This window comes from Methanoculleus sediminis (assembly GCF_001017125.1).
GTDB classification, from domain to species: domain Archaea; phylum Halobacteriota; class Methanomicrobia; order Methanomicrobiales; family Methanoculleaceae; genus Methanoculleus; species Methanoculleus sediminis.
Map to the genome: position 1 here is coordinate 1 of NZ_JXOJ01000006.1, position 92,502 is coordinate 92,502.

75 protein-coding genes and 1 other RNA gene are annotated in these 92,502 nt (G+C 64.7%); 26 read left to right on the forward strand and 50 right to left on the reverse strand.

Translation table 11 applies throughout. The features are described 5' to 3' along the window. Window positions 1-100: 100 nt before the first annotated feature. The 5 genes from malQ to SZ63_RS10220 are packed head-to-tail and all read right to left on the reverse strand — an operon-like array spanning window position 101 to window position 8,522. Complete coding sequence (gene malQ / locus SZ63_RS10200) at window positions 101-1,597, reverse strand: 4-alpha-glucanotransferase (protein ID WP_048185009.1); 1,497 nt, start codon at window positions 1,595-1,597, stop codon at window positions 101-103. 13 nt (window positions 1,598-1,610) lie between these two features. Further along, window positions 1,611-3,989 (reverse strand): DUF3536 domain-containing protein, encoded by a 2,379-nt coding sequence (locus tag SZ63_RS10205; protein ID WP_048185012.1) that lies wholly within the window; start codon window positions 3,987-3,989, stop codon window positions 1,611-1,613. 3 nt (window positions 3,990-3,992) lie between these two features. Further along, the gene (glgB, locus tag SZ63_RS10210; RefSeq protein ID WP_241481319.1) at window positions 3,993-5,945 is read right to left on the reverse strand and encodes a 1,4-alpha-glucan branching protein GlgB; all 1,953 of its coding nucleotides are present in this window, start codon (window positions 5,943-5,945) and stop codon (window positions 3,993-3,995) included. Further along, window positions 5,926-7,095 (reverse strand): glycosyltransferase family 4 protein, encoded by a 1,170-nt coding sequence (locus SZ63_RS10215; RefSeq protein WP_048185018.1) that lies wholly within the window; start codon window positions 7,093-7,095, stop codon window positions 5,926-5,928. Before SZ63_RS10215 ends, glgB begins: the two co-directional genes overlap by 20 nt. Beyond that, window positions 7,077-8,522, reverse strand: coding sequence for a glycoside hydrolase family 57 protein (locus SZ63_RS10220; protein ID WP_048185021.1), 1,446 nt, complete (start codon window positions 8,520-8,522; stop codon window positions 7,077-7,079). The genes SZ63_RS10215 and SZ63_RS10220 overlap by 19 nt, the downstream gene beginning before the upstream one ends. Before the next feature lie 265 nt (window positions 8,523-8,787). Between SZ63_RS10220 and SZ63_RS10225 the strand changes: the two genes are divergently transcribed. Beyond that, entirely contained in the window at window positions 8,788-11,088 is a 2,301-nt protein-coding gene (locus tag SZ63_RS10225) for an Orn/Lys/Arg family decarboxylase (protein ID WP_048185023.1), read from the forward strand. A gap of 142 nt (window positions 11,089-11,230) precedes the next feature. On the opposite strand, the gene gltA is transcribed toward SZ63_RS10225, so the two are convergent. Further along, a complete protein-coding gene (gene gltA / locus SZ63_RS10230; RefSeq protein ID WP_048185269.1) occupies window positions 11,231-12,574 on the reverse strand; it encodes an NADPH-dependent glutamate synthase in 1,344 nt (447 codons plus the stop codon). Next, window positions 12,567-13,427: a sulfide/dihydroorotate dehydrogenase-like FAD/NAD-binding protein gene (locus SZ63_RS10235; protein ID WP_082122753.1), complete on the reverse strand. Its 861-nt coding sequence runs from the start codon at window positions 13,425-13,427 to the stop codon at window positions 12,567-12,569. The genes gltA and SZ63_RS10235 overlap by 8 nt, the downstream gene beginning before the upstream one ends. A gap of 180 nt (window positions 13,428-13,607) precedes the next feature. On the opposite strand from SZ63_RS10235, the gene SZ63_RS13085 reads away from it, so the two are divergent. Beyond that, window positions 13,608-13,784 carry a hypothetical protein gene (locus SZ63_RS13085; protein WP_169746323.1) on the forward strand — a complete coding sequence of 59 codons (177 nt, stop codon included), beginning with the start codon at window positions 13,608-13,610 and terminating at the stop codon, window positions 13,782-13,784. Between the two features lie 7 nt (window positions 13,785-13,791). Continuing rightward, the gene (locus tag SZ63_RS10240; RefSeq protein ID WP_048185030.1) at window positions 13,792-14,115 is read left to right on the forward strand and encodes a YbjQ family protein; all 324 of its coding nucleotides are present in this window, start codon (window positions 13,792-13,794) and stop codon (window positions 14,113-14,115) included. 595 nt (window positions 14,116-14,710) lie between these two features. On the opposite strand, the gene arcS is transcribed toward SZ63_RS10240, so the two are convergent. The 4 genes from arcS to SZ63_RS10260 are packed head-to-tail and all read right to left on the reverse strand — an operon-like array spanning window position 14,711 to window position 18,945. Further along, window positions 14,711-16,345 (reverse strand): archaeosine synthase subunit alpha, encoded by a 1,635-nt coding sequence (gene arcS / locus SZ63_RS10245; protein ID WP_048185034.1) that lies wholly within the window; start codon window positions 16,343-16,345, stop codon window positions 14,711-14,713. Continuing rightward, on the reverse strand, window positions 16,332-17,783 hold the full coding sequence (tgtA, locus tag SZ63_RS10250) for a tRNA guanosine(15) transglycosylase TgtA (RefSeq protein WP_048185038.1): 1,452 nt from the start codon (window positions 17,781-17,783) through the stop codon (window positions 16,332-16,334). The genes arcS and tgtA overlap by 14 nt, the downstream gene beginning before the upstream one ends. Window positions 17,784-17,788: 5 nt before the next feature. Beyond that, complete coding sequence (locus SZ63_RS10255) at window positions 17,789-18,355, reverse strand: TIGR00296 family protein (RefSeq protein ID WP_048185039.1); 567 nt, start codon at window positions 18,353-18,355, stop codon at window positions 17,789-17,791. A 29-nt stretch (window positions 18,356-18,384) separates the two neighbouring features. Then, window positions 18,385-18,945 carry a hypothetical protein gene (locus SZ63_RS10260; protein ID WP_048185041.1) on the reverse strand — a complete coding sequence of 187 codons (561 nt, stop codon included), beginning with the start codon at window positions 18,943-18,945 and terminating at the stop codon, window positions 18,385-18,387. Window positions 18,946-19,115: 170 nt separating this feature from the next. Between SZ63_RS10260 and rnpB the strand changes: the two genes are divergently transcribed. Then, window positions 19,116-19,457, forward strand: an RNA gene (gene rnpB, locus SZ63_RS12495) — RNase P RNA component. Between the two features lie 44 nt (window positions 19,458-19,501). On the opposite strand, the gene SZ63_RS10265 is transcribed toward rnpB, so the two are convergent. Further along, window positions 19,502-19,762, reverse strand: coding sequence for a hypothetical protein (locus SZ63_RS10265; RefSeq protein ID WP_048185043.1), 261 nt, complete (start codon window positions 19,760-19,762; stop codon window positions 19,502-19,504). Between the two features lie 85 nt (window positions 19,763-19,847). Between SZ63_RS10265 and SZ63_RS10270 the strand changes: the two genes are divergently transcribed. Next, a complete protein-coding gene (locus tag SZ63_RS10270) occupies window positions 19,848-20,402 on the forward strand; it encodes a CBS domain-containing protein (RefSeq protein ID WP_048185045.1) in 555 nt (184 codons plus the stop codon). A 2-nt stretch (window positions 20,403-20,404) separates the two neighbouring features. Here SZ63_RS10270 and tpiA read toward each other — a convergent pair whose 3' ends face one another. Together tpiA and SZ63_RS10280 are read right to left on the reverse strand one after the other, a co-directional pair. Further along, a complete protein-coding gene (gene tpiA, locus SZ63_RS10275; protein WP_048185048.1) occupies window positions 20,405-21,073 on the reverse strand; it encodes a triose-phosphate isomerase in 669 nt (222 codons plus the stop codon). Between the two features lie 360 nt (window positions 21,074-21,433). Further along, window positions 21,434-23,953, reverse strand: coding sequence for a DUF3656 domain-containing U32 family peptidase (locus tag SZ63_RS10280; RefSeq protein ID WP_048185051.1), 2,520 nt, complete (start codon window positions 23,951-23,953; stop codon window positions 21,434-21,436). Between the two features lie 100 nt (window positions 23,954-24,053). Here SZ63_RS10280 and SZ63_RS10285 point away from each other — a divergent pair, with 100 nt between their 5' ends. Together SZ63_RS10285 and SZ63_RS10290 are read left to right on the forward strand one after the other, a co-directional pair. Then, the gene (locus SZ63_RS10285; RefSeq protein ID WP_048185054.1) at window positions 24,054-24,854 is read left to right on the forward strand and encodes a pyrroline-5-carboxylate reductase family protein; all 801 of its coding nucleotides are present in this window, start codon (window positions 24,054-24,056) and stop codon (window positions 24,852-24,854) included. 81 nt (window positions 24,855-24,935) lie between these two features. Continuing rightward, entirely contained in the window at window positions 24,936-25,565 is a 630-nt protein-coding gene (locus SZ63_RS10290; RefSeq protein ID WP_048185057.1) for a type I 3-dehydroquinate dehydratase, read from the forward strand. 520 nt (window positions 25,566-26,085) lie between these two features. Here the strand turns inward: SZ63_RS10290 and SZ63_RS10295 are convergent. The 9 genes from SZ63_RS10295 to SZ63_RS10335 form a co-directional block, all read right to left on the reverse strand. Further along, entirely contained in the window at window positions 26,086-27,084 is a 999-nt protein-coding gene (locus SZ63_RS10295) for a chorismate synthase (RefSeq protein ID WP_048185061.1), read from the reverse strand. Further along, window positions 27,081-28,565 carry a shikimate dehydrogenase gene (gene aroE, locus SZ63_RS12490; protein ID WP_241481320.1) on the reverse strand — a complete coding sequence of 495 codons (1,485 nt, stop codon included), beginning with the start codon at window positions 28,563-28,565 and terminating at the stop codon, window positions 27,081-27,083. The genes SZ63_RS10295 and aroE overlap by 4 nt, the downstream gene beginning before the upstream one ends. After that, window positions 28,562-29,830 carry a 3-phosphoshikimate 1-carboxyvinyltransferase gene (gene aroA, locus SZ63_RS10305; RefSeq protein ID WP_048185065.1) on the reverse strand — a complete coding sequence of 423 codons (1,269 nt, stop codon included), beginning with the start codon at window positions 29,828-29,830 and terminating at the stop codon, window positions 28,562-28,564. Before aroA ends, aroE begins: the two co-directional genes overlap by 4 nt. Then, a complete protein-coding gene (locus SZ63_RS10310; protein WP_048185070.1) occupies window positions 29,827-30,618 on the reverse strand; it encodes a prephenate dehydratase in 792 nt (263 codons plus the stop codon). The genes aroA and SZ63_RS10310 overlap by 4 nt, the downstream gene beginning before the upstream one ends. Continuing rightward, window positions 30,615-31,439 carry a prephenate dehydrogenase/arogenate dehydrogenase family protein gene (locus SZ63_RS10315; RefSeq protein ID WP_048185073.1) on the reverse strand — a complete coding sequence of 275 codons (825 nt, stop codon included), beginning with the start codon at window positions 31,437-31,439 and terminating at the stop codon, window positions 30,615-30,617. The genes SZ63_RS10310 and SZ63_RS10315 overlap by 4 nt, the downstream gene beginning before the upstream one ends. Window positions 31,440-31,444: 5 nt before the next feature. Beyond that, window positions 31,445-32,431, reverse strand: coding sequence for a 3-dehydroquinate synthase II (locus SZ63_RS10320; RefSeq protein ID WP_048185076.1), 987 nt, complete (start codon window positions 32,429-32,431; stop codon window positions 31,445-31,447). After that, window positions 32,428-33,213: a 2-amino-3,7-dideoxy-D-threo-hept-6-ulosonate synthase gene (locus SZ63_RS10325; protein WP_048185079.1), complete on the reverse strand. Its 786-nt coding sequence runs from the start codon at window positions 33,211-33,213 to the stop codon at window positions 32,428-32,430. Before SZ63_RS10325 ends, SZ63_RS10320 begins: the two co-directional genes overlap by 4 nt. 4 nt (window positions 33,214-33,217) lie before the next feature. Further along, a complete protein-coding gene (locus SZ63_RS10330) occupies window positions 33,218-34,009 on the reverse strand; it encodes a 2-amino-3,7-dideoxy-D-threo-hept-6-ulosonate synthase (RefSeq protein WP_048185272.1) in 792 nt (263 codons plus the stop codon). Between the two features lie 531 nt (window positions 34,010-34,540). After that, window positions 34,541-35,059 carry a multiprotein bridging factor aMBF1 gene (locus tag SZ63_RS10335; protein WP_338151821.1) on the reverse strand — a complete coding sequence of 173 codons (519 nt, stop codon included), beginning with the start codon at window positions 35,057-35,059 and terminating at the stop codon, window positions 34,541-34,543. A 30-nt stretch (window positions 35,060-35,089) separates the two neighbouring features. Here SZ63_RS10335 and SZ63_RS10340 point away from each other — a divergent pair, with 30 nt between their 5' ends. After that, window positions 35,090-36,328, forward strand: coding sequence for a proteasome-activating nucleotidase (locus SZ63_RS10340; RefSeq protein WP_048185085.1), 1,239 nt, complete (start codon window positions 35,090-35,092; stop codon window positions 36,326-36,328). Window positions 36,329-36,860: 532 nt separating this feature from the next. On the opposite strand, the gene SZ63_RS10345 is transcribed toward SZ63_RS10340, so the two are convergent. The 4 genes from SZ63_RS10345 to SZ63_RS10360 form a co-directional block, all read right to left on the reverse strand. Beyond that, entirely contained in the window at window positions 36,861-37,472 is a 612-nt protein-coding gene (locus tag SZ63_RS10345) for a GNAT family N-acetyltransferase (protein WP_048185273.1), read from the reverse strand. Between the two features lie 88 nt (window positions 37,473-37,560). After that, a complete protein-coding gene (gene preA, locus SZ63_RS10350; RefSeq protein WP_048185088.1) occupies window positions 37,561-38,766 on the reverse strand; it encodes an NAD-dependent dihydropyrimidine dehydrogenase subunit PreA in 1,206 nt (401 codons plus the stop codon). A 127-nt stretch (window positions 38,767-38,893) separates the two neighbouring features. Continuing rightward, window positions 38,894-39,337 carry a DUF5804 family protein gene (locus tag SZ63_RS10355; RefSeq protein WP_048185090.1) on the reverse strand — a complete coding sequence of 148 codons (444 nt, stop codon included), beginning with the start codon at window positions 39,335-39,337 and terminating at the stop codon, window positions 38,894-38,896. Between the two features lie 64 nt (window positions 39,338-39,401). Next, a complete protein-coding gene (locus tag SZ63_RS10360) occupies window positions 39,402-40,574 on the reverse strand; it encodes a proteasome-activating nucleotidase (protein ID WP_082122755.1) in 1,173 nt (390 codons plus the stop codon). A gap of 43 nt (window positions 40,575-40,617) precedes the next feature. Here SZ63_RS10360 and SZ63_RS10365 point away from each other — a divergent pair, with 43 nt between their 5' ends. From SZ63_RS10365 to SZ63_RS10385, 5 genes are all read left to right on the forward strand, one after another. Beyond that, entirely contained in the window at window positions 40,618-41,016 is a 399-nt protein-coding gene (locus SZ63_RS10365; protein ID WP_048185275.1) for a DUF126 domain-containing protein, read from the forward strand. A gap of 6 nt (window positions 41,017-41,022) precedes the next feature. After that, window positions 41,023-41,454 carry a J domain-containing protein gene (locus SZ63_RS10370; protein ID WP_048185094.1) on the forward strand — a complete coding sequence of 144 codons (432 nt, stop codon included), beginning with the start codon at window positions 41,023-41,025 and terminating at the stop codon, window positions 41,452-41,454. Window positions 41,455-41,614: 160 nt separating this feature from the next. Continuing rightward, window positions 41,615-42,001, forward strand: coding sequence for a rubredoxin (locus SZ63_RS10375; RefSeq protein ID WP_048185096.1), 387 nt, complete (start codon window positions 41,615-41,617; stop codon window positions 41,999-42,001). Between the two features lie 303 nt (window positions 42,002-42,304). Next, window positions 42,305-45,514, forward strand: coding sequence for a tetratricopeptide repeat protein (locus SZ63_RS10380; RefSeq protein WP_048185098.1), 3,210 nt, complete (start codon window positions 42,305-42,307; stop codon window positions 45,512-45,514). Beyond that, entirely contained in the window at window positions 45,511-46,020 is a 510-nt protein-coding gene (locus tag SZ63_RS10385) for an FKBP-type peptidyl-prolyl cis-trans isomerase (protein ID WP_082122756.1), read from the forward strand. The genes SZ63_RS10380 and SZ63_RS10385 overlap by 4 nt, the downstream gene beginning before the upstream one ends. A gap of 476 nt (window positions 46,021-46,496) precedes the next feature. Here SZ63_RS10385 and SZ63_RS10390 read toward each other — a convergent pair whose 3' ends face one another. Beyond that, window positions 46,497-47,813: a hemolysin family protein gene (locus SZ63_RS10390; RefSeq protein WP_048185100.1), complete on the reverse strand. Its 1,317-nt coding sequence runs from the start codon at window positions 47,811-47,813 to the stop codon at window positions 46,497-46,499. Between the two features lie 130 nt (window positions 47,814-47,943). On the opposite strand from SZ63_RS10390, the gene SZ63_RS10395 reads away from it, so the two are divergent. Beyond that, window positions 47,944-48,432, forward strand: a complete 489-nt coding sequence (locus tag SZ63_RS10395) for a redoxin domain-containing protein (protein WP_241481321.1) — start codon at window positions 47,944-47,946, stop codon at window positions 48,430-48,432. Between the two features lie 11 nt (window positions 48,433-48,443). Here the strand turns inward: SZ63_RS10395 and SZ63_RS10400 are convergent, their stop codons facing one another. Next, on the reverse strand, window positions 48,444-49,739 hold the full coding sequence (locus tag SZ63_RS10400) for a sodium-dependent transporter (protein ID WP_048185101.1): 1,296 nt from the start codon (window positions 49,737-49,739) through the stop codon (window positions 48,444-48,446). 174 nt (window positions 49,740-49,913) lie between these two features. Here SZ63_RS10400 and SZ63_RS10405 point away from each other — a divergent pair, with 174 nt between their 5' ends. The 3 genes from SZ63_RS10405 (at window position 49,914) to SZ63_RS10415 (ending at window position 52,364) form a co-directional block, all read left to right on the forward strand. Next, on the forward strand, window positions 49,914-50,705 hold the full coding sequence (locus SZ63_RS10405) for an N-formylglutamate amidohydrolase (protein WP_048185104.1): 792 nt from the start codon (window positions 49,914-49,916) through the stop codon (window positions 50,703-50,705). 81 nt (window positions 50,706-50,786) lie between these two features. Continuing rightward, window positions 50,787-52,070 (forward strand): RecQ family ATP-dependent DNA helicase, encoded by a 1,284-nt coding sequence (locus SZ63_RS10410; RefSeq protein ID WP_048185106.1) that lies wholly within the window; start codon window positions 50,787-50,789, stop codon window positions 52,068-52,070. Window positions 52,071-52,142: 72 nt separating this feature from the next. Beyond that, on the forward strand, window positions 52,143-52,364 hold the full coding sequence (locus SZ63_RS10415) for a PspC domain-containing protein (RefSeq protein WP_048185108.1): 222 nt from the start codon (window positions 52,143-52,145) through the stop codon (window positions 52,362-52,364). A 425-nt stretch (window positions 52,365-52,789) separates the two neighbouring features. On the opposite strand, the gene uvrB is transcribed toward SZ63_RS10415, so the two are convergent. The 3 genes from uvrB to uvrA form a co-directional block, all read right to left on the reverse strand. Then, complete coding sequence (uvrB, locus tag SZ63_RS10420) at window positions 52,790-54,718, reverse strand: excinuclease ABC subunit UvrB (RefSeq protein ID WP_048185110.1); 1,929 nt, start codon at window positions 54,716-54,718, stop codon at window positions 52,790-52,792. Further along, entirely contained in the window at window positions 54,715-56,265 is a 1,551-nt protein-coding gene (uvrC, locus tag SZ63_RS10425) for an excinuclease ABC subunit UvrC (RefSeq protein WP_048185112.1), read from the reverse strand. Before uvrC ends, uvrB begins: the two co-directional genes overlap by 4 nt. 246 nt (window positions 56,266-56,511) lie before the next feature. Beyond that, on the reverse strand, window positions 56,512-59,322 hold the full coding sequence (gene uvrA, locus SZ63_RS10430) for an excinuclease ABC subunit UvrA (RefSeq protein ID WP_048185117.1): 2,811 nt from the start codon (window positions 59,320-59,322) through the stop codon (window positions 56,512-56,514). 186 nt (window positions 59,323-59,508) lie between these two features. Between uvrA and SZ63_RS10435 the strand changes: the two genes are divergently transcribed. Next, window positions 59,509-60,234 carry a DUF5591 domain-containing protein gene (locus SZ63_RS10435; RefSeq protein ID WP_048185120.1) on the forward strand — a complete coding sequence of 242 codons (726 nt, stop codon included), beginning with the start codon at window positions 59,509-59,511 and terminating at the stop codon, window positions 60,232-60,234. Between the two features lie 491 nt (window positions 60,235-60,725). On the opposite strand, the gene rbcL is transcribed toward SZ63_RS10435, so the two are convergent. Continuing rightward, the gene (rbcL, locus tag SZ63_RS10440; RefSeq protein ID WP_048185123.1) at window positions 60,726-62,018 is read right to left on the reverse strand and encodes a type III ribulose-bisphosphate carboxylase; all 1,293 of its coding nucleotides are present in this window, start codon (window positions 62,016-62,018) and stop codon (window positions 60,726-60,728) included. Window positions 62,019-62,158: 140 nt separating this feature from the next. Between rbcL and SZ63_RS10445 the strand changes: the two genes are divergently transcribed. After that, a complete protein-coding gene (locus SZ63_RS10445) occupies window positions 62,159-62,995 on the forward strand; it encodes an alpha/beta hydrolase (protein WP_048185126.1) in 837 nt (278 codons plus the stop codon). A 183-nt stretch (window positions 62,996-63,178) separates the two neighbouring features. Here SZ63_RS10445 and SZ63_RS10450 read toward each other — a convergent pair whose 3' ends face one another. The 8 genes from SZ63_RS10450 to SZ63_RS10485 form a co-directional block, all read right to left on the reverse strand. Then, window positions 63,179-63,514: a hypothetical protein gene (locus tag SZ63_RS10450; protein WP_048185131.1), complete on the reverse strand. Its 336-nt coding sequence runs from the start codon at window positions 63,512-63,514 to the stop codon at window positions 63,179-63,181. Next, entirely contained in the window at window positions 63,501-63,824 is a 324-nt protein-coding gene (locus SZ63_RS10455; RefSeq protein ID WP_048185135.1) for an ArsR/SmtB family transcription factor, read from the reverse strand. Before SZ63_RS10455 ends, SZ63_RS10450 begins: the two co-directional genes overlap by 14 nt. 520 nt (window positions 63,825-64,344) lie before the next feature. Next, on the reverse strand, window positions 64,345-64,998 hold the full coding sequence (locus SZ63_RS10460) for a TfuA-related McrA-glycine thioamidation protein (protein ID WP_048185140.1): 654 nt from the start codon (window positions 64,996-64,998) through the stop codon (window positions 64,345-64,347). After that, window positions 64,958-66,172 carry a YcaO-related McrA-glycine thioamidation protein gene (locus tag SZ63_RS10465; RefSeq protein ID WP_048185145.1) on the reverse strand — a complete coding sequence of 405 codons (1,215 nt, stop codon included), beginning with the start codon at window positions 66,170-66,172 and terminating at the stop codon, window positions 64,958-64,960. The genes SZ63_RS10460 and SZ63_RS10465 overlap by 41 nt, the downstream gene beginning before the upstream one ends. Next, window positions 66,169-66,585: a molybdenum cofactor biosynthesis protein MoaE gene (locus SZ63_RS10470; protein WP_048185148.1), complete on the reverse strand. Its 417-nt coding sequence runs from the start codon at window positions 66,583-66,585 to the stop codon at window positions 66,169-66,171. Before SZ63_RS10470 ends, SZ63_RS10465 begins: the two co-directional genes overlap by 4 nt. Window positions 66,586-66,599: 14 nt before the next feature. Then, window positions 66,600-66,878: a ubiquitin-like small modifier protein 1 gene (locus tag SZ63_RS10475; RefSeq protein ID WP_048185149.1), complete on the reverse strand. Its 279-nt coding sequence runs from the start codon at window positions 66,876-66,878 to the stop codon at window positions 66,600-66,602. 10 nt (window positions 66,879-66,888) lie between these two features. Then, window positions 66,889-67,623: a HesA/MoeB/ThiF family protein gene (locus SZ63_RS10480; protein WP_048185151.1), complete on the reverse strand. Its 735-nt coding sequence runs from the start codon at window positions 67,621-67,623 to the stop codon at window positions 66,889-66,891. A gap of 76 nt (window positions 67,624-67,699) precedes the next feature. Further along, window positions 67,700-68,407 carry a PIN domain-containing protein gene (locus SZ63_RS10485; protein WP_048185152.1) on the reverse strand — a complete coding sequence of 236 codons (708 nt, stop codon included), beginning with the start codon at window positions 68,405-68,407 and terminating at the stop codon, window positions 67,700-67,702. Between the two features lie 216 nt (window positions 68,408-68,623). On the opposite strand from SZ63_RS10485, the gene SZ63_RS10490 reads away from it, so the two are divergent. Next, on the forward strand, window positions 68,624-71,419 hold the full coding sequence (locus SZ63_RS10490) for a PAS domain S-box protein (RefSeq protein WP_048185280.1): 2,796 nt from the start codon (window positions 68,624-68,626) through the stop codon (window positions 71,417-71,419). A gap of 36 nt (window positions 71,420-71,455) precedes the next feature. On the opposite strand, the gene SZ63_RS10495 is transcribed toward SZ63_RS10490, so the two are convergent. Genes SZ63_RS10495 through SZ63_RS10505 form a run of 3 tightly spaced genes read right to left on the reverse strand, consistent with a single transcriptional unit; the run spans window position 71,456 to window position 74,886 of the window. Next, on the reverse strand, window positions 71,456-72,877 hold the full coding sequence (locus SZ63_RS10495; protein ID WP_048185153.1) for an NEW3 domain-containing protein: 1,422 nt from the start codon (window positions 72,875-72,877) through the stop codon (window positions 71,456-71,458). A gap of 4 nt (window positions 72,878-72,881) precedes the next feature. Continuing rightward, entirely contained in the window at window positions 72,882-73,976 is a 1,095-nt protein-coding gene (locus tag SZ63_RS10500) for an ABC transporter permease (RefSeq protein ID WP_048185154.1), read from the reverse strand. A gap of 4 nt (window positions 73,977-73,980) precedes the next feature. Beyond that, window positions 73,981-74,886 carry an ABC transporter ATP-binding protein gene (locus SZ63_RS10505; protein WP_048185155.1) on the reverse strand — a complete coding sequence of 302 codons (906 nt, stop codon included), beginning with the start codon at window positions 74,884-74,886 and terminating at the stop codon, window positions 73,981-73,983. A gap of 483 nt (window positions 74,887-75,369) precedes the next feature. Here SZ63_RS10505 and SZ63_RS10510 point away from each other — a divergent pair, with 483 nt between their 5' ends. Continuing rightward, a complete protein-coding gene (locus tag SZ63_RS10510; RefSeq protein WP_048185158.1) occupies window positions 75,370-76,371 on the forward strand; it encodes a DUF7490 domain-containing protein in 1,002 nt (333 codons plus the stop codon). A gap of 1 nt (window position 76,372) precedes the next feature. Continuing rightward, a complete protein-coding gene (locus SZ63_RS10515; protein WP_048185160.1) occupies window positions 76,373-76,621 on the forward strand; it encodes a DUF5671 domain-containing protein in 249 nt (82 codons plus the stop codon). A gap of 7 nt (window positions 76,622-76,628) precedes the next feature. Here SZ63_RS10515 and SZ63_RS10520 read toward each other — a convergent pair whose 3' ends face one another. From SZ63_RS10520 to SZ63_RS10535, 4 genes are all read right to left on the reverse strand, one after another. After that, entirely contained in the window at window positions 76,629-77,339 is a 711-nt protein-coding gene (locus tag SZ63_RS10520) for a hypothetical protein (RefSeq protein WP_048185161.1), read from the reverse strand. A 78-nt stretch (window positions 77,340-77,417) separates the two neighbouring features. Then, window positions 77,418-77,873 carry a hypothetical protein gene (locus SZ63_RS10525; protein ID WP_048185163.1) on the reverse strand — a complete coding sequence of 152 codons (456 nt, stop codon included), beginning with the start codon at window positions 77,871-77,873 and terminating at the stop codon, window positions 77,418-77,420. A gap of 110 nt (window positions 77,874-77,983) precedes the next feature. Continuing rightward, window positions 77,984-79,900, reverse strand: coding sequence for an MASE3 domain-containing protein (locus SZ63_RS10530; protein WP_048185167.1), 1,917 nt, complete (start codon window positions 79,898-79,900; stop codon window positions 77,984-77,986). 207 nt (window positions 79,901-80,107) lie between these two features. Continuing rightward, window positions 80,108-82,960 (reverse strand): PAS domain S-box protein, encoded by a 2,853-nt coding sequence (locus tag SZ63_RS10535; RefSeq protein ID WP_082122757.1) that lies wholly within the window; start codon window positions 82,958-82,960, stop codon window positions 80,108-80,110. 269 nt (window positions 82,961-83,229) lie between these two features. On the opposite strand from SZ63_RS10535, the gene SZ63_RS10545 reads away from it, so the two are divergent. Continuing rightward, on the forward strand, window positions 83,230-85,170 hold the full coding sequence (locus SZ63_RS10545; protein WP_048185175.1) for a heavy metal translocating P-type ATPase: 1,941 nt from the start codon (window positions 83,230-83,232) through the stop codon (window positions 85,168-85,170). 42 nt (window positions 85,171-85,212) lie between these two features. On the opposite strand, the gene SZ63_RS10550 is transcribed toward SZ63_RS10545, so the two are convergent. Further along, window positions 85,213-86,076 (reverse strand): cupin domain-containing protein, encoded by an 864-nt coding sequence (locus SZ63_RS10550; RefSeq protein ID WP_048185179.1) that lies wholly within the window; start codon window positions 86,074-86,076, stop codon window positions 85,213-85,215. 84 nt (window positions 86,077-86,160) lie between these two features. Next, window positions 86,161-88,545, reverse strand: coding sequence for a PAS domain S-box protein (locus SZ63_RS10555; RefSeq protein ID WP_048185182.1), 2,385 nt, complete (start codon window positions 88,543-88,545; stop codon window positions 86,161-86,163). 368 nt (window positions 88,546-88,913) lie between these two features. Between SZ63_RS10555 and SZ63_RS10560 the strand changes: the two genes are divergently transcribed. The 3 genes from SZ63_RS10560 to SZ63_RS10570 all read left to right on the forward strand — a co-directional run bounded on the left by SZ63_RS10560 (window position 88,914) and on the right by SZ63_RS10570 (window position 92,342). After that, window positions 88,914-90,950 carry a copper-translocating P-type ATPase gene (locus SZ63_RS10560; RefSeq protein WP_082122758.1) on the forward strand — a complete coding sequence of 679 codons (2,037 nt, stop codon included), beginning with the start codon at window positions 88,914-88,916 and terminating at the stop codon, window positions 90,948-90,950. A 99-nt stretch (window positions 90,951-91,049) separates the two neighbouring features. Next, the gene (locus SZ63_RS10565) at window positions 91,050-91,892 is read left to right on the forward strand and encodes a PKD domain-containing protein (RefSeq protein ID WP_048185184.1); all 843 of its coding nucleotides are present in this window, start codon (window positions 91,050-91,052) and stop codon (window positions 91,890-91,892) included. 96 nt (window positions 91,893-91,988) lie between these two features. Beyond that, complete coding sequence (locus tag SZ63_RS10570; RefSeq protein WP_048185285.1) at window positions 91,989-92,342, forward strand: type II toxin-antitoxin system PemK/MazF family toxin; 354 nt, start codon at window positions 91,989-91,991, stop codon at window positions 92,340-92,342. The last annotated feature ends 160 nt before the right edge of the window (window positions 92,343-92,502 follow it).

Genomic DNA, 92,502 nt, shown 5'->3' on the forward strand with positions numbered 1-92,502 from the left:
CCACCCCCCTGCGTGGCGATACCAACTGGAAAGCCGTACATGGGAATCACAAGAACAACGTTTCATGCCGCAATACTCACCGCCGATTCCCCGCCTTCCTTCACCCCCTCCCGTAGATCCCCGTCACCTCGGCGAACTCCCGCATGCTCTCTTCCCCTGCCTGGTCGGGCCGGAGCCGCCACTCCCAGTTCCCCTCCGTCGTGCCCGGGCGGTTCATCCGCGCCTCCTCCCCGAGACCGAGGATGTCCTGCATCGGGACGATGACGGTATCGGCGGGGGAGAGCATCGCGAGACGGATGAGGATCCGGTGTATCTCATCGCCGCTCACCGGTCCCCCGATGTAGCGGAACAGGAGGTTTTTCTGGTCGTCGGGGACCTCGCGCCCGAACCACCCCCGGACGGTGTTGTTGTCGTGCGTCCCCGTGTAGGCGACGGAACCTTCCGTGATGTTGTGGGGCGCATGGGGGTTCTGCGCGACGTCGCCGGAGAAGCCGAAGGTCAGGATCTTCATCCCCGGGAACCCGAAATACGCCATCATCTCGTGGACGTCGGGAGTGATGTGGCCGAGGTCTTCGGCGATGATGGGAAGGCACGACCTGCTCCGTGCAAGCAGGGTGAAGAGTTCCCTGCCGGGCGCGTCGACCCAGCGCCCGTTCCGTGCGGTCTCTTCACCGGCAGGCACCTCCCAGAACTGCACGAACCCCCGGAAGTGGTCGAGACGCAGCCGGTCGACGAGAGTGAGGGTGCGATCGATCCGGCTCTCCCACCACCCGAATCCCCGCTCCCGGTGCGCGTCCCAGTTGTAGACCGGGTTCCCCCAGAGCTGCCCGTCATCGCTGAACATATCCGGAGGCACGCCCGCGACGGCGGTCGGTTTCTTCTGCTCGTCGAGTTTGAAGAGCCCCGGGTTTGCCCAGAGGTCGACGCTGTCGTAGGTGAGGTAAAACGGGATGTCCCCGACGATCTGGAGATGGCGCATGCGGCAATGGTTCTTGAGCGTCTTCCACTGGCGGTCGAAGACGTACTGGAGGAACTTTTCCCGAAAGATCCGGTCGGCAAGTTCCGTGCCGTGCTTGTGCAGCGCCTCATCGTGCCGGTCCCGGATCCCTGCCGGCCAGTCTCCCCAGACCCTCCCGGAGAAACGCTCCCTGAGGGCCATGAAGATGGCATAGTCGTTGAGCCACGACGTGTTGTCGGCCGCGAAATCCTCGTAGCGAAAATCGGAGCCGCGTTCCTTGAACCGTTCGAACGCCGTATCGAAGAGGCCGTTCTTGTAGTCGAGAACCGCCCGGTAGTCGACCCGATCCGCAGGAAAGTCGGGCGGGTTTGCGATATCCTCCGGGGCGAGGAGACCGTCCGCGACCATCTGCTCGGGGCTGATGAGCCAGGTGTTTCCGGCGAACGCCGAGGTGCTCTGGTAGGGTGAGTTGGCGAACACCGGGCACGTCGGGTTGAGGGGGAGGATCTGCCAGTAGCGCTGCCCGGCACGGCTGATAAGATCCACGAACCGGTACGCCGCGGGCCCGAGATCGCCGATGCCGTACGGCGACGGAAGGGACGTGACATGCAGGAGAACCCCGCTGCTCCGCCGGTTCATGCCGGCCTCCTCCCTACGTCACCCGCACGCCGAGGCATGCCGCCGCCCTCCCGAAGGCTTCTGTCCATCGTTTTGCACCCCTGTCACCCCGGCCGGCACGCTCCCGCATCTCCGCATAATGCCCGCGCATCCCGACGCAGATGTTCTGGCTCTCCCACAGAGCGAGCGGTAAAGGAAATACCTTTGCACACCCGACGATGCGGGAGACCTCTTCGAGCGGAGCGGGATCATCCGGTCGGGCCGCTGCCGCCCGGAGAGCACGCGTAATCCGCCTGCTCGCCGCCTCCACGAGGGCCGCGAGCTCGGGCTCGATGCTCCCCGCCTGCATCTCCCCCGCGAGCGCGAAAAACCGTCCGGAGTCGGGGCACCCTTCGTTGATCATCGCGAGCAGCCGCTCGGCGCGGGCGTGCGCCAGAAGGCGGGCGGCAGCTCCCGGCACGGGGATCCCGAGGTCGTCGAGCACCCCGATCAGCGCCGCCGCTTCAAGGTAGACCCGAGAGACGGCGTCCCCGATCCCGGGCGCGATCTCGCGGGCGATCGCCCACCGCTCCTCTTCGGAGAGATCGGGCGCGGTGTAGACCCGGGAGAAGGTTCCGGATACCGCCCCGGCCGGATCGGTGCTCTCCCGGACCGCCTCGAGCGCCTCGCCGCTCCCGGGCTCGCGCACACCGAGGACGACCCGGTCAAGCCCGTCAAAGACCGCGGCCGCATCGAATAACGCCTCTTCCCCCGTCGCCCGCGACCGCACCCTGACGGTCCCGAGGATACGGCGTTCTTTCGCGTTCAAGCGGTACGGCCAGTCTCCGGCGACGTCGTACAAACCCGACGCAGCCGCGGGGTGCTCGAGGCCGAAGAGCGCGTAGAGAGCGATCCCGCCTGCAATCCGGGGGAGGTCGACCGCCGCCGGCAGGACAAGGGCATCGTAGACATCCGCGCCGGTCGCGTACCCCGGCTCGTTCACCGGCGCACGGCGGAGGATCTCGATGAACGCCGGTTCGAGATCGATCCCGAGAACCTGCCGGGCAAGATCCATCGCCCGCTTCGCGTGCCGCATCACCTGGACGCTCCCGGGCTCCGTGATGTCGTCGAAGAACCAGCCGCAGCTCGCCTGCATCAGCATCGCCTGCCGCTCAATCTCAAGGAGGGAGAGCGCCCGCCACCGGCCTTCGGCATCGATGCCGCCGGGTGCGTGCCGGGAGAAGAACGCCGCCACGCTCTCGTCCGACCACCGGCCGAGGACGAGACCGGCGGCGGCGTCGCGGGCCTCCGCGGGATCGCGGACGAGAGCCGCGATCGCCTCCTCCGACCGGGGGGCGAGAGCATCCCTGACCATGGCGATCGCCTCCCGGAGCGGGCACCGCCATGCCTGCGACCACCCCGGATGCGTCCCGCTGTGGCACCCGCACTCCCCGCGCCATCGCTCGATGCCGTGGGCGCAGCTCCACGACGTCTCCTCGCGGACGAGCGCCTCGTGCGTGGGCGGGTGAGCGGCGAGGTACTCGCCGTAGACCGTGAGGCGGATGTCGCGGCGCGCCTCGATTGCACGGAGACAGTAGGCGAGCGCCATCTCCCCGAACTCGCGGTGGTGGCCGTAAGTTTCCCCATCCGTCGCGATATGCACGAGTTCGGGACGGTCTCTTCCCCGGGAGAACGCGCCTATCAGCCGCCCGGCAAACCGCCGCCCGTCGAAGAGCAGGTCGCCGAACGCGACGTCGCGGGCGATTGCCCCGTCGTAGAAGAAGACCGCGATGCTCCGGCCGGAGGGGAGGCGGCAGAGGTAGGGCATCTTCGTCTCGACCCTGCCGCCGGAGACGTCCGTCCAGCCCTCTTCCCCGATCGCCCGCACGCCTGCGGCCTGGTGGGGGGCGAGGATGGTGTACCGGATGCCTGCTGCCGCCATCAGATCCAGCGACTCGAGATCGACCGCCGTCTCCGAAAGCCACATCCCTTCGGGCTCCCGGCCGAATCGTGACACAAAGTCGCGGATTCCCCAGGCAATCTGGGCCCGTTTGTCCCGCGGGGTTGCAAGCGGCATGATGACGTGGTTGTAGCAGCAGGCGATCGCGGACCCGTAGCCGCCGTAACGATCCCGGCTCTCGCGATCCGCATCAAGAATCGCACCGTAGACCTCCGGGCGATGCCGCGCGAGCCAGGCAAAGAGCGTCGGGGCGGCCGTGAAACTGATCCTTGAATAGGTGTTCACGATATCTTCGATCAGCCCGTCGGGATCGAGAATGCGTGCGGCGGTGTTCGGTGCGTAACACTCCGCGGTCACCCGCTCGTTCCAGTCGTGGTACGGCGCGGCGGAGCGCTGCACCCCGACCTCCCCGAGCCAGGGGTTCTCGCGCGGGGGCTGGTAGAAGTGACCGTGGATGCAGACGGCACGCTTCACTGGTCACGCCCCCTCGGGAAGAAAGACGACCACCCCGAGCGGGGGCAGGGTGAGCGGGAGCGAGCACGACCGGCCGTGTGCTGCAACCCGCTCCGCCTCCACACCGCCGAGGTTCCCGACACCGCTCCCGCCGTATTCTACCGCATCGCTGTTGAGCACCTCTTTCCAGAACCCGCCGAACGGGACGCCGACCCGGTAGTTGTAACGCGGCACCGGGGTGAAGTTGCAGACGACCAGGACGACGTCGTCGGCCGACCGCCCCCGCCGCAGGTAGCTGACAACGCTCTTCTCGACGTCCGAGAAGTCGACCCACTCGAACCCTGCCGGCTCGGCGTCCCGCTCGTGGAGGGCGGGCTCCCGCCGGTAGAGGCGGTTCAAGTCGGTAACCCACCGGAGGATCCCCTGGTGGGGGGCATACTGCAGGAGGTGCCACTCAAGCCCGGTCTCGTGGTTCCACTCCGACCACTGCCCGAACTCCCCGCCCATGAAGAGGAGTTTCTTGCCCGGGTGCGTGAACATATACCCATATAGGAGACGGAGGTTCGCCCGTTTCCGCCACTCGTCGCCGGGCATCTTCCCGACGAGCGCGCTCTTCTCGTGGACGACCTCGTCGTGCGAGAGGGGGAGGACATAACGCTCGGAGAACGCGTACCATATGCTGAACGTCAGGAGATCGGGCCGGTACTTCCGGAAGACCGGGTCGAGCGCGAAGTAGTCCAGCGCATCGTGCATCCAGCCCATGTTCCACTTCAGGTCGAACCCGAGCCCCCCGGTCGCGGTCGGGGCGGTCACCCCCGGCCATGCGGTCGCCTCTTCGGCGACGACGAGGACGTCCGGGAAGTTCGCGTGGACGGTGTCGTTCATCTTCCGCAGAAACGTCATCGCCTCGAGGTTCTCCCGCCCGCCGTAGACGTTCGGCGTCCACTCCCCGGCGCTCCGGGCATAGTCGAGGTAGAGCATCGAGGAGACCGCGTCGACCCGGAGACCGTCCGCGTGGTAGCGCTCGAGCCAGAAGACGGCGCTGCTGATGAGAAACGACCTGACCTCGTTCCTCGCGAGGTTGAAGACGTAACTCTTCCACTCCGGGTGGTAGCGCCGGCCCGGAAGAGCGTGCTCGTAGAGGTAGGTGCCGTCGAAGTAAGAGAGGCCGTAACCGTCGGAAGGGAAGTGGGACGGCACCCAGTCGAGGATCACCCCGATCCCGCGCAGGTGGAGGTGCTCGACGAGGTGCATGAAGTCCTGCGGGGTGCCGTACCTGCTCGTGGGGGCGAAGTAGCCGAGCGTCTGGTAGCCCCAGGAGGCGTAGAGGGGGTGCTCCATGACCGGGAGGAACTCGACGTGCGTGAAACCGGCCTCGAGCAGGTGGTCGGCGAGTTCGGTTGCAAGCTCCCGGTAGCTCGTGCACCGTCTCTCCCCCTCCGGCATCCGCCACGAACCGAGATGAACCTCGTAGACGGATATGGGGGCGTCCGGGGTGTTCGCCTCCTCCCGGCAGCGCATCCACGACCGGTCGCGCCAGGCATAGGAAAGATCCCAGACGACGGACGCGGTCTTCGGCGGAACCTCCCAGAAGCGGGCGAACGGGTCGCCCTTCTCCACGCAGTAATCGCGGTACCTGCTCCTGATCTGATACTTGTAGAGCGCCCCCTGGCCGAGTTCCGGGACGAAACCTTCCCAGATGCCGGAGTTGTCGCCCCGCGCCGCGAGCGGGTGTTCGCCCGCCTTCCACCCGTTGAAGTCCCCGATGACCGAGACCTCCGCGGCGTTCGGCGCCCAGACGGAAAAGAACGTCCCCTGCACGCCGTCGGCGACGGCGGGATGCGCTCCCAGCCTCTCGTAGAGGCGGGTGTGGTTCCCCTGCCGGAAGAGGTAGACGTCGTAGTCGGTGACGAGAGTCCCGGTCTTCGTGATATCGGGCAACGCCTGCTGCACGCTCTCACCCATCCCAGTCTTCATCACGGCCCGCCAGGGGGATGTCCCTGTAGACGCCGAGCATTCGTTCCGTGACGACGCTCCACCGGAACCTGTCCATCACCTTTCTGCGCCCGGCTTTCCCGAGCCTCTGCATGTAGGCCGGATCGTCGATGAGGTGGCAGACTCCCCAGGCGATCGAGTCCGACCGGACGGGAACCTTGATCCCGTTTTTGAAGTTATCGATATTCTCGGCGAGCCCCCCGACGTCGGTCGCGACGACGCAACGCTCCGCGCTCCAGGCCTCCGTGAGGACGAGCCCGAACGGCTCGTTCCTGCTCGGGATGGCGACGAGGTCGCAGGCATTCAGGAGCCGGACATGCTCCTCGTCGGAGACGTAGCCGAGGAACTGCACGGGAAGACCGTTCGCCGCCCCTTCCAGGTAACTGCGCATATCCCCGGTGCCGGCGAAGAGAAACTGCACGTCCCAGCGTTTGGCCAGGATCTCGGGTATGGCCTGCAGCAGGAGGTCGGGCCCCTTCTGGTAGGTGAGGCGCCCGACGAAGAGGACGACGGGCGCGAGCGGGTGGATGCCGTAGTGTTTCTTCACCTCGCCCGGATCGACCCGGGCGCGGTAGGCATCGGGATCGATTCCGTTCGGGATGACGGCGATCTTCCACTCGGGGATGTTGTAGAGCCACATCACCTCGGTCTTCGTCGAGTTGGAGACGGTCGTGACAGCCTTTGCGATGTAGCCCCCGTACCACTCCTTGCCCGATATCTCCTGGAACTCCCACCAGCCCCCGAAATTCCCCCCGTGCCGTCCGTACTCGGTGGAGTGGAATGAGAGAACGGTGTTCCTGTCGCGGAGAACGTGCATCGCCTCCACGAGATGCCAGTCGTGGAAATGGAGGATATCGAACGGCGGCGCGTCGTGAGCACGGAATGTGTCCACGAGCATGTTGCTCATCGTCCTGCAGTACTCGATGACGTTGTCGCCGTACGGCAGGCAGTAGTGGTAGTGCACGCCGTTGATCGTCGTATCGTCCCGTTCCCCCCGCGTGAAGAAGTGGACCTCGTGCCCCTTCAGGGCGAGACGCTCGGCGAGGTGGGTCGTCGCCGGCGCAAGGCCGCCCACCTTGAACGTGGAATGAAGCGATTCCCAGCAGAAGAACGCTATCTTAAGCGTTTCCATAGCCTTTCAATCCTCTTCTGTATCATCGATCGAAGTTCTGCACGGTCGGAGACGCCCGAAACCTTCTTCGCCAGATTTTCGTCGCCGATGACGAGGTCGATCCACCGGGAGAAATCTTCGCGCTCTACATGGTAGCGGATGACGTCGTCGGGGGCAAATTCGAGCATGTTCAGGAGTTCCTGCAGGCTGTGGGCGGCATAGCCGGCCGGCCGTTCGTGCGACGAGAAGTAGAACGCCTTCTCCGGCGGGACGCACCGGAGCGAGAGGACGGATTTCCGCGAGCGTGCGCCGGCTGCCGACCGTTCCTCGAGGTCGGAGAGAACCCGCATGAAGGAGGCGAAGTGGTCGTGGGTCGCCTGGTGGCTGACGGCGTGGAGCGGTTTCCCGCACGAAGCCGAGCGCATGGCCATTCTGCGGATATGGTCGGTATCGAGAAGGCACCGCCAGATGCCCCTGTCCGCGACCAGATCGCGGGCTTCCTCGAGCGCCTGAAGGGCGGACTGCTGCAGGATGGTTCTCTGCAGGCTCTCCGGTTTGGCCGTCTCCCCGATCTCCCCGTGCGCAGGGAAGTTTGCGGCATCCGATGGGCGCACGGTCTCTATCCCCTCCCCTGCGAGGGCGGCCGGGAGCGCCCGCAGGAACTCGAGGATGCCCGTCTCGGCCCCGATAGCGCCCCCGAAGACCCGGTAGTCGAGGAAGAGCGTGACGCAGTCGCCGGGGGATACGGAGAGCCACTCCGCATACCGGTCGGCCATGAGCGGCCATTTGTCCCATCCCCGCCAGGGAAACCGGACGGCGATATCGTCGGCGAGATCGCAGTGGGTAACGATGACGGGAAGATCGCGGTAGGTGTATGTGTAGTTCGGGTCTCTCTCGAGAGCCGGCCCCTCGCCCCCCTCGATGACGGCCGCCCTGATTCCGGCGTCATCGAGCACCTCCGCGGTGGCGGGGGTGATGGGATAATCGGTATGCGCAAACGTGGTCGGCACGACGGAGAAGTGTTCCTTCATCAGGTCGCGGTGCATGTGGAGTTCGGCCTCGAACTCCGCCATATCGGCAAACTGTCCGGCGACGCTGTGATAATAGGTCTGGGCGAGGACTTCGACGCTGGAATGGGTGGCCGCGACGGTGAGATGGTCGAGCATCTCCGGGTACCACTCTTCGAGGTGCTCCACGATCGCCCCGGAGATGCTGATGGCGCAGGTAAACCCGCTATCAAGCAGATCGAGGAGGATCTCCGTTGCCGGCCGAAAAGAACGCTCGATGACATCTCCCAGGCTTTCCTTCATATCCGGATTAAAGTACCTGTCTTTCGCGTCTTTCGTTCTCTTGACCGTACCTGGCCGAAATCCGGGATTGAGGTAACAGGGATAGTGGATATCGAATCCCAGACAGACCTTTGGTGGATTTGAGCCCTCGCCTGTCATCGGGGGTAGATGGCCGTTTCCGTATATAAATGTCGTCGGCTCCGGGGCACCATCGATCCTCTCCGTCTCTCCCGGCTCCGATGCACCGACGGCGTGCGGGCGCCGTTCCGGCAGCCCATCAGAGCGGCACCCTGCCCGGGACGGCGTGGAAATGGCTGGATCTCCCGTGATGACGATGGTTCGGCGGGAGGTCGGGATTGCCGTCGTCCGGGCCAAAAGGTTCTAAAGCGACCTCTCCCGATCACCCTCCGGGAAGTGTGACTGCATGGACTACCTGGAGGAGTTTCCCGTTATCGTCATCGACGACGAACTGCACTCGGATACCGCGGAAGGCCGGGCGTCGCGGGAGATCGTGAAAGAACTGAAAGAAGAGAACTTCCCCGTCATCGAGGCGCTGACCGCCCGGGACGGGGTTCACGCATTCCTCTCGCACCCCCACGCGAGTTGCATCGTCATCGACTGGGAACTCTCCCCCGAGGCCGCGGACGGCACGCTCACCGCCGCGGACCTCATCACTCTCATCCGGGAGAGGAACCCGAAGATCCCGATATTCTTGAACACCGAGAAACTGGCGATCTCCGCCATACCCCTCTCCGTCATATCCCGGATCGACGGCTACATCTGGAAACTCGAGGACACCCCCGGCTTCATCGCCGGCCACATCAAGCGGGCGGCAACGAACTACCTCGCCGACGTCCTCCCGCCCTTCTTCCGGGGGCTGATGGACTACGTCGAGGAATACCGCTACTCCTGGCACACGCCGGGGCACATGGGCGGCGTCGCGTTCCTCAAGAGCGCCGCAGGCCGGATCTTCTACAACTTCTTCGGGGAGAACGCTCTGCGGGCCGATCTCTCGGCCTCGGTGCAGGAACTCGGTTCGCTCCTGGAACATTCCGGCGTCGTCGGGGAGGCGGAGCGGAAGGCCGCGGAGGTCTTCGGGGCCGACCGCACCTACTTCGTCACCGGCGGCACGTCGGCCGCGAACAAGATCGTCTGGCTTTCGACCGTCACCGCCGGCGACGTCGTCCTGGTGGACCGGAACTGTCATGCGTCGGTGATGCACGCGATCGTCATGACCGGCGCCGTCCCGATCTACCTCATCCCGGCACGGAACGAGTACGGGATCATCGGGCCTGTCCGGAACAGCGAGTTCCATCCCGAGGTCGTCGCGGAGAAAGTCAGAAACTGCCCTCTCATCGACGATCCAGCGTCGCGGACGGTCAGGATGGCCGCGGTCACGAACTCTACCTATGACGGGATCTGCTACAGTGCGGAGAGGATCGAGGAGAACCTGCGGGAGACGGTTCCGTATATCCACTTCGACGAGGCGTGGTCGGGCTACGCCCGGTTCCACCCCCTCTACGCCGGAAGGTTCGGGATGCACGAGACGGATGCGGTCGGCCCGACGGTCTTTGCCACCCAGTCGACCCATAAGGTTCTCGCGGCATTCTCGCAGGGCTCGATGCTCCACGTCAGGCAGGGCCGGGGAGTTGTCGATCACCCGCGGTTCAACGAGGCGTTCATGATGCTCACCTCGACCTCCCCCCAGTACACCATCATTGCGTCGCTCGACGTCGCCGCTAGGATGATGGCCGGGCACTCGGGGCGGTTCCTCGTCGAGGAGGCGATCGAGGAGGCGATCGTCTTTCGAAAGAAGATGGTGACGGTGGCCGAAGAGATCCGGGCAGGCTCTTCCCCGCGGGAGGATTACTGGTGGTTCACCGTCTGGCAGCCCGACTGTATCATGGACGAGAAGACGGAGAGGGCGCTTCCGGAGGCGGACGATGCTCTCCTCCGGAACCATGCCGGCTGCTGGCTCCTGGAGCCCCACGATGCCTGGCACGGCTTTCCCGGCCTCGAGGAAGGCTACGCCATGCTCGACCCCATCAAGGTGACGATCCTCACCCCGGGGATTGGGCCGGGCGGGGAGATGGAGGAGCGGGGGATACCGGCGGCCGTCGTCACGAAGTACCTGCGGGAGAACGGGATCGTCGTCGAGAAGACTGGGTACTACTCGTTCCTGGTCCTCTTCACGCTCGGGATCACCAAGGGCAAGTCCGGGACGCTGCTCGCGGAACTCTTCCGGTTCAAGGCGCTCTACGACGGCAACAGCCCGCTCGAGGAGGTCTTCCCCGACCTGGTGCGCCAGCACCCCGCCCGGTTTTCCGGGCGGGGGCTCGCCGACCTCTGCCGGGAGATGCACGGCTACCTGCGGGACGAGTCGATCGCCGGGACGCTCAGAAACGTCTACGCGACGCTGCCGGAACCGGTGATGACGCCTGCGGAGGCCTACCGCCGCCTGGTGCGCGGCGAGGTGACGCCGGTGCCCGCGAGCGACATCGAGGGGAAGACGGTCGCGGTGATGGTCGTCCCCTACCCGCCCGGTATTCCCGTCATCATGCCGGGGGAGCGGTGCGGCCCGGCCACGCGGGCGATCGTCGGTTACCTCGTCTCGTCGCAGGAGTTCGACACCCTCTTCCCCGGATTCGAGAACGAGGTGCACGGGGTGGACGTCGTGGCAGAAGACGGGCAACGGGTCTACTACGTCTACTGCGTTACGGAGTGAGGGGGCCGGATGCTGGAGGGTTAGCAACGAGTCTCGCGTGGGTTAATGGTGCTCTCAAAAGAGTGTCTGCAGGGCGGGGTACGCCCTGATTGATCTCCGGCCGGTGAATCGGGACACCTGACGCCGGAGCCGTGGGAGAGTCTTACTCACCCTTCAGCATCGCGTCGATCGCCGCGGCCGCCTTCTTCGCCGAGCCCATCGCCTCGATCACCGTCGCGGCGCCGGTGGCGATGTCCCCGCCGGCGTAGACGTGGGGGATCGAGGTCCGGCCGTTCTCGTCGACGGCGACGTTGCCCTTCCGGCCGCGCTCGAGCCCCGGGATCAGGGAGACGAGGAGCGGGTTCGGGCTCGTGCCGATCGCCTGGATCACCATGTCCACGTCGAGGGTGAACTCGCTCCCCTCGATCGGTTCAGGCGACCGGCGGCCGCTTGCGTCGAGGCCGCAGAGGGACATCTTCACGCACTCGATCCCGGTGACGCACTGCTCTCCGATGATCCGGGTCGGGTTCGTGCAGGTGTAAAACTCGATCCCCTCCTCCTTCGCGTGCAGGACCTCGGCCCTCCGTGCCGGCATCTCCTCCTCGCCCCGCCGGTAGACGAGCGAGACCTTCGCACCCAGGCGGCGCGCCACCCGTGCGGAGTCCATCGCGACGTTGCCGCCGCCGATCACCGCCACCCGGGCGCCGTGTATGACCGGGGTGTCGTACTCCGGGAACGCCTCGGCGTGCATCAGGTTCACTCTCGTCAGGAACTCGTTTGCCGAGTAGACGCCGTTCAGGTTCTCCCCGGGGATGCCCATGAACGCGGGGAGCCCCGCGCCGGTCGCGAGGAAGATCGCGTCGTAAGCGAGGAGTTCGTCCACGCTGACGCTCCGGCCCACGAGGTGGTTCTTCTTTAAGCGAGCGCCGAGAGCGAGCACCTGGTCGATCTCCGCTCTGACGACGTCCTTCGGGAGCCGGAACGCGGGGATGCCGTAGGTCAGGACGCCGCCGGCCTCGTGGAGCGATTCATAGATCGTGACGGCGTGGCCGGCGCGGGCGAGCTCGGCCGCAGCCGTCAGCCCCGCCGGGCCGGAGCCCACGACCGCCACGCGCTTCCCGGTCGGCTTCGCCACGTCGGGGAGGGTGGGGTCGTTCGCCCGCTCCCAGTCGGCCACGAACCGCTCAAGCGCGCCGATCCGGATCGGGGTCTCCTTGTTGCCGAGGATGCAGACGCCCTCGCACTGGGTCTCCTGCGGGCAGACACGCCCGCAGATGGCGGGGAGCATGTTCTGCTCCTTGAGCGCCCGCGCGGCCGCGGGGAAGTCCCCCTCCGCGACGTGCCCGATGAACGCGGGGATGTCGATGCAGACAGGGCAGCCCTTCACGCAGAGCGGCTTCTTGCACTGGAGGCAGCGCTCCGCCTCGGCGACGGCCTCGGCAGGGGTGAGACCGCCGTCGACTTCCTTGAAGTCCTTAACCCGGACGTCGGCCGGCCGATCACTCATGGTGGTGGCCTCCTTCGCCGCACCGGCACCGGTGCTCCGCAAACCGCTCGAGCGAGGCCTTCTCCTGCCCGGTGTAGATCCGCTGCCGCTGCATCAGTTCGGCGAAGTCGACCTGGTGGGCGTCGAACTCGGGGCCGTCGACGCAGGCGAACTTCGTCTCTCCCCCGACGGTCACCCGGCAGGAGCCGCACATCCCCGTCCCGTCGACCATGATCGGGTTGAGGCTCACGTAGGTCTTCACGCCGTAGGGCACCGTCGCGCCGGAGGTGACCTTCATCATGATGGCGGGGCCGATGATCCAGACCCGGTCGATCTTCCTCTCTTCAAGCAGTTTCTTCAGGACGTCGGCCGCAAACCCGTGGACGCCCTTGCTCCCGTCGTCGGTCGTGATGTAGAGCTCGTCGCAGATCTCCTCCATCTCGTCCTCCAGGATGAGGAGATCGGCGTTCCGCGCACCGATGATCCCGATGACGTAGTTGCCCGCACTTTTCAGCTCCTTTGCGATGAGGGGGGTGCTCGCGATCCCCACCCCGCCGCCGATGACGCAGCAGGTGCCGTAGTTCTCGATCTCGCTCGGCTTGCCGAGCGGCCCCACGACGTCGCTGATGCTGTCGCCCGCGCCGAGCGTCGCAAGTTCCTCGGTCGTCTTGCCGACGGTCATGAAGATCACCCGGACGGTGTCTCCCCTGACCGCGGAGATGGTGAGCGGTATCCGCTCGCCTGCCTCGTGCAGGCGCAGGATAACAAACTGGCCCGCCCGTGCGTGCTGCGCCACCTGCGGCGCACGTATCCAGTATTCGTAAACCCGGTCGGCGAGTTTCGTCGCCAATTCTATCTTATACAACCGCTTCACTCCTGATGATGTTAATTTTCATGACGTCAAAACGCATCTAACGCTTCGTACATATTGTGGCTCCAGCCTCTTTACTGCAGCTCCTCTACCTTGAACCGTACCCCATGATCGACCGGAGCGAAGATGGGTGCGGAGTAAAAAACACGAACGGTTATCCGTTGATCCGTCACAGGAATAGGTATGCGGAGCCAGGTACTCTGGGGTATTGTCCTGACCGCCATCGGTGCGGCGATCACGATCATCGCGGTCCTGGGGCTCCCGTTCCTCCTCCTCTACAGTATCCCGCTCATCGCGATCGGCGTTGCGCTGATCATCTGGCGGGGGCGCGAGGAGAGCATCGAAGCAATCAGGGAGTGAACCGAATATGATACTGACGACGACTGAAGAAGTGCCGGGCTACGCCGTGGGAGAGGTTCTCGGCGTGGTCTTTGGAAACACGGTAAGGACGAAGAACGTAGGAAAAGACGTCATGGCCGGGCTCAAGAGCCTGGTCGGCGGAGAACTCGAGGAATATACCGCCATGCTCGCCGATGCCCGGACCGAGGCGTACAACCGGATGGTCAATTCCGCGCGCGACCTCGGGGCCGATGCGGTGGTGAACGTCCGGTTCACGACGTCCCAGACGATGGCGACGGCGGCGGAACTTCTTGCCTACGGGACGGCGGTGAAGCTCGTCCCGAGGAAGTAGGGGTTTTTCGGGGTTTTTGGCGGCGGGGGAGACTGTCGTTCTTTTTTTGTTTGGGATTTGCAATACAGATTTGAGGCCGCGGGTTTCGAAAACGTGTTTGCCCTCTTGATGGGAATTAGAATTCTTGCTACTCCCGTGTGTCTGTAACACGGATTTCCATCGGCTATCGCCATGACTGCCCCCGCCCCCCGGGGCGGGGGAGGAGGCCGAAGGCCGGGTGGGGTGGGGGCACAGGTGTAGTCTTCTGGGGTAGAGACAGGGGAGGGGGGATGCTCCCCCCTCCCCGTCAGCCCCACAGCGAAACCCTTCAGGTTTCTCGAACTCCGCTCCTCGAAGCCTGATGGCTTCTCAAACTCCCGTCCTGCGGACGGTCGTTCTCCGGAGCGTCGTTCCCCCAATGGCGATATGCGACTGGCCGAAGGGCAGGAGCACGAGCACCGAAGGTGCGCAGGCCACCACGGTCCACTGTACCGGGCTCTATACTCGCTTGACAGTGTTACCTGATGTCACAGACACGAAAGGCGACGCCCTTGACGATTCCAAATTTGAGCGCCACAAAAAATAAGCCCAGGGGGAACCGAACCCCCGGTCCCCCTCACTCCCCGAGCTTCTTCACCTTCCGCACCCTGATCGCGACCCCGCGCTTCGACCGGAGCATCTCGTCCGCGCCCATCGTTGCCCGGCCGGTCGCGATCGCGAGCGGGCCTTCGACCAGCACCTCGTCGCCTTCCCGAATCCGGGGGTCGCATGCCGTGATCCCCGGGGCGAGGACGTCGCCCTGCGGCACGAACGAATCTATCCTGACCCGGTAGCCCTCCGGGATCAGGTCCCAGCCCTCGAACGTCGGGCGGAAGAGCCCGGTCCCCGCGTCGATGCTGAAGAGCTGCTGTTTCCCGCGGAGGACCGCCATCTGCATGCTCCTCCCCCGGAGCTGGAGGCCCTTTGTGTTGATATCGGTCGCGAACTGCCAGGAGACCGTGCCGCGGATGGTGTCGGTCTGCATCCGCCGCTCGCCTTCGAGGGCGGCATCCAGGGCATGCAGTGACCCCGGCGCCGTCGGGTGCCCCTTGCAGGTCACCTCGAGGTCGATCCCGCAGGCTTCCGCCGCCATCTCCGCAACCGTGAGCGCCCCGCCTTCGAGGTGCGCGATCACCCGCCGGTAGGGGTGGGCGGCGAAGTAACGGGTAAGGATATCGGCGATGAAGGCGCACTCCTCGCGGTCCCAGTAGCCGGTCACCGGCACGTCGTAATGGCCCGCCGGGTAGACCCGCTCGAGTTCTCTCGGCACGAGGCCGAGGGGCGAGGTGACGATCAGTTCGTGCGCCCGCCGGTTCACGGTGTTCACGAAGAGCCGATGGCTCCGGGAGAGCGAGTAGGGCTTCCGCGCCGAGCAGGGAAGGAGGACCGCGACGTCCGTCCGGGTCGGGACGAACCGCTCGATCACCCGGTCGGCGAACCGCCGGACTTCCGCCCGGTTCTGCGACTCGGCCGTGTTTGCCCGCATCGGCACTGCCCGCGCCACCGGGAGGGAGCGCTCCATAAATGCGTAGTTGCGGTCGAGGAACCGGAGGATGCCGACCTGCGCGGCGTCCGTGCGGCACCGGGCCTCCATCAGCTCCCGGAGCCTCCCCGCCTCGACGTAGTGCCGCACGAGGGCAATCTCGCGGTCGAGCGCGAGACGGTTGTGCCGCGCGAGGTCGCCCTCCCGGCAGCCCTCGCACCCGCAGACCCCGGTCTCCATCATCGACGCGGGGAACTCGCCTTCGGAGAGGCAGAACTTCTTCTGCGCGGAGGCGAGGTCGACCCCCCGGTAGTCGAAGAGGTCGAAGCCCGAGTAGACGAGGAGGCAGGCGGTCGAGGGGAGCGCCGCGGCCGGGGCGTACCACGCGGTGTCCGGAGGGAGTTTCTCTTTCAAAGCGGCAAGCCATCCCGCGTAGTTCCGGGGGTTCTTCTCCGCCGTGTGCCAGTTCGCGACCATGACGCAGTCGCCGGACTCCGCCGAGGCGGCGAGCGGGTGGACGGCCACCGGCTGCCCCTCGCCGGGACTGAAGTAGTTCTGCACGAACGCCGGGTCGATGGCGAGCGGGACGTTCGAGAGTGCCCGTTCGCGGAGCGTGGGGAAGAGGGCGTCCGTATCGAGGGCGGCGGGGAGGGATACGCTCGCCTCTTCGTACTCGTAGGTTCCTATCCGGGCGAGGCCGTCGCGCTTCTGCGCCTCATACCTGCTCATGGAGCACCTCCGCATCCGGAACCTCTTCAAGCACGAGGCGTGCCCACTCCTCGCCGCACCGGACGGCAAACCGGCTCTCCGGGTGCGCCTCCATCAGCGCCCGGATGCCCGCGCACCCCGACCGGACCATATCGTCGTCCCACTCCGGGACCTCGCTCTGGCCTACCGGGAAGGTCTCCGCGAGTTCCACGGGGTAGGGGCCGAAGGGCGGCTTGAAGTTCAGGACGGTGTCGAACCCGGGCGCTCCCTGCCCGTCGAACGAGACGAGCACCCGCTCGCCGACGGGGATGCGGGGGATGACCTCGTGGAACCGGAGCACCTCCGTTCGCCGGCAGGTCTCCGAGCCCCGGTAGAAGAACCGGCGTTTGGAGACGGGATCGTCGCGTTCGAGTTCTGCAGCATGAGCGAGGAGTTCCCGGTAGCCGTCAAGCAGGCGCGGGTGGCTCCGGCACCGCTCGTCGACGAGTTCCCAGAGTGTTCCGTCCTGGATCGCCTGCCGGATGCGGGCGATCTCCGCAAGAGTGACATGCAGGTTGTGGAGGGCGAGCAGCCGCTCCCGGTCGTCGGATTTCCGGAGTTCGTCGGCGGTCATCGAGCGGCAGACCCGGCAGGCGCAGGGGAGTTCCGCGAGTTCGTCGATCTTGAGGCTCCCATGCGGGGTGATGTAGCGCCCTTCCCGGGCGAAGAGGGCGTATGCGGCCGAGTCGAAGAGGTCGCAGCCCATTGCGACGGCGAGGGCGAACATCGACGGGTGGCCTGCACCGAAGAGGTGGACGGCGGTCGCCGGGGAGAGGCCGCGTTTCGCCGCAAGGACGACCTGCACGAGTTCTTTGTAGCGGTAACTTTCCATCAGGGGCACCACGGCTCCGATGGGAGCGAAAGTGAAGTCGAGGTCCCGGACGGCCCGGCCCGCCTCCTCGCGGAGGTCGGTGAAGATGCCGCCCTGTACCGGCGCTGCCAGGTTCGCGTCGGGGAAGAGAGCCTGTGCCTCGCGGATCCGCTCCATCGTGACCGCGAGTTCCCGTGCCGCCCTCTCCCGGCCCGCATCGGGCGGGGTGGGAATGTCCAGGGGGACGACGATGTCGCTTCCTATCGCCTGCTGGAACTCGAGCGTGTCCCGGTTGCTCACCTCGACCTCCCCGTAGACGGAGAGCTGGAACGATCCCGAGTCGGTCATGATGACGCCGTCGAAGTCGAGGACGCCATGAAGCCCTTCCGCGAGCGCCCGGTCGTGGAACTCGGTGCTCCGCCTGAATATGTAGGCGTTCGTGATCAGCGCCTCGACGCCCATCTCCCGCATCTCGCGGGGAGTTATCAGGGGGAGATGGGGGTTGACGACGGGGAGGAGTGCGGGCGTCCGGACCGTTTTATCGTTCACCCGGAGTTTGCCGACCCTGCCCGCGATATCTTTGTGTATGACTTCAAAAGTAATTGCCATTCGGATTAAACCGCCTTTTCTTCGAATATCTGCCCCTCGAACGTTTGCACGGCGACGTCGCCGCGTTTCCAGCATCCGGGCGAAAGCCCGGCCTTGATGCAGGTCTGGTCGAGGAACTCCCTGCTGCCCCAGCCATACTCGGTCGGGACCTGCGGGAGGAGGAGACCCCCGGTCCCGAGGCCGCTGACGATCAGGCCGTGCTTCCCGACCTCGACGTGGTCGGGGCGCTCCTGTGGCGGGCAGTCGAGTTGCCGGGGAAGCGTGAGCACCGTCACCTCGAGGTCGAGGTCGCAGAGTTCCGACCGCGATACCGGGGGAAAACGGGGGTCCTCGAGAGCCGCCGATGCTGCCGCTTCAAGGATCGCGTCGCCGAGCGGCCTTATCGGGTACGGGAGGCCGATGCATCCTCGGAGATGCCCCTGCCGCTTGATCGTGACGAAGACGCCGCGTTTCTCCCCAAAAACCTCTGGGAGATCGGGCAGCACCATCCGTTCGCCGTCGACGGCTTTCTCGATGGCTTTGCGTGCCAGACGAACTGCCGTTCTGCCTTCTTCCGGGGTCAGCATTTCCATCAAAATGGGTTGTATGATATTGAATACTTTTAGTCTTTCTCGGGAGAAGAGGGAGCGTGAGCAACGGCCGGCCCGGTGATGGAGCAGGGTGCATTGCCCTCGGGGCGCACCAGAACGGTCAGGGACTCGCCCGCGGGGATCGGCCGGTCGAGACGGAGCCGGATCGTGCACTCTTCCCCGGCACCGAGGAGGTTATCGCCCCGGGGCGTTGCCGCCGACCACGTCCCCGGTTCCGGAAGGGTGTCTCCGGACGGGGCGAGTATCTCAAGATACGTCCCTGCCATGACCGTCACCGTGGCCCGGGCAAGGTCGACCGGATCGCCTTCCCCGGTGTGGGCGACGCGGACGGCGACGATATCGACGAAGGTGCCGGAGAGCCCCGGAACCGACGAGGAGCCGGTGACCTCCCCGACCGGTTCAAGATACGGTTCGCCTGCGGCAAAGACAGGGTATCCATCCGAATCGCGCGAGAAACTGCCGTCCATACCGCTCGCCCCGTACGAGATGAGCGAGAAGAGTGTCGTGACGGCGACGAACGCCGCAAAGATTGCCGCAAGCTCCAGGTGTGTGTGAACTTCGCTTCCCCCCATGGTAACGCCAATGGTAAGACCCCGGAACCGGCATATAAATCTATCTGTGTTTCCGGTATGCGCGGCCGATCCGGAAACGCCCGTAGAATGGTTCTGATTCCGGCGGCTCCGGATGAACCCGGGCGAAGCACCCGTACGGGTATATACTCCCGTGGTGAAGTATTATATGGGAGAGGGAGAGTGCGGCCGACGGTGGCACACCCTGTGCTGCTGAGGAAAGTCCTCCCACCGGCCAGACACGCAGCCGCATGCAAGTGCGGGTGGCGAGAGTCACGGCAATGACACAGAAACGACACGGCCCGCCGTCAGTGATGAAACGATCGAGCCCCCGTCCGGGGGCGAGCGGCGCGGGTTTCCGCGCAACTCGTTGAACGCAGCGGCGGGAAACGATGAAACGGTGAATCCCTGCGGGTGCAAGCCAGAATCGGGCGTATGGATCGTCTGGTATCCGCCCAGGTATGGCGCGTAGCTGAATGCCGCACCGAACAGAAGGAGGCTTACTCCTCCCACTCTTCACAACATGCTGAGCTCTTTTGAATGAAACCGTTATAGAACCTCATCCACTCCGTGGTTTCAGTTCAATCTCTTCAAACGTCACGACGTGCGAATCGAAGACATCGCCCCGTTCGTTTGTGTATAACTGGACGAAGATCTCGGCGGGTGTGTTCTCCATGGATACGACGTCGGCGTGTTCCGCCCGGATTTCGAACCCGAGGGACTCCAGTTCGCTCCGGACGGCGTCCCGGGTGTGGTAGGTCGAGAGGATATCCCTGATCTTCGCAAGGACGGTCTGCTGTTCTTCCTCCGTTACGGCCATACCCTCTCATGCGCCCGGGGGTATATTAACCTCTCCAGTGCCTACAGGCAAATATATATGTAAAAAAATTACCTATAGTAATAAGATGGAGATACCCACCCCGGCGGAACTGCGGGAAAAACGGCTTCGAATGGGCTTAAAGCAGGCCGATGTGGCCCGTATGGCCGGAATCAGCCAGTCCATGGTCGCGCGGATCGAGGCGGGCAGCGTGGACCCGAGGGTGAGCACGCTCGCCAAGATCGTGGACGTCCTGCGGGCGGCGGAGCACTCGGCAGTCACGGCGGCCGACGTGATGCACACCCCCGTGCTCTCCGTCGCCCCGGACGATCCCGTCGGCCGTGCCGTCGAGATCATGGGTAAAAACGGTATCTCCCAGCTGCCGGTGCTCGAGAAGGAGGTGCCCGTCGGGTGCATCTCCGAGTCGGCGATCATGAACGCCATGGAGGAGGGAGGACTCCACCAGACGCACCGGAAACTGGTGCGGGACTACCTGGAACCCGGGTTCCCGACGGTTCCCCCGACGGCGCCGATCGACACGGTCGTCCACCTCCTGCACCACAGCCACGCGGTCGTCGTCATCGAGAAGGGGAAGGTGCAGGGCGTGATCACCAAGCACGACCTGATATCGTTGATCACCTGATTTTAGAGCAGCGAGACCAGGTCCCGGAGGACCGCTTCGGGATCGTCGGCCTTGACCACGCTTGAGGCGAGGAGAACACCGCATGTCCCGAGGTCGACGGCGATCTTCACGCACTCGCCCGACTGGATGCCCGCCCCGGTCAGGACGTTCACGTCCGGGTTCACCGCCCGGACGGCGTTGACCGACCGCTCGATGATCCCCGGGTCGGCCTTCGAGACCGAGACCCCGCTCCCGATCAGCTCCGGGGGCTCGATTGCCACGTAGTCGGGCCGGAGCGCTGCGGCGGCGGCGCTCGTCGCGTCGTTGTTCGTGCAGACGACCGTCTCGAGGTGGAGCCTCCGGGCGCTCTCGACGCAGGCGCCGATATCGGCCAGGGTGAGGCGGCGCTCGGAGTGGTTGATCAGGGTGCCGCGTGCGCCCGCCGACCGGACGGCTTCGGGGAGAATATGGCCGGTATGGGCGCCTGGGGTAATCGCGTCGATATGCTGGGCGTAGACCGGTATCGCGTAGTGGTGGCTCATCGGGTGGAGCTCGGTGAAGGCCGGCGCGATGCCGATGACGGCTCCGCTCTCTTTTGCCACGATCTCGGCCGCAGCGGCGATCCGGTGAGCGTTGCTGCCCATACCCTCCTGATAGGTCTTGAGATTGACCAGAACGAACGGGGAATCCATATTCATCACGTCTGCCTGATAGGTTGCTCCTCTTGATATTAACTCTGATGCTGGTGGCGTTCCAGGTAAGGAAACGCACGGCCCGGCGTTCAAGGAGCGTGAAGATAGAATCTATGCATCGCCCGTGGTAAGTATCACGCCCATCTTCGCGTCTTTTCGCGGCTTCGCGTGAGCAATGTGAGATGAAAGAGTTTCGCGCGAAGCCGCGAAGAACGCGAAGAGAAATGCGGAATAATGATGGGTGAGCACGCCTGAATCAATGCTTGAGGGGATCGGGGCTGTTCCACCTCGGCACTGACGGTTACCGGGTTCCGACCCGTCGATCCGGAATCTCCGGGGCTGATAGCGCCGTGCAGAGCATCACTCCAGAAGCCCCCGGACGAAGTGCCCGCCGGTGATGCCGCCGAGCGCCCGCCGTTTCACCTCGTCCTTGAGCGCGGGAAGGGCGCCGTGGTCTCCCCGGGCCGCGGCGTCGATCGCCGTCCGGTAGAGTTGGGCCATCTCCGCTGCGTAGCGGGCCCCCCGTTCCCGTGCGTCGATGACGACGGCGTCGATGCCCATCCCGGCGATCCGGGGCAGGCGGTCGATGAGAGAGGTCTCGACGGCGTTCGCGATGTAGGTCCGCCCCTCGCCGTCGCACCGGAGCGGGAAGACGCGGTTTCGTCCGTCCTGGAGACCCAGGAACCGGCCGTCCCCGATCCCCGCCGCGAGCCTGTCCTCGGTCACCATCGCCTCGACGTTGCCCTGCACGAGCACCTCGAGTCCGGGGGTATCCCCGGCCAGGGCCGCAAGCCCGGCAAGATCGTCGGCCGGGAGTTCGGGGGAGGCCGTGCACCGCAGGAAGAGCGGCGCGAGTTCCGCGGCGGTGCGGTGGTTCCAGAGGTTCAGTCCGGCAGCCCCGTAGAGCGCCATCCGGGGTTCGGCCCGCCGCACCGCGTCGGCAGCCCCGAGCCCGCTCACCATCACCCCGCGGACGCCCGCATCGTAAAGCGACGGGAGGAGGGGAACCGCAACGTCGAGGAAGGTGCGCCGGGCGATCGACGGCCATTTCCAGACGAGGTCCGCACCCCCCTCCCGGCAGACGGCGGCGGCCTCTTCGAGGATACCGGGAGCGGACACCTCCAGGTAGACGGTGCGGGCGCCGCCCCTGACGGCGGCCTCTGCCTCTTCGAGGGTACTGGTGTAGACCGAGACCGACGGAAGCCGGGGGTTCCGGGGAGCGCCCGCCGGCCGCTCCAGCCCGGCAATAGCCGCCTCGACCCTCTCCCGGGCCGCACGCACCGCATCCTCCCCGGGGCGGCGTCCGGCGAGCACCGCATCCTCGACTCTCTCCAGGAATGTCCGCCGGATCCGGTTCAACTCCCCGAGCGGGGCAAAGAGCCCGCCGGGGTAGCGGAGCTCCAGGCTCCGTATCGTAAACGGCGTCCCCCCGGTCTTTGTCAGCTGCTCCGCGATCTGCTCTTCGGTGAGCGGCCGGCTCCGTGCCGGCTCCATTGAGAGGTCGGAGCGGTAGCGCACCCGGAGCGGCTCGCTCCCCTGCAGATCGACGACCGCCTCGAGGTCGGGCGTCCCGTCCTCCCAGACGGCCGTCACGTCGAGCGGCAGCAGCCGCAGGGGCCTTTCCATGATCCGCTTCGCCCGCTCCTCGAGATCCGTGCTCTTCGTCAGGAAGACCCGGGCGCCGGCATCGACGGGTGCGGGGACGGAAAGCCGCACCGTGCCGGAGCGGACGGCGGGCGTGCCGCGGACGACCGCTCCTGCGTCGCGGTCGGGGTCGTCGGTGCAGAAGGCGAGCCCATCCCCGGAACGCAACGCGAGATCGGCGGCGAGACGCACGGTCGCCTCCCGCCGCTGCGGGTCGTAGCCAATGACCGTGCCGAGCGGGAGACCACGGTTTCCGGGCCGGTCGCGGGCCATGATATCGCGGGCGCCGAGGATGTAGCCTTCCGTGAACTCCCGGTTGAACGCAAGCGCAAGGTCGCGCATATCCTCCCGCGAGGGCGACCAGTCTTCCCCGGCGGCTATCGCGTCGAGAGCATGCCGGTAGATGGCCGTCACCGTGGCGACGTACTCCACCGAGCGCATCCTCCCCTCGATCTTGAGCGAGGCCACCGGCGAACGCGCGAGGAGGTCGAGGCGCGGGTACACCGAGAGGTCCCGGGTCGAGAGCAGGTAACGGTCCGATCCGGGCCTTGCCCGCAGGTCTTTCGGGCGCCCGTACTCGTCCGTCCCGGCGGTCACGAGCCGGTAAGGCTTCCGGCACGGCTGGGCGCACATCCCGCGGTTCCCGCTCCGTCCCCCGATGACCGAGGAGAGGAGGCACTGGCCCGAGTAGCAGTAGCAGAGCGCCCCGTGGGCGAAGACCTCGATGCCGATCCCCCGTGCCTCCGCATCCTCTGCGATACCCTTGATCTCGGACAGCGTGAGTTCCCGGGCGAGCACCACGCGGGAGAACCCCTCCCGTGCCGTCCGCGCCACGCCTTCCCGGTTGTGGATCGCCATCTGGGTCGAGGCGTGGAGAGGGAGGTCCGGGACGACCTCCCGGGCAAGCGCCGCCACCCCGATGTCCTGCACCAGGACGGCGTCGACCCCGATCTCGTAGAGCCGGAGGAGGTAGCGGGCGACGTCGGGGAGTTCGGCGTCCCGGACGAGGACGTTTACGGTGACGTAGACCCTGACTCCCCGGAGGTGCGCGTAACCGACGGCGTATTCGAGTTCCTCGTCGGAGAAGTTCGCCGCGTAGTGCCTGGCCCCGAACCGTCGCCCGGCAAGGTAGACGGCATCGGCACCGGCGGCAACCGCTGCGGCCAGCGCCTCCGGCGACCCGGCCGGCGCAAGCAGTTCCGGTGGCCCGGACGTCTGATGGTGATCGTGCGGCATCTGCTCCGTACCGTTTGCCCCGACGGCCTATATACCCACCCCGGGTGAGGCGGGTATCCTTTTTCGGGCAGGAGAGCGATGTGGAGAAGGGATCTGGAGTATGGATTGCATAGGAGTTATCGGCTACGGGCACATGGGCGGCATGCTGGTGAACGGGTTTCTCTCGTCCGGCGTGCTCGGCATCGATGAGGTCGTGGTCACGTCGAAGAGCCGGGAGAGCCGGGATGCATGCGCCGCGGCATGGCCGGGTATCGGCATCGCCAGAGCGAACGGGGAACTCGCCCGGCGGTGCCGCACGATCATTCTCGCCGTCAGGCCGCAGGAGGTGACAGAAGTCCTCCGCGAGATCGTCCCCCTGATGGACGGCGACGAGCATATCGTCTCGCTCGCCGCAGGCATCGGCCTCGCGGAGCTTGAGGGGCTGTTTTCGGGTTCGGTCACCCGGGTCGTTCCCACAATCTCCTCCACGGTCGGGCAGGGGACGACGCTTATCTGCCATGGGCGGCAGGTGGGCATGCACGACGCTCTCCGGGTGGAGGGGCTCTTCTCGTCCATCGGGAACGTGATGCTCGTCGAGGAGGAAGAACTCCCGGCGGCCACCATACTCTCGAGCTGCGGGCCGGGGCTGCTCGCTGCCGTCATCGAGGAACTGGCGGACGCTGCTGCCCGTGCGAGCGGTCTTTCGGCGGATCGGGCGCTTCAACTCGCAACGGAGACGGCCGCGGCTACGGCCGCCTATCTCCGGGAGACCGGCGAGACCCCCGGTGACCTGATCGGGCGGGTCGCGACCGGCGGCGGCGTCACGGAGGTCGGGGTGAAGGGGATCCGGGAACGGCTGCCGGAAGTCTTCGACGAGGCGGTCGCCGCCATGCTGGAGCGCTACGGTGCGGTGGGGAAGTGACGGCCGGCCGGGACCCCTCACGATCTCCGGGAGACTGCAGGCAGACTTTTAAGTGATAGGGCGGGAATACATCCGGTAAGTATGAAGATCGTCGTCTCTGTGGAGAATGCCGCCGCTATCGACGAGGTGGCGGAGTACAACCCGACGTTCATCGAGATCAGGCTTGACAGGATGGAGGGAGACCTGCTGGATCAGGTTCGTACGATTCGGGAGAAGACCGTCATCCCGCTGATTGCCACGCTCAGGAGCAGGGACGAAGGGGGCCGGTTTGTCGGCGATGCGGATCTCTGGGCCCGGATCGTCGGGCCGATAGCGCGATACGTCGATATCGTGGACGTGGAAGCACGTTACCGGGATCACGCGCCGTTCATCAAGAGCCAGGGAGTCCAGATCCTCGCGTCGCTGCACACGAACGAGATGCCCACCGTGCCGGAGCTCGGGCGGATCGACGAGATGCTCCGGTCATACGGCGACATCCCGAAGATCGTCGTGCGCCCTAAAACCCGGGAAGACCTCTTCGAACTCGTCCTCTTTACCCACCAGGCCCAGAAACCCATCTGCACGAGCATCATGGGCGCCGAGTTCCGCTACGCCCGCGCAATCCTGCCCCTCTTCGGGTCGGAGTTCACGTTCAGCCATGCCGGAACCCCGACGGCCGAAGGACAATACCATGTGCGGGAGATGCGGCAGATTGCGGATCTGCTGAAGTGAGGGGGGTTGGGGCTCGGGCCGACTACGCACCTGTGGTGCCTGAACTCTGTTCCTACCGGAACTCACACCTTCAGCCAGTCGCTAGTCCAAGACCTTCGGTCTTCTCCAGCGATGTCCCCATGGGACATCGCCTATCGCCATGCACTGCCTCCGCCCCTGTGGGGCGGAGGAGGAGGCCGGAGGCCGGGTGAGGTGGGGTTTACAGATGTCTGCGTACAAGGTAGAGACAGGGGAGGGGGCATGCCCCCCTCGCACCTGTCGGTGCTCAAGCTCGCTACGCTCGCACTTCCCACCTGACGGTGGTCGAGCTCCGGGCGTTCCGCCCATCGCACTCCCCGTCAGCCCCTCCCCCAATGGCGATACTTATTGGGAAGCCGTGGATGAGTGCGCAGGATACGAAGTAGTTAGACCCCCCATTTGTCTGGTGGATGGGAGCGTCGGATAGTATACAGGTTTACGCGGCCGACAGGTGCCTGAATTTAAGAGGACTGCAGGCCGCGGAGCCTGGATCCTGCTCTCCTTATTTCCCAAATCCCCGGTACTTCGCCTGCTCGAGCATCGCATCCAGGAGAACCATCGCGAGCATGCACTCCGCGACCGGAACGACCCGCGGCGCGATGCAGGGGTCGTGCCGCCCTTCGATTGATATCTCCCGCTCCTTCCCGGCGATGTCGACGGTCTGCTGTGCCCTGCGTATCGAGGGCGTTGGCTTGACGGCAAGCCGGACGACAATATCCTGCCCGGTGCTGATCCCGCCGAGGACGCCGCCCGCATGGTTGCTTGCAAACCCGGTTTCGGTGATCGGATCGTTCATCTCGCTCCCGAGGAGCCGGGCGGCGCCGAACCCCTCGCCGAGTTCGACGCCCTTCACCGCACCGATCCCCATCATCGCCCCGGCGATGGCGGCGTCGAGTTTCCCGAATACCGGGTCGCCGAGTCCCGCCGGGCACCCCGAGGCCGTCACCTCGACGATGCCGCCCACGGAGTCGCCGGCATCACGGGCGGCACGGATCTCCGCTTCCATCGCTTCCGGATCCGTCGCGGCGTGCACTTCGATAACCCGCCCCCTGATCACGATGCCGCAGGGTTCGAGGCAGCGGACCGCCACCGCTCCGGCCGCAACCCGGGCAAGGGTCTCCCGGCCCGAACTCCTCCCGCCGCCGCGGTGATCGCGCAGCCCGTACTTCTCCTGCCAGGTGTAGTCCGCGTGCCCCGGCCGGAATACGTCCCGGAGCGCGTCGTAGTCCTCCGACCGGACATCCCGGTTCCTGACGAGAAGCGCGATCGGGGCGCCGGTCGTCTTTCCTTCAAAAATCCCCGAGAGGATCTCCACCCGGTCGGTCTCCTGCCGGCCGGACTCGAGCGGGCCCTTCCCCGGCCGCCTGCGGTCGAGGTAGGGCTGGATATCCGCCTCCGTGATGGGGATGCCGGGCGGGCAGCCGTCGACGACCGCGCCCACCGCCAACCCATGGCTCTCGCCGAACGTCGTGCACCTGAAGTTTCTTCCGAATGTGTTCATGCAAGCATCTCCCGAACCAGTTCAGGCGTGACGCGAATCCCGGTGATCAGCCGGAACTGCTCCGCCGCCTGGTGGACGAACATCTCCGTGCCGGGTATCGTCTCGCACCCGGCTTCTCTCGCCGCCCTGATGAGAGGCGTCTCCGGCGGCGTGTAGACGAGGTCGAAGACCGCCGTCCCCCGCTCGAGGTCGTTCGCGGCAAGCAGGCTCCGGGTGTCGGGCTCCATCCCGACCGGGGTCGTGTGCACCACAACATCGGCGTCGCTCCCCTTGAACTCTTCGAGGCTGCCCCACCGGCACCTGAACCGTTCGGCGAGCGTCCTCGCCGCCTCCGGCCGCCGGGCAAGCACCGTCACGTCCATATCGAGCGAGCGAAGGGCGTAGACCGCCGCGGCCGCCGCGCCCCCGGCGCCGAGCACAACCGCCCGGGCGCCCCGCCGGTGGGCGAGCGGGATCTGTACCCCCAGCCAGTCGGTGTTATGGCCGTACATCCTCCCGCCGCACCGCACAACGGTGTTCGCCGCACCGATCGCCGCGGCGTGCTCGTCGACCTCATCAAGATAATGCATCACATCGGCCTTGAACGGGATGGTGACGGATAAGCCCTTCAGGGGGAGGAGGTTTGCGAGGCGGACGATGATTCCCGCGTCCGGCCACTCGAAGCGGGTGTAGTGATAGTTCATCCCGAAGTGTTCAAAGAGCCGGTTGTAGAGGAGCGGGCTCCTGCTGTGGGCGCAGGGGTTCCCGGCGATGCCGCACACCATGAGACCCGGATCCCGGTCGACCATCTCCCGGACGGCGGAAAGCCCGAACTGCTCAAGGAGGACATCGCGTTCATGACTTCGCGTCTTCACGTCTTCGCGTGAAACAAGAATGTGGGGATGGGGATCCGGCCGCACGCGAAGCCGTGAAGTTCGCGAAGGGAGTGTCAGGCTGCGGGAAAACTTCGCATCTTCGTGTTTCTCGTCCGGGGAGATGTCGGCTTCCCCACCGATCTCCCGGACGATCAGATCCGCGACCTCTCCCGGAGCATGCCTCCCGGTATCGATGCAGATGTCGGCCGCACCGAGGTAGGCCTCCTTTCTCCGGAGAAGGAGCGTGCGCACCTCTTCTTCCGGGGGGAGAGCGGTCAGCCCCGGCCGGTCGCTCCCGGCGATCCGCTCATGGATGACCCCGGGCGGGGCGGTGAGGAGGAAGACCCTGCCGTGCCGCCGGAGATCCGCGACGTTTGCCGGGTCGCATACCGCCCCGCCGCCGGTTCCGATCACGCCCTCCGCATCCCGGAGCGACGCGACGACCTCCCGCTCCAGGGCGCGGAAGTGCGGTTCACCATACTGCCGAAAGAGCTCCGGGATCGGCATCCCGGCCCGCTGCTCGATGAGCGCATCGGTGTCGTAGAACGGCAGCCCGAGGCGAGCCGCGAGGATCCGCCCGACCGAGGTCTTCCCGGTCCCCCGGAATCCGACAAGGACGACCCTCACAGCAGCCCCTCCCCATAGAGCGCCTCCCAGAACCCGGGAAAGGACTTCTCCACGCATTCGGGGTCACGGATCGCCATCCCCCCGACCGCGAGGCCGAGCACGGCAAACGCCATCGCCGTCCGGTGATCGTCGTGCGGGTCGACGGCCACGCCGTGGAGGGGGGCGGGCGTGACCGTGAGGGAGTCCTCCGTCACCTCGACCCCCGCCCCCATCCGCCGGAGGGTATCCGCCGTCACCCCGACGCGGTCGCTCTCCTTGTACTGCAGGTGCGCCGTGCCGGTGATCGTCGTCGGCGACCCTGCCGTCGCCGCAACCGCCGCGAGCGTCTGGACGGTGTCGGGGGACGAGGACATATCGATCTCGATACCCTCGAGATCGCCCGTCCGCTCCACCGTCACCGCATCGGCGCCGGCGGTCACCCGGCACCCCATCGCCTCGAGGGCGTCGAGGAACCGGCGGTCGCCCTGGACAGAGGTTGGGTTCAGGCCCGTGACCGTGACCCTCCCGCCGCAGACGGCCGCGACCGCGAAGAGGTAGGAGGCCGAGGAGTAGTCTCCCTCGACCCGGTAATCTCTTCCCCGGTAGGCTCTACCGCTCTCCACCCGGAACCATTCGTAACCCCGCCGCTCGATCTGCGCCCCGAACCCGAGCATCACGTCCGCGGTCACGTCGAGGTAGGACCGGGATGCCGGGGTTGCCGGGAGCGTGAGTTCCACGTCCTCCTCCGCGTAGGGCGCCGCCATCAGGATGGACGAGACGAACTGGCTGCTGATGCTTCCGTCGATCGCCGTCCTCCCGCCCCGGAGCCTGCCGGAGATGCGGATGGGGGGGAACCCCGGCTCGCCGACAAACGCGACGTCGCCGCCGAGGGCCCGGAGCGCCCCGGCAAGGGGGCCGACCGGCCGCTCGAGCATCCGGGAACTCCCCGTCAGCACCACCGGGTGCTGCGAGAGGAGCGCCGACGAGGTGAGGAGCCGGAGCGTCGTCCCGGAGTTCCCGCAGTCGATGGTCACCTCTCCCGGTGCGGGGAAGGTGCCGCCGCAGCCGGCGACGGCGATCTCCCCCGGCAGCCACTCGAGTTGCACCCCGAGGGCTTCAAGCCCCCGGGCGGTCAGTTCCGTATCGGCCGCCCGGAGCGGGCCTTCGATCCGCGTTCTCCCTGTCGCAAGCGCTCCCGCGATCAGCGCCCGGTGGGTATAACTCTTGGAAGGCGGCGCCGGAAACGCCGCGTCGACCGGGCCGGTCTGCGACACGCGGACGATCATATCGGCACCTCCATGCGGGCGTAGCACCCGAGTTCCCTGACGGTGGTCATGCTCTTGAGTTCCTCCTTTGCTTCCCGCCATCCTTCGGCGGTCTCCATGTCGATGAAGAACAGGTACTTCCCCATACCCCGGCGGGACGGCCGCGACTCGATCCGGGTCAGGTTGATCCCGCGCCGGGCGAAGACCGCGAGGATGTCGGCAAGGAGCCCGACCCGGTCGAGTTCGGGGTCGACGAGGAGGCTGCACTTCGTGCACCCCGCGATTCCGCGGGGGACGGCGGATATCTCGACGAACCGGGTGGTGTTGTCCCTGCTGTTCTGGACGTCACGGACGGCAATCGGAAGGCCGTAGATCCGCGCCGCCGTCTCCGAGACGATGGCGCCGGCGTGCTCGTCCCTCTGCATCGCCATCGCGCTCGCCGCATTGCTGCTCGTGTGCACGACCTCCACCCCGAGGCTGTCGAGGAGGACGGAGCACTGCTCGTGCGTCTGCGGGTGGGCGTAGACGACCGGGAGGCTTGCGGGGTCTCCCCGGGCCGCGAGGTGGTGCCGGACGGGCATGTAGGCCTCTCCGGTGATCGAGACCGCGAACTCCATCAGCCCCTGGAGCGTCTCCCCGACGCCCCCCGCCTCCGAGTTCTCGATCGGCACGAGCCCTTTCGCTCCACCGGCCGCCACGCGTTTGATGATGGCGCGGATCGTCGGCAGGAGTTCGACATCGTCGCCGTAGAGCCTGGCCGCGAGTTCGTGGCTGACCGTCCCGGCAGGTCCGAGCGTTGCGACGGTCATCGGCTCACCACGTGGCTGATGAGGTCGTCGGTCTCTTCCGTCGCGGCCCGGAGATACGAGGCATAGTGATCGGCGTTCCGGGCAAAGAAGTCCCGGAACCGTTCGTCGTCCCCGGACTCGACGATCTCGCGGAGCGTCCGGACAGCCTCCTCGAACCCGGCGAGCACCTCCGGGACGGCCGGGTTCATCTGCAGCATGTCGCCGTAGAGCCCCGCATCCTGGGCGAGGAGCCGTCCGACGAGCCCCATCTCGATCCGGTAGATCGGGCTCGTGAACCGGAGGGTCTCCGCGGCGTCGGCGCCGGTCCGGCGGATGGCTTCCGCCTTTGCGAGCGTTCCGAAGTGGGTGAGCCCCTGGATCACCGCCATCATCCGGTCGTGGTCTTCGGGTGTCGAGAGGGTGATCGCCGCCCCCTGGTCGCGGAAGACCGATAAGAGTCCTTCAAGGGTCTCGGGACTGCACCTGGCCGGGGTTGCGACGATCGTCTGGCCCTGGAGCGACGCAGCGCCGGGCCCGAACATCGGGTGGAGCCCGATCACCTCCGCACGGGAGGCGAGCATCGCCCGGACGGGTTCGGCCTTGAGGGAGGTGAGGTCGCAGAAGACCTGCTCATCCGAGAGGAGCGGCGCGACTTCCCGGATCACCCCGACGGTGGCGCGGATGGGGACCGATACCATGACGAGGTCCGCCGTCTCCGCGATGGCGCGGGCGGTGAGCGAGGTCTTTCTCCCCGAGACGATCGTCTCCCAGCCGGCGGCCTGAAAGACCCCGGCAAAGAACCGTCCCATCTGTCCCGTGCCGCCGATGATGCCTGCAAGCATTCCCGTCACTTCTCCAGGATCGTCTCTTTGACGGCGACGCCGAAGTGCCGCCCGCCCTCCGCGACGCTGCCGAGCACCCTGTCGCCGACCGCGAGGGCGGCGACCGATACGGCTGTCCCGTCCTCCCGGACGAGCCGGATCGTCTCGGCGTTCTGGAGAACCAGGCTCACCGTCGCGTCGCCGGCCTTCGCCTCGACGAGGAGGAGCGGGCGGCGCTCGATCTTCACCCTTCCGACGACCGCGTCGTGGGTCGGGCCGGTATGCTCCGCGACGAGCACCCTGTCGCCCACCGCGAGGTCGGCGAGGTACGCGGTCTTCCCGCCGGGGAGGAGGATGTAGGCGTGCACCGCCCCGGCGTTCACCCGGAACGGTCGCGGCGCCACGTAGGGATTCTCCAGGGTCTCGGGGTGCACCATCAGGAACGCCGAGGAGGTGTTGCCGACGAGCATCCCTTCCCCGTCGGCGAGGATCGAGCAGGTGTCGACGCAGACCCTATCCCCCATCCCGACGGGGACGATCCGGGTCACCTCGAACGGGACGAGAGGAACCTCTTCGCCGGCGCCGGCGACCGTCTTCGCGACCCGCCGGATCTCCGCCGGATCGTCGGTCGCAAGGAGGATGCCCGCCGCCCCGCGTTCGAGGACGGTCAGGGCGACCTTCGCCTCTTCGGCGCTTCCGACCGCGGCGACGATCCGGTCGGACTGCGCGACGAGGTTCTCGAGCGGGATGACCGTCCAGTCTCCTGTCCGGACGATGACAAGACCCTCGCGGGAGAGCCGGAGCGCCTCCTCCTCGGTCTCTTTATCGACGATCTCGATCTCGAAGACGTCTTTTCCGGGGACGAGGTCGCCGTTCTCTGCGACGGTCGTCACCCGGCCGAGTTCCCGGACGCGTTCCGCATTCTCGACGAACAGGGCGTCGGCACCGCTCTCGAGCGCGGTCGTCGCGAGATCCTTCCTCCACGGCCGGAGATCGACCCAGAAGAGTTTCATCGCTCCTTCCCCAGGGCGTCGGCCGGACTTATCCCCTGGTGAACCACCCGGGATATCGCGGCGATGAACCGGGCGGGATCGTCGCGCTGGAAGGCGTTCCTTCCCATACAGACGCCCGCCGCGCCCGCGTCGATCGCGTCGCGGATGGTCGCGAGCGTCTCCATATCCCCGCCCTTCTCGCCGCCGGCGATCATCACCGGCACCGAGCAGGCGGCGGTGATCCGGCGGAACGTCTCCGGATCCCCGGTGTAGTTCGTCTTGATGAGGTCGGCCCCGAGTTCTTCCGCCACCCGGACGCAGTGCCCGATCGACTCCGGTGAGGTGGGATCGATCCCCTTGCCGCGGGGGTAGATCATGATCAGGAGCGGTATCCCCCAGCGGTTGCACTCCCGCACCACCTCGCCCGCCGACTCGATCATCCTCGACTCGTTGGGCGCGCCGAGGTTGATGTGGATCGAGACCGCGTCGGCGCCGAGCGCGACCGCCTCCTCCACGGTGCAGACGAGCACCTTGTCGTTCGGATCGGGGTTCATCGACGTGCTCGCGGAGAGGTGCACGATGAGCCCGATATCCTTTCCGTGCTTCCGGTGCCCCCCCTTCACCATGCCCTTGTGGAGCACGATGGCGTTCGCCCCGCCTTCGCTCACCGCATTGACCGTCTCTGTCATGTTGCAGAGCCCTTCGATCTGGCCCATCGTGAACCCGTGATCCATGGGGATGACCACGGCGCGGCCGGTGTTCCTGTCCATTATCCGCTCAAGGCGGATCTCTTTTCCAATCATGTTATCACGTCCTCAAGATCTCGACCGCTTCCTCTGCCGACCGCCCTTCATGAATGATCAGTGCGGCGGCACGGATAAGGCGATCGGGCGCCGGGTGCTGGAAGGCGTTCCTCCCGATCGATATCCCGGCGGCACCGCCCTCCATCGCGCCCTCGACCAGGTCGAGGATCGCCCGATCGTCGGTCTTCGAACCGCCCGCGACCACGACCGGCACCGGGCATCCTCTCGTCACCTCCCGGAACGAGTCCGCATCCCCGGTGTAGACGGTCTTCACGATATCGGCGCCGAGCTCCGCCGCCACCCGTGCGGAGAGTTTGACGCTCTCGAGGTCGTGCTCGTCGCTGACCTTCCTGCCCCGCGGGTACATCATCGCGAGGAGCGGCATCCCCCACTCCATGCAGGCGACCGCGACTCTGCCCAGGTCTTCAAGCATCCGTGCCTCGGAGTCGGCGCCGACGTTGATGTGCACCGATACGCCGTCGGCGCCCATCTTCAGGGCGTTCGTGACGGTGTTGACGAGCACTTTGTCGTTCGGGTCGGGTCCGATGCTGGTGCTCGCCGAGAGATGCATGATGAGGCCGACGTCCCGCCCGTGCCCCCTATGGCCGTGCAGCGCAAGCCCCACGTGGCCGATGACCGCGTTCGCTCCCCCCTCGGCGACGAGGTCGATGGTTCTCCCTACGTCGACCAGCCCCGGGATGGGGCCGAGCGTCACCCCGTGGTCGAGCGGCACGATGATGGTCCTGCCGGTGTTCCGATCCATGATACGTTCCAGACGAATCTCTTTTCCTCTCATAACCATAGTCCTCCCCGGATTTTGATGATGCAATCTTTCCGGGAGTAGTTAAAACTGGATAAACCAGGTAAAATAGCGATAGAACGCTGCCGCTCCAACATTACGGATATCGGCTGTAGAAAACTTGCAGATCGCTTCTGCGCACGCGGCGGCTACTCCGTTAACCGAGATAAAAGCGGTCACCGGCGAAAAAACATCCACCACGCATTGGCTATACCGTTATGTGTCCATGTATAAAAATATGCCGGATTTGCACGCGGGAGGAGAATCCGGGGCGGGAGATGGCCCGGCGGAAAAAAGTATGCGGTTTGTCTTATTTCGGCTTTGTTGAAACCCTCTCCCGGAGGATGAATTATCTCCGGATAATCCATGTCTCACCGACGCACGCGAAGGCGCGAAGAACGCGAAGTCTGGATGGGTATTGACTGTCTCCCTTCGCGACTTCGCGGCTTCGCGTGAGACCCACATCACCCGCCTCTATCGGCAACCGAATGTTATCCAGGGGTTGTGGAAAGCATTTCAACAGGGCCCTTATTTCCGGCTCTTTTTGAACGATATGACATCGCCGACGGTCATGGTCACCCGGCCGGGCCCGCCCGTGGAGATGCTGTCTTCAGCCGAGTCGATCAGCCTGATATTGAGTGCTTTCTCGAGTTTCTTCCGGACATCGTCTTCAGGGATGAGGTCGCCCTTCTCGATCTTCTTGACCAGGATCTCACGCTCCTTGATCGCCCGTGCAAGGTCGAGCGTGGACCACTCCTTCTCTTCCCGTGCCGCCCGGATACGGTCGGCGTAATCGTCGACGAGTTCTCCTTCCATCAGGTCAAAGACGTCCCGTGGCCTCCTCCTGGGAGCCTGCGGGCCGGCGAGTCCCGGCTTCGTCTGCGGGGCACCTTTTCGTCGCGGTTGCTGGACTTCTGTACCGTGTTTCGCACATCGAGCGCAGACGCAGAGCTCTGCACCCTCGATCTGGATGGTTTTCGACGGTCCCACTATAGGAGCGCCGCATAGTTCGCACTGCATAAGTCTCGCAAACAACTTTATATTCATTTTAACCTATATAATTAATCGAGGAGACCTATGGGAGATATCGCTCGGCAGGCACCAGAGAAGGATACCGGTGAAGACATCTACCAGTATCTCCTGGAACGGATTACGAACCTCGAAAACCGAAACCTGGAGCTACGCGAGCAGTTCCGCCAGATGGAGTCCGAGAAACGATACGTTGAAACCCAGAAGATCCGCTACGAGCGGGAACTCCGAAAACTCAAAAGCGAGATCGAGCAGCTCAGAAGCCCTCCTCTCGTGATCGGAACAGTTACCGACGTTATCGACAACAGCCGCGTGATCGTGCGGAGCAGTGCAGGGCCGCGATTCCTGGTCCGTACGTCCCAGCTCATCGACCCCGATCTCCTCAAACCGGGTGTGCGGTGTACGCTCAACCAGCAGTCCCTCGCGATCGTGGACGTGCTCCCCACGAGCTACGACGCGCAGATCTACGGCATGGAGCTGGTGGAGTCACCGGAGGAGACCTACGAGAACATCGGCGGCCTTGAACCGCAGATCGAGGAGATCCGCGAAGCCGTCGAACTCCCCCTGACGAAACCGCAGCTCTTCGAGAAGGTCGGCATCTCCCCGCCGAAGGGTGTTCTCCTCTACGGCCCGCCCGGCACGGGGAAGACCCTCCTCGCACGGGCGGTGGCCCACCAGACGAACGCACACTTCCTCCGCGTGGTCGGTTCGGAACTGGTGCAGAAGTACATCGGCGAAGGCGCCCGCCTGGTCCGGGAGCTCTTCGACCTCGCGAAGCAGAAGGCGCCGTCGATCATCTTCATCGACGAGATCGACGCAATCGGTGCGCACCGGAACGACTCGACCACCTCCGGCGACCGCGAAGTCCAGCGGACGCTGATGCAGCTCCTGGCGGAGATGGACGGGTTCGACAACCGGGGCGACGTCAAGATCGTCGCTGCGACGAACCGGATCGATATCCTCGACCGCGCCCTCCTCCGCCCGGGCCGGTTCGACCGGATGATCGAGATCCCGCTCCCCGACCACCAGGGGAGGCTTGCGATCTTAAAGATCCACACCCAGCACATGAACATCGGCGAGGACGTCAACCTCTCGGAAGTCTCGCGGCTGACGGAGGGCAAGAACGGCGCCGACCTCCGGGCGATATGCATGGAGGCGGGCATGTTCGCCATCAGGATGGAGCGCGACGCCGTCAACAGCGACGATTTCATGAAGGCGATCGACAAACTCTCGGTGGACTTCGACCGCCACCACTTCCACACCACCTTCGGCGAGATGTTCGCCTGAAGGATATCTTTTTTTGGCTCCGTTGAACCCCTTTTCTGGTCTTCATTCCTTACCTTGATGAGGTTGGTGCTGGGCCCGGCTTGTCCCCATGCAGTGGACCGTGGGACTATCGCCTCGGGGGTGTGCGACTGTCGGGACGACAGGAGCACGAGAAACTCGAAGAGTTTCGAGGGGACAAAGGGGAGTGCGAGCGCAGCGAGCATGAGAAGACCGAAGGTCTTCGAGGAGGCCATGCCCCCCTTCGCACCTATCGGTGCTCAAGCTCGCTTCGCTCGCACTCCGCACCCTTCGGGTGCTCATGCTCCGGCCGTCCCGCCCGTCGCACTCCCCGTCAGCCCCTCCCCCAAGGGCGATACTCCCTTGAAATCCGTGCTAGGATGACTGCAGAAACATACCAGATACGAGGGAATGTGAACACCGTCAGGTGCGTTTCACTGCGATCGTGACTGTGCCTGTTCTGCAGAGCAAGCCCGGTTCCAGGAACAACTGTCCGAAGAGACCTTCAACAAGGCCCTTTTTGAATATCGGGTTGTTAAACCGCAACCGAATGCTCTGCCGTGAACGTCTCCCCCAGTCTCGAAAGACGCTCCAGGGCAAGATCGCTCTTTAGAAGGCCGAAGATCAGGCGATCGTGATATCCGCCCCCGGCATGCCAGTACCGTCTCTGGGTACCCTCCAGGACAAAGCCGCACCTCTCCATCACCCGCCGTGATGCCGTATTGCCGGCAACGGTGTCGCCGTTCAGCCGGTAGCCCTCGAGCACGATGAACGCGAAGTAGACCAGGAAGGTGCAGGCCAGGGTGCCGTAGCCTCTTTTCCAGTATATATCGTCGAGCTGGTAGCCGATCAGAAACGATCCGGGGTTGAAATCGACCGGCAAGAGAGCACACTGCCCGACGAAATCCCCGGCATCTTCCAGTCTTGCCGTGAAGACGTGGTGATCCGGCATCCTCCCCTCCGCGAGCGCCGCCCACATCTCCCCGATCAGGGGAAGAAAATAGGATCGCGTGGCCTCATCCGTATTTGGCTCGAAAAACAGCCACCTGCAAACCGACTCCTTCGAGAGCATCCGGGATATATCGGGGAGGTCGTGCTCGGTGCAGTAGGAGAACCTCATACCGCCGCCGATCCAGCTCTGCTGCATGCCGTAGTGTTCGATCTCTCCGCATATAAGAAGAGGGCCCCGGGCACCGATATCTGTGCAGGCCGGCATTCAGCCGGCAACCGGGAGTTCACGCTCCGGACAGCATGACGATCACGCCTTCGGGACAGACATGGGAGCAGAGGCTGCACCCGTCGCACCGGTCTCTATCGATCGCGACCTCTCCGCCCACCATCGAGATGGCATGGTATCCGCCGTCGCGGCAGGCCGTCACGCAGCGGCCGCAGGATCTGCACCGTTCGGGAAAAACCCTCGCCGCGAAACGGTGAACGCTTCGGGAGAGGGCCGCGTGCGTTCCGATGAGGGGAAGGGCGCGGCCCCTGAGTGCCCCGACGCCCGCAAACTGCTTGCGTAAAAGGTATCCCGAGAGACCCGCGTTCATCCCGCGGATGATTCCCGCCCCCTCCCACATCACGGCCGTGCAGACCTGGACCGCCGACGCCCCGGCCGCTATGTACTCGGCGGCGTCCTGCCAGCGGGAGATGCCGCCGATACCCATGAGGGGCACCGGGAGTTCCCGGGCAATCTGCGAGATCATCTTCAGGCCGATGGGTTTCACCGCGGGCCCCGAGTATCCCCCGTAGGTGCTGAAGCCGGCAACCGGGGGGTTGGGTTCGAGCGTCTCGAGGTCGATGCCCATCAGGCACTGGACGGTGTTGATAGCAGCGAGGATATCGGCGCCGGCGTCCACCGCAGCCCCTGCAACCGGCACGATATCCGTCACGTTGGGGGTGAGTTTGACGATCAGGGGGACCGTGGCGACCTGCCGCACCGCCCGGGTCGCCTCGCGGACGAGATCGGGGTGCTGGCCGATGGCCGCACCGACTCCCCGTTCCGGCATCCCGTGGGGGCAGGAGACGTTCAGCTCGATCGCGTCCGCACCCGCATCCTGAACGGTGCAGGCGAGTTCCTGCCATTCCCCCGGGTCGGGAGAAGCCATGATGCTCGCGACCAGGACACGGTCGGGGAACTCCTTCTTCGTCGCGGCAACCTCTCCGGTCCAGTAGGATACGCTCTTCCTGCTCAGGAGTTCGATGTTCTCAAAGCCGAGGAGGCCCGAGTTCCCGTCTTTCCAGGCCGCAAACCGGGGCGAGACGTCCCGGATCTCCATCGCGTCCGGAACGATGGTCTTCGTGACCGCACCCGCCCAGCCGAGCCGGAACGCATGCCGGATCTGTTCGCCGGAAGCGGTCGGCGGACCCGAGGCGAGCAGGAACGGGTTCCCGAGCGCGAGCGGACCGACAGTTGTCTCGAGGGAGGGATCAGTTGCGGGCATACGGTTCTTCCTTATCCGGATTGCGCTGGAATACCATATGATTCTTGCTATCGGTCAGGGCTGCTTACGGCAATCCCCATTCAGAGCCACATAGGGCACAAGATCTCAAAAATAATAACTGTCCGCCCTACTCTGCCGGGTACTCTTCTTCGGCGCACCAGACCTCGAGCAGCGTATCCTCCGGCTCCGTCCGGTCGGCATACGTCTCCGGCGTCGTGCCCTCTTCCATCCATATGGTGTCGACCATATGATCCCCCACGATCCGGTAGAGGCAGCGGTACCTCCACGGTTCTGCGGGCATCACGTCCCGCTCGTAGATCTGCCGGGCAAGGCCTGAAGAGCAGAAGAGACCTTCTCCGGGCTCGAATAGGGCCTCGTCGACGTAGCGCTGGATGTACCACCGGAGCTCGGAGGCGAGGGCGAGCGCACTCCCGAGCGACGCCGTTCTGATCCGTATGCCGTACGCGAGCCGGTCAGGCTGATAAAAACGGAGAACGCCCCTGCTGGTCTCGGACTTGAGCAGGGTGGCGTAGAGGTCAACCCCCTCCAGCTGAATGAGGAGGACGTTCATTGCATATTGGTGAGCCGGAGGAATCGATAAGGTTTCCTCTAAAAAAGGGGGACGGGTGAGACCATCAGAGATACATGCGGCTGTCCGGCGCCGCTACCTCGCGCTTCACCTTCTTTATCGCTGCGAGGAAGTCTTCCCGGTCGACGGCATCGGCGTCCCGCCGGATCGCCATCATCCCGGCCTCGCGGCAGATCGCCTGCAGCTCGGCGCCGGTGGTGTTCTCCGTGAGTTCCGCAAGCCCGGAGAGCTCCACGTCATCGGAGAGCGACATCTTCGCGGTGTGGATCTTCAAGATCTCGAGGCGCGCTCCGGCGTCGGGCAGCGGGACCTGGATGATCCGGTCGAACCGGCCGGGCCGGAGGAGGGCCGGGTCAAGCATATCGATCCGGTTGGTCGCCGCCATGATCCGGACGTTGCCGCGGTTCCCGAATCCGTCCATCTCGGCCAGGAGCTGCATCAGCGTCCGCTGGACCTCGGCACTGCCGGAGGTTCCGTCGTTCGTTCGCATGCTCCCGATCGCATCGATCTCGTCGATGAAGACGATCGCCGGAGCGCGCTCCCGTGCAAGGATGAAGAGCTCGCGCACGAGCTGCGCGCCCTCCCCGATGTACTTGTGGACGAGTTCGCTCCCGGACATCCTGATGAACCGGGCCTGGGACTGGCGGGCAACCGCCTTTGCAATCAGGGTCTTACCCGTGCCGGGCGGGCCGTAGAGGAGGATGCCTTTCGGGGGCTCGACGCCCACGCGCTCGTAGATCTCGGGCTTCGTGAGCGGGTACTCGACCGCTTCCCGGACCTCCTCGATCTCTTCCTTCAGGCCACCGACCTGCTCGAACGTCACGCTCGGCTGCTCGTCGAGTTCCATGACCCTGACTCTCGCGTCGAAGATGTTGCCGATCGTCTTGACGATGGAGAGGGTGTTGTTCACCGCCACCTTCATCCCGGGTTTCAGGGTTCGGTGGAGTTTTTCGCTGACCGCGGTGACGTATTCCTGGTTGTTGCCCTGCTGCCGGAGATACACTTCGCCGTTCTCAAGTACATCGACCACAGCGGCAACAAACAGCGGCACCCGCTTTAACTGGGCGTTCTCTTTCCGGAGCTGCAGAAGCTCCTTTTCCAGCAACTCGTTCTTGAGTTTGTAATCCAGGATCTGTGCCTTCAGGTCCTGGATCTGGAGAGTGAGCATGTCGTGCTCGCTGCCGGGAGTGTTGCCAATGGTTTCGTCCATGTCACTCATATAGTTGGTTCTCCAACCACATTATAATGTGGTTGGAGTGATCATGCAAGGCAGAAGCATATCCAGGGGTATCGGAACCGGAGAACTCCTCGTCTCGTCCGAACCCATATCGTTCCTCTCGGGCGTCGACCCCGAGACCGGGATCGTCGTCGAGCACGGGCATCCGCTCGAAGGCCAATCCGTCGCCGGACGGGTGCTGGCCTTCCCGTACGGTAAGGGATCGACGGTCGGATCCTACGTGATCTACGCGCTGAAACAGAACGGGCTCGCTCCTGCGGCGATCATCAATACGGAGACCGAAGCGATCATCGCGGTCGGAGCGATCATCGCCGGGATCCCCATGGTCGACCGCCTCCCGCCGGAATTCTCCGATCTCTCGTCCGGCACCACCGTGACGGTGAACGGAGATTCGGGCGAGGTCTCCTGCGACGGAGCTTCGTGAGGCGCCGTGGAGACTCATTACGAGATCCTGGGCGTCTCCATTGACGCCACGCCCGACGAGATCCGGGCGGCCTACCGGAGCCTCGCCAAACAGTATCACCCGGACGTAAACCGCGACCCGGATGCAGGCGAGCGGTTCATCGCGGTCCAGCAGGCGTACGAGACGCTGATCGACCCCGATGCCCGGGCGCGCTACGACCTCGCTCTCCGGGGCGGCTGCACGACAGGGCCGCACGACCCGTTCCAGCAGTACCGTCCCGGCGGGCAGACGGTCTGGACGCGAGGGTTCTCGTGGAACGGGCAGGCACCGGCTTCCTGGGCCGGCAGGCTCGGCGTCATGCTCCTCCTCTTCCTCGGAGGAGTCCTGATCGTCTTCATGCTCGTCCTGTCGCTCCTCGCTCGTGTCATCTCGGGCGGCAGACGGCAGCAGGACTCCTGAACACCTTTTTTACCGGGCGACTCTCCCCTCCCCGGGGCAATCGGCACCGCGATACGGAGAAGAGGAGGAGAACCGCGCCGGTCCGGTCGGATCACGGGAAACCTTATCAGGTGAGACCGCCTTCGTGCCGGGTGATTATCGCGAGGTGAACGTGATGCCCATGGAGAAAGTGAAGCGATACCGGTGCAAGTACTGCAACTACATCTACTCCCCGATGCGGGGCGAGCCGCACCGCGGCATCCCGGCGGGTACCGCATTTGAAGACCTGCCGGAGGACTACGTATGCCCGGTCTGCGGTGCGACCGGAAAAGGGCAGATCGGGAAGTGGGGGTTCGAGCTCTGGGAACCGACCAAGTACGTCTGCAAGATCTGCGGCTACGTCTACGACAAAAAGCGCGGCGAACCCCTCCGCGGCTATCCGAAGGGCACTGCATTCGAGGATTTGCCGGAGGACTACGTATGCCCGGTCTGCGGAATGGATCCGCAGATCTCGAAGTTCCACGGCCCGGTCGGCAAAGCGCAGTTCGAACCTATCCTGGACGCCTGAAAGGAGAGCGGGGGGCCGTCCGCCTCTCTCCCGGAACCGTGCCGTGCCGGCCGCCATCCCACAGGCTGCAGGGGGATCCGGCGCTCCGGCACGATGCCGGATTTTTGCGGCAGCACTCCTTTATGAATCCCTAACACCCATCATAATGTGAATCAGTCCGTTCATTCAAAATCGGTCCTTTCAAATACTGGCCGGCGCATCAATGTTAGAAAAACACCGGCCGCCTTCTTTACGGGCAGCCGCCCACAGAGAATGCGGCGTTGAAGAGTCACGTATCAGACGAGCAGCGGCAGATGATGTCGGATGGATTTCTTCGGTAATATTCTGGGTCAGGGGAAGAACGCAAACCCCTCGATACAGCAGGGAACCTCTCAGTTCGAGGCCGGAAACTACGGCGAGGCGGTGAAGAGTTTCGAGAAGGCGCTCAAGATAGAGCCTGAAAACGGCTTTGCCCGGCTGTATATGGGTCGAGCGCTCGCCTGTCTCGGCAAGGACGGCGAAGCCGCGGAGTGGCTGAAGAAGGCCCTCGAGTCGGCTCCCGGCGATGCCGGGACGTTGCGGGTGCTGGGGCATGTCCTCGCTCGCTCCGGTGAGTACGAGGAGGCGGCCGGGTGTTTCGCCCGGATCGTCGAAGAAAAGCCCATGGACACGAACGCCTCCTACTGGCACGGGGAGATGCTTGAACGGCTCGGCCGGTATGCCGACGCGGCATCGGCCTATGCACGGGCACTGGCAGGAGACCCGGAAAATACCGTTCTGCGGGAGAGATGCGGGAGAATGCTCGAGCGAATCGGTGACTACCGGGAAGCGGCGGCATGCTTTGAGAAGATTCTCAGGACGAATCCCGGCAGCACCGATCTGCTCGCTCGAATCGGGGCCGCATACCTCAACCAGGGCGATTACTCGAAAGCCGTCGGTGTCTTCGACCGGGTGCTCGATACGGATCCGCAGAACATCGACGCGCTTTACGGAAAAGTCCGGGCTCTCGAGCACCTCGGCCGGTTCGAGGAGGCTGCCGGCTGCTGCGGCGAGATCGTTGCCGTCGAGCCAGAGAACATCACCGCCTGGTACCACCGCGGCTCGATGCTTCTCCGTGCAGGAAAGCACGAAGAAGCACTGGAGTGCTTCGAGAAGGTCGCTCTCGCCGACCCGGATCACGTCCCGGTGCGCTACGCCATGGGAATGGTCTACGACGCCCTCGGCCGCTACGAACGGGCGGTCAAGAGTTTCGATCATATCCTGAAGCACGACCAGGGTCAGGTCCAGGTATGGTACGCCCGCGGCATGGCGCTCTTCCGTCTCGGCCAGTACGCCGAGGCGATCCGGTCGTTCGACCGCGTGCTCGAGAGCCGGGCGACGACCGGGATGAAATGGATCGGAGACGGCACCGACCTTGCGCTCTTCGAGCGTGACGAAGGGGGAGCGCCCCGGAGACAGAAGCCGCTGAAGTTCGATGCGTTGAACGAGATCGTCCACAACTGCCGGGGAGCCGCGCTGCTCCACCTGGGGCGGTATGCCGAGGCGCAGAAGGAGTTCGAGCAGGTCCTCGAGGCCGACGCCGGAAACGTCTCCGCCCTGCAGCAGAGCGGCACCGCGCTCCTCCATCTCGGCAGATACGAGGAGGCCGCACGCTGCCTGGATGCGGTCCTTGAGAAAGAGCCGCACAACGCCGTCGCCGGGTCGATGAAAGCGGACGCGCTCATGAACCTCGGCAGGCACGACGATGCGCTGGCCTGCCTTGATCCGGTGCAGGGAGCCGGCGGCGACGAACCCCATCTCCTGTACCGGAAGGGAGAGGTCCTCCTGCATCTCGGGCGGTATACGGAGGCGGCAGAGGTATTCGAAACCCTCCTCAACGTCAATCCCGCCGATGCGGCGGCGGAGAGCGGCAGGGGAGAAGCGCTCGTGCACCTCGGACGGTACGAGGAGGCGCTCGCCTGCTATGACCGGGCACTCTCGGCCGCCCCGGCCGACCGTGCCGCTCTGCTCGGCCGGAGCACGGCGCTCGAGCGTCTCGGACGGTACGAAGAGGCGCTCGAATCCATCGGCCGGTTGACGCAGGCCGGTCCCGGAGACACCGGGACGCTTCTTCGGAAGGCGTGGATCCTCGAAGCTCTCGGCCGCTACGATGCAGCCGTCGCGTGTTACGAAACCCTCCTTGCAGCCGATCCGAAGGCCGGATACCCGGTGAATCTCGGGTTTGTTCTCGCCATGCTCGGGCGGTACGAGGAGGCCGCCGGACGATTCGAGGAAGCCACGCGTGCCGACCCGGACAACTTCTTTGCGTGGTTCAACCGGGGCCGGGCGCTGGAGAGGATGGGGCAGTACGCGGATGCGGCCGAGTGCTATGCAAGAGTGGCCGAAGGCCGGCCGGAGGATACCGGCGCCTGCTTTGCGCTCGCCGTCACCTTCGCACGGCTCGGCAGACACCAGAAGGCCATCGAGTGCTGCGACCGGGTGCTCGCCGCCGACGCCTCGAACGCCGCGGTTGCACGAATCCGGGCGGATATGCTCGAAGCCGTCGGCAAGCACGAAGAGGCGGCGGAAGCGTACGAGCAGTACCTGAAGAGTTCTCCCGACGACCGCGACGCCAGGATGGCGTTCGGCATGGCGCTCGAGCGGGACGGGAAGTTCGGCGACGCGATCAAGCAGTATGCGCTGGTGCTCGAGGGCGACGAACGCGACACCGAAGCGTGGTACACCCTCGAGAGCGCTCTCGTGCACATGGGCCGCTACGAAGAGGCGCTCGAGTGTTCCGACAGCATCGTCGAGGCGAGCCCGGAGAACTGGGCTGCCTGGCAGCGGCGCGGAGAGATCTTCATGTGGCTCGGCCGCTACGCCGACGCGGTGGAGTGTTTCGAGAAGGTGATCGCGGCCGATCCGGCCGACGTTCTCACCCTGCGAAGACTCGGCGAGGCCCACGAGAAGGCCGGCAGGTACGAGGATGCCCTCGCCGCCTATACGCAGGTGCTCGACCGGGAACCGACCAGCATCGAGACCCTCCATGCCCGCTCGTCGGCCCTCATCCACCTCGGGCGATACGGGGAAGCGGTCAAGTCGATCGACAAGATCATCGTTCTCCAGGATGAGAACCCCGCCACGCTCTTCATGCGGGGGACGGTGCTCGAGAAGGCGGGCAGGTACGACGACGCCCTCGCAAGCTACGAGAAAGCGCTCTCGATCGACCCGAAGAACGCGGCCGTCTGGAACGCGGCCGGGAGGCTCAAGGATGCGCTGGGACGGCACGAAGAGGCCGTCAAAGCGTTCGACAAGGCCATCGAGCTGGGCGGGGGAGACGCTCACGCCTGGCTCGCGAAGGGGCTCGCTCTCGGCCACCTGGGCAAACCCGACCGGGCAGCCGCCTGCTTTGAGAAGGTCCTGGAGGCTGACTCCCGCCATGCCCGGGCATGGTACCTGAAAGGGAGAGCGCTCGATAAGCAGGGCAGATTTGCCGACGCGGTGGAGTGCTTCAAAGAGGCGCTCGAGAACGGGGGCGGAGGCGAAGAGGAATGAAGGGGAGGCAGGCATACGGCATCCTGCTGCTGATCGCGTGCGTCCTGACCGTCTGCTCGGGCTGCATCGCGGGCGAAGAGGTGCGGGTGAAGTCCGGGGATACGGTGCTGGTCCACTACACCGGCACCCTCGAGAACGGGACGGTCTTCGACAGTTCCGCCGGGCGCGAACCGCTCCGGTTTACCGTCGGCAAGGGCGAGGTGATCACGGGGTTCGACGAAGGTGTCGTCGGGATGCGGGTAGGGGAGGAAAAAACCCTTCGCATCCCGGCCGACCGGGCATACGGGCCGTACCGCGAGGATCTCGTCATTATCCTCGACCCTGCCGAAATTGCCGGCAAAGAGAACCTGACGGTCGGCGATCAGGTGGGGATACCCCTGCAGAACGGACAGGTGCTGCCCGCAAGGGTCGTCGCGGTATCGGCCGATGCCGTCACCATCGATGCGAACCACCGCCTCGCGGGCGAGGATCTTACGTTCCATATCAGCCTCGTCGAGATTGTGTAGGATTACTCAACTTTTTTTTGGAGTTCCCTCTGGAGTGTCATTCCTGGAACAAGCTCGACCATGCAGATCGGTCTCGATCACGGTTGCAAAGAACCCATAAACTACTTTTCTGCGGTCACACTGGCACGGCTTCTGTGGGAGTATCGCCATAGGGGAGGGGCTGACGGGGAGGGGGGAGCATCCCCCCTCCCCTGTCTCCAGATCATTATCTGACACCTACTACCCCCACCCCGCCCGGCCTCCGGCCTCCTCCCCCGCCCCCAAGGGGGCGGGGGCAGTGCGTGGCGATATCTCCATGAAATCCGTGCATCGGGGTAAGCGATGTCCCAGGAATGATATGTGAGTACGACTGGCCAAAGGTGCGAAGAACCGGAGCACGAGAAGCCATCAGGCTTCGAGTCGTGCAGTCCCCCCGACCCATGCCCGCGACGCAATCGATGACTCTCCCCAGAGAGAAAAGTCAGCGAGGCCAATAGTCACCCTTTCTCCTCTTCCCCGCCCCCCACCGGGGTGACGAGCACCTTGTCGACCCGGTGGCCGTCCATATCGAGCACCTCGAACCGGAGTCCGTTCCAGACGAACCGGTCGCCGGCCTCCGGAGTCCGTTCGAGGTACATCATCACGAACCCGCCGAGCGTCTGGTAGTAGCCGCGCCCCTCTCCGGGCAGGGTGCCCGCGTCGAGGAGGTCGTGGAACTCGTCGACCGGGAGCATCCCGTCGAGGAGCCACGATCCGTCCGGACGAAGGACCGCCGGACCCTCGGGCGGGTGCTCGGGCGACGGGATGCCGCCGACGATCGACTCCATGATATCGTGGATGGTGACCAGACCCTGGATACTCCCGTACTCGTCGGTGACGAGGGCGATCCGCGCCCCGGAGGTCTTGAACTCGTCGAGGACCGAGAGTGCCGGGACGCTCTCGGGCACGAAGAAGGCAGGCTCGATTGCCGCCTGGAGGTCGGGAGGTTCGCCCGCGATCATCCGCGCCCAGAGGCTGCGGACCGAGACGGTGCCGAGCAGGTTGTCGAGATGGTCGCGGTAGACCGGGAAATAGACATGCCCGGAATCCACCATCTGCTGCCAGTTCTCTTCGACGGGATCCTCGACGTCCACGGCCACGATGTCGGGCCGCGGGGTCATCAGCACGCTGACCCGCCGGTCGGCGAGGCGGAAGACGCTCTCCACCATATCCTGTTCCGCCTCCTCGAAGACGCCGGCCCGGGTGGCCTGCCCGATGAGAACCCTGACGTCCTCCTCCGTAACCTCGGGCCCCGAAGGTTCCCGAACCCGAAGCAGCATGAGAACCCCCTCGGTCGAGGCGCCCAGCAGCCGGACGAGGGGTGCGGCGACCAGAGAGAGGAGCCGTATCGGGCGCGAGACCAGCGATGCAATCCGGTCGGCGTTGTTCATGGCCACCCGCTTCGGCACCAGTTCCCCGACGACGAGCGTCAGGTAAGTGATGGCGGCGACGACGGTTACGACCGCGAGCGGGCCGCTGTAAGGCGCGATCAGGGGAGATCCGGCAAACACTTCCGCAAGAGGCCCCGCAAGCGTCGCCCCGCCGAAGGCTCCGGCCAGGATCCCGACGAGGGTGATGCCGATCTGGATCGTGGAGAGAAAGAGTGTCGGATCCCGTGCAAGTTCGAGGGCGGCCGCCGCCCCGGCGTCGCCGCCCGCTGCTCTCTTCTGCAGGCGTGCCGTTCTCGCAGAGACGAGCGCGAACTCCGCCATCGAAAAGAAGCCGTTTGCGAGTATCAGGAGGACGATGATCGCGATATCGGTGGCAGGTGGCATTGCAGTGTTCTTGCCGGCAGGAGCCTTAAACCTGCGGGGCTCCCGGGAAGAGGCACGAACTCCGGGCGGGAGAGGAGCGTCCGTGAGAAAATATTTATCGTCGCCGGGAGAGAGTCCCGTCAGGTGATACATGATGGTCGAGGTCGGCGATCAGGCCAGGGATTTCTCGATACCGGACCATAACGGGAACACGGTCCGGTTATCGGCGTTCCCGGGGAAGCGGGTAGTCCTCTCGTTCCACCCGCTGGCATGGACCCGCATCTGTGCCGGGCAGATGAAGGCGCTCGAGGCGAACAGGGAGGCGTTCGATGCCCTCGGTGCCGTTGCCCTCGGCATCAGCGTGGATTCCGTCCCGTGCAAACATGCGTGGGCAGAGAGCCTCGGGATCGGTAAAACCCGGCTCCTTGCGGATTTCTGGCCGCACGGTGCCGTGGCGCAGATATACGGCGTCTTCGACCGCACAAAGGGCTACTCCCGGCGGGCGAACATCGTCGTCGACGAGGTCGGGCGCATCATATTCGTCGCGGAATACCCGGCGACGACGGTGCCCGACATGCAGGACGTCCTCGACGCTCTCCGGGCACAGGAGAGGCATGCGGAGGAGGTGCCGGGGGCGTAGCCCGGCCCCGCTCACCCCGTGCCCCGGAAAAAACTGCCGACGAGCGTGATCAGGAGAACGGCCGGAACGCCGTAGCGGATGAGCGCCATATAGACCTTCTGCTGCCACCCGCAGCCGCCGATCTCCGCACAGATCCGGGTGCGGATCATGAACCACCCGCCGACGACGCTCACGAGCAGCCCGGCGACGATGAGGCCGATTGTCCCGAATGCGTAGTCGGCGAAGTCGAGGAAGGGCATTCCGAAGGCTTCGAGGTTCAGGGCAGTGTAACTGAGAGCGGACGGAAGCCCGAGAACCATGACCGCGGCGAAGACGAGGAGCGTGGCACGCTTCCGGGGGTAGCCGTAGGAGTCCATCAGCGCCGCCGTCGGAACTTCGAGCATGGAGACCGCCGAAGTGAGCGCCGCTGCAAAGAGCATCAGGAAGAAGAGCGCTCCGAGCACCGTGCCGTACTGGATCTCCGTGAAGGCCGTGGGCAGGGTGATGAACGCGAGGTTCACCCCGGCCGCGGGGTCGAGGCCCGCGGTGAAGACCAGGGGGAAGATCACGAGACCGGCAAGGACTGCGATCAGCATATCGGCGACGGCGATGATCGCGGCGTTCCGGAAGAGAGCCTCTCTCCCCAGGTAACTTCCGAAGGTGAGCAGGATGCCCATACCCACGGAGAGCGAGAAGAAAGCCTGCCCGAAGGCCGCGATCCAGACGGCGGGGTCGGTCAGCCTCGAGAAATCAGGGGAGAGGTAGAACCCGATTCCCTCGGCCGCTCCGGGCTCCGTGAGCGAGAAGATCACGAGGAAGGTGAGGATCACGAGGAGAAACGGGATGAGGTACCGGGAGGCCCGCTCGATCCCTCCCCGGACCCCGGACCGCACCGTCACATAGACCGCGAGTCCCGAGAGGAGGAAGAAGACGAGCGGGAGATAAGAGCCCGTAAACGCATCGAAATCCATCGGCCGGTTGAAGGCGAAGAAGAGCGCGTATGCGAGAACCCAGCTCGTGATCACGAGATAGTAGCCGAGGATCAGGCTGACGACGGCGACGATGACGAGACCGGCGGCGGCGAACCGCTGCCGTATCGAGCGGAAGGCGGAGACGACCGACGTCCCCGTCGAGCGGCCGATGGCGAGTTCCAGCACCATCAGCGGGAGGCCGAAGAGGAGGACGGCGATCAGGAACGGGATCAGAAACGCGCCGCCCCCGTTCGCGCCCACGATGTAGGGGAACCGCCAGATGTTCCCGATACCCACGGCTGATCCGATGCTTGCAAGGATGAAGCCCAGCGTTGACGACCACTGTTCTCTTTCCACATCACTCACCGCTTGAGGACGGTTCCCCCAGGGTATGGAGGGGTTCCGCCTTTATATTCATGCCCGCCGGGTACCTCGACCACTGCACTTTTGTAGCGGGTGACCCCATACGACTGCGGTTAGAAGCAGCATGAGCGTCGGTTCCCGGAAATGTCCCTGTAGGAGGGAAAGAGCGTGAACGGCAGGTATCCGTTCCTCGTCTCGATCCCCCACGGCGGCACCGCCGTTCCGCCCGAACTCCGCGGTCTCGTCAACCTCACGCATAAGGAGATTGTCTTCAATAGCGACCCCTATACCCGCCGCCTCTACGGGTTCGACGATGCGGTGGAGGCGATGGTCGACTTCGACGTCTCGAGGGTCTTCGTCGACACCAACCGGGCGCCTTACGACTACCCGCCGCGGACGCAGGACGGCGTGGTCAAGGCCGTCACGCAGGACGGAACCCCGGTGTTCCGGAAGGGGCAGACACCCGGCAGAGAACTGATAGGAACTCTCCTGCAGAACTATTATCACCCCTTCCATAAACGGCTGGCCGGGGCGCTCGACACCCGGCCGATCGAGATCGCCTTCGACTGCCACAGCATGCTGCCCAAGTCCCCGCCGGTCCGGATGGACGCCGGACGCCCCCGCCCGCTCTTCTGCCTGAGCAACCGGGGTGACCGGAACGGCAGACCGACACGGGCGGGCGGTCTCGTGACCTGCCCGCCGGGGTGGCTCCAGGCGCTCGCGCGGTCGTTTCAGGCGGAGTTTGAGGGGGAGGGGCAGGTTGCAATGAACGATCCCTTCCGGGGCGGGTTCATCTCGGTGGCGCACTACCGGCGGCGGCGGATCCCCTGGGTCCAGGTCGAGATCAACCGCGGCCTCTACGAGACCGAGGACCGCGAGGCCGGGGAGGCACGGCTCACCGAACTCCGGGGGAGGATCTTCGCGGCCATCACCGGGTTCTGGGACGAGGTTTCGGGGTGAGGAACCCGCTCAATCGGGCCATATCCGCCGGAATTTCCGGCCGAAGATACTATGCCGGTAGAGCCCCCACTTATATTAGTGATGGATCGTCTGCACCTGATCCTCCAGCGTTACTTCGGCCATTCTGCGTTCAATCCCTACCAGCGGGAGATCATAGGGGACCTTCTCGCCGGGCGCGACGTCCTTGCGGTGCTCGCGACCGGAGGGGGGAAGTCGCTCTGCTACCAGGTCCCCGCGCTCGTCGGCGACGGTGTCACGCTGGTGATATCGCCTCTCATCGCCCTGATGAAGGACCAGGTCGACGACCTGCAGGCCCGCGGGATCGGCGCGGAAGCGCTGAACTCCTCCTGCTCCTACGCCACGACGCGGCGAATCCTCTCGGATCTCAACGAAGGCCTCATCCAGATCCTCTACGTCTCGCCGGAGAAGGCGGTCGGCGACGACTTCCTCGGCCTTATGGCGTCCCTTCCGGTCAGCCTGATCGCGGTCGACGAGGCGCACTGCATATCGATGTGGGGGCACCAGTTCCGCCCGGAGTACCGGTCGCTGGCGGTGCTCAAGGACAGGTTCCCCGGGGTGCCGATGGTTGCCCTGACGGCGACCGCGACCCCGGACGTCCGTGACGACATCGCGCGGCAGCTCAATCTCTCGGAGCCTTCGGTCTACGTCGGGAGTTTCAACCGGGATAACCTCCGCTACGCCGTCGTCAGGAAGGAGGAAGACGCCTACGAGCGGCTCCGCGCCTACCTCCGGGGCAGGAGAGGGGATGCCGGGATCGTCTACGTCGCAACGAGGGAGGGGGCCGAGACGCTCGCGGCACGGCTCCGCGCCGGCGGCATCCCGGCACTCCCCTACCATGCGGGCATGACGGCGACCGCCCGGGGGGAGACGCAGGATCGCTTCATCGGCGGGAAGGTTCCGGTCGTCTGCGCGACGAGCGCGTTCGGCATGGGGATTGATAAGCCGGATGTCCGGTTCGTCGTCCACTACGATATGCCCAAGACACTCGAGGCCTACTACCAGGAGAGCGGCCGGGCCGGACGGGACGGGAAGGAGAGCGACTGCATCCTCTTCTACAGTGACGACGATGCACGGCGCCTCAGATCGTTCATCGACCGCGATCTTGCATCCGAATTCCAGCGCGAGGTCGCGCGCTCGAAACTCCAGAACATGGTCGACTACTGCACCGTTACAGGGTGCCGGAGAAAGATGCTCCTCGAATACTTCGGGGAGCGAATCGAGGAGCCCTGCAACGGCTGCGATGCCTGTGCTCCGGCAGGAGCCCCCGCCGCGAAGGCCCGCACCCGGTCAGGGCGCAGGAAACGCGGTGCCGCCCGATCCGCGTCCGGTCGAGCCGGGGGATGACGGCACTCCTCTCCCACCCTCGGGGGGAAACACCTATTAGGCATACGGCAAAGAGGTTCTCCAGGATTTACCATGAAGAGGTTAACTCGTTCAACGTCCGATCGGTGGATTGCCGGGATATGCGGCGGTATTGGAGAGTACCTTGAGATCGATCCGAACGTCATCCGGGTGATCTGGGTCGTCCTCAGCGTGCTCACGACGGTCTTCCCGGGGGTAATCATTTATATCCTGCTCTGGATCATCCTGCCGGAGGAGGGGCAGGCGCGCCCGGTCGAGGCGACGGCCGAGGTATAAGCAGCGAAGGGCCGGAGCTTGAGAAAACGCGAAGCGTTTTCGAGTGGCGACGCTTCGCAAGAACGGAGCAGGAGCACCGTTAGGTGCGAAAAGGTGCCCGGAGAGGTGGCTACACCCGTGCACGGCTTTCCACCGGCTATCGCCACGCACTGCCCCCGCCCCTCGGGGCGGGGGAGGAGGCCGGGCGGGGTGGGGGTTGCAGGTGTAGCCTTATAAGTTGGAGACAGGGGAGGGGGGATGCTCCCCCCTCCCCGTCAGCCCCTCCCCCAATGGCGATACTCCCACGGTCCACTGCACCGGGCTTTCCATCACCTCAACAGATTTACTGCCAAAACAACGGAGGTTGCCACCTTTGCCGTCCCGGTCCCTCCCAGGCCCATACACTTGCGACAATCTAGAGCCCTGCCCCATCACCGCCGGCCTTCCTACCGTCCTTTCCCTTCCTGCAGTTTCTTGATCATATCCCGCAGCGCTATCGCCCGCTCGAACTCCAGGCGCTCCGCCGCCTCCCGCATATCGGCCTCGAGCTCGATGATCAGGTTCGGGACTTCGGACTTCGGGACGTGTTTGATATCGGTGATATCGACCTCTTTCTCGCGGATCGGTTTTACGATCGTCTGCGGCGTGATGCCGTGCCGGGCGTTGTACTCGAGCTGCATCGCCCGCCGCCGCCCGGTCTCGGCCATCGCTTTCTTGATCGAGTCGGTCATGGTGTCGGCGTAGAGCACGACCTTCGCGTTGACGTTCCGTGCGGCCCGCCCGATGGTCTGGACCAGGCTTCTCGCGTCGCGGAGGAACCCTTCCTTGTCGGCGTCGAGGATGCCGACCAGTCCTACCTCGGGGATGTCGAGCCCCTCCCGCAGGAGGTTGATCCCGACAAGGATGTCGTACTTCCCGAGACGGAGCTGCCGGATGATCTCGGTCCGCTCGATGGTCTCGATCTCCGAGTGGAGGTAGCGGGTCTTGATTCCCTGCTCGGCGAGATACTCCGAGAGTTCCTCGGCGAGCCGCTTCGTGAGCGTCGTCAGCAGTATGCGATCGCCGCGTTCGATGGTGGCCCGGATCTCCGCCATCACGTCGGGGATCTGCCCCTCGATCGGCCGGATCTCGACCGCCGGATCCACAAGCCCCGTCGGCCGGATGATCTGCTCCGCGACGCTCGACCGTTTCAGTTCGTAGTCTCCCGGGGTCGCCGAGACGAAGATGACGTTTCGCATGTAGCCCGAGAACTCGTCGAACTTCAGCGGCCGGTTGTCGAACGCCGACGGGAGCCTGAAGCCGTAGTCCACGAGGGATTTCTTCCGCGAGTAGTCGCCGTTGTACATCCCCCTGACCTGGGGCAGGGTCTGGTGGCTCTCGTCGATCACCATCAGGAAGTCCTCGGGGAAGTAGTCAAGCAGGCAGTAAGGCTGCTCCCCGGCCTTCCGCCCGTCGAAGTGGCGGGAGTAGTTCTCGATCCCCTTGCAGGTCCCGGTCTCGCGGAGCATATCGATGTCGTAGAGTGTCCGCTGGCGGAGGCGATGCGCCTCGAGCATATCGAGGTTCGGGAGCCACTCCTCGAGTTCCTGCTCGATCGAGGCTATCGCCCGCTCCTTCTCCTCCTCGGGGGCGACGAAGTGCCTGGCCGGGTAGACGAAGAAGTAGTCCATCGCCTCCAGCCGCTCTCCCGAGGTCTTGTCGATCTCGCTGATCCGGTCGATCTCGTCCCCGAAGAGTTCGATACGGATGATGTTGTTGAAGTAGCCGGGGACGATATCGATGGTGTCGCCCTTCACGCGGAACCGGCCCGGCATGAGTTCGATGTCGTTTCGTTCGAACTGGATGTCGACGAGTCTCCTGATGATATCATCCCGCCGCATCCTGTCGCGGACCTTCACCTCAAAGCCCATCCCCTGGAAGTTCGCGGGGTTCCCGAGACCGTAGATGCAGGAGACCGAGGCGACGATGATGGTGTCCGGGCGGGAGAGAAGCGATGCTGTGGCCGCAAGCCGCATCTGCTCGATCTTGGGGTTGATCTGGGCGTCTTTCTCGATGTAGAGGTCGCGTTTCGCGATGTAGGACTCGGGCTGGTAGTAGTCATAGTAGGAGACGAAGTACTCCACCCGGTTATCGGGGAAGAACGACCTGAACTCGTTGTAGAGCTGGGCGGCAAGCGTCTTGTTGTGCGCGATGACGAGGGTGGGTTTCCGGACCTCCTCGACGACGTTTGCTATCGTGAACGTCTTCCCCGATCCCGTGACCCCGAGGAGGGTCTGGTACCGCTCGCCGCGGGAAAGGCCGCCGGTGAGTTTCCGGATCGCGTCGGGCTGCGAGCCAGTTGGCTTGAAATCCGCTTTAAGGTGAAATTCCGTCATGGTGCCACCGTCTTCTTCCTGAGCGTTCTGTGATACGTGATCGCGAACCGGTGCGCCTCGTCGCGGATCTCCTGGAGGAAGAGCGACGCCTTCTCGTGCCGCTCAAGCGGCAGGGGGTGGGAGAAGCCCGGCACGAAGACTTCCTCCTCGCGCTTCGCGATCGCCGCGATCGGGACCTTGATCCCGAGTTCCCGAAGCACCGCCACGGCCGCCGCAAGCTGCCCTTTCCCACCGTCGATGAGGATCAGGTCGGGGAACTCGCCGCCCTCCTTCTGGAGGCGCGAGTAGCGCCGGCGGACCACCTCGGCGATGGCCGCGAAGTCGTCGATTCCCTCGACCGTCCGGATCCGGAAGCGCCGGTAGTTCCGCCGATCAGGCTTCCCCCAGAGGAACCTGACCATCGAGCCCACCATCGCCGTTCCGGAGAGATGGGAGATGTCGAAGCACTCGATCGCGACCGGGAGGTCGGGGAGGTGCAGCCGGCGTTTGAGTTCGTCCAGTTTGATCCGGTCGCCGAAGAACCCGATCTCGACGTTTTTCCGGACAAGGTCGAGCAGGTTCTTCTTCTCGCCCCGCTGCGGCACGACCACCCTGACCTTGCCGCCCCGGAGGTGGGAGAGGTAGCCGGCGACGGCATCGTCGATGGGCACGGGCAGGATCACCTCCTGCGGCGGTTCGTGGTCCGCGTAGTAGCGGACGAGGAACTCCTCCAGGAACCCCTCCGTCTCGTCGAAGGTGTACTCGCGCTTCCCGGCAAGCGTTCCCCGGTCGACGTTGAAGAGCATCAGAAAGACGGTTCCTTCGCTCACGATATAGTTGACGATATCCTCGTTGTAGGTCTTCTGCCGGTCGACGTGCTGGCGTTCGCGCAGCCCCTCGAGGGCCGCGATCTGGTCGCGGAGTTCCATCGCCCGCTCGAACTCCTGGCGCTCTGCCGATGCCGCCATCTCCTCGCGGAGCGTCCGGATGAGCCCGGCGATATCCCCTTTCAGGACGGCCTCCGCCCTTCTGACCCGCTCCCGGTAGTCGTCCTCGGTTATTCTCCCCGTACAGGGCGCGCTGCACGAACCGATGTGCGCCCGGAGACACGGGCGGCGGGGGAGGCGCCGGCATGTTCGGAGCCCAAAGAGGGATTTCAGGAGCCGGAGAAGGTCTTCGCGCTCCCGGCCGGAGACGAACGGGCCGTAGTAACGGCCGTTCCCGTCGGGCTGGCGGGCGGTGTGGATCCGGGGATAGGGCTCGTCGGTGACGTGGATGTAGGCGTACCGTTTCGAGTCCTTGAGGTCGATGTTGTACTTCGGCTGGTGCTTCTTGATCAGGGTGTTCTCGAGGATGAAGGCCTCGACCTCGGTATCGGTGACGATGAAGTCGAGGCCGGCGATCGCGGCGACGAGCCTGCTGGTCTTCGGATCGAGGTCGTGCCGGGAGAAGTAACTCGATACCCGGCGTCGGAGGTTCTTCGCCTTCCCGACATAGATGATGGTCCCCTCACTGTCGGAGAAGAGGTAGCATCCGGGTTCGGTCGGAAGGGTTGTGGGGTCGATCATGCGCGTGAGACAGGGTGGTGGATCGCACGCGAAGACGCGAAGACGCGAAGGGTACTGTTAACACTGTTCCCAGCTTCGCGGCTTCGCGGCTCGCACCTAACGGTGCTCAAACTCCGCTTGCGCTCGCACTTCACGTGAGTCAATTCTGGAGTTTTCAACAAGGCCAATATCTTGCAGCTTCGCGTAAGTAAACTGCTGTAGTGATGTGATTTCGCGCGAGGTAGCAGGCCGCGGTTTGCGAGGAGATCACGTCTCATGCTTTACCAGGATCTCCTTTAAGAACGCGCCCGTGTGGCTCCCTTCGACCAGAGCGACCTCCTCGGGGGTTCCCGTCGCGACGACCTCGCCGCCGGCGTCCCCGCCCTCGGGCCCGAGGTCGATGACGTAGTCGGCGGACTTGATCACGTCCAGGTTGTGCTCGATCACCACCATCGTGTTCCCCCGGGCCACCAGATCGTCGAGGACGGCGATCAGGTTCTTCACGTCGTGGAAGTGCAGGCCGGTCGTCGGCTCGTCGAGGAGGTAGATCGTCTTCCCCGTGGCCCGCTTCGCGAGCTCGCGGGTCAGCTTGATCCGCTGCGCCTCGCCGCCCGAGAGGGTGGTGGAACTCTGGCCGAGTTTGATGTAGCCGAGCCCGACCCTCGAGAGGGTGTCGAGCCTGTTCCTGATCGAGGGGACGTTCTCGAAGAGGCCGATCGCCTCCTCGACGCTCATGTCGAGAACCTCGGCGATGGACTTGCCCCGGTACTTCACCTCGAGGGTCTCGCGGTTGTAGCGCGCCCCTTTGCACTCCTCGCACTCGACGTAGACGTCGGGGAGGAAGTTCATCTCGATCTTGATGAGACCGTCACCCTGGCAGGCCTCGCACCGCCCGCCTTTGACGTTGAACGAGAATCGGCCGGGCTTGTAACCCCGAACCTTCGCCTCCTTCGTCTCGGCAAAGACCTTTCGGATCTCGTCGAATACCTTGGTGTAGGTCGCCGGGTTCGAGCGCGGCGTCCGCCCGATGGGGCTCTGGTCGATGACGATCACCTTGTCGATCTCGTCGTCGAAGACAAGGTTGTCGTGCTTCCCCGGGGGCTCCCGTGAATTGTGGAGTTTCTGCATCAGCGCCCGGTAAAGCGTCTCATAGATGAGCGTGGACTTCCCCGACCCCGAGACCCCGGTGATGACCGTCAGGACGCCGATGGGGATATTCGTGTCGATGCCCTTGAGGTTGTTCTCCCGGCAGCCCGAAAGCCTGATGAACCGGTCGCTCCTCCGGCGGGTCGTGGGGACATCTATCCTGAGACCGCCGGAGAGGTAACGGCCCGTGAGCGAGGCAGGGGCTGCCGCGATGGCATCGGGAGGACCTTCCGCGACGATCTCGCCGCCGTGGAGCCCGGCCCCGGGTCCCATGTCCACGACCCAGTCGGCGCTCCGGATCGTCTCCTCGTCGTGCTCCACCACGACGAGGGTGTTGCCGAGGTCGCGGAGGTGCTGCAGGGTCTCGAGAAGTTTCCGGTTGTCCCGCTGGTGCAGCCCGATGGAAGGTTCGTCGAGAACGTAGAGAACCCCCGTGAGATTCGACCCGATCTGCGTCGCGAGGCGTATCCTCTGCGCTTCCCCGCCCGAAAGGCTCCCGGCGCTTCGCGAGAGGGTCAGGTAGCCGACGCCGACCTGGTTGAGGAACTCGAGCCGGGCGATGATCTCTTTTAAGACCTGCTTTGCAATCTCACGCTCGGTCTCGGTGAGGTCCAGCGTCCGGAAGAACGAAAGCGCTCCCGTAACCGAAAGGTCGGTGGCCTCGACGATGGACTTCCCGGCGACCTTCACGGCAAGCACCTTGTCTTTGAGCCTCCTGCCCCCGCACTTCGGGCAGGGGAGGACCCGCATGAACTTCTCGAGTTCGCGGCGACGGTACTCCGACTGGGTCTGGTGGTAGAGCCGCTCGGCCTGCGGGGCGAGCCCTTCCCACGTCCCGGAGTGCGACCACGAGTCCCCGTTCCTCGTCCGCATCGAGAGGCGGAGTTGCTCCGGCGAGCCGAACATCAGGGCATTGTACTGCCGCTCGGTGAGGTCCTTGATCGGGGTTAAGACCGAGAACCCGAAGTGTTTCGCGACGGCGCCGAGGTACTGGCTCCGGTAACCGTCGAGGAAGTTCCGGTAGAGCATGACGGCGCCGTCGGCGATGGATTTGCTCTTGTCCGGGATGATCAGGTCCGGGTCGAACTCCATCTTGATTCCGAGCCCGTTGCACTCCTCGCACGCGCCGAACGGGCTGTTGAAGGAGAACATCCGGGGCTGGAGTTCCTCGAACGCAATCCCGCAGACCGGGCAGGCCATGAGCGCCGAGCAGGTCTCTTCCCGGCCGCCCTCGTCGACGGCGATGACGAGCCCTTCGGACTTTGCAAGGGCGTTCTCGATCGCTTCGACGAGCCTCGAGCGCTCGTCGACGGAGAGCCGGTCGACGACCACGTCGATGTCGTGCTTGCGGTAGCGCTCGAGGGTGATCTCCTCGTCGGTCCGGTGGATCTCGCCGTTGACCCGGACCCGGGCGTAACCTTCCCGGTCGAGGTCCTTGAAGACCTGCTGGTAGGTTCCCTTCTTCTGCCGCACGACCGGGGCGAGGATGGTGACCGTCCCGGCCATCGTGGAGGCGATGTGGTCGGCGATCTTCTCCGGCGACTGGGCCTCGATGGGGATCTGGTGCTCCGGACAGAACGGCGTCCCTACCCGGGCGAAGAGGAGCCGCAGGTAGTCGTAGATCTCGGTGACGGTGCCGACGGTGCTCCGGGGATTTTTCGACGTCGTCTTCTGCTCGATGGAGATGGCGGGCGAGAGCCCGTCGATGCTGTCGACGTCGGGCTTCTGCATCAGACCGAGGAACTGCCGCGCGTAGGCGGAGAGCGACTCCACGTAGCGCCGCTGCCCTTCGGCATAGATGGTATCGAAGGCAAGCGTGGATTTTCCCGATCCGGATACGCCGGTGAGGACGATAAGCCGGTCGCGCGGGAGTTCGACGGTGATATTGTTGAGGTTGTGCTCCCGCGCCCCCTTGATGACGATCTTCTTCATTGGTACGTGCAGATATGTTTGTCTTCTTACCTCATAGCCGTTTGCCGATATCAAAATTTAAATAGAATAGGTTAACGGAGCCCGGAATGGCGCCGTTTTGGAGGGGTCCCGGGAACTCTCCCATAGGGTCACCCTTTTTGCTTTTTTCGGTCAAACCCGTATACACCAGGAAAGAGAATCATTTTCATGCAGAAGGATCGGATAGTGCCGGGTGCGGGGGCCCCGCGGCGGGTTGTCAGGATCGTGCAGGACAGGCACGGGGACCGGATCGAGATATTCGACCCGCCGTTCTACCGGAAGGAGTTTGAGGACGCCTACCGGTTCATCATCGACAGTTACACGGTACCGCCGAGGGAGATCGCCCTCTTCCTCCCCTGCGCCGTCCGGAAACCCTACAGCCAGAGCCCGAGCCACAGACTCTTCCGGCGGATCATCGACGGCGTCCTTGCTCCGGAGGACTACCATATCGTCGTGTTCGGCACCTGCGGGACCGTTCCCGCGGAGCTCGAGGGCATGTATCCCTACCGGAACTACCACTACATGCTCGGCAAGACCACGGACGAACGGGTCCGGCGGGACTTCCACCGGATCGAGGTCTACCGGCTGAAGGGCTACCTCGAGAAGACCCGCGACACCTACCGGCACCGGCTCGCCTACTGCATCGGGCCGTTTCGGAAGGCCATGGTCGAGGCGGCGGAGGAGACCGGGATCGCCGTCGACCTCCTCCCCTCCGATCCGATGATCGAGCGGCTCTACGACATTGACTGTCCGTTCCCGGAGGGCAGCCTCTCGATGCAGGGTTACATCGACGAGTTCCGCGAGGGGCTCGAGCGGCTGGCGGGCAGGATATACGCCGGAGAGACGACGGCTCTGGAGGGGTGCCCGGAGCGGCGGGGGCCGGTGAGGGCGTGATGGGGTGGTGGGGTGCAATAGGAAAACCGTAGGTCTTCGCTGCATGAGCAAAGTGAGCACGAGGAACCCAAAACGTTTTGCTGTGGAGACAGGGGAGGGGGGCACGCCCCCCTCCCCGTCAGCCCCTCCCCAATGGCGATAGCCAGTGGAAATCCGTGTCTAGAATCGCGGATGAACAGGACACACAGTTTCCTGCTTAACTATAGTTCGCATATAAGAGCGATCCCAATCATATGGAGTCCTACCACAACTGCGTTGCCCATCAACCGATTTCCCCGGATATCGCCACGCACTGCCCCCGCCCCTCAGGGGCGGGGGAGGAGGCCGAAGGCCGGGAGGGGTGGGGGCAACGTTTTAGATCTCAAACTGTAGTCTACGATGTAGAGTGGGCGCGGCAATTAGGACGGCAGTTATTTATCTCCAGTGCGAATACCAACCAAAAATTTGAGGGGTTCACAGCCACCCCAACCGAAACAGGACTCAAAACACCCTCACTTCGGCTTATACCGCCCCCACTTCTCGAGCGCCTCCGAAAGCGCCGTGGCCTTCTTCGCCTTCTCCTCGAGCGTCTCCCCGTCCTTCCAGGCCTCGATCGCCTGCATGGTGGCCTCGGCGCCCGCCCGTGTGCCCTTCGGGTGACCGTGGATGCCGCCGCTGACGAGGAGGACGAGTTCGGTGCCGTAGATATCGAGGACGTCCGGCACGAGCCCGGGGTGGAGACCGCCCGACGAGACGGGGAAAGCGCTCTTGATGTTACCCCAGTCCTGGTCGAGGGCCATGCGGTCGACGGCGTTCGTATGCTTCTCCCGGAGCACGTCCGCAAGCACCGCGGCCTCCGCCCGGGTGCCGACCAGCTTCCCCACAGCGGTCCCGGTGTGGATCTGCGAAACGCCGACAAGTCGCATCATCTTCGCCAGGAACTGCATCGTGATCCCGTGCCTCTCGTCCCGGTCGAAGGCCGCGTGCATCGCCCGGTGGGCGTGGATGGCAAGTCCGAGGTCGGAGCAGTAGTCCCGGAGGGTCGCGACGGCTGCCGTCCCGGCGACCACGACGTCGATCATGGCGTAGTTCCAGCCGTAATCAGCAAGCATCTTCGCCCGCTTCTCCATCGTCTCCGTATCGGCCGTGATGTTGATGAACGCGGACTTCGTCTCGCCGGTCTCCTGCTCGGCCTTATCCCGCATCTTCGCCATCGCCCGGACGCGGTCTTCGAACCGGTTGAACGACTGGGACGTCAGGTTCTCGTCGTCTTTGACGAAGTCGAACCCGCCCATCCAGGTCTCGTAGCCGACCTCGGCGTGCTCTTCCGCCGTGAACCCCACCTTCGGCTTCGGAACCGCGCCCGTCAGCGGCCGCCCCCGGACCTTCATCATATCCCGGATTCCTTCCATGCCGAAGTGCGGCCCCTTGAAGTGCCGGAGGTATTCGGCCGGGAGCGAGGCGTCGACCAGCCGGAGGCGGTCGAGCGCCTTCATCCCGAAGACGTTCCCGGCGATCCCGCTCAGGAGCTGGGCCGCGTTCCCCTCCTCCCAGAGGGCGAGCGGGTAGGCGATCTTCACGTAGTTTCCCTCGATCTCGAACGCCTTCGCCTGGAGATCCCGCATCCGGGGCGGCAGGGTGAAGAGCGTCGTCCAGGTTCCGGTCGAACTCTCCGACGCGATCCTCCCGACCGCCTCTTCCTTGCTGATCCCCGCCGCAGGCTCGAAGTAGTAGAGGGCTACGAGCTCGTCCGGGCCCGGGGTGTGGTTTAAATCAACAAACTCTTCGTACCAGTCAATCGCCATAGAATCACCTCTTGAAGGAAGGGGTGCCCGGGTAGAAAAACCTTCCATTCGGAGCAGGGTAAAGAACGCTGCAATCACTTTCTCTCCGCAGGCGCCGGGTTTATCTGCCGGCGGGTCGAGAGGAAAGCAGAAGGAGTCTTATGGAACGAAAAGCCGATAATTTGCGCCCGCTCTTTGATTACGATGCAGAGAGACCGCCCGCGATCGAGATTGCCGGCACCGGCGTCTCGGTCAGCGACCTGACCTACCAGACTGCCCCGGATCGGGGGGTTCGGGCCTACCTGGTGGCCCCGGCAGAAGTTGACCGGTCGAAACGCTCCGCTGCCATTCTCTTCCTCCACCCGGGACTTGGTTCCCGCGCCACGTTCCTCGCCGAGGCCGTGGCCCTTGCCGGGATGGGTGCGGCCTCCCTGCTCGTCGACGCTCCCTGGGCCGCCGATACGGCAGCAGCCTGGGGTCAGGCAGTCACGGATCCCGGGGAGGCCGTGCGGGAGCATAACCGGACGGTGATCGACCTTCGCCGGGGGATAGATCTCCTCGTAGCGCAGCCGGGCGTCGACCCGGACCGGATCGGGTTCGTGGGCCACAGTGTCGGGGCGCTTTTCGGGGCGGTGCTCGCCGGCGTCGATCGGCGTCTTCGAGCCGCCGTCCTGATGACGGGCACCGGAAGGTTTGTCGACGTCGCCGCCGTGAACCTGCCCGACCTGCAGGGCGAGAAATTCGAGCATTACCGCCGGACGCTCGCGGAACTCGACCCTGCCGTCTGGGTCGGCCGTGCCGCACCCACCCCGCTCTTCTTCCAGGCCGCTCTTCGCGACGAGTTCTTCACGGAGGAGCAGGCCCGGGAGTTCTTCGAGCAGGCGAGCGAACCGAAGTCGCTCGAGTGGTACGACGCAGGCCATTTCCTTGACGAAGCGGCCCGCCGCGACCGTGTCGCGTGGCTTGCCGGGGTGCTCTCGCTGGAGCGTTCCCGGTAACGGGAAAGAAGGGGCAATTGTTACGAATACAACTTTTTGTTATAAAAGGTAAACATTATTATGTAAGGGATTCTTACCAATACGTGGCCAGGCGACGATGGAACCTGCCTGCGCCTCGTCCGTCATACCCTGCAGCGCGCTACTGCACGTCCGTCATACACCCACCCAATCATTTTTTAGCGTTCACTCGGAGACCCCGTCGAGAACCTTCTCGATCCTGTCCACCTTCGCCTCGATCCGCTCCAGCGACTGCCGCAGCATCTGGAGTTCCGCGCCGGCCGCACCGCTCTTCTGTCCCGCCGCACTCGCAATCTGGTCTTCGATCCACTCCTTGAGCCTTACGACGATGATGAAGAGCAGCGTAAGGACGACGAGCATCTCGACGATCCAGACGGATCCACCGATCATGGTACGCCAGAATTCAAAGCCGGCTGCGGCACCGGCCAGACTGATCACGAGCAATGCAATGACGGCGCCCCACAGCGCCTTCAGGTAGAGTTTCCACCTATCCTGCTTCATCCTTCGACCTCTCTAACGACACAATCAAATCCAGGTTCAGCATCAGCTCGAACGGCACCGCCCGGTAGCACCTCCGGAGATACGGGGGTTCGTCCGACGTCCTGCTGATCCCCTCCGCGAGACCGAGCTTCTCGAGCTGCCGGAGATAAATGGCGGCCAGCGGGCGCGATATGCCGAGCTCTTCGGCGACCTCGCGGGCATACTTCTCTTCGGCCGCGATTGCCCCGAGTACGGCGAGCCGCTGCTCGTTCCCGAGCAGGGAGAGCAGCCGCGCCAGTTCGGGAAGGGTGCTGAAAGACAATGTCAACATGTGTTGATGGTTTTTTACACATATGAGTGTTGCGATACCCCATCCTGTACGCCGCCGGGGGTCTCTATCGTCTCGCCACGCAGAGCGAAGGTAGTATGACCGGACGTATCGGGGAACCAGACGTTACGTGGAAGTCGGGTTCGGGGAGAACTTCCGGGAGGCATATGCCGCCCCGGAATCGTCCGGTGGATCAGGATAGGTGGGTGTAGGAGATCCACGTAACGTGTTCTCCCCGCCGGCATCGGATCCGGCCTTATGCGGTTGATGGCATCTGCGCGGGCATCGGCCGGACCCGGGATATTCGGGGCAACCACAGTACATGCCTGCGTGGTTTCGGCCGTGGATCTTCTCCGGCCCGCCGTACATGCCGGAAGCGCGACGGAGACCGGGAAGAACCGCTTCCGGCCCGATAAACACGTTGCCCCTGCGGTGGGAATAGTTCCGCACCGGCATACAGGAGTCGGGTCGGACGATGATATATTGCTACGGCGGCTACGGTAGGATCGTTGAACCACGCGGTTCAATGCATCCCGGGGAGATCCCTGATGTATTCGAGCGCGAGCAGCGCGTCCTCGCGTTTCCGGTCGACGGCATGCTCGTCGGCAAACGCCAGAAACCGGGCGAGGTCGTCCGGGTCCGCCTTCCCTTCAGCCGCCTCGACGACCGCGTCGTAGGTTCGTTCCGGAAAATAGAGTGCCCTGGCGGCCTCGAGGAGCGCCCCGGCCGAGTCGGCACCGATAACCCCGCACTCCAGTGCCCGCTGGATAGTCGCCCGGATATTCACGAGCGGCTCGGAGAGCGGCACGAACGTCTCGGGATCGAAGAGGAGCGCCACCTCGTCGTCGGCGACGAGCCTTCCTTCCCGGTAGGCACGATAGATCTCCCCGACACCCTCCATCCCGAGGCTGTCGAGTTCCGCGGCCCGGAGCGCTCCCATGCTGGAGGCGCCGACGACCCGCACCCCGGCCCGGAGCGCGGCCAGGACCTCACGGTGGGCGACGGCGCAGTCCTGGAAGAAGACGCCGTCGATGAGGCCGATGATCCGGGCTCCGGCGCGTGCGGCCTCCAGTATGTCGCCCCGTTTCGCCGGAGGACGATACTCGGCGTCGAGGATCGTCCGGGCAGTCTCGCGGTCACAGCTGGGACCGAGGAAGACGACGACTTCGTGCGTCACGGCACCTCCTGCCCATCCGGTCCTGGTCCATCGCGTACATCTCCAGCCCCGGCACGATCACCCGGACGACCGGGATGCCGATCTCCGGCCGGGTGAGGTCGACCACGATCACCCGGGAGAGCCCGGCCGCATCGAGCCTTTCGGTGACGTGGTGGATGTCGGTGAGGAAGTCGTCGCTGTCGAACGACGGCATCTGTGAGAACCGGACGACTTCGGACTCCGCGAACCAGTGCCGGTTCAGCCGTTTCGTCCGGTCGTAGCCGATCCTCTTCCTGACGTCCGCCGTATCGGTATCCTCGCGTGCACCGTGGATCTGCGTCAGCCTGCTCTGCGCGACCTCCGTGAGCGCCCGGAGGACCGCTATCGCGGCGCTCGTGTGCGACCCCATCCCGATCGTGAGGAGCGTGGGATCCTTGAGCACCACGTCGTCGGCCACCGCGGCCACCGTGGGGATCCCGATATCGCTCGTGATGTCCTTGAGGGTGACCTCGACGCCGGCGGCCGCGAACTTCGCGAGCAGGTCGGCGGCGAGCCCGTCGTCGATCCCCTCGATCCGGGGACCGGTGTTCCGGGTCACCTCCACGAGCGACCAGGCGTCGCGCTCGACCACCTCCATCAGGGCGTGGAAGGTCGCCTCCTCGAGGGTGTTGCCGGAAGCAAGCCCGTTGGTGTTGGTCCGGAAGAGGCGGCCATAAGTCGCCGGGAGGGGGTGGTAGACCGCGTGGGCGGGAACGAGCACCTCCTCCTCCTGCACGATGTCGTATCCTTCGACCCAGGGAACCACAATGTCGGCCGGAACCCGGTCGGGGAGGATCAGGTCCGCGGGGTCGAGCGCGTTCTCCCCGGCCGAGATCTCGCTGTATCTCCCGATTATCGGTTCCCGGTTATCCATTTCGCCCGAATAGCGCTCGATCCCCTCCATCATCGCCGAGACCTCTGCCTCGACGGGGGTGGCGCCCTTGCCGTTGTAGACCGATATCGCCCCCGCCCCGGCGGTCGGCCGGATGCTCGAGAAGACCGGGATCCCGATCCGGTCAAGGTTCGTGATATCGGCGACGCGGGTGATCCCCGCCACGGGGAGCCTCTCCCGGGCCCGGGCAAGCGTCTCCTCGGGGGGAACCGTGCGCTGGGTCTCCTTTGCGTAGGCCTTCCGGCACGACTGCAGCCGGATCATGCGTCGCCCCCGTGGGACTCGCCCGGAACCCAGCGCTCGCCGCCCTCGCCGATCTCCTTCTTCCAGATCGGCACGCTCTCCTTGATCCGCTCGAGAATATACTCGCAGGCGTCGAAAGCCTCCTTCCGATGACCTGCGCCGACGACAATGAGGAGGATGTTCTCCCCGACCCGGAGCCTTCCTACCCGGTGGATGACCTCGACGGCCGCTATGGGGTATCGGGCAAACGCCTCGTCCCGGATCGTCTCAAGTTCCCTCACCGCGACCTCCTCGTAGGCCTCGAGTTCCATAACCTCCGTCCCGCCGTCGTCCCTGACGGTGCCGAGGAAGGTGACGAGAGCGCCCATATCGGGCTTCCGCACCCGGTCGATCACGGCATTCACGTCAAAATCGTCTTCTGTTAAGCCGAACATTCCAGTCTCCTCCGTCACCCGCCCGCCACCGGCGGGAAGAGTGCGACCTCGTCCCCGTCGGCGAGGGTGAGCGTCCCGGCCTCCGCACGCCGCACGCGCCTGCCGTTGTGCATCAGGATCACGTATCCCCGAAGTTCTCCGCTTTCTTCAAAGAGCGCCTCCCCCGCCTGCTCCGAGGTCTCGCCGACCGCCGCAAGCAGCCGGCTCATCGTCGCCCCTTCGGGGACCTCGAGCGTGAGATCGCCCCCGATGGCCTCCCGCAGCCGCGCAAAAGCCCGTACCCGAACCTGCATTTTCCCCTCCTCAACACCTGCCGTTTCCGCACGCGCTGCAGTCATCCTGCCGCTCTACGGGCAGGATCGCCGTCGTGGCGGCCCGCCCGTCCCAGACGAGGAGCCGATCCGTGAGAAGATCGCCGGTGCCGGTGATGTACTTGATCGCCTCGTTCGCCTGGACAAGCCCGATGATCCCGGGCGTGGTGCCGACCACGGGGATGAGATCCTCGCCGGGCGGGGTTACCGGGAATATGCACTCGAGGCAGGCTGTCTTCCCGGGGATAATCGTCGTCGCCTGTCCGTCGAATCCCCTGACCGCCCCGTGGACGAGCGGCACGCCGGCATGAAGCGCCACCCGGTTGAGAATGTAGCGCGCCGCGAAATTATCGGTGGCGTCGACGATGAGGTCGGCCCCCCCCGCGAGCCCGGCGGCGTTTCCCTCGTCGAGGGTTGCCCGGGTGGCAACGACCCTGATCTCCGGGTTCTGCGCCCGGATCTTCTCGGCCGCCGACTCGACCTTCGCCCGCCCGACGTCGCGGTCGGCATGAAGTACCTGCCGGTTCAGGTTGGTCCGGTCCACGACGTCGCCGTCGACCAGCCGGACCTCGCCGATGCCCGCGGCGGCAAGGTAAAGAGCGACGGGACAGCCGAGCCCGCCGGCCCCGACAATGACGACCCGGGCGCACCCGAGCCGTTCCTGCGCCTCTTCCCCGAAGAGCGCGACCTGTCTTTGGTAGCGGTCCAGTCCCCGATCCGTGAGCATCCTCCGATCAGTCCTCCACGCAGGTGAATCCGCAGTTATGTGGGGTCTTCGGCGATTTCAGTGTTGTGATACCTCTTCAGCCGGCGTTCTTTGCGCTCCGGCCTTCGAACCCGACCAGCGCCGGCGACGGCGGCCTCCCGACGAGTGCCAGGGCATCGGATATCCTGTCGGTGATCGTAAGGGTGCTGCCGGTCCTCTCCCGGTACTCCCGTATGAGGTAAGCGGTGTGGTTGCGGTAGGTCCGGTCCCGGGTGATGAAGATCAGGTCTTCCTCGATGTTGGCAAGCAGCGTCTCCCATATGAGCTCGTCGCCGATGGTATCCGTGCCCGCGCTTTTTGGGGGGTTGCCGAGAAGCTTGCGGCGGTGAGCCCGCGTGACGAGTTCGTCGGTCCGGTGAAAGACCTGTACGGCAGGGTCGCCGGAGAGGGCATTGAACGCCAGGGCAACCGGGTCGGCGGCGGGGTCTATAATCATGCCCTCGATATCGCCGCAGAGGGAGCCGATAGCCCTGTCGTACTCCTCAACGGCGCGCTGCAGTATGGCAGCGTTCGGGTAGCCGCGGATGATGGAGGGGAGGCGGATCTCGCCTGCCTCCCGCCTCCGCACATCGTCCGCGATCCGGTCGAGAATGCGTGATCGGTTGCGGAGGAACTCGTCGATGATGATGTCGGGAAAGACGAGGTGCTCCGCCAGCGCACCGACATCCGCAACAATCTCTTCCGGATTCTCTTCGGACTCGTAGAGTTCGAGGAAGAGATTCGTGTCGATACATACGGCTGTCATGTCATCGCCGGATGATGCCGCGCGGTGAGATAATGATTTCCGGAACCCCCGGGATTTCCGGAACCCGTGCCTTCGGCGGGTACGGCGACCATCCAAACCGATGACACCGACCTGAAATCTGGAAAATTCTCCTTCAATTTTACGGAATATCGGAATCAGTGGCGAATCAAAATGCTTAAGGTTTATATCGACCATCACTCCATAAACGGGTGGTGCATGTATCGCATTCTCGTAGTCGACGATGAACCGGTGCTTCTCGAACAGAGCCGGATCTACCTGGAGATGTCCGGCGACATGCAGGTCGAGACGACGTCTTCGTCGCTGCAGGCTCTCGAGATACTCTCGAAAGTCCCGTACGACGCCGTCGTTGCCGACTACGAGATGCCGGAGATGGACGGCATCGCCCTCTTAAAGGAGGTCCGCGGCAGGGGCCTTTCGATACCGTTCATCATCTTTTCCGGCCGCGGCCGCGAGGAGGTGATCATCGAGGCGCTCAACAACGGGGCGGACTTCTACCTCCAGAAAGGCGGCAACCCCTCCGCCCAGTTTGCCGAACTCCAGAATACGATCCTCCAGGCAGTGCGGAGAAAACAGGCCGAAGAGGAAGTACAGCGGGCCGGCGACCTGTACCGGAGCGTCTTCGAGCATACCGGCTCCGCCACCATCATCATCGAGGGCGACATGACGATTGCCCTCGCAAACAACGAATTCGAACACCTTACCGGCTATTCCCGTGAGGAGATAGAATCAAAAGCTCCCTGGACGGTGTTCGTCGCCGCAGAAGACGTTGAACGGCTCAGGGGTTATCACCGGGATCGGCGGAAAGACCCCGGTTCGGCGCCGAGAACCTACGAGTTCCGGCTGGTCGACCGGCACGGCAGCCAGAAAGACCTGCACATGACGATAGGGATCATCCCCGGAACGGATCGCTCCGTTGCGTCGATGATCGATGTCACCGACCGGAAACGGTTCGAGGAAGAGTTGAGCGCGGCGCACGAGGAGATGATCGCGGCGTTCGAGGAGGCGAAAGCGAGCCAGGAGGCGCTCGAGGCGCAGTGCCGCGAGATGGAAGATTACCAGGCAAACCTCAGGGGCATCATAGATTTTCTTCCCGACCCGACGTTCGTGCTTGATCGCACGGGGAAGGTCATCATCTGGAACCGGGCAATCGAAGAGTTGACCGGGGTCAAGAAAAACCGGATCATCGGATCGGGGCCGGAAGCCGTCTGCAAGACGATGCCGGGGCTACAATCCCCGCTGGTAGCGGAGACCGTCCTCTCCCGGGGCGGCGACGAGAGCGTCGCACGGGAAGTCCATATCACTTCGCCCCGCACGAGGGAGGAGGTCTGCCTCTGGGCGAAAGCATCGCCGCTCTACGACGCGCAGGGGCGGCTCTCCGGAGCAATCGAGTCACTGCGGGACGTCACCGAGTCGAAACGGATGGAAGAGCAGATCCAGCACCGGGTAGACCTCGAACAGGTGGTGAGTTCAATCTCCACGAAGTTCATCGGCCTCGACCCGGCGGACCTCGAAGACGCCCTCGAAGAGATGCTCCAGGCGCTCGGATCGTTCCTCGACGTCGACCGGAGTTACATCTTCCGCTTCTCCGCCGACCTCACCCGCGTGGACGATACCCACGAGTGGTGTGCGGAGGGGGTCGAGGCGCAGATCGATGTGCTGCAGAACCTGCCCGCCGACGTAATCTCCTGGGGAATGGCGCAGATCAGAACGCAAAAGTCGATCTGCATCCCCGATATCGCCGGTCTTCCACAGGAGGCAGCGGCGGTGCGCGACTTCTTCCAGGGGTACGGGGTCCGGTCGCTCATCCTGGTGCCGATCGCGACCGCCGACGAGCTCCTCGGGGCAATCGGGTTTGAGACCGCCCGGAAGACACGGACCTGGTCGGACGAGGACGTCACGCTGCTTGAGATCGTCGGCAACCTCTTTGCCGATCTCCTCTCCCGGATTCGTGTGCAGGAACGGCTCCGCACGAGCGAGGAGCGGTTCAGGAGCCTCGTGGAGCGGTCGCACGACTGCTACATCCGTGCAACCACGGCGCCGCAGGCGATCGAGTACATCAGCCCCTCATGCGAGAGCCTGATCGGGTACACCAGGGAGGAGATCCTGGGCAATCCGTATTTCATCAGGCGGTTGATCCACCCCGACGACCGGGAGACTTTCTTGGCCCTCCTCCAGGAGCGGGACGCGTGCGCCAGCCAGCCGTACGTCTTCCGGGTGCGCCGGAAGGACGGGGGTTACATCTGGGTTGAGGCCTGCACGATCCCCGTCTACGGGAACGACGGACGGGCGGTTGCAATCGATTACGCGATCCACAACATCGACGCCTGGAAACAGACCGAGGCGGCGCTCATCCAGGCCAACAAGAAACTCACCCTGATGAACAGTATCGTGCGGCACGATATCCTGAACCAGGTCACGGTGGTGCTCGGGCATATCGCCCTCCTCCGGGAACAGCCGCTCGATCCGACCGTCGCCGACGCCCTCGAGAAGCAGCAGGCCGCCGTCGAGATAATACAGTCGCAGATCGGGTTCACGCGGGATTACCAGGATCTCGGTGTCCGGGCTCCCCGGTGGTTCCCCGTCGAGCCCCTGGTCACGGGAGCCTCAAAAGCCCTTCGGCCGATCGGGATCACGATCTCCACCGATCTCGACGGGATGACCGTCTACGCCGATCCGCTCCTCTCTTCTGTCTTCTTCAACCTCCTGGAGAACGCCGTCCGGCACGGCAGGACGGTGACCGAGATCCGCGTCACGGCCGTGCCGGACGGCGGCGGAGCCCGGATTGTCTGGGAGGACAACGGCGTCGGCGTCCCCGCAGAGCAAAAGGAGCGGATATTCGAGCGGGGCTTCGGGAGCCACACGGGGCTCGGCCTCTTCCTGGTGAAGGAAGTCCTCTCGATCACCGGGATCGCCATCCGGGAGACCGGCGAGCCCGGGAAAGGAGTCCGGTTCGAGATTGCGGTCCCGGAGGGCAACGTCCGATACGGGTGACAACCTGCCAAAAAAGACGACCGGCAGGTCTTCTTCCTACCGCCGCCCGTACTTCCTGAACATATACCAGAGCCCTGCACCGATCCCGGCCATCACCAGGATGCCGAGCACCGCGACGTAGGACTGTTCCTTCACCACGATCCGGTACTCGTCCTCTTCTTCGTCCTGGTCGCATTTTGCCAGAGCGACGACCTTGTATTCGCCGGCGACGATATCGGCGGGCGGGATCACCGTCACCTGCACCGTCGCCCGTTCGCCGGCCTCAAGGCTCGCGACCGATGCCGGATCGACGGTCACCCGCCACCCTTCCGGTGCGCTCATGTTGATCCCGATGTTGGTCAGCGCTCCGCCGACGCCGGCGTTCGTTACCGTCATATCGAACGTGAGGGTGTCGCCGCGGTTGATCTCGTGGCGGTAACTCTTCGCGTAGGTCCGCAGATCGTAGGATCCACGGAGCCGGAGCGTCAGGTTCTCCTCGTACTCCCGGGCAGAGGACCCGATCACCGCCGTGAGGTTGTACTCGCCGACATCCACCGAGTAGGGAGGGATGAGATCGAGGTAGAGGGTCTTCTCCTCGCCGGACGGGACGTAGATCTCCGAGACCTCTTCGGTGGCGGTGCTGCTCTCCTTGAACCGGGCATACCACTGCTCGGGGAGGCCCTGGACGGCAAGGGTATAGGTATCGTCGTTTCTGCCGGCGTTCTTCAGGGTCATCTCGTACTGCGGGTTGGTGCCGATCGCCGCTATCCGGGACGGGGACTTCACCCGAACCTCGGCAAAGAAGTTCTCTTTCTCGAGCGGCACGATCCCGAGGTCGACCGTCCGGCCGATCCGGATATCGACGCCTTTCTTCTCCCACGGCCGGTATCCGGGCCGGGTGACCTTTACGGTGTAGGTGCCCATCGGGGCGCCGATGGAGACCTTGCCTTCGGCGGTCGCAAGCATCCCCTCGATCCGGGTATCGCGATCGTAGAGGGCGACGTCGGCGCCCTTCACCACATTACCCTCCTTGTCCACCACAGTGGCCTCGAGCGTTCCCGCTTCACCGCTGTGGGACTTCGTGATCTTGACGTAGACCCAGACCGTGCCTTCGCCGATGCCCACCCGGATGGGGTATTCCCCCACAGCGGCATGGCCGGAGGTCTCGGCCACCAGGCGGACGGTCTTCGTCTCGCCGGCCGGGATCAGCATCCGGTAGACCTCGCGGTCGTCGGCCTCGAACCGGATCTTCCAGTTGTCGGTGCCGCGGAACGTCCAGTAGTTGAGGAGGCACGTCCCGGTATCGCCGCGGTTCGTGACCGCGAGATCGAAGACGGCGGTGTCGCCCGCCTCGATCACCTCGCCGGGGAAGTCGCACCGGATCTCTGTGGGCATCGTCCCGCCCCCGGTTGCAGCCGACGCCGCCGGGGCGATCAGCACGGCAAGGAGGAGGATGAGAAGAATTCTTTTCCCGGTCATCGTCTCACCTGATATCCATCCGCATGAACTTCACGTAGGTCGCGGCGAAGAAGGCCGACGGGAAGACGATGAGCGCGGCGATGTTCATCCAGACCTTGCCGAGAGCACCGGCAAGGCCGGTCGTCTCCTCGGGTGCTGTATCGTAAGGCGACTGCATCATCGAGAAGATCTGCGGTTGCGTCACCGCTATCGCAATGGTCTGGTAGTTACTCTGTGGCGAGAGGAGGCTCGAGATGTCGCTGATGAGTCTCCGTTTCTCGATATAGGTCTTCATCTCCTCTTCATAAGCCTTCCACTCCGGGTCTTCGGTCCCGCCGTATACCACGCTCTGCGAGACGCTGGTGGTAAAATACCCCCCGCTGCTCGCGGTTCGCACGATCTCTTGAGGCATGCGAGGCATCTGGGGCGGCTCGGGCGGGTCGCCTGCAAAAGCGTTTGCAGCCATCATCCCGAACATGGGAAGGAGCGAGGAGACGGCGAAGAATATCACCAGGGTGTAGATCAGCGCGTTCCCGCTCTCTTTTGCGACCGTCGACATCATGAGCGCGATGGCGAAGTAGGCGAGCAGGAACCCGAGCGAGACCGCCCCGAAGACCAGGACGGCGGCAAACTCATCCAGTGTCGGGACAACCGAGAAGAGGAGGAGCATGGCAAGGGCGATGGCAAGCGCGAGTGCCATGGCGAACCCGAGCGCGCCGACACCCCCGAGCGCCTTGCCGTTGATGATCTCGTCGCGGTAGACCGGGTGGGAGAGGAGCGACTTCAGCGACCGGGTCTCTTTCTCCTTTGAGACCAGGTCGAACCCGATGGCGATGGCAAGGATGCCGCCGAGCATCGTCATGTAACCCATCATGGAGCTGAAGACGAGCATGATCGAGGGTTTTTCAGGCATCCACCCCGCGTAAGGGCCTTCGAGGTCCTGCATGTGCTGGAGTTGCAGGCTGTAGGACTCGAGCATGGTGTTGTAGTTCTCGATGCCCGAGTGCATGCCGATCGCCGATATCACGAGGAACAGGCCGAGGATGATGATGAACCGCCTGCTGGTGATGTGGTCGGAGAACTCCTTTCGTGCTACGTTGAACAATCGATCGAGCGCCATTCTGTCACCTCCGGTAGGCTGCCATGAAGACGTCCTCGATCTCGGGCTCCTCGAGGCGCATCTCCCGGACGTGCAGCCCCTGCTCGAAGAGAGTCGCGGAGAGCCGGTCCCGGATATCGGCCTTCGCCCGGACGACCGCACGGTTTCCGTTCCTCTCGATATCGATGACCGCGGGGTCGTCGATCGCCGGCAGGTGTTCCCTGGTCTCGACGACGATCCGGACGGCATCGCCGTCTGCAGGTGCCAGCGCCCGGGCGACCTCTTCGAGCGTCCCCTGCGCGGCAAGTTTTCCTTTCGCAAGGAGCCCGACGGTCCGGCAGACCACCCTGACCTCGGAGAGGATGTGGGAGGAGACGAAGATCGTCTTTCCTTCGCCGGCGAGGTGCTCGACGAGTTCCCGGTACTCCCGGACGCCCTCGGGATCGAGGTTTGCCGTCGGTTCGTCGAGGAAGAGCACCTTCGGATCGTTGATCAGCGCCTGGGCGAGCCCGAGCCGCTGCTTCATGCCGCGGGAGTACTCTCCGGCCTTCTGGGCAACGCCGTCGAGGTGGACAAGTTCGAGCAGTTCCGCGATCCGCTCCTTTCTCGCTCTCGCGTCCATCCCGTAGAACCGGGCGAAGTAGTCCAGGTTCTGTTCGCCGGTCATGTTCCCGTAGAACCCGACGTCTTCGGGGAGGTAGCCGATGATCTTCTTCACGTTCAGCGGGTCTTTCGCGACCTCGATCCCGTCGACGAAGCACCGTCCGCCGGTGGGCTCGATCATACCGGTGAGCATCAGGATCGTCGTGCTCTTTCCCGCTCCGTTCGGGCCGAGGAAACCGAATATCTCGCCTTCCCCGACCACGAGATCCAGCCCGTCGACGGCTGTTTTTCCATTATATACCTTCGTGAGGTTCTCCGTTCGTATCATTTTACATTCCCGCCAGGGCCGGTTCGGCGGCGTTCTACTGCAGACTATGACATCCTCTTATTAACGTTTTCTGTGACAATCGTCTACACTTCGGGGAGTGATCACGATTCCAGCCTCTACGGCGTCACGGTTATTCCGGCAGAGTCCTGAGATGCGCCGTGAATCGGGCGCCGGACTGCGTATCGGCCCTCGCGCGGCACCAATCATGAGTTCTGCAGCGACGCCCCACGAGGATACGGGCCATGTTCGCTCCTCGGTTCGGCGTTCGGTGACAGAGTATAGGGATGATAGGGAGATAAGGCGATGGTAAACTACGAAAAAAATCGAACCTACCACTACAGACATTCGGGAACCGGCGAGGCCAGAAGCTTCGATACCGGGTAGCCACAGCCGTTCGACCGCCCTTCTTCCTTAAGACCCTCTGGAGAGGGTCGCAATGCAAAAACCTTTTCTTCCGCCGGCCTGAAGGTTCTCCTGATTGCTATGAGAAGGTTATTCGGTGTGGTCGTTGTGCTCCTTGTCCTGGTGCTCGCGGCAGGGTGCATGACCTCCCAGCCTCCGGCAGGCTACGTGACGATCCGGAGCGTCGATGTCAGCATCCCGGACGGCCAGCCGCCGTCGAACGTCACCCGGGTCACGGCGGTCCCGTACCTCGACGCAGTCTACGACGATGTGGACGGCGTCGACCTGCAGGTCATTGCAAAAGAGGCCGGGACGGATATCGTCGTCGAGGAGACGGTTCTCTCCATCGGCACCCTGACATCGGGGAAGACCGCGAAGGAGGAGGTTACGCTCACGCTCGAGAACGGCCGGGGTTACGACATCTGGGTGACGATATGGCAGGACGGGCGTATGCGGGAGTCGGGTTCGGTGAACGTCTTCCTCCCCGACAGGACGACGGCCGGGCAGAAGCTGGCCTACTCGCTCCTCACCGTCTCCGCGATCGACGTCATGACCCCCGACATCGACGCCGACCCGATCACGCTCGATATCATCACCGGGATCGCGAACGGCGGCAGTTCGTCCGGGAACCTCATGATGGAGATCCGGGCGGTCAACCTCCAGACGGGGATCACGGCCGTCCGCGAGTCCCGGCCGCTCGGGATGGTTCCCGGCGATTCGGCAACGAAGAAGGTGAGCATCACGGTGCCGAACGGCTACGATTACGAGATCCGCATCCGCCTCGTCGAGGACGGCGCGGCGTTTGCAACCAGCACCGGCCGGATCACCCTGGCACCGCCGCCGCAGGTGATCCTCGCCGACGGGACGGCGTTCAGCCCCGCGAGGAGCACGTCGCCGACCGCTCTCACGTTTCCGACCCCGGCCCCGACCCCCATGACACCGTCCTCAGCGCAGGTCGGGCAGTTCAGGGTGCAGAGCAGCGGTGCACCGGTCCCGACGTATGCGCCCGGGTTTGAGGCCGCACTTGCCGCCGCCGGGCTCCTCGGCGGCGGGGCTGCGGTGCTTGCGAGGCGGAGGAGGTAGGATGGCACCGGAGGAGGGCCTCACGGCGTGGAGGGTCTACCTCTACGCCGTCTCGTTCATCGCGCTCATCATCGCGGTCTTCGGCGCCGTGAACCTCATCGCCGTCGCAATCGAGGTCTTCGTCTACCCGCCGCCCCAGCCCTACCCGGTGCCGCACTACTACCCCGGGCTTCCCGGGAGTGTGGCGCAGGTTGTGGTGGGGCTCATTGTCTGGGGGTACCACTGGATGCTGCTCAAAAAAGAGCACTGAAGGAGATTTACCGTTGCCGGAGGGATCTCGCGGCAACCAGCAGTCCCGCAATCGCCCCCGCCGCACCGAATCCGGGGAGCGGGGTGGGCGACGTCTCCGCCGGGAGGGAGGAGGCGTAGGGTGCCGGCTGCACCCGGGTGTAGACGTGAACCGTCCCTCCCGGCGGCGGCAGGGGCGGGAACTGGTGCCGCGACATCGTCCCTCTCTCCTTATCTCTGAAGACGAACTCTTCCGGAGGCGGGAGCGTGGTGTTCACCGCGACCCGGAGGGTCCCGCCCTCGACGACGCCCGCAAACGCGTTGTCGATGTAGACATCCTCCCCGTCGGGACCGTAGATCAGGTACCAGCCGGTCTCGTTTATCTCCGCGCCCGGGACGGGCTGTTCGACCTGACGGAACTGCGGGAAGAGGTCGATCGTCTCCCCGGCGGCCGGGGCCCGTTCGATGAACCCGGTATACATCAGGCGCTCTCCATCACGGACGGTATACTTCCGTGCGGGCGGGGCCGCCGGGTCCACCGGCACGACAAGTTCGGTATCGGCGATCGTTCCCCTGAACTCACCGTCGAAGGAGACCTCCGCGCCGTCGCCGTTGAACCAGTGGACGACGTAACGCCCGGTGTTCATATCGCCGACCGCCGACGCCGGGATAGCCGCGGCAAGGAGGAGGATACACGCGAGGCAGACGGTTCTCGTCGCACCTCCGGCTGAATGGTACATGAAAGAAGAGAGGGGAGAGCACCATATATCGTTTCTGTGCCGCCCGTCTACCGGCCGGCACTCTTGGATCGCCTGCCGTCACGCACTCTGCGCCACGCCGTAGACGGTTCCGTTCCATTCGCAGAGGGCATACTTCGCGAGGATCCGCCGCATCTCCTCTGTCGTTATGCGGAGTGAGCTGTACTTCGCGTGCTCCTTTCCTGCCGGGCAGTACGCGGAACGGGGATCGAGCCAGAGGAGTGCGTCGAACAGGGGGCCTTTCGCGACCAGGACAGGTTTCTCGTCGAGGATCAGCGCGCCGAGCGCCGGGTGGTTCCGGAAGTCGTCTTCGGTGAGGTGCGTCACGGAAGCGGCGTTCACAGGCGCTTTCCGGGGAGACGCGCCGAGGCTCGTCTCGTCGATCAGGTTGATCCAGTGGAGGAATCCGAGACCGATGACGCACAGGATGATGAGGACGACGAGCGCCCCGAAGAACGGACCTCTCCCCCATTCCAGGTCTTCCGCCGTTTTACCCGGTCGCCCGTCCCCCGCCATCCTTCACCACCATCCGGGCCCCCGGGGGGCACGGCTGCCGTTTTCAGTGGAAGAGACTGGGGTGCCGGGGTATATGAGGGTTTCGCGGCCGGGGAGAAGATCCGGGAGGCCTATTCCCTCTCGCCTTCGAACCGCCACCCCCCGTTCGGCACGGTGATCTCGAACCGGGCACCCTTCCCGGACTCGCCGGTCTCCCGGATCGTCATCCCGGTGATCCCGAGAATCCCCGCGACCAGGAAGAGCCCGTGGCCGTACCGCCGCTTATAGGTCTCGCGGAAGATCGCCTCCTTCTCGCCGTCCGGAATGCCGGTGCCGTCGTCCTCGCAGACGATCAGCAGGTCCTGCCCGGCCCTCGCGCACGAGAACCGGATCTCCGTCACGCTTCCGCCGTGGCGGACGGCGTTGTCGATGAGGTTATAGAAGACCTTCTTCACCATCGGGTCCGCGTAGATCTCAAGGCCCGGGAAGTCGGCGCGAAGATCGACCCCTGCCGGAAGGGTGAGAACGGAGACGCTCTCCGCGATGAGGTCCTGCGGCCTCTGCCAGACAGGCGCCATCACTCCCATGTCGTGGTAGTCCCGGCTGAACTCGATCTGCTTCTGGATCTCGTCGACGGCGGAACGGACGCGGCCCAGACAGGCCTGAACCCCGGGATCTTCGCTGTCTTCTCCGGCAAACTCAATGTAAGCGCGCGCGACGGTGATCTGGTTGAGGATGTCGTGCCGGGTGATCCCGGCGAGAAGGTTTAATTTCGCGTTCGCCCGGGCAAGCGCCTCCTCGGCGTGCTGCTGCTCGGTGATATCCTCCCCGGAACTCAGGATCCCGCAGACGGCGCCGCTCTCGTCACGAAGCACGGTGTTATGCCACGCGATGATCCGTTCGCCGCCGTCCATGGCGGCGACCGGCATCTTCACGCGCTCGTTCGCCCCGACCTCGCCCTGCATGAGCCCCGTGAAGAGCGCACGGCAGCGCTTCCGCTCCGACGGGGGAACGAACCGTTCGGCCCAGGGCTCGCCTGCGGCCGCATCCGCCGGGCAGCAGAGAACCTCGGACGCCCGGCGGTTGATGAGGGCGACCCGCCCGTCCCTGTCGAGGACGACGAAGAGGGCGCCCGCGATATCCAGGTATTGCGCGAGCCGGTTCTTCTCCCGCATGAGCCGCTCTTCGCTCGTCTTCAGGCCGGTAAAGACCAGCGCGTAAGGCTGCCGAATCCCGGTCTCGACGAACGCAACGTAGATGAGCCCGAACGAGAGCACCATCAGGAGATGGCCGATCATGTTCGAAAGCCCGTAAACGCTGATATAAAGCGTAAAGGCAAGTTCCGAGGTGATCATCACGATGACGGCCGCAATCAGGTGGCCCGCCACCCGGGGCGAGAAGGCGTCCCGTACCCGGTAAACGGTGACCGCCCCGAGGGTGAGCAGCGCGGCTATGACGTACTCGCTCCAGACCTTGAACTCCGTCAGCCCCGAACCCTCGATGTAGCAGTCGGGAAAGACCGGGACGGCGAAGATCGAGAGGAGCAGGAGAGCGGTAACCACCGCAAACACGGCAAACACCCGTCGGGAACCGGGTTTTCTCCGGAGCAGGAGAGGCGCGGCAAGCAGCGTCCCGGCGAGGAGGTAGCGCGAGGCGATCCAGAGCTGCGTCGGAAGGTTTGCATCGTAGCCGGCGAAGATTCCCATGCCGTCATACGCGAGGGTGTGGACCAGTTCGATGCCGGCCACGAAGAGCAGCCCGGTGCCGGCGACCAGCAGGTAGCCGTTCTCCCGCATCGTCCGGGCGTTCCACGCCACGATGAAGACGGCGATCGCAATCGCGATGGCGACGAACTCGGCGATCGTGTGGAAGAGAAGGTAGCTGTACAGGCTCGTCGCCGCGAGGGCGGCCAGAAGCACCGTCAGGACGGTGAACGATCGCCAGACGCCGGATTCCGCGGCTTCCTGTTCTATGCGGCCCCACCGGCTCTCCGCTCCGCTCCGGGCTGCATGGGCCGACGACTCTGTCCGCTTAAGGTTGTTCAGCATGGCTTCCGGTTCCGGGGCGGGGAACGCCGGGCCAGGGCCCGGACTATCCGCCCAACTTTTATCCATCTAATAATATATTTTATTCGGCATCAATGTATCGGATACAAAAAGCGTCATCTATGGGACAATTCAGACAAAACGAGGATTGTATTCAGGCAACCAGGAGGGCGGCCCCCATAAGGATCGAGATCGATCCCGGAGCGATCGCTACACCAGTTCATTCCTCCGCAGGAACTCCCTGATATCGCGCGATTCGACCCAGCCCTCGTCAAGCTGCTTGACAATAGCGTTGATCCGCTCAACCTGCTCCCGGATCGTCGTCGACGTCGCCTCATCGTCGGCCAGATCGGCCATACCGAGGATCACCTGGAGGGGCAGCCGGATATGGTCCGCGAGAACTGCAAACTGTTCGATATTCTGCTCGATCTGGTAGAACGCCTGCATCCGCATATCCTCGTAGCGCGCCCGGTCCGAAACGTCCCTGCCGACGATCTGTACGCCCACCACGCGACCGTCTTCCACGATCGGAGATTCGTTCAGTTCAAGGAACGCTACGGACCCGTCTTTGCGGCGGAACTCGACCTCGAGCCCCTCGACCGGTTCGCCCCGGGCGATCTTCTTCTGTCCCTCCTCCCAGACGGGGAGGGACGAGGGGACGACATAGTCGTGACACCCGCGGCCGACGAACTCGTCGGGAGTATAGCCGAGGATGCGGGTCACCGCCGGGGAGATGTAGGTGATCCCACGGTCATGGTAGCAGGTGTAGATCATATCGAAACTCCGCTGGGCGATCTGGCGGAACCGTTCCTCGTTCTCCGCGAGAGCGTTCTGCATCTCCCGCCAATCGGTGATATCCTCCAGCATCGCGATGACCAGGCCTCCCTCCCCGGAGTCATGAAGCAGCGACGTGGTCAGCCGCCCCCAGATGATCCGGCCGTCCTTCGTCAGGTAGCGTTTCTCCCGGCGGACGCCCTTCCCCAGGGCAGTCTGCCGGTGGAGAGAGTCGGCCCCCTCCCGATCGGGCGGGTAGATCAGGTCGTACGACCGCATAGCATACAGCTCGTCCTCGTCGTAGCCGAACATCCGTACGAGCGCCGGGTTCGCCTCCATGATCCGTCCGTTCGGGTCGATGAGCGCAATCCCGGTTCCCGCCTGCTCGAAGATCCCGCGGAACCTCTCTTCGCTCTCCCGCAGGGCAAGTTCCGCTTTCTTCTGTTCCGTGATATCCTGCCCCGTGACGGCCAGCATTCCGACCTGCGGCCGGTAGATCTGCAGGTCGTACCACCGCCCGGTTCTCGGTTCCTGCAGCCGCCGCTGCATCGGGATACCGGTCTTTGCGACCTCTCCATAGAGAGCACAGGCACCCTTCGCAATCGTCGGAAAGATGTCGAAGAGCCGCTGCCCGATCAGTTCCTCCCGGTCGCGGCCGAAGACCTCGGCCGCTTTTTCGTTCAGCTCGCTGATACGGTAATCGACAGGATTCCCATCGTCGTCCCTGATAACCTCGTAGAGGGTGTAACTTTCGAGCATTCGTTCGAAGAGAAGGCGGTACTTCTCTTCGCTCCTCCCGAGAGCGTCTTCCCCCCGTATCCGCTCGATGACCCGTCCGAGCCGTCCGGCAACGGCGTCGATCAGGCGGCGTTCACCGATGAGAAACGGCGCACCTTCATCACCAGGCTGCGGGTGGCGGTAGCAGACCTCCACCCTGCCGGCTATCCGCCCCTGGACGACGATCGGGCTCTCCTGCCGCCAGGGGCTCTCGACAAATCCGGCCGACCGGTATTCCCGGCGGTCGACCACGATCCGGGCGGCGGCATCTTCCGGATGGAGCCAGCCGGCAGGGAGGATGACGGCAACATCCCGGAGGACTTCTTCGACCGACACCCCCGGCCGCTCGATGACGCCGCTCACGGCGTAGAGCGTCGCAAGTTCCCTCACCCGGTTATCCAGGGCGACCCGCTGCTCCCGTAGCATCTCTTCAGCCCTGCGCCTGTCCGTGACGTCTTCTGCGATGACGACGAGCCGGTCGTGCTGCGGCCGGTACACCTTCAGTTCGTAGAAGAAGCCGGTATCCGGACTTGAGACCTCGCGATGCACCGTCCTCCCGGTTGCGGCAACCTGGTAGAAGAGGTCGAGCGCAGCGGGGCCGATCGCCGGAACGGCCGTTGCGAGGTCTTTTCCGGCGACCTCTTCCCGCGGATGCCCGAGGCTTTCGGCGGCTTTGCGGTTGATCCAGACGACCCGGAAGCCGGCAGGGTTCCCCGGGGCGTCGCGGAAAATCTCAAGAAGGAGGCCGGCGTCCGGCATCTGGTCGAAGAGGAGGCGGTACTGGTGCTCGGACGATACAGCCTTGCCGTGTGCCGGCGCAATGACCGCCCCGAGCATCATGGCGACGGCACGGACGAGGGCGTGCTCCTGCGGCAGGAACGGATCGTCCGTCCCCTCCGGAACCCTCCGGCACTCGACCACGATCTGCCCGGCTGTACGTTCTCCGGCATCTATCCCGGCAACAATCCTTCCGGGTCCGGGAACGGCGGTTCCGGGCTCTATCCGCACCGACACCTCTCCCGGGTGGCGGAACCCGCGGGGCAGAAGGGCGGCCGTCTCCCGGAAGATCTCGTCGGTATCGCCGCCGCCTTCGATCGCGCGGGCGATTGCGGAGAGGGTGCAGAGTTCCCTCGCCTGCCAGCAGGGTTCGTCCCGGCCGGTGATGTCGAGATCGACCCCCGCCCAGAGGACGATCCTGCCCGCGGCGTCCCTGACCGGGATTCCCCTGCTCGCGATGGTGCGATACTCTCCATCGGCGCCCAGAATGCGATAGTTGCACCTCCACGGAACACCGGCATCGCTACGGCGCTCCCACCGGGCGCTCATCGCCTCGGCGTCCCCCGGATGGAGGTTGCCCGCCCACACGGGATCGTAGCGGTCTTCGAGCACCGTCTCCCGGAGAGCAGGCGCCACGCCGTTGGGCCCGCCGATCCAGATCCTGCATGGGATTGCCTCGTCGGCAGGCAGATCCCGTTTTTCCGGGGCGGTCGCGGTGAAGTCTGATGACGGCATGGTTCAATACTGCAGGGAAGTCGGGCAGGGTGACGGATATGGCCGGGAAGCCGTCACCCGGGCATGCTGTGCAGGGGGTGATCGTTCCGATCAATTTGGTCGATCTCTTCATAATGGTTCTGCTCGATGAAAGGGCGACCCCCCATTTGAGCGATCGCACCGGCGATAGGTCGGGATATGCGCCCGGACACCCTTTAAGTGAGACGCAGTTAAGGATGCAGGGTCATGACTGAGACCTGCGCCCGAACGACCCCGGCCGGAGGCGGGCCGTGACGGAGCGCGAGGAGGATCCGTCCTGCCCCCGCTGCCGCGTCGGGGTCCCTCCGGTTCAGAGATCGGCCGTTGGTCCCCGGGAGATCGCGGTCTTCGGGGCCTCGGGCATCCTCCTCCTCGCGGGGGTGTTCGTCGGGTACTTCACCCCGTATCCCTTCGCCGGGACGGCCCTGCTGCTCGCCGCCGCGGCCATATCCGGCTACGACGTTCTGATAGCCGGATTCCTCGCCCTCATCCGGCTCCGGTTCAGCATCGCCGTGCTCATCACGATCGCGGCGGCAGGGGCGTTTCTGACCGGAAACCCCGCAGAGGGGGCGACCGTGCTGTACCTCTACGCCGTCGCCGAGTACCTCGAGGAGTATGCGGCCGGGAGGGCCGAACGCTCGATAGCCTCGCTCCTCGACCTCACGCCGCAGACCGCCCGGGTCAGGCGGGGCGACGGCGAGGTGATCGTTGCGGTCGACGGCGTCGGCGTCGGGGAGACCGTGATCGCGAGACCGGGCGACACCGTTCCGCTCGACGGCATCGTCGTTGCCGGCGGATCGTCGGTCGACCAGGCGGCGATCACCGGGGAGAGCGTCCCGGTGGCAAAGGAGGCCGGGGACGGGGTCTACGCCGGGACACGGAATCTCGACGGGTACCTCGAAATCCGGGTAACGAAACCGGAACAAGAGAGCACGATAGCCCGGGTCGCCGCCCTGGTCGCGGAGGCCCAGGCCCACACCTCTCCCACCGAGGCATTCATCGAGCGGTTCTCCCGCTACTACACGCCGGCGGTCATCCTCCTTGCCGGCCTCCTCGTCGTCGTCCCGCCGCTCGCCTTCGGCGTCCCGTTCCTCGAAGCGTTCTACCGGGCACTGATCCTGCTCGTCATCGCCTGCCCCTGTGCGCTCGCGATCTCCACCCCGGTCTCGATGGTCTCGGGGATCACGACCGCGGCGCATAACGGCGTGCTGATCAAGGGCAGGGACTCGCTCGAGGCTGTGGGGCTCGCCCGGGTGGTCGTCTTCGATAAGACCGGGACGCTCACGACCGGGAGGCTCGAGGTGGAGAACGTGGCCGGGTTCGGGATCCCGGAGTCGGAGGTGCTCGCCGTCGCCGCGTCGCTCGAGTCCCGTTCCGGCCACCCGATCGCGGAGGCGATCCGGCGGCGGGCGGATGAGGAGGGCGCCGTTCTGCGGGACGTCGAGGAGTTCGTCGCGATCGCGGGGAGAGGCGTCCGGGGACAGATCGGCGGTGCGGCCTACATGCTCGGGAACGCTGCGCTCTTTGCCGACGGAGATACCCGGACATGGCGGGCGGCGTACGACCGGCTGGAGAGCGAAGGGAAGACCGCCGTCCTCGCCGGCACCGCTTCAGGCGTGATCGGGCTGATCGCCCTCTCGGACGTGGTAAAGCAGGATGCAGAAAAGACGGTCGCCGCTCTTCGGGCGTGGGGCATCCGGACGGTGATGCTCACCGGGGACAACGAGCGCGTCGGGGGGGCGGTGGCCCGCCGTATCGGCATCGACGAGTGCCATGCCGGGCTCCTGCCGGAGGACAAGGTGACGATGGTAGAGCGGCTGATGGACCGCTACGGGCTCGTGGTGATGGTCGGCGACGGCGTGAACGACGCGCCGGCGCTCGCCCGGGCGAACGTCGGGGTCGCGATGGGGGCGATCGGGTCGGACGTCGCGATCGAGGCCGCCGAGATCGTCGTGATGGAGGACGACATCTTACGGGTCGCCTACCTCGTCGCCCTCTCGGAGAAGACGGTCTCGGTCGTCCGGCAGAACGTCATAGCGGCGCTTGTGGTGAAACTCGGCATCGCCGGGCTCGCCGTCCTCGGTCTCGTCACCCTCTGGACGGCGGTGGCGTTCGGGGACATGGGGCTCTCGCTCGCGGTCATCGTAAACGCTCTCAGGATCGGCCGGCAGGATTCCGGCAATCCCCCATGAAACCGCGAGGAACAGGCGTCGGGCAAAAAAGAGGAGACGAGACTATTCAAAGAGAACGGTCTTCTCCGGCGTCCACGCCGGGTCGATGAACGAGAGAAGCCTCGTGGTCGAGTCTGCGCCGTTCCGGGTCTCTTTCACCTGGTCGGGCAGGACGTAGGCGGCACTCCCGGCCGGAACCCGTATCGATTCTCCATCGGGAGTGACTACCTCGATCTCCCCTTCGATCACGTAGAGAAGGTCGGAAGAGCCGTTGATACCGTCGTAGCCGAGATACCCGCCCGGGAGGAGTTCGGCGTACGCGAGGCTGTAGCCGATCGGGACGACGGTCTCGTTCATCAGCACCGGATTTAAGAGAGTATAGACCGCCACGCCGGATTCGAGGCTCCACTCGATCCCCTCCCGGGGATCGGCGACGACGAGCGGCGCACAGCCTGTCCCCGCACTGATAACGTCAAGCCCGTCTCCCGACACCTCGATTCCAGCGGTGAAGGGCGGCTGGATCACGGTGATGTAACGGAGTTCCGTATCCCCGGCCGAGGCTATCGACTGCAGCACGCCTTCCGGCAGGAGCACCGTCTCTCCCTCGCCGGCGGTTATCGTCTCGTTGCCGCAACGGACCTCCGCCGCACCGGCGAGCACGTAGACGAGTTCCGTCGTCCCGACCAGGCGGTGCGGCGGCGTCGCGTTGCCCGGTGCGATGGAGACGCAGCCCATGCTGTAATTCGCCCGGATCTGCGGCGTCTCCTCGCCGATGATCCCGAAGTATGTCGCCCGGCCGTCGAAGATGGGGATCGGGGCCGCCGGGGCGATCAGGCTGACAGCCGCCTCCGCCCGGGGCTCGTCTGCGGCGAGGCATCCGGCAGAGAGGAGGATACAGACAAAGAGAAGAGGAACAATCCTGTACATGGTAAACTATCTGCGACGGGAGGAATAAATCCGATTATCCCGTCAGGCGTGCATCGCGAACGATCTGGCGGAAACCGGGGTGGCCTACGCACATTCCCCGCGTCCGGCTTTCCTGAGAGTGAACCGGAATGCCGCGCCCTGCTCCGGATGCCCCCTGACCCGGTCCTCGACCCAGATCCTGCCGCCGTAGCGCGCAGCAAGCATCCGGCAGATCGAGAGGCCGAGTCCCTGGCTCCCCCGCCTGCCGCCCTCCCGCTCGAACCGGAAGAAGATCGCCTCCTTCGCCTCGTCCGGAACACCCGGGCCGGTGTCGGCAACGGTGACGACGATGGTCTTCCCGTCCAGATCATCGACCGCCACCGTGACCTCGACACCCGGCCCGCCGTGCTTTGCGGCGTTGCCGATGAGGTTCGTGAAGATCTCGGGCAGGAGATCGTCGGCGAAAACCTCCACGGGCTGCCCGCAGTACCAGATGCAGAGGTCGGGGAAGTGGGCGATCTCCTCCAGGATAACGTCGTGGAGATTTTGTCGCGCAAGTCCGTTCCGACACTCCTGGATCTTTCGGAGGGTGGCGACGTTTGCGGTAATCTCGATGCTCTTCCTGATCCCGTCCTTCAGCTTCCGGGCGTGCCGGGCCGGCTCGCCCTCGAGCTCGTCGATGAGGAGGTCGGCGTAGATGTTTGTGACGTTGTCTGCGTTCCGGATATCGTGCGTCAGGATGTCGAGGTAGAGGTTCGCCTCCCGGTTTGCCACCTCAAGCCTCCGGTAGAGCATTCTCCGCACGATGCCGGCGCCGATCTCACGTCCGACCGCTTCAAGGAGCGCGCGCTCGTCGTGAGCGAAGAATCCCCGCTCCCTGCTCCCGATGAGGAGCGCCCCGACGACGTCGGACTCGACGACGAGCGGGATGCAGGCGAGTGCGGCAAACCCGAGCTCCCGGAGAAGGCGGGCTCCCGAGGTGTTCGGGCCCCGGTCCTGTTCAAGGTAGCACGGAAGACCGGTGGCGATGGTATCGGCAAACGACACCCCAAAAATGGTTTCTGCCAGTTCCAGGCATGCATCCGGCATGTTTCGCCGGCACTGGAGAGCGGCGTCTCCACGCCCGGAATCGAGGCGGTAGATCGCGCCGCCGTCGTAGCCGAGGAGATCGAGCGTCTGATTGAGTGCCGTCACCAGCAGTTCTCCCGGCAGGTGTGTCGATGCGGATGTGCCGATGATCCGGTTGAGCAGCAGGAGATGCCGGTTCCTCGCCTGCAGTTGCTCCTCCGCCTGTTTCCGGTGGCTGACGTCCCGCAGAACGACCTGGACCGCAGGCCGGCCCTCAAAGATCGTCCGCGTCCCCCTTCCCTCGATGGGAACCGTCGTCCCGTCGAGCCTGAGGACCAATAACTCGACAAGCGGCGTCTCCACGCCCTGGAGGTCCCGCACGGTGAACGCCTCGATCGTAGCCCGGGCGTCCGGGTGGACGATATCGAGGATAGCTTTCCCGATGACCTCCTCGGGGCGTGAAGCCCCGAGCAGCTTCAGGCCGGCGGGGTTGACGAATACGATATTCCCGCCGCGGTGGATCAGGGTCGCCTCGGCGGAGAGTTCGACGAGAGACCGGTACTTCTCCTCGCTTTCGCGGAGCTTTGCCTCCATCTGCTTTAAGGGGGTGATGTCCTGGACTCCGGCAAGGAATCCCCGGCAGGTGCCGCCGGCGTCGATGATAGGGGTGGTCGCCAGCAGCGTATGGATACGGGTGCCGTCTTTTCGGACCAGTTCGAACTCGAAGACCTCTCGCACGTTCCGGCCCAGACGCTGCAGGAATTCCCTCACGTCTCCGGCTCCATCCCCATCGACGAACGCATAGACCGACGAGCCGATGATCCTGGCGACCGGGCAGCCGAGGAGATCGGCCATCTTCTGGTTGGCAAAGACCACAGTGCCCTCTCTGTCTATCAGCGCGATACCCTCGTTGAGGTTCTCGACGAGGAACCGGTAGCGGTCCTCGCTTTCCCGCAGGATCTCCTCTATCCGCCTCCGTTTAGCGTCATCCACACCCACTCCGCGAGCGTTGCCCGGGGTGATCCGGTCGCCGGAAGGTTCGGGAGAAAAGCGAATGAGCCGGCTGCCGCGAAGCCGGCCTTCATGCACGGCCCTGCATGAACAGCGGAACCACCCTTCGCCGCCGTCGGGCAACCGCATCGCGCACGGGAAATCGGCAGCCGGAACGCGGCCGGAGAGGAATGCAGCGATCTCGGTTTTTCCCGACTCCTCGCAGATACGGGATGCCAGGGTCCGGCGGACGAAGCGATCCGCGCCGGTTCCACCGGGCTCGTCATGGCTGATGCCGAGCAGGTGCCGCAGGCGCCTGTTGATGCAGGCCACCCGGTTGTCGGGACCGACAATAAGCAGCCCCTCGTCGAACGCATCCAGGATGCCGGAGAGCACGAGGATATCGTCATGTGCGGGTGTGCATTCATGCATCGGCCGGGATCACCTTCCTTTACTCTCGGAGGAGTTTCATCTCCATGGGCAGATAAAATGTTCCCGCACACCTCCAGTGAATTCTGCCAAAATTCAGACGAATTTTGACGATTCTACCGGTCATGCGGGCAGGTTCATCCGAGCACAGGCATTATGCTATTTCCCTGAAGTTATAAATCTGTTCATTTCCACCGGCAGGCGTCCGTCACCCGCGAGAAGGCAGACACGTGCCCCGGTGCTGCTCCGGCTGCGCGCGGCCGGTATATTTACATCCCGCAAGAACGGCATCACCCCCATGAACGGGTACGCACGCGGCCTGGACATGCACGACGGGACCGCAGAAGAGAAGCAGACGGGGAGGGCATGAGGTGGCCCACGATCACGGTGAGGACGGACGACAGTACGAGACGCATCTGACAGAAGCCGCCGGGCAGAAGCCGCCGGAGCAGCGCCGGCCCGGCCACGGCACGCATCACCATGCCCTCGAAGACTTCCGGCGGCGGTTCGTCGTCTCGACGATACTGACGGTTCCGATTCTCCTCCTCTCGGAGCCGGTCCAGGAACTTCTCGGGATAGTCATCCGGTTCCCGGGTTCGGACTACCTGCTCCTCGCTCTTGCGACCGCAGTCTACCTCTACGGCGGGTGGCCGTTTCTTACCGGCATCGTACGCGAACTCAGGGCGCGGATGCCCGGGATGATGACGCTCATCGCCGTCGCGATCACCGTCGCCTACGTATACAGTTCGGCGGTCGTTCTCGGTCTCGTCGGCGGAGAAGGATTCTTCTGGGAACTCGCCACCCTGATCGACATCATGCTCCTCGGGCACTGGGTGGAGATGCGCTCGGTTCTCGGGGCTTCGCGGGCGCTCGAGGAACTCGTCCGGGTCATGCCCTCGGAGGCGCACCTTCTCCGGGACGGGGGGACCGACGACGTGCCCGTCGACCGGCTCGAACCGGGCGACCGGGTCCTCGTCCGGCCCGGAGAGAAGGTGCCGGTGGACGGCGCAGTGATCGAGGGGGCGACGAGCGTCGACGAGGCGATGCTCACCGGGGAGTCGCGCCCGGTGGAGAAACGCCCGGGTGCTATGGTCATCGGCGGGGCGGTCAACGGTGAGGGCTCGATCGTCGTCGAGGTCCGGCGGACGGGTGCGGAGACCTACCTCGCGCAGGTGATCGACCTCGTGCGAAAGGCGCAGGAGAGCAGGTCGCGGACGCAGGATCTCGCCGACCGGGCGGCGTTCCTCCTGGTGGCGATCGCCCTCTCGGTCGGTGCGGTGACGTTCGCGGTATGGTTCGCCCTCGGGGAGGGAACCGGATTTGCAGTGGAGCGGGCCGCGACCGTGATGGTCATCGCCTGCCCCCACGCGCTCGGCCTCGCCGTCCCGCTCGTGATCGCGGTCTCGACGGCGCTTGCCGCCAAGTCGGGGTTCCTGATCCGGGACCGGAGCGCGTTCGAGCGGGCAAAAGACCTCACTGCGGTCGTCTTCGACAAGACCGGGACCCTGACGGAGGGGCGGTTCGGGGTCACGGACGTCCTCGCCTTCGGCGGCGCGGCGGAGGAGGACGTGGTCGGGACGACGGCATCGGTTGAGGCGCACTCCGGGCACCCGATCGCCCGGGGCATCGTCCGGAGTGCGGAGGAACGGGGACTCGCTCCGCTTACGGTAGAAGGGTTCCGGGCGATCCCGGGGGTCGGCGTCGAGGGGACGGTCGGGGGCAGGAACGTCCGGGTGGTCGGTCCGGGTTACCTCGCGGAACGGGGCATCGATGCCGGGGACGGACGGATCGAGGCGCTCCAGCAGCAGGGCAAGACCGTCGTCTTCCTGCTCGAGGACGACCGGCTCACGGGAGCGCTCGCGCTCGCCGACATCATCAGGCCGGAGTCGGGGGAGGCGATCCGCCGGCTCAAAGATATGGGGGTCCGGTGCATGATGCTGACCGGGGACAACCGCGACGTCGCAGCGTGGGTGGCGGGGGAACTGGGTCTCGATGAGTTCTTTGCAGGAGTCCTGCCTCACGAGAAGGCGGAGAAGATCCGGGAGGTGCAGCGGCGCTACCGTGTGGCGATGGTGGGCGACGGGATCAACGACGCACCCGCGCTCGTCGAGGCCGATCTCGGGGTAGCCATCGGGGCCGGGACCGATGTGGCGGTGGAGAGCGCCGATATCGTGCTCGTGAGAAGCGACCCGCGGGACGCGGCGGCGGTCATCGACCTTGCAAAGAAGACCTACCAGAAGATGTTCGAGAACCTCCTCTGGGCGACGGGCTACAACGCCGTCGCCATTCCGCTCGCCGCCGGGGTCCTGATCGGCGCCGGGATCCTTCTCACGCCGGCGGCAGGAGCGGTGCTGATGAGCGCAAGTACGGTGATCGTCGCGATCAACGCCAGGCTGCTCCGGGTATAAGGGCGGCCGTTCCCCACCGCCCGGCTCATCGATTGAACCCGGAAGCTCAATGCGGTCAAATAGGGGAGCCGGGCCAGTATCTACCGGAGGTAATCACTCATGAAACGAGATACCACAATCCGGATATTCTCCCTCTTCATCGCCCTTGCCGTGGTGGTTCCTGCCGTGCAGGCCGCCCTTGTCGTCGATGCAGGGGGCGACCGCACCGTGCTTGCCGGGGAGCCGGTTACCATCCTCGCTGCCTGCAACGACACGGACGTATTCGACGCGATGAACCTCTCGGCTTGCGTCAACTGGAGCACCGGGAGGACCGAGGCGGAGATCGTGCAGGACGACGAGCAGAACGGCACCGTCCGGGCAACCCACACCTACCTCGCCGCCGGCACCTACACGGTCACGGTAGAGGTCGCAAACAACGCGACGGGTGCCGTCGCCTGCGACACCCTGAACGTGACCGTCGACCCGCAGACGGCGGAGGTGAAGGTCGCCCCGAAGGTCCTGAACAGGAAGAGCAACGGTGTCATGACCGTCTTTATCAGCATCGCTGACTGGCTCGGGTTTGCCGGAGCCGACAGCGCGAACACGACGGTATCGAACCCCTCGGAGTTCGCGATCGGGAACGCAACACCGGAGAAGGTCAACTCCTGCGCAAAGGACGGCGGCACGCTCATCCTGAAGTACCGGCGCCAGGATCTCGACCTCGCCGCCGGCGACGGCAACCTGACCGTGACCGGCACCGTCGTGACGGAGAACGGTTCCGTCCCGGTCGCCGGCACCGGGGCCGTCTCCGTGATCGACCCGGGCAACGGCAAAAAGGCGGAATTCGGCAACGATGGCGGGCATGCCCGGGCCGCGATGGTGAAGGAGAAGGCGAAGAACCAGAAGGAGTTCCTTGATGCGCAGCAGAAATCCAACGGAAAAGCAAACGGGCGGGCGCCATAACGGCGCACCGTGGGGGCGAGAACGCTCCCCTATCCTTCTGTAACCGTAAAGCCCGGATCAATTCTCTTATCGGTTCTGCAGCCAATCAGTATGAACATGGGACGCTACGCCAGCGGCGACGTCGTTCTAGCCCCCGTGCGCATCGGGGGAGGGAGCGAGCGGAAGGTGCGCCCGGCGGTGATCGTTTCTGCGGGAGAGAGCGGGAGCCTGCTGGTCTGCCCGGTATCGAGCAGCCCGTCCGCCGACGGCATCTCGATACCCCTCTCGCTCGACGACTTCGCCCGGGGCGGGCTCGACCTCTTCACCGAGAGCTACGCTCTGGCCGCACACGCCGCCACCATCCGGACGGCGGACGTCGTCGGAAAGAAGGGCACCCTCCTCCCGGAGACGCTCGCCGCCGTCCGGGAGGCCATGCCGGGGGTATACGACAGGAGAGGGCGGCGAAGGTGAGGGGGATTTTTCCCGGGATATTCCCGTGCAGTGGATCGTAGTGGGTTGCGCAACTCCGGTCTCGAACTCCTGTCCTTCGCACCTCCGGTGCTCACGCTCCGGTTCTTACAAACCATCGCGCTTCAGACAGTCGTTCCTAGCGGAACGTCGTTCTTCAGTG

What these genes read in the sequence shown, in the direction of transcription:
- malQ (WP_048185009.1), bottom strand. Translation starts at nt 1,597, where the DNA reads ATGAACCGGCGGAGCAGCGGGGTTCTCCTGCATGTCACGTCCCTTCCG.
- glgB (WP_241481319.1), bottom strand. Translation starts at nt 5,945, where the DNA reads ATGAAGACTGGGATGGGTGAGAGCGTGCAGCAGGCGTTGCCCGATATC.
- SZ63_RS10215 (WP_048185018.1), bottom strand. Translation starts at nt 7,095, where the DNA reads ATGGAAACGCTTAAGATAGCGTTCTTCTGCTGGGAATCGCTTCATTCC.
- SZ63_RS10220 (WP_048185021.1), bottom strand. Translation starts at nt 8,522, where the DNA reads ATGACAGGCGAGGGCTCAAATCCACCAAAGGTCTGTCTGGGATTCGAT.
- SZ63_RS10225 (WP_048185023.1), top strand. Translation starts at nt 8,788, where the DNA reads ATGGACTACCTGGAGGAGTTTCCCGTTATCGTCATCGACGACGAACTG.
- gltA (WP_048185269.1), bottom strand. Translation starts at nt 12,574, where the DNA reads ATGAGTGATCGGCCGGCCGACGTCCGGGTTAAGGACTTCAAGGAAGTC.
- SZ63_RS13085 (WP_169746323.1), top strand. Translation starts at nt 13,608, where the DNA reads ATGCGGAGCCAGGTACTCTGGGGTATTGTCCTGACCGCCATCGGTGCG.
- SZ63_RS10240 (WP_048185030.1), top strand. Translation starts at nt 13,792, where the DNA reads ATGATACTGACGACGACTGAAGAAGTGCCGGGCTACGCCGTGGGAGAG.
- arcS (WP_048185034.1), bottom strand. Translation starts at nt 16,345, where the DNA reads ATGAGCAGGTATGAGGCGCAGAAGCGCGACGGCCTCGCCCGGATAGGA.
- tgtA (WP_048185038.1), bottom strand. Translation starts at nt 17,783, where the DNA reads ATGGCAATTACTTTTGAAGTCATACACAAAGATATCGCGGGCAGGGTC.
- SZ63_RS10255 (WP_048185039.1), bottom strand. Translation starts at nt 18,355, where the DNA reads ATGGAAATGCTGACCCCGGAAGAAGGCAGAACGGCAGTTCGTCTGGCA.
- SZ63_RS10260 (WP_048185041.1), bottom strand. Translation starts at nt 18,945, where the DNA reads ATGGGGGGAAGCGAAGTTCACACACACCTGGAGCTTGCGGCAATCTTT.
- SZ63_RS10265 (WP_048185043.1), bottom strand. Translation starts at nt 19,762, where the DNA reads ATGGCCGTAACGGAGGAAGAACAGCAGACCGTCCTTGCGAAGATCAGG.
- SZ63_RS10270 (WP_048185045.1), top strand. Translation starts at nt 19,848, where the DNA reads ATGGAGATACCCACCCCGGCGGAACTGCGGGAAAAACGGCTTCGAATG.
- tpiA (WP_048185048.1), bottom strand. Translation starts at nt 21,073, where the DNA reads ATGGATTCCCCGTTCGTTCTGGTCAATCTCAAGACCTATCAGGAGGGT.
- SZ63_RS10280 (WP_048185051.1), bottom strand. Translation starts at nt 23,953, where the DNA reads ATGCCGCACGATCACCATCAGACGTCCGGGCCACCGGAACTGCTTGCG.
- SZ63_RS10285 (WP_048185054.1), top strand. Translation starts at nt 24,054, where the DNA reads ATGGATTGCATAGGAGTTATCGGCTACGGGCACATGGGCGGCATGCTG.
- SZ63_RS10290 (WP_048185057.1), top strand. Translation starts at nt 24,936, where the DNA reads ATGAAGATCGTCGTCTCTGTGGAGAATGCCGCCGCTATCGACGAGGTG.
- SZ63_RS10295 (WP_048185061.1), bottom strand. Translation starts at nt 27,084, where the DNA reads ATGAACACATTCGGAAGAAACTTCAGGTGCACGACGTTCGGCGAGAGC.
- aroA (WP_048185065.1), bottom strand. Translation starts at nt 29,830, where the DNA reads ATGATCGTCCGCGTGTCGCAGACCGGCCCGGTCGACGCGGCGTTTCCG.
- SZ63_RS10310 (WP_048185070.1), bottom strand. Translation starts at nt 30,618, where the DNA reads ATGACCGTCGCAACGCTCGGACCTGCCGGGACGGTCAGCCACGAACTC.
- SZ63_RS10315 (WP_048185073.1), bottom strand. Translation starts at nt 31,439, where the DNA reads ATGCTTGCAGGCATCATCGGCGGCACGGGACAGATGGGACGGTTCTTT.
- SZ63_RS10320 (WP_048185076.1), bottom strand. Translation starts at nt 32,431, where the DNA reads ATGAAACTCTTCTGGGTCGATCTCCGGCCGTGGAGGAAGGATCTCGCG.
- SZ63_RS10325 (WP_048185079.1), bottom strand. Translation starts at nt 33,213, where the DNA reads ATGATTGGAAAAGAGATCCGCCTTGAGCGGATAATGGACAGGAACACC.
- SZ63_RS10330 (WP_048185272.1), bottom strand. Translation starts at nt 34,009, where the DNA reads ATGAGAGGAAAAGAGATTCGTCTGGAACGTATCATGGATCGGAACACC.
- SZ63_RS10335 (WP_338151821.1), bottom strand. Translation starts at nt 35,059, where the DNA reads ATGAATATAAAGTTGTTTGCGAGACTTATGCAGTGCGAACTATGCGGC.
- SZ63_RS10340 (WP_048185085.1), top strand. Translation starts at nt 35,090, where the DNA reads ATGGGAGATATCGCTCGGCAGGCACCAGAGAAGGATACCGGTGAAGAC.
- SZ63_RS10345 (WP_048185273.1), bottom strand. Translation starts at nt 37,472, where the DNA reads ATGCAGCAGAGCTGGATCGGCGGCGGTATGAGGTTCTCCTACTGCACC.
- preA (WP_048185088.1), bottom strand. Translation starts at nt 38,766, where the DNA reads ATGCCCGCAACTGATCCCTCCCTCGAGACAACTGTCGGTCCGCTCGCG.
- SZ63_RS10355 (WP_048185090.1), bottom strand. Translation starts at nt 39,337, where the DNA reads ATGAACGTCCTCCTCATTCAGCTGGAGGGGGTTGACCTCTACGCCACC.
- SZ63_RS10360 (WP_082122755.1), bottom strand. Translation starts at nt 40,574, where the DNA reads ATGAGTGACATGGACGAAACCATTGGCAACACTCCCGGCAGCGAGCAC.
- SZ63_RS10365 (WP_048185275.1), top strand. Translation starts at nt 40,618, where the DNA reads ATGCAAGGCAGAAGCATATCCAGGGGTATCGGAACCGGAGAACTCCTC.
- SZ63_RS10375 (WP_048185096.1), top strand. Translation starts at nt 41,615, where the DNA reads ATGGAGAAAGTGAAGCGATACCGGTGCAAGTACTGCAACTACATCTAC.
- SZ63_RS10380 (WP_048185098.1), top strand. Translation starts at nt 42,305, where the DNA reads ATGGATTTCTTCGGTAATATTCTGGGTCAGGGGAAGAACGCAAACCCC.
- SZ63_RS10385 (WP_082122756.1), top strand. Translation starts at nt 45,511, where the DNA reads ATGAAGGGGAGGCAGGCATACGGCATCCTGCTGCTGATCGCGTGCGTC.
- SZ63_RS10390 (WP_048185100.1), bottom strand. Translation starts at nt 47,813, where the DNA reads ATGCCACCTGCCACCGATATCGCGATCATCGTCCTCCTGATACTCGCA.
- SZ63_RS10395 (WP_241481321.1), top strand. Translation starts at nt 47,944, where the DNA reads ATGATGGTCGAGGTCGGCGATCAGGCCAGGGATTTCTCGATACCGGAC.
- SZ63_RS10410 (WP_048185106.1), top strand. Translation starts at nt 50,787, where the DNA reads ATGGATCGTCTGCACCTGATCCTCCAGCGTTACTTCGGCCATTCTGCG.
- SZ63_RS10415 (WP_048185108.1), top strand. Translation starts at nt 52,143, where the DNA reads ATGAAGAGGTTAACTCGTTCAACGTCCGATCGGTGGATTGCCGGGATA.
- uvrB (WP_048185110.1), bottom strand. Translation starts at nt 54,718, where the DNA reads ATGACGGAATTTCACCTTAAAGCGGATTTCAAGCCAACTGGCTCGCAG.
- uvrC (WP_048185112.1), bottom strand. Translation starts at nt 56,265, where the DNA reads ATGATCGACCCCACAACCCTTCCGACCGAACCCGGATGCTACCTCTTC.
- uvrA (WP_048185117.1), bottom strand. Translation starts at nt 59,322, where the DNA reads ATGAAGAAGATCGTCATCAAGGGGGCGCGGGAGCACAACCTCAACAAT.
- SZ63_RS10435 (WP_048185120.1), top strand. Translation starts at nt 59,509, where the DNA reads ATGCAGAAGGATCGGATAGTGCCGGGTGCGGGGGCCCCGCGGCGGGTT.
- rbcL (WP_048185123.1), bottom strand. Translation starts at nt 62,018, where the DNA reads ATGGCGATTGACTGGTACGAAGAGTTTGTTGATTTAAACCACACCCCG.
- SZ63_RS10445 (WP_048185126.1), top strand. Translation starts at nt 62,159, where the DNA reads ATGGAACGAAAAGCCGATAATTTGCGCCCGCTCTTTGATTACGATGCA.
- SZ63_RS10450 (WP_048185131.1), bottom strand. Translation starts at nt 63,514, where the DNA reads ATGAAGCAGGATAGGTGGAAACTCTACCTGAAGGCGCTGTGGGGCGCC.
- SZ63_RS10455 (WP_048185135.1), bottom strand. Translation starts at nt 63,824, where the DNA reads ATGTTGACATTGTCTTTCAGCACCCTTCCCGAACTGGCGCGGCTGCTC.
- SZ63_RS10465 (WP_048185145.1), bottom strand. Translation starts at nt 66,172, where the DNA reads ATGATCCGGCTGCAGTCGTGCCGGAAGGCCTACGCAAAGGAGACCCAG.
- SZ63_RS10470 (WP_048185148.1), bottom strand. Translation starts at nt 66,585, where the DNA reads ATGTTCGGCTTAACAGAAGACGATTTTGACGTGAATGCCGTGATCGAC.
- SZ63_RS10475 (WP_048185149.1), bottom strand. Translation starts at nt 66,878, where the DNA reads ATGCAGGTTCGGGTACGGGCTTTTGCGCGGCTGCGGGAGGCCATCGGG.
- SZ63_RS10480 (WP_048185151.1), bottom strand. Translation starts at nt 67,623, where the DNA reads ATGCTCACGGATCGGGGACTGGACCGCTACCAAAGACAGGTCGCGCTC.
- SZ63_RS10485 (WP_048185152.1), bottom strand. Translation starts at nt 68,407, where the DNA reads ATGACAGCCGTATGTATCGACACGAATCTCTTCCTCGAACTCTACGAG.
- SZ63_RS10490 (WP_048185280.1), top strand. Translation starts at nt 68,624, where the DNA reads ATGTATCGCATTCTCGTAGTCGACGATGAACCGGTGCTTCTCGAACAG.
- SZ63_RS10495 (WP_048185153.1), bottom strand. Translation starts at nt 72,877, where the DNA reads ATGACCGGGAAAAGAATTCTTCTCATCCTCCTCCTTGCCGTGCTGATC.
- SZ63_RS10500 (WP_048185154.1), bottom strand. Translation starts at nt 73,976, where the DNA reads ATGGCGCTCGATCGATTGTTCAACGTAGCACGAAAGGAGTTCTCCGAC.
- SZ63_RS10505 (WP_048185155.1), bottom strand. Translation starts at nt 74,886, where the DNA reads ATGATACGAACGGAGAACCTCACGAAGGTATATAATGGAAAAACAGCC.
- SZ63_RS10510 (WP_048185158.1), top strand. Translation starts at nt 75,370, where the DNA reads ATGAGAAGGTTATTCGGTGTGGTCGTTGTGCTCCTTGTCCTGGTGCTC.
- SZ63_RS10515 (WP_048185160.1), top strand. Translation starts at nt 76,373, where the DNA reads ATGGCACCGGAGGAGGGCCTCACGGCGTGGAGGGTCTACCTCTACGCC.
- SZ63_RS10520 (WP_048185161.1), bottom strand. Translation starts at nt 77,339, where the DNA reads ATGTACCATTCAGCCGGAGGTGCGACGAGAACCGTCTGCCTCGCGTGT.
- SZ63_RS10525 (WP_048185163.1), bottom strand. Translation starts at nt 77,873, where the DNA reads ATGGCGGGGGACGGGCGACCGGGTAAAACGGCGGAAGACCTGGAATGG.
- SZ63_RS10530 (WP_048185167.1), bottom strand. Translation starts at nt 79,900, where the DNA reads ATGCTGAACAACCTTAAGCGGACAGAGTCGTCGGCCCATGCAGCCCGG.
- SZ63_RS10535 (WP_082122757.1), bottom strand. Translation starts at nt 82,960, where the DNA reads ATGCCGTCATCAGACTTCACCGCGACCGCCCCGGAAAAACGGGATCTG.
- SZ63_RS10550 (WP_048185179.1), bottom strand. Translation starts at nt 86,076, where the DNA reads ATGTACAGGATTGTTCCTCTTCTCTTTGTCTGTATCCTCCTCTCTGCC.
- SZ63_RS10555 (WP_048185182.1), bottom strand. Translation starts at nt 88,545, where the DNA reads ATGCATGAATGCACACCCGCACATGACGATATCCTCGTGCTCTCCGGC.
- SZ63_RS10565 (WP_048185184.1), top strand. Translation starts at nt 91,050, where the DNA reads ATGAAACGAGATACCACAATCCGGATATTCTCCCTCTTCATCGCCCTT.
- SZ63_RS10570 (WP_048185285.1), top strand. Translation starts at nt 91,989, where the DNA reads ATGGGACGCTACGCCAGCGGCGACGTCGTTCTAGCCCCCGTGCGCATC.